We start from the raw sequence: 112802 nt of genomic DNA, 5'->3' as shown, positions 1-112802 counted from the left end.
CAGCCGGCGCCGAGGAACGCGGCGGCGGTGTCGGTGAGGATCTCGTTCTCCGCGGTGGTGGGCAGGCGCAGGTCCAGGCGGTGCAGCAGGACGTGGGTCACCTCGTGGGCCAGCGCGGCCGCCAGGTCGCGGCGGTGTGTCCGGAAGCGGTCGTTGACCTCGACGAAGTACTCGGGGCCCGCGGCCAGTTCCACTGTCGCCGCGTCCTTCATCGGCCGGAAGGCGACCACCATGCGCGCGTCGGGCAGCCGCAGCGCGCGCACCATCGCGGAGGCCACCCGGTGGGCGCCCAGGTGCAGGTCCTCGTCCCGGCCGAAGGCCGCGTCCGCCGGGGCGAAGCTCGTGTCGTAGGTCCGGATCCCCTCGGGGGCCAGCCGGCGGAACAGCGCCGTGATCGAGGCGCGGACCGTGTCCAGGTGCGGAAATCCGTGCTCCACCGGGCTGTTGTGCCTGCTGTTCTCCGTCATGCCGCCCCCTGGGCGAAAAGTTGTCCGAAAACACGTTCTTGATGTCCGCCATACATCGGATGTGTCATGGACTCGTCATTCACCCAATGACGCGCACAGCCCAACCCCCCACGAAAGGCAGTGTGTTGACTGTGTCTACCCTCGTGCGATTCATGAAGCGCACCCTCGCCGTCGGCGCCGTCGCCCTCGCGGCCGTCAGCCTCCAGCCCGGCACCGCCAGCGCCGGCCCGGCCCCCGTCGTCGGCGGCACCCGCGCCGCCCAGGGCGAATTCCCCTTCATGGTCCGACTCTCCATGGGCTGCGGCGGCGCCCTCTACACCCAGCAGATCGTCCTCACCGCCGCACACTGTGTGGGCGGCTCCGGCAACAACACCTCCATCACCGCCACCGCCGGAGTCGTCGACCTCAACAGCTCCAGCGCCATCAAGGTCAAGTCCACCAAGGTCCTGCGCGCCCCCGGCTACAACGGCACCGGCAAGGACTGGGCCCTCATCAAGCTCGCCAAGCCCATCAACCTGCCCACCCTCAAGATCGCCGAGACCAAGCAGTACGACAACGGCACCTTCACCGTCGCCGGCTGGGGCGCCACCCGCGAAGGCGGCGGCCAGCAGCGCTACCTGATGAAGGCCACCGTCCCCTTCGTCTCCGACGCCAGCTGCCAGGCCTCGTACGGCAGCTCCCTCGTCCCCAGCGAGGAGATCTGCGCCGGCTTCGACCAGGGCGGCGTCGACACCTGCCAGGGTGACTCCGGCGGACCCATGTTCCGCCGCGACAACGCGAACGCCTGGATCCAGGTCGGCATAGTCAGCTGGGGCCAGGGCTGCGCACGGCCCGACTACCCCGGCGTCTACACCGAGGTCTCCACCTTCGCCGCCGCGATCAAGAGCGCCGCGGCAAGCATGTAGCACCGGCACCGGCACCGCCCCTACCCGCACCGCCCGCACCGCCCCCTCGTCCTTCCGGCCCGGTGAAAACCGGCCGGAAGGGCGAGGCCCCGCACCCCGCACGTACGTATCGTCGGCGGCAGTAGTTCCGCCCGATGGTCCCGTGTGCGGTTGCGGGCCGACGCGCGCACCCGTCCCATGGGAGGGAAGCGGAGGCGGCAGCGGGCGACAGTGGGGCAGGCAGCGCATGGCGATCAGAGTGGTCATCGCGGACGACCAGGAGATGGTCAGGACCGGATTCAGGATGATCCTCGAGAGCCAGCCGGACATCGAGGTCGTCGCCGACGTCGTCGACGGCGAGGCGGCCCTCGCGGCCGTCGCCGAGCACCGGCCCGACGTCCTGCTCCTCGACATCCGCATACGGCTTCGAGGTCACCCGCCGGCTCTCCGGCCAGGACATCCCGCGCATCGTCATCGTCACCACCTTCGACCTCGACGAATACGTCCACGCGGCGCTCCACGGGGGAGCATCCGGCTTCCTCCTGAAAGACGCCAGCCCGGCCATGCTGGTTGAAGCGGTCCGCGCCGCGGCCGTCGGGGACTCGCTCGTCTCACCCGCCATCACGGTGCGGCTGCTGCGCGAAATGGCCCCCCGGACCCCGGCCGCCCAGGCCCGCCGCCCCGCGGAACCGCTCACGGAGCGGGAACGGGAAGTCGTACGCTGCCTCGCGCGCGGCCTCACCAACGCCGAGATCGCCGCCGAGCTCTACGTCTCCCTGTCCACGGTCAAAACCCACCTGGCCAACGTCCAGGCCAAACTCGACGCCCGCAACCGCGTCGAGATCGCCGCCTGGGCCTGGGAAAGCGGCCTGGCCGCCAACCCGGCGTGACGCCGCCCCCACCGAAGACCAAGCAGCCCCACCCCCCATACGCACCCGGGGGCGGGCCGACCCGGCCTCGCTGTCCGCTCCGGGGCGGCCGAATCCAGCCTGGCCTCTCGCGCGGGGGCGGGCACACCCTGCACACCGGGCTTCGCGGTCTGGCCGGGGGCGGCCGAATCCAGCGCTCCTGGGCGCACCCCGACGGGCCGACCCACCCGTGCCGCACGCGGCTGCCCCGGGGCACCCGGCCCCGCCACGACCGCGAGCGCGGACGGTCCCAGCCTGGCCCGGGGCTCCCCCCGGCCGGAGTCCGGACGGTTTCGAGGCACGGGGTCCGGGCCGGAGCCCCACGGAGCCGGGTCCCGGCCACCCCGCCACCGACCCACCCCGCCGCTACCCACACCGGCTCCGACGCCGTCACCCCCGGCTTGTTCCCGGCCGCCCCGGCTGGCTTCGGCGCAGCGGGCCTGATGCTGGTTGCCGCCAACAGCGGCTTCGGCGCGGCAGCCCGCGGCCCGCTCGGGGCTGCCCCGGGGCTGCTGGACGCTGCTCCCGCCCTGGTCCCGGCTGCCCCGGGGCTGCTGGACGCCGCCCCTGCCCTGGTCCCGGCTGCCCCGGGGCTGCTGGACGCTGCTCCCGCCCTGGTCCCGGCTGCCCCGGGGCTGCTGGACGCCGCCCCTGCCCTGGTCCCGGCTGCCCCGGGGCTGCTGGACGCCGCCCCTGCCCTGGTCCCGGCTGCCCCGGGGCTGCCGGACGCTGCTCCCGCCCTGGTCCCGGCTGCCCCGGGGCTGCCGGACGCCGCCCCCGCCCCCGTCGCGGCCCCCACCGCTGGCTTCGGCGCAGCCGGAACCGTCGGGCCCGGGCGCTCGGCCGTGGTGTGCCGCCCGGGGACCGGTCGGTGAGCCCGCTGTCGGGGTGGGCCCGCCGTCACCCCCACACCGCCACCACCATCCGCCTCGGCCTCTCCCTCGTCCTGCTCTCCCTCGTCACCTTCGAGGGCGTCGTCCTCGCCCGCCAGCCCAGCCTGCCCCACGGCGTCGTCTGGGCATCCGGCCTCCTCGTCTGCCTCAGCGCAGCGCCCTGGCCCGGCATCCCGCTCCTCGCCCGCGCCTGGTTCGCCGCCGCCGTCACCTGGACCGCCACCCTCCTCCTCATCCTCGGCGACCACCCCCTCATCGTCTGGGGCGGCGGCGAGGCCGTCGCCCTGCTCGTCCTGCTCTCCCAGGTCCTGCTCCGCGCCCGCGCCCGCACCGCCGCCGTCCTCGGCGCCGTCCTCGGCCTCGGCTGCATGGCCACCCCCGTACGCGACACCGACCCCGGCCGCTTCACCCTGCTCTTCTCCGTCCTGACCGTCGTCGTCACCGCGTACTCCCTCCTCCTGCGCCTCCAGTCCGTCCAGCGCGTACGCGACCTCCGCGCCGTCCGCACCGCCGAACGTCTGGAACTCGCCCGCGAGCTCCACGACCTCGTCGCCCACCACGTCACCGGCATCGTCGTCGAGGCCCGCGCCGCCCGCTTCACCCACGTCTCCGCCGAACGCGCCGCCGAGATCTTCGGCCGCATCGAAACCGCCGGAGACGAAGCCCTCGGCTCCATGCGCCGCCTCGTCAAGATCCTCCGCGAGAACGACGACGGCACAGCCGCGCCCGGCGCCGCCACCAGCCCCGTCGCCGGCCTCGACGACCTCCGCGAACTCGCCGCACGCTTCTCCCGCACCGGCCCGCCCGTCGTCCTCTACGTGGAGGAAGGCCTCGACACCCGGCTCCCCGGCCACGTCGCCGCCACCGCCCACCGCATCGTCCTGGAGGCCCTCACCAACATCGGCAAACACGCCGCCACCGCCACCGCCGTCCGCATCGGCTTGCGCACCGTCCCCACCGGCCTCGAAGTCCGCATCGCCGACGACGGCGGCCACCCCGCCAAACTCTCCGAAAAGGCCCGCGGCGGCGGCTACGGCCTCGCCGGAATGGCCGAGCGCGCCGAAGCCCTCGGCGGGTCCCTCTCCGCCGGCCCCACCCCGGAGGGCGGCTGGCTCGTCACCGCGATTTTGCCCCTGTGACCGGAACCGGACGCCACCCGCCCGTTCCCGTCTCACTGACCGGCTGCCCGGGGAACCACCCGCGTCCGCCACGTATTCTCGGGAACCATGAACAACAGCGACGACATCGACACCGACAACGGGATCGGCAACGGGATCGACGACAACGTCGCCGCCGAACTCGCCCGCCTGCGGGACAGCATCGACAACATCGACGCCGCCGTGGTCCACATGCTCGCCGAGCGGTTCAAGTGCACCCAGCAGGTCGGCCACCTCAAGGCACGGCACCAGCTCCCCCCGGCCGACCCCGGCCGCGAGGCCAGCCAGATCGCCCGGCTGCGCCAGCTCGCCGAAAACGCCAAACTCGACCCGGCCTTCGCCGAGAAGCTCCTCAACTTCATCATCGCCGAGGTCATCCGCCACCACGAGACCATCGCCGCCGGCGAAGACCAGCCCTAGACGGAAGACCCACCGCGCCGCGACCCGGCAGACCCGCCCCGCGCCGCGACCCGGCAGACCCACCGGGCCGCGGCGCCCGCCCCTCCCGCCCGCCCCTCCCGGCCACGCCACGGCACCGGCGAAACGCGCTGGGGCCCGGCCGGACCGTGCGGCAGCATGGGCCCCATGTCCGCACTCAGGCGCAACGAAGCGCAGCTCCGAGCCCAGCTCCTCGACGTCCACCACTACACCGTCGCCCTCGACCTCACCACAGGCGACGACACCTTCGACTCCACCACCGTCATCCGGTTCACCGCCCGCACCACCGGAGACACCTTCCTGGAGCTGAAACCGGACGAACTGCGCTCCGCCACGCTCGACGGCCACCCCCTCGACCCGGCCGCCCTCGACGACAACCGGCTCCCCCTCCCCGGTCTCGCCGAAGGCCCCCACGAGCTGCGCCTGGACACCCGCATGCGCTACTCCCGCACCGGCGAGGGCCTGCACCGCTTCACCGACCCCGCGGACGGCGAGACGTACGTCTACAGCCAGATGTTCATGGACGACGTCCAGCGCGTCTTCCCGGCCTTCGACCAGCCCGACCTCAAGGCCGTCTTCGAGTTCACCGTCACCGCCCCCGCGCACTGGACCGTCCTCGCCAACGGCATCACCACCCGCACCGCGGCCCGCGAAGCGGACGGCGCCGGCATCTGGCGGTCCGCCCCCACCCCCCTCATCTCCACCTACCTCGCCGCCGTCGCCGCAGGCCCCTGGCACAGCGTGACCACCGAACACGCCGGACTGCCCTTCGGCATCCACTGCCGCCGGTCCCTCGCCCCCCACCTCGACACCGACGCCGACGAGATCCTCTCCCTCACCAAGGACTGCTTCGACCGGTACCAGGAGAAGTTCACCGAGCCCTACCCGTTCGACTCCTACGACCAGGCCTTCGTACCCGAGTTCAACGCCGGAGCCATGGAGAACCCGGGCCTGGTCACCTTCCGCGACGAGTTCATCTACCGCTCCGCCGTCACCGACACCGAACGCCAGACCCGCGCCATGGTCATCGCCCACGAGATGGCCCACATGTGGTTCGGGGACCTCGTCACCCTCGCCTGGTTCGACGACATCTGGCTCAACGAGTCCTTCGCCGAATACATGGGCTACCAGACCCTCACCGAAGCCACCCGCTTCACCGACACCTGGACCGAATTCGGCGTCTCCCGCAAAGCCTGGGGCTACGACGCCGACCAGCGCCCCTCCACCCACCCCGTCGCCCCCGACCCCGACGACGTCCCCGACACCGCCTCCGCCCTCCTCAACTTCGACGGCATCTCCTACGCCAAGGGCGCCTCCGCGCTGCGCCAGCTCGTCGCCTGGCTCGGCGAGAAGGACTTCCTCGCCGGCATCAACACCCACTTCGCCCGCCACAAGTTCGCCAACGCCTCCCTCGCCGACTTCGTCGACTCCCTCGCCGCCCACACCGAACGCGACGTCCACGCCTGGGCCGACATCTGGCTGCGCACCACCGGAATCGACACCCTCACCCCCCGCGTCGAGGAGTCCGAGGGCCGCCCCGACAGCCCCGCCGGCTGGACCCTCACCGTCGACCGCCGAGGCAGCCGCCCCCACCACATCGCCGTCGGCGTCTACGACCGCGACCCCGTCGACGGCCGCATCCTGGAACTGCGCGAACTCCTCGACCTCGACGTCCCCTCCGACGAGATCGTCTCCGTGACCGGGCCCCGCCCCGCGCTCCTCGTCCCCAACGACGTCGACCTCACCTACGCCAAGGTCCGGCTCGACGAGCACTCCCTCGAAACGGCAATGCGCGGCCTCTCCGGCATCCCCGACGCCCTCACCCGCGCCGTCGTCTGGAACTCCCTGCGCGACATGGTCCGCGACGGCGAACTCGACCCGCACGACTACCTGGCGACCGCCGCGGCCCACCTGCCCGAGGAGAACGACCTCGCCATCGTCCAGGGCGTCTTCACCTTCGCCCGCACCCAGATCGCCGCACGCTACGTCGCCCCCGAAGAGCGGACCGCCGCCCTGGCCACCCTCACCACCACCGCCCGCGACCTGCTCCGGCGCACCGAGGACGGCTCGGAACCCGGCATGCGGCTGACCGCCGTACGCACCCTCGTCGACAGCGCCACCCAGCCCGACACCATCGCCGCCTGGCTCGCCGACGACACCGTCCCCGGCGGCCCGTCACTCGACCCCGAACTGCGCTGGCGCATCCTGTCCCGCCTCGCCGTCCTCGGCGCCGTCACCGAACGCGACATCGACGCCGCCGTCGCCGCCGACCCCAGCGCCACCGGCCAGGAAGGCGCCGCCCGCTGCCGGGCCGCCCTCCCCACCCCGCAGGCCAAGGCCGCCGCCTGGGACCGCCTCTTCCACGACGACACCCTCTCCAACTACCTCTTCAGCGCCACGGCCCAGGGCTTCTGGCAGCCCGAACAAGCCGACCTCGTCAGCGCATACGTACCCCGCTTCTACCCGGACGCCGTAGCCCTGGCCGCCCGCCGCGGCCCGGCCATCGGCGAAGCCGCCGGCCGCTGGGCGTTCCCCGCGTACGCCATCGACGAAGCCAACCTCCAGGCAGGCCACACCTGCCTCACCGACCCCGGCATCCTCCCCCTCCTCCGCCGCAAACTGACCGACCAACTCGACGACCTGGCCCGCGCCGTACGGATCCGCGTCAACAACCAGGGTTAAGACGCTGCCCTTTCACTCCCCCCCCGGCGTGATGGTGCGCAGGGGGCGGGAGTTGGGTGTCGCGAGTACAGAAGCCTGACGGTGTGACAGGTGGTGCTGATATGATGGACGGGTTACGAGCCACACGGTGAGACGTGAGGCGGTGTCCGGCATCGGCCGGATGCTCCACTGGGAGCCTTGAGCTAGCGCTACCACCCAGACCATGGGGTGGCAGCGGGTGAGCAACAGTCCGTCGAGCGACTTTCCGGGTTGACGCAGCGCGTATCGCACGGATCCCACACCCCCGGGTCGAGCGGTGCAGCAGCCGCATGACGCCCGAATTCTGGTCGGATCCAGCGAAAGGCCCCGCCGCCATCAACGCGCACCCTTCCATCGACTGGCGCATACACATCGACGACTCCGGCATCTCCGGCAGGAGCCTGGCCGTCTACTCCGCTCTCGGCAATCCGGTCGCCCGTGAGGCCGCCTTTGAGGGCGACTGGTATGCACTCCGCTTAGAGTGGGAAAACCGGCACGGAGTGCCCGTCGACTACGAGCTCCACTCCAGTCACTTCCTCACGGGCCACGGCAGGCCGGGAGGGCGGAACCCGAGCAAAGCCGACAGGTACCGCATGGCGCAGAGTGCGCTGGACCTGATCGGCAGTCACCCTGAACTGGTCGTGATCACCACCTACGCCTTCGGTGGTGACTTCCGTCAGGCGAGACGGAACGCCTACGCAGGACTGCTGCGAGAGACCGACCGTCGGCTCGCTCTCGACGGACTGCACGCCGAACTCGTCATCGACGGCGACGGCACGGACCGCCTCTACGAGGACGTGCACTCGAGGGTGCGGCCCGGCAGGATCGCCGGACCGGCCCTGCAGGTGCCGGCCCACGAGTCGATCCGGCTCCAGGCCGCCGACCTCGTCGCCTACACGGCCTGCCAGGCGATCGCCCGGCAGGAACGTCGCGAGCCCATGTGGCACTGGTACAAGCAGCACCTGCCGAAGGCCGCGCCTCCGCGTGAGTGCTGAACAGAAGAAGCGACGGAGCCCCGGCCAAAGACCGGGGCTCCGTAGAAGCAGACCTGGCGCACATATTTCTGGGTGCAGCCCGGACCACACTCCTCAGTCTAGCGGGCCGTATCGCGGGAGGCCAGCTCCCATCAATGGATCACTGCCCGCCTGCCTTGTATTCAAAGGAGAACGATGAGCATCCCTAGCGGATTCCAAGAGCCGGCCGCCTATATTGGTACGGAAGCAGACGACGCCGGCCGGGGGCCGCAGACCATCACCTTCTCTTACGCCGACGAGCAGTTCACTGTCTCGGGCTTCGAGCGCGACCTCCCCGAACTCTCCTCGGTCACCGACAGGGCAGCACTCGTCAAAGCCGGGCAGACGTCATCGGGAACCGCCCTCGACGTGGACTCCTGGCATGCGGTGGCGCGCGCAACCGTCTCCCCGGAATCCGCCGCTGCCCAACTGCGCGCCCAGAAGGGCCGGATGTCCGCCCTCATCGAGGAGCACGTGGAAGGAGCCACCCTCCGCTCGCTGCACACGCGCACATGGCTCCCGGAGCTGTTCCCCGGCCTGCAGCCCCGCACCGGCCAGGAAGCCCTCCCCATCGAAGACCCCCAGGTCACCGGTGACGTCGGCGACGACGGGGAACCGCTCGCCTGCGTGATCTACACGTACCGCGACACCGGGCACCTCCGCGCCCACATCCAGCAGACCATCGAAGCCACGCGCCGCGCCAACCCCGACCCGTACGACCAGTCGATCCTCGCTCGCCGCATCACCCGAGCCGTCATCGCCCACCCGGCGCGGCTCGAATTCTCCGACGACACCGAGCCGATCGACGTACTCGTCGTCCGCGACGGAATCACCCGTCTTACGAGCGCCTGGGCGCTGCTCACCGGCGAGGACGCCCCCGCACCGCACCAGATCGCCAAGATCGTCACCGACTTCCTCCTCGCTGAGAAGCCCCAACGCCGCGGAGCCGAGAAACCGCGGAGCCAGCGCATGGCCCTCGGCCGCCAAGAGGCCCTCGCAGAGCTCCGGGCCGAGTTCTACCAGGGCCTCGGCTCCGGCCAGCCTGCCGACCGCTCCGTCCGACTCGGCCAGACCCTCGTCGTACCGGCCCAGATCACCGTCGGCCTGAGGCGCCACGGCATAGGCAGCCTGCCCGCCGCAGAGGTCTTCGACGATGCCGTCCGATCGATCCTCGCCTCCGTCCACGTCGAATTCAAAGCCTGGGAATCCGCGGCCCAGAACGTCGAAGTCGGCTCCCGGGCGCTGCGCCGCGTACACCTCACGGGCCAGACCGAGACGAAGATCCTCGACGGTGTCGTCGGCCTCGCGCTGGGGCGCCGCACGCCGGACGAGTTGCCGCAGATCTTCAAGGACCGCCACATCCCCGGCAGCGCACTCTGGCGAGCCGTCTACTTGATCAACCACTTGACGCGACCCGAGGTGTTCGCGCAGGTCAAGCGGCACGCGAAGGACATCAAGGGCACCCGCCGCATGACCACTGCCGGCTACGCGGAACTCCTCGGGCCGATCATCGACCTGCCCTGGCGGGGAACGAAGTCGGCCTCGCTCAAGCAAGCGCGCAACGCCTGGGCCAACGGGGGAGTCCTGACCAAGGGCGTACTCGACGCCTGGACGCCGGTCCCCTGCGACGACTTCACCGCCCTGGTCGGCCCCGCCGCAGAAGGTGACACCGACGCCCGGCAGACACTGGCCGTAGCCGGTGGGGTCGCGCTGATCACGGACAAGCTGATCACGCGCAACGTGGGATCCGCGGTGGGCAACACCGTCCCGTGGCGTTCGAACGTCGACCAAGTGATCGCAGGGCTCGCTGAGAACGAGGAAGGCCTCTGGATACTCGCCACCGCTGCCAATGCCTTCGACGACACGCGTGAATGCATCAATTCCTTCACCGCCGCACAGCTCCTCATGCGCGACAAAACGGAAATGTATGCCATCGCCGACGTAGACCTGAACAGCTCGGATCACCTGCGCAGAGACCGCGGGGGCGTCGCCGCTCAGCCGCTCACCCAAATGCGCCTGGTCCTCGCCTCGGACCCTGTCAGGGCCGCCCAGCTAGCCGAAGACGAAGAGAACAACAACGAAGCGGAACTGACGGTCAGCCAGCACTACGCGATCAGGCAACGGGCACTCCTCCAAGCCGTGGAGCACGCGCAGAACAAGCTCAAGGACCTACTGGCGTACGCGAACACACCCGAAGCCAACAACACCACCCTCGACCCCTTCGGCTCCTACCCCGAATGGCTCGCCCTCGACAACCGGGTCCGCGCCCTCGCCACGGAGATCTACAACCACCAGCCCGACCAGCCCGACGAGGAGGGCGAAGAGGAGTACGACGAATACGAGGTTGACGAGTAGGCCGGTGGCCGAAACACCACCACCGGACAAACCCCGGCGGTTACCCCAAACGGGTCTGATCGTTGTGCTGGGTGGATGCCGACCTCCCTCGACTGGGGGAGCAGCGGCGCCCCCACGCCGGGCAACCCCACCGGCCCGTAGTGCCGGACCCTGTGTACACCCGTCACACAGGATCCGGCACCGGGCGGCTGGGCGCTCGCAGGCCCAGCCCCCGGAGGACCCCATGACAGCGCCGCCGCCCGGCACACCGCCCCCGCTCGCCGGCGGACCCCACGGCCCCGCAGCCCTGCGGCCCCTCCTCGACACCGTCCTCGACGCCCTGCGCACCGGAGCCCACGAGCGCGGCGGGCCGATCCCGGCCGGCGGCCCCGACGCCCAGGCCGCCCGCGTCCGCGCCGCACTGGGCGACGTGCTCCCCGCCCACGGAACCGGCGACCACGAAGCGCTCCGCACCCTCGTGCACACCCTCGCCGCCGGCGCAGCCGACCCCGCCGACCCCCTCTGCGCAGCCCACCTGCACTGCCCCCCACTGGCCGTCGCCGCCGCCGCAGACCTCGCCGCCAGCGCCCTCAACCCCTCCCTCGACTCCTGGGACCAGGCCCCCGCCGCCTCCGCCATCGAAGCCCTCGTCACCCGCACCCTCGCCGCCGAGTTCTACGACACCCCCCACCCCGACGCCCTCGTCACCACCGGCGGCACCGAAGCCAACCAGCTCGCCCTGCTCCTCGCCCGCGAACGCCACGGCCCCCACCTCACCGTCCTGCACGGAGCCAACGCCCACCACTCCATCCCCCGCGCCGCCTGGCTCCTCGGCCTCCCCCCGGCCACCGAACTCCCCACCCCCACCGGCGTCCTCGACCCCCACCGACTCGCCGAAGCCCTCGCCACCACCCCCGGCCCCGTCCTCGTCACCGCCACCGCCGGCACCACCGACGCCGGACTCATCGACCCCCTCCACCGCATCGCCGACCTCTGCGACCACCACCGCGCCGACCTCCACATCGACGCCGCCTACGGCGGACTCCTCGCCCTCACCCCCCGCCACCGCCACAAAGTCGCCGGCCTCACCCGAGCCACATCCCTCACCGTCGACCTGCACAAGCTCGGCTGGCAGCCCGTCGCCGCCGGACTCCTCGCCGTCCCCGACACCGCCCTGCTGGCCCCCCTCGCCCACCAGGCCGACTACCTCAACGCCACCGACGACACCGAAGCCGGCCTCCCCGACCTCCTCGGCCGCTCCCTGCGCACCACCCGCCGCCCCGACACCCTCAAAATCGCCACCACCCTGCGCTCACTCGGCCGCGACGGCCTCACCCGCCTCATCGACCACACCTGCACACTCGCCCAACACCTCGCCGACCGCCTCGACACCCACCCCCGCTTCACCCTCCACGCACACCCCACCCTCACCACCGTGCTCTTCCGGCCCACCCACGCCGATGACACCCAGGTCGCCACCCTGCGCCGCACCCTCCTGCACCAAGGCCGCGCCGTCCTCGGCCGCACCCACGCCGACGGCCGCCTCTGGCTCAAAGCCACCCTGCTCAACCCGCACACCACCGCGGCAGACCTGGACACCCTCATCGCCCACCTGGAAGGCAGCACCCACCCATGACCGCCGCCCCGCCCGATGCCCCCCACGACCTCGTCGGAATCGGCATCGGCCCCTTCAACCTGTCCCTCGCGGCCCTCGCCCACGGCCTGCCGCACCAAGGAACAGGCGAACTCGCCACCGCCTTCTACGACCAGCGCCGCGACTTCCGCTGGCACCCCGGACTCCTCCTCGACGGAGCCACCCTCCAAGTCCCCTTCCTCGCCGACCTGGTCACCCTCGCCGACCCGGCCAGCCCCTGGAGCTTCCTCAACTACCTCAAGCACAAGGAACGGCTCTACCCCTTCTACTTCGCCGAGCAGTTCCACATCCAGCGCGCCGAATACGACGCCTACTGCCGCTGGGTCGCCGGCCGCATCCCCGGACTCCACTTCGGCCACCAGGTCGACGCCGTCCGCTGGAACCCCGAACGCGACCTCTTCGAAGTCGACTTCACCCAACTCGACCCCGACGGCGAAGCCGAAGCCCTCGGCCGCACCCACACCCGCCACCTCGCCCTCGGCATCGGCACCGCCCCCTACATCCCCGAACCCCTGCGCCCCCTCGCCGAAGCCCCCACCGTCCCCGTCATCCACTCCGCTGACTACCTCGACAACCGGCAGCGCATCCTCGGCGCCGAACACGTCACCGTCATCGGATCAGGCCAGTCCGGCGCCGAAGTCTTCCTCGACCTCCTGCGCGCCCGCCCCGCCGGCCGCGAACGCCTCACCTGGCTCGCCCGCACCCCCTCCTTCGCCCCCATGGAGTACTCCAAACTCGGCCTCGAACACTTCACCCCCGACTACACCCGCTACTTCCACGCCCTCCCCGAACCCGTCCGCGACAAGCTCGTCCCCGCCCAATGGCAACTCCACAAGGGCATCGACACCGACACCATCGCCGCCATCCACGACGAGCTCTACCGGCGCACCCTCGACGGAGGCTGGCCCGACACCGTCCTCACCCCCGGAGTCAACGTCCGCACCGCCGGCCGCGTCGCCACCACCAAAGTCGAACTCCACCTCGAACACACCGACCAGGGCACCCGCTCCCGCCTCACCACCGACGCCGTCGTCCTCGCCACCGGCTACCGCGAACGCCCCCTCACCAGCCTCCTCGCAGGCCTCGACCCCTACCTCCGCAAAGACTCCTCCGGCCGCCCCCGCATCGACGACCGCTACCGGATGATCACCGACCCCGCCGTCACCGGCAGCATCTTCGTCCAGAACGGCGAACGCCACACCCACGGCGTCGGAACCCCCGACCTCGGCCTCGCCGCCTGGCGCAGCGCCGCCATCCTGAACACCCTCACGGGCAAAGAGCCCTACCCCCAGCCCGCCCGCACCGCCTTCACCACCTTCGGCCTCGAACAGCGGGAGCACACCCGCCCACAACCCGCCGGCGAACTGCTCCCGCTGGTCGAACACCCCTAGGGAGCGGCCTGGAACACCGGCACACCCTCCCGCGTCAACCGCCACGACACCGAAGCGAACCCCGCCGGATCCACCGTCCCCTTCGCCTTCACCCACTGGATGATCGTGTTACGGATCTCATCCGAATCCGCCCACAACTGCCTGGCCTGCGGCACATGCGGGAAATTCCCGCCACCCGAGGCCCGGTAGTTGTTCACCGCCAGCACGAACCGCCCCGCCGGATCCACCGGCGCCCCCTCGAACGACAACCCCGTGATCCGCGAACCCACCGGCTGCGCCACATCGATGTCATACGCGAACCCGTACAAGGCGTCGTAGTTGTAATCCGGAACACCCTCCGCGTTCGTCAACTTCGCCGGATCCACCACCTCACCCGGCGACGTCCGCACGAAATACCGCGCCGAATACTCCAGATAATCCTTCAGCTGCGCACCCGTCAGCAGCCGCGCCTCCAGCGTGTTCTCGAACGGATACAGGCCCGCCGCATCCCGGATCGTCACCTGCCCCGCCGGAATCGCCGCCGTACGCGAGAAACACGAAGCCTGCGAAACCACCGGCAGCCCCGCCCACTCCGAACCCGACAGAGCCGCCCGCACCGTCTCCGCCTGCACGTGGTTGATCAGATCGATGATCGCCACGTCCTTCACCGGCCCCTCGGCCGCCGACATCGCCTGCGTCGACGTACCGATCACCTGGTTCACGTACTCCACGACCTTGCGGTGCTCGTCCGACAACAGCCGCGTGATCTTCGGATCCTCCGCCACCGTGTTCGAGTTCAACACCCGCGCCGCCACCCCCGCCACCGACCAGCGGCCCTTCACCCACTCCAGCTCAAAATCGAACAGGGTCAGCCGCTGCCCCCACTTCAACGGCTCCGACAACACCACGTCCCGGCCCGTCGCCGTGTTCTTCACCCGGTACTCCGGGATCTCCGTATGCGCGTGCCCCACCAGGATCGCGTCGATCCCCGGCACCTGCTCCGCCACCAACGCCGCCGCGTTCTCCACGTACGGCAGCTGATCCCCGTACGAAGACGTCCCGCTCGAACCCGAATGCGCCGACACGATCACCACGTCGGCACCCATCGAACGCAACCGCGGCACGTACTTCGCCGCCTGCTCCTCCAACCCCGGGAACGTCATCTTCCCCTGCACGTTCGCCTTGTCCCACAGCGCGATACCAGGATTCGTCAGCCCCAGCACCGCCACCTTCACATCCCGCCCACAGGGCGTGCGCAGCCGGTGCATGCTGTACGGCGCGAACGCCGGCCGCAACGTCCGCGCATCCAGCGCGTTCGCCCCCAGCAGCGGAAAATCACACTGCTCCTCGAACTTCCGCAGCACCGGAATGCCGTAGTTGAACTCGTGGTTCCCCAGCGCCGCCGCGTCGTAGCCGATCGCGTTCATCGCCTGCGCCATCGGATGAACCGGACCTCGCCGCGCCGTGATCGGATCCACCTTCGCGTAGTAGTACGAAAGCTGCGTCCCCTGGATCGTGTCACCCGCGTCGATCAGCAGCGTATTGCGCCGCCCCTTCTCCGCCCGCACCTGGTCCACCAGCGTCGATATCTTCGCCAGACCCACATCGTTGTGCGCCTTGTCGTCGAACTCCCGGTCCGTGAAGTAGTCCCAGTTGAAGACGTTCCCGTGCAGATCGGTCGTCCCCATCACCGTGAACGCGTACGTACGCGGCCCCGGACCAGGCCGGCCCGCGCCCGCGGCCGGGGCAGCCGCGGCCGGGGCGGCAGCGGCCCCCGCCAACGCCACGGCCGCACCCGTCGCAGCCGTCGTCCCAAGAAAAGCCCTACGGTCGAACCCCATGCCATCTCCCCTTCGGAGGTGTGAACAACGCGCGTAGATTCTCACCCAAGTGCGACAGTGAAGCCATGACCCAGGACGCACCGCACGACGCAACCCACCAGCCCTACGGAACCCCCGAAGTACCCCGCGTCGCCGTCCGCGGCGAAGCCCGCCTCGAAGTCGACCCCGAAATCGCCCGCATCGGCATCACCGTCAGCGCCCGCGGCACCGACCGCCGCACCGCACTCGACGACCTCACCCGCCGCAACACCACCGTCCTCGACCTCATCAAGAGCTACGGCGACCCCGTCGAAAAACTCGAAACCGGCGCCTTCTCCATCACCCCCGAACTCACCCGCCACGGCCGCGCCGAACGCGTCCGCGCCTACCACGGCCGCGTCCACATCACCGCCGAACTCAGCGACTTCACCGCACTGGGCGAACTCACCACCCGCCTCGCCGACCTCGACCTCACCCAGGTCGACGGCCCCTGGTGGGCCCTGCGCCCCACCTCACCCGCCCACGGCGAAGCCCGCCGCCAAGCCGTACTCGAAGCCGTCCAGCGCGCCCGCGAATACGCCGAAGCCCTCGGCGCCCGCCTCGCCGCCCTCGTCGAACTCGCCGACCTCGGCGCCGAGAACGCCGCCCCCTTCCCCGCCGCACAAGGCGGCGCCATGCGCACCATGGCCTTCAGCGCCACCGAGGACGCCGGAGCCCCGCCCCTCGACCTCGAACCCCAGCGCCAGACCGTCTACGCCCAAGTGAACGCCCGCTTCACCATGACCCCGCCCCAGCTCTGAGAACACCCCCTGAACGCGCTACGGGGGTGCTCATCAGAGCACCCCCATGCACATTCAACAGTTGTCAACAACCTTTTGCTCAAAGGTTGTTGAGAGGACACCCGGAAGCGATTACCTACCCACAGGTAGGGGAATACGCTCGCCCCATGCGCCGAGCTAAAATCGTATGTACCCTGGGCCCCGCCACCGACTCATACGACCAGATCAAAGCCCTGGTCGAAGCCGGAATGGACATCGCCCGCCTCAACCTCAGCCACGGCACCTACGCCGAACACGAGGAGCGCTACCAGCGCGTACGCAAGGCCTCCGACGAGACCGGCCGCAGCGTCGGCATCCTCGCCGACCTTCAAGGCCCGAAGATCCGCCTCGGCCGCTTCCGCGAAGGCCCCGTACTCCTTGAACGCGGCGACGAATTCACCATCACCGTCGAAGACCACCAAGGCGACCGCCACACCTGCGGCACCACCTACAAAGGCCTCGCCACCGACGTCACCACCGGCGAACGCATCCTCGTCGACGACGGCCGCGTCACCCTCGAAGTCACCGCCATCGACGGCCCCCGCGTCCACACCACCGTCATCGAAGGCGGCATGGTCTCCGACCACAAGGGACTCAACCTCCCCGGCGTCGCCGTCTCCGTCCCCGCCCTCTCCGACAAAGACATCGACGACCTCCGCTGGGCCCTGCGCACCGGCGCCGACATCATCGCCCTCTCCTTCGTCCGCAGCGGCCACGACATCGAAGACGTCCACCGCATCATGGACGAAGAAGGCCGACGCCTCCCCGTCATCGCCAAGATCGAAAAGCCTCAGGCCGTCGACAACATCGACCAGATCGTCGCCGCCTTCGACGGCATCATGGTCGCCCGCGGAGACCTCGGCGTCGAAATGCCCCTCGAACAAGTCCCCATCGTCCAAAAGCGCGCCGTCAAACTCGCCAAGCGCAACGCCAAACCCGTCATCGTCGCCACCCAGATGCTCGACTCGATGATCGACAACTCCCGCCCCACCCGAGCCGAAGCCTCCGACGTCGCCAACGCCGTCATCGACGGCACCGACGCCGTCATGCTCTCCGGCGAAACCAGCGTCGGCAAATACCCCGTCGAAACCGTCCGCACCATGTCCCGCATCGTCGAAGCCGCCGAAGAAGACATCCTCGCCAAGGGCCTCCCCCCACTCACCGAACGCAACAAACCCCGCACCCAAGGCGGCGCCGTCGCCCGCGCAGCCGCCGAAATGGGCGACTTCCTCGACGCCAAATTCCTCGTCGCCTTCACCCAGAGCGGAGACACCGTCCGCCGGCTCTCCCGCTACCGCTCACCCATCCCCCTCCTCGCCTTCACCCCCGACCCCGCCACCCGCTCCCAGCTCAACCTCACCTGGGGCGTCGAAACCTTCCTCGGCCCCCACGTCGAATCCACCGACGCCATGGTCGCCCAAGTCGAAGAAGAACTCCTCCGCATCGGCCGCTGCGTCCCCGGCGACACCGTCGTCATCACCGCAGGCTCACCCCCCGGCGTCACCGGATCCACCAACCTCGTCCGGATCCACCACATCGGCGACGCCGTCCGCTGACCGCCCGCCGCGGCAGCCGCGGCTCCAGCACCACACGCACCACACGCACCGCGTCGGGCACCCCACCACCCACCCGCCCGACGCGGTCACCGCGCCCGGCCCCACCGGCTACCAGCCGAAACGCCGATCCACCACCGCCGCGAACTCCTCGAACGACAACTCCTCGTCCCCGTTCGCATCCGCCGCATCGAACAAAGCCGACGACGCATCCGCATCCCCCAGCCCCCAGAACGGCAAATCCCCCCGAGCCGCCAGCATCGGCCCCTTCGACCGCAACGCATCGATCACCTCGAACCGCGTCAGCCGGCCGTCCTCGTTCAGATCGAGCGCGTCGAACAACTTGCGAGCCTTCTCGCTCATCACAGGGTCCCCATCTCGTGTGCTTGACCTCAAGCCGACTTTAGGTCCTACGGTCAACAGCATGACGATCACCGAGTACCCCCAGGAGCGCATCGCAGCCCAGCCCATCGGCTACTGGACCCGCGAAGCCGCCACCCTCGCCATCGGCGGCCTCCGCACCGCCCTCGCCGAGGAAGACCTCACCCAACCCCACTGGTGGACCCTCAACCACATCGCCGGCAACCCCGGCGGCTGGACCCGCGCCGCCCTCACCGCGAAGCTGTCCCCCTTCGACGACCAGAACACCGACTTCGACGCCCTCTACGAAGACCTCACCACCCGCGGCTGGCTCACCGAACAGGACGGCGACGGCACCCTCACCCTCACCCCCGAAGGCGAAGCCGGCCGCCTGCGCGCCCACACCCGCAACGCCGCGGTACACGCCCGCATGCGCGAGGGCATCGACGACGAGGCCTACGCCGCCACGATCAACGTCCTGCGCCGCCTGGTCGCCAACCTGGGCGGAGAGGGCGACCTGCCCTAGCTAGTACTTGGGCCCGATGTGGGCGTCCATCAGCGCGACGGACGCCTTGCGGGCGACGGACACGTTGTACGGATCGCTGCCGCGCGCGGTGATCGTCCACTGGACCCCGACCCTGGTGAGCGTGTCCGTGCAGAGCCTTCGGATGTCGTCGGACTTGTTGGTGAAGAAGTACCGCGGGTACTCGTAGCGCTTGCGCACCCCGCCGACCATCCGGGTGGTCCAGTTCGTGATCCGGCACCCGTCGGAGTGGATCAGCCCCCGGACGAACTCCCACGGATACGCGTCGACGATCGCCTGCTGCCAGTCCTCAAGGGTGATCCGCCGCTCGTGCTTCTTGCCGGGGCCGTGCTGCGGGAACAGACAGGTCAGGTGCTTCGAAGTGACCTTCACGTTGTGGCAACCTGTCCTGCGGACGCGGCAGACCTGATTTGAGGGTAATACCCGGCGCATGGCCTCTTCGGCAGCGTCCATGAGTCCAGGCCAGTGGTCGTCGCAGGTGATCATGAGGCTGGGTACTCGGTGCCTTGAGTAGTGGCTTATGTGGCCGTCTCCCAGATAGAGGCCAAGCAGGTAGGCGTAGGCCTGTGCATCAAGGGGGCTGCCGTCGCATCGCGGGCAATCCGGCCTGTGCGGGCCCGGGCATTCGCCACGCCGGGCCCGGTCTTTGTGCTTCCAGTAGCCGACGGTGCCGCGTGGCACGTTCAGATGCCGAGCGACATCGGCATTCCGGGTGCCGCCGCGCAACAGGGCGAGGGCCGTCTGGCGTACTTCGAGGCTGTGGAACTCCATGACGCAACTGTGCGTGTCGCAGAATGACTCTGCGCAGCAAAAAGCGAACGTTCATGCGAAGGTGAACGTCCGCTTTTCGGACAGTGCCGGGTGCGGGACTCGAACCCGCAAGCCCTCACGGGCAGATGTGTTTGAGACATCCGTGTATGCCATTCCACCAACCCGGCAGGGTTGCTCGTCGCAGTCTACCGGGTGACCATCGCGCATCGCAGCTAGGTAGGCTCATCCAAGCAGCAGCACAGCCGCGCATAGAGGAGCCCTCAAGTGACCGCCTCGCACGAGTCGACGCCCACGCCCGACGCCGACCAGTCGCACGTTCCGCCGCTGACGACCCGTGTCGTCATCGCCGAGGACGAGGCGCTCATCCGTCTCGATCTCAAGGAGATGCTCGAGGAGGAGGGGTACTCCGTCGTCGGTGAGGCCGGGGACGGGCAGGCGGCCGTGGAGCTGGCCCGGGAGCACCGGCCCGACCTGGTCATCCTCGATGTGAAGATGCCCGTCCTGGACGGGATCTCCGCGGCCGAGAAGATCGCGGAGGAGTCCATCGCGCCCGTGCTGATGCTGACCGCGTTCTCGCAGCGCGACCTCGTCGAGCGGGCCCGGGACGCCGGTGCCATGGCGTATCTGGTGAAGCCGTTCAGCAAGAGCGACGTGGTGCCCGCCATCGAGATGGCGGTGTCGCGCTTCGCGGAGCTGAAGGCGCTGGAGAAGGAGGTCGCGGACCTTTCCCTCCGGCTGGAGACCCGCAAGCTCGTGGACCGGGCGAAGAGCATCCTGCAGACCCAGTACGGGCTGACCGAGCCGGCCGCGTTCCGGTGGATCCAGAAGACGTCGATGGACCGCCGGATGTCGATGCAGCAGGTCGCCGAGGCGGTCATCGAGGACGCCGAGGAGAAGAAGCAGAACGCGGCGAACGGCTGACCGTTCCCGTACGCGCGGCGGGTCGAGGCCCGCACCGGCGGGCCTCGAGTGCCGGTGGGCAGCGTGTGACCATGACCTCTCATGTGACGGAATGGATCACCACGCCCATCGAGCCGCTGCTGCGCGGCGCCCTCGAGGTGGAGCGTACGGAGCTGGGCCTGCTGCCGCACCGGATGCCCGCGTGGGCGCGGAAGCAGCATCCGGCGGCGCAGTTGGCGACGGTGGAGGCGCAGCCGTCGGGTGTGCGGCTGGTGTTCCGTACGCGGGCGACGGTGATCGAGCTGGAGACGATGCCGACGAAGATCGTGTTCCAGGGTGGTCAGGACAACGCCGAGGGTGTGTACGACCTGTTCGTGGATGGTCGGCCGGCGGGTCGGGCCACGGTGGACGGTGGCCATGAGTTCCGTTTCAACATGCAGACGCTGACGTCGGAGTCGGTGTCGGGTGAGTCGGGTACGGCGCGGTTCGCGGGGTTGTCGGCGGAGCTGAAGGACGTCGAGATCTGGCTGCCGCACAACGAGCGGACGGAGCTGATCGCGCTGCGGACGGATGCTCCGGTGGAGGCGGCGGTGGAGAGCGGCCGTCGGGTGTGGCTGCACCACGGGAGCTCGCTGAGCCAGGGGACGAACGCGGAGAGCCCGTCGTCGACGTGGCCGGCGGTGGCGGCTGCGGCGGGTGGTGTGGACCTGGTCAACATGGGGCTGGGTGGCAATGCGCTGCTGGATCCGTTCACGGCGCGTGCGATGCGGGATGTTCCGGCTGATGTGATCAGCGTCAAGATCGGTATTGCTCTGGTGAATACGGATCTGATGCGGTTGCGTGCGTTCGCTCCGGCGGTGCACGGGTTCCTGGACACGATCCGGGAGGGGCATCCGGATACGCCGTTGCTGGTGGTTTCTCCTGTGCTGTGTCCGATGCATGAGGACACGCCGGGTCCGACGGCGCCGGATCCGGACGGCAAGGTGATGCGTTACCGGGCGACGGGGGATCCGGCGGATGTGGCTGCGGGCCGGTTGACGTTGAAGGTGATCCGGGCGGAGCTGGAGCGGATCACGTCGGAGCGGGCGGCGGAGGACAAGAACCTGTATTACCTGGATGGTCTTTCGTTGTACGGCGAGGCGGATTTCGCGGCGTTGCCGTTGGAGGACCGGCTGCACCCGGATACGGCGGGGCACCGTCTGATCGGTGAGCGTTTCGCCGGGCTGGTGTTCGGTGAGGGTGGTCCGTTCGGGGCCGGTGCCTGATCCTGGTCGTGTCTGATCCTGGAAGTGCGTGAGGCCCGCCTCCCCCCGGGCGAATTCCAGGGGTCGTAGCAACACAGTGATCAACTGGCTGTCGCCAGGAGCTTAGCGAGACGCTCGGCTGGGGTTTCCCAGTCGAGCGTTTTGCGTGGGCGGCTGTTGAGCTCGGCTGCGACGGCGTCCAGGTGCTCGCGGGTGTGGACGGAGAGGTCTGTGCCCTTGGGGAAGTACTGCCGTAGCAGCCCGTTGGTGTTCTCGTTCGAGCCGCGCTGCCAGGGGCTGCCGGGATCGCAGAAGTAGACGGCCATGTCCGTGGCGGTGCTGAACTCCTGGTGGAGGTGCATCTCGGAGCCCTGATCCCAGGTGAGTGAGCGCCGGAGGTGGGCCGGGAGAGCGGAGACGGTCTGGATGAGCGCGTCGCGGACCTTGGCGGGGTGTCGGCCGTCAGGCAGGTGGACGAGGGCGACGAAGCGGCTGGATCGCTCCACCAGTGTTCCGATCGCGGACCTGTTGGTCTTGCCGATGATGAGGTCGCCCTCCCAGTGCCCGGGGATCGCGCGGTCGGCTGCCTCGGCCGGCCGTTCGCTGATCATCACCATGTCCTTCGACATGCGCGGCTGACGCTTAGCGGACTGACGGTGCGGGCGTCGCGTCGCCCGTCCCGTCCGAAGGGATCGGGTCAGCTCGCGGCGGAGTTCTCCGCGGCCTTGGACGTAGAGGGCCTGGTAGATCGTCTCGTGGGTCACGTGCATCTCCGGCCGGTCGGGGAAGCGCGTCCGTAGAGTCCGGCAGATCTGTTCAGGACTCCAGCGGCGTGTGAGGTGGTGCTGGATGAAGTCCCGCAGCTCGGGGTTCTGGCCGATCTTCCCGGTCTTGGGCCGGGGCCGACGGGCATCCGCACGCTCTTGCGCGACATACGGCCGATAGGTCCAGTGGGTCGCGTTGCGGGGTGGACGCGTGCCGTTGCGGCGTATCTCCCGGCTGATGGTGGAGGGACTACGACCCAGCTCGGCAGCGATCGCCCGGATCGAGGCCTTCTCCCGGAACCGGTCGGCGATGTGGATCCGCTCGTCGGCCCGGAGGTAGCGGGACGGACCAGTAGGCGGCACCACCGGACGGACCGGTGGTGCCGCCTTCTGCTTGCTGTCTGCCGCACGGCCATTGCGCCAACGGCGGCCGGTCTTGTCGTTGATGCCCACGATCCGGCACGCCTGGTTGTTGCTGAAGCCCTGCTGCATGAGCAGGAAGTATGTTTCCCGCTCACGCAGCAGCCTCTTGCGGCCCTGAGCCACCGTCCGGCTCTCCCGGATCTTGAAGTCCATCGCATCCCCTGAGCTGGGGTGTTGCGACGACCACTAGAACGGAAGCCCGAGGGGAGGCGGGCCTCACACGTGTGTGGTCAGTCCTCGCCGAGGTAGGCCTTGCGGACGTCCTCGTTGTGGAGGAGGTCCTGGCCGGTGCCGGAGAGCACGATCTTGCCGATTTCCATCACGTGCGCCTGGTCGGCGAGCGAGAGGGCGGCCTGGGCGTTCTGCTCGACGAGCAGGATGGTGGTGCCGGTGGCCTTGAGTTCGGCGATGGTCGCCATGATCTTCTGCATCATGAGGGGGGAGAGGCCCATGGAGGGCTCGTCCAGCATGAGCAGTTTGGGCTGGCACATGAGGGCGCGGCCCATGGCGAGCATCTGCTGTTCGCCGCCGGAGAGGGTGCCGGCGGCCTGCTTGCGGCGCTCTCCCAGGATGGGGAAGAGGTCGTAGGCGCGCTGGATGTCCTTCTCGATGCCTTCTTTGTCGGTGCGCAGGAAGGCGCCGAGCTGGAGGTTTTCGGCGATCGTCAGCCGGGGGAAGATGTGGCGTCCCTCGGGGGAGTGGGCCAGCTTCATGGAGACGATGCGGTGGGCGGGGACGCCGACGAGGGGGTGGCCGTCGAAGGTGATGCTGCCCGAGGTGGGCTTGAGGAGCCCGGAGAGGGTGCGCAGGGTGGTGGTCTTGCCGGCGCCGTTGGTGCCGACGAGGCAGACGATTTCGCCTTCGTTGACTTCGAAGGAGATTCCCTTGACGGCTTCGATCTTGCCGTAGGCGACTTTGAGGTCTTCGACCTTGAGCAGTGCGGTCATTTGGCCTCTCCTTCCGTGCTGGTGGTGCTGTCCGCGGGGCCGGCGTCGGCTGGGGCGGCGTCGGCTGCGGCTTCTGCGGCTTCGGCTTCCGCGTGGGCTTCGGCGGCTTCGACTTCGGCTACTTCTTCGTCGCCGGGGGCGCCTTCGAAGGGGGTGCCGAGGTAGGCGGCGATGACGCGTTCGTCGCCCTGGACTTCCGCGGCGGTGCCTTCGATGAGCTTTTCGCCTTGGACGAGGCAGGCGACGCGGTCGCAGAGGTTGAAGATGAAGCGCATGTCGTGCTCGATGACGAGGACGGCGATGCCCTTGTCGCGGATGGCGAAGATGAGTTCTTCGGCCGCTCGGGTTTCCTGCGGGTTCATGCCGGCGGTGGGCTCGTCCAGGAGGATGAGGCCGGGGTCGCTGGCGAGGGCGCGGGCGATTTCGAGCTTGCGCTGTTCGCCGTAGGGGAGGTTCTTGGCGAGGTGCTGGGCCTTGTGCTGGAGGCCGATGAACTCGAGGAGTTCCATGGCGCGTGCTTCGCTGGCGGCTTCGGCCTTTTTGAAGCCGGGGCCGCGCAGGAGGGCGGACCAGAGGCCTTCCTTGGTGCGGGTGTGGCGTCCGACGAGGACGTTTTCCAGCACGGTCATGTTGTGGAAGAGCCGGATGTTCTGGAAGGTGCGGGCGACGCCTGCTGCGGTGACCTTGTGGGGTGTGGGCGGCAGGACGGTGCCCTTGTAGGTGACGGTGCCTTCGGTGGGGACGTAGAGCCCGGTGAGGCAGTTGAAGAAGGTGGTCTTGCCGGCGCCGTTGGGGCCGATGAGGCCGACGATTTCGCCTGCGTTGACCTTGAGGTCGACGCCCTTGACGGCGGTGAGGCCGCCGAAGCGCATGGTGACGCCGCTGGCTTCGAGCACGGTGGTCGTGGTGGTGGTGTCTGTGGTGGTCATGTCGTTCACGCCCCCGCCTTGGCGGTGGCCAGGTCCGTGGGGGCCTGGTCAGCGGTGTCGTCGTGGTACTCGAGCTGCGCCCGCTTGTTGGCGATGAGGCCTTCGGGGCGGAAGCGCATGAGCAGGATGAGGGCGATGCCGAAGGCGAGGAGCTGGTAGTCCTGGAGGAAGGCCAGCTTCGCCGGGATGAGGAAGAGGAGTGCGGCGCCGAGGATGGGGCCGCGGATGGTGCCCATGCCGCCGAGGATGACGGCGGCGAGGAGGAACGCGGAGTTCGGCGGGACGGGTCCGGCGAAGACGTAGTTCTCGGGGACGACCGTGGTGTTGACGTGTGCCTGGACGGTGCCGGCGAGGCCGGCGAGGGTGGCTCCGAGGGCGAAGGCGATGAGCTTGACCTTGAAGCCGTTGATGCCCATGGCTTCGGCGGCGGTCTCGTCTTCGCGGATGGCGACCCAGGCGCGGCCGATGCGGCTGTTGCCGGCTCGGGCGAACACGAGGACGACCAGGGCCATGACGAGCAGCATCAGGAAGTAGTAGTTGGCGTAGGCGCCGAGGGTGATGCCGAGGACGTTGTGGGATTCCCCGAAGTTCCACCCGAAGAGTTCGAGGTGGGGGATGTTGGGGATGCCGTTGGGTCCGTTGGTGATGTCGGGGCCGGAGGTGCCGTCGAGGTTGCCCATGGCGATGCGGAAGATTTCTCCGAAGCCGAGGGTGACGATGGCGAGGTAGTCGCCGCGCAGGCGCAGGGTGGGTGCGCCGATGACCACGCCGAAGATGAGGGAGGCGAGGGCGCCGACGAGGACCGCTGCCCAGAAGGGCAGGTGGATGTCGAAGGCGGAGGCGGTGCTTCCGGAGACCAGTGCGGCTGCGTAGGCGCCGACGCCGAGGAAGGCGACGTAGCCGAGGTCGAGGAGGCCGGCGAGGCCGACGACGACGTTGAGGCCGAGGGCGACGGTCGCGAAGATCAGGATGTTGACCGCGATGAGCGTGTAGGTGTCGCCGCTCTGCTGGATGAAGGGGAAGGCGATCGCGGCCGCGGCGGTGCCGAGGAGGGTGACCTGGCGGTGCTTCGCGGTGAGGGTGCCGAGGCGGTCGAAGAGGCCGGCCTTGAGCAGGGCGAAGGCGGCGAAGCCGACGATGATCAGGTAGGTGACGAAGAGCTGCGGTTCTTTGTCATCGGTGTCGATGCCGAAGGTGATGACGTAGAGGCCGAGGGCGAAGACTCCGGTGATGAGGAGGATTTCGGCCCAGGAGGGCAGCTGCTTGGCGGGAGCCGCCTTGTGGCTGTCGTCGGGGAGCTTGTACGCGGCGAGGGCCGGGATGAGCGAGCCGGCGAGGGCGACGTAGGCGCCGGGTTCCAGGTGGACGAAGCCGCCGAGGACCACGGCGATGGAGATGACCGTGAACCAGGTGCCGGCGAAGGTGCCGAGCGCGAGGATCCAGACGGGCTTGCGGGCGCCGGTGGGGGTGAGCCAGTGCAGGCCCTTGACGCCGAGCGCGGAGAGCGCGAAGGCGGCGGTGAGGAGTCCGGCGACGAGGCTGAGGAACTGGATGGGCGCCGGGCTGCCGTAGTACGTGAGGTCGCCGGGGAATTCGGCGGTCCAGGTCCAGGCGAGGAAGGCGCTGACGACGGTCAGGAGGCTGCCGCCGATGACCGCGTAGAGGAGTGCGGCGGGGGCGGGGCCCTGCTTGGCGACGGCGGTCTGCGGGGTGGTGTTGGTGGTCATGGTTCTCACGCCCGATCCGCGACGCGCTCGCCGAGCAGGCCTTGGGGCCGCACGAGGAGGACGACGATGAGGAGTACGAACGCCCAGACGTTGGACCAGGCTCCACCGCCGAGCTGCTGCATGCCGGGGATCTCTTCGATGTAGGCGATCGAGAGGGCTTCGGCGAGTCCGAGGACGACGCCGCCGACCATGGCGCCGTAGATGTTGCCGATGCCTCCGAGGACTGCGGCGGTGAAGGCCTTCAGTCCGAGGATGAAGCCCATTTCGAAGTTGATCTGGCCCTTGTCGAGGCCGTAGGCGACGGCGGCGACGGCTGCGAACGCGGCACCGATGGCGAAGGCCATGACGATGATGCGGTCGGTGTTGATGCCCATGAGCTTGGCGGTGTCGGGGTCCTGCGCGGTGGCCTGCATGGCGCGGCCGCTGCGGCTCTTGGAGACGAAGACGCCGAGGGCGAGCATGCAGAGCGGGGCGAGGATGAGGACGAAGAGGTCCGCGCGCTGGATGGCCAGGCTGTCGGTGATCTTGAAGGCTGCTCCCTTGAACTCGGGGAAGCTGACGGCCTTCTTGGCGTCCGGGTAGAACTGCCAGACAAGCTGCTGGAGCGCGATCGAGAGGCCGATTGCGGTGATGAGCGGGGCGAGCCTTGGTGCGCTGCGCAGGGGGCGGTAGGCGAAGCGTTCGGCTGCGGTGGCGACGAGGACCGAGGCGAGTGCGCCTCCGACGATCATGATGGGTATCGCGATCAGCAGGGAGGTGCCGGTCGGGAGGATGGCGTAGGCGGTGAGCGCGCCGAAGCCGCCGATCATGAAGATCTCGCCGTGGGCGAAGTTGATGAGCTGGACGATGCCGTAGACCATGGTGTACCCGATGGCTATGAGGCCATAAAGGGCACCGAGGGCAAGGCCGTTGGCCAGCTGTTGCGGCAGTTCGTGCACCGCAGGGCCTCCGATGAGCGTGTCGGATAAGACTCCGCGCGAGGGCGCTGTTTGCGCCCTCGCGCGGTGGGTTTCTTTGAGGGGGTCGGGCCGTCGGTGTGGACCGGTCCGGGGTCCCGGCTAGCGGGACGGGGGGTTTACTGGTTGAAGGTGTCGCTCTTGACGTCGATCCACTTGCCGCCCTCGACCTTGTAGACCGTGAGCTGCTTGTTGGTGGTGTCGCCGTACTGGTCGAAGGCGACCTTGCCGGTCACGCCCTCGAAGGAGACCTTGCCGAGAGCCTCGACGACCTTGGCGCGGGCGTCGGTGGGCAGCTTGCCGCCGTTGGCGGCGACGGCGGCCTTGACGGCCTGGATGACGGCCCAGCCGGCGTCGTAGGAGTAGCCACCGTAGGCGGCGTACGGGTCCTTGTAGCCGGCGGCCTTGTAGTCCTCGATGAACTGCTTGGCCGTGGGGAGCTTCTCGACGGGGTAGCCGATGGAGGTGGAGAGGTCACCCTCGTTGGCCTCGCCGGAGGCGCTGATGAAGGCGGGGTCCTGGATGCCGTCGCCGCCCATGAGGGGGATGTTGGCGCCGGTCTTCTTGATCTGGTCGGCGAGCAGGCCGCCCTCGGGGTACTGGCCGCCGAAGTAGACGGAGTCGGCGCCGGAGGACTTGACCTTGTCGGCGGTGGAGGAGAAGTCGGTCTCCTTCACGGTGACGTGGTCGGTGCCGACGACCTCGCCGCCGAGCTTCTTGAACTCGTCGGAGAAGATGGCGGCCAGGCCGGCGCCGTAGGTCTGCTTGTCGTCGACGACGAAGACCTTCTTCTTGCCGGCGTCCTTGAAGAGGTACTGGGCGGCGAACTTGCCCTGGACCACGTCGGTGGCGGCGGTGCGGAAGTACGTCGGGAAGGGGCGCTTGAATTCGCCCTTGCCCCAGTTGTCGCCCTGGCTGAGCGAGGGGTTGGTGTTGGCCGGGGAGACCTGGGCCAGGTTCGCCGAGGCGAAGACGCCCTGCATCTGCTGGGCGACACCGGAGTTCAGGGGGCCGACGACACCGAGGACTTCCTTGTTGCCGACGAGCTTGGTGGCGTTGGCCTGACCGGAGGCGGGGACCGCCTGGTCGTCGAGGGCCTCGACCTTGAACTCGATTCCGGGGACCTCGTTGTTCTTGTTGGCCGTCTTGGCGGCGAGGTCGACGGAGTTCTTGATGCCCTGGCCGAGGGCGGAGAGCGAGCCGGTGAGGGGAGCGTCCACGCCGATGACGACGACGGTCTTCTTGCCGTCGGACGTGTCCCCGGGCTTCGCCTCGTCGCGCGATCCGCAGGCGGTGAGGGTCAGTGCTCCCGTGGTGATCACGGTGGTGAGGACGAGCAAAGAACGGTGTCGCACGATTCTTCCTTTCCCTGGCGCGGCTCCCTCTGTGAGGTGCCGTTCGGTCGCCGGGCCGCACTGGGATGTACAGCGGCCGTGCTGGTCGCGCCCAGCGGCGCGGTGACTGGCCGTGACTCTAGGCCCGAGGTGGCGAACACGGGGAGCGGAGAAAGGAGGATGTGACGCTCTTGTTATGCCAAGGCCAAGAATGCGTGGTGGGAGTGTGGACAGAACGGGCATTTACCGGCGTCGTGGAATGTCCGCATCCTGAGAAACACCTGCTCCCCTAAGGGGCTTGAGGCCTTCATGCACCTGTCTTAGATCAAATTCGGCCGAATGTGGCAGCGCGTGTCCGAAGGAATCCAGTGGGTGGCCATTCCCAGGGGAAAAGGGGGATTCGATACGGCATGGTCATTACGGAGCGTGATCGATTGCGGTGATCCACTAGGGTTGGATCGATCTTGGTCCGGAGTCGAAACGGGCCTTCACCTGCGGTTCGGCGAAACCGCTCCCGGTGCCCGGAAGCCGGACAGCGCGCCCGGGAATGCGGTGACCCGGGTCACGTCGGAGGGCGCCAGTTCTCGGAGCTCCGCGTCGCACCGTCCTGCTCGGCGCAGCGCTGCGCCACGAACCGGTCGATCAGCTCAAGTGCCTTGTCCCGACCGGCAGTTCGCTCCTCGGCGCGGCCTGCGGCCACGGCGTCCTCGTGGATCGCGTACTGGTCGTTGGACAGCCCCTTCTGCTCCCAGTCCAGACCGGACCACTTGGTGCCCAGGAGGGTCTCCTTCGCCCAGTACGACACCAGGCTGGTGCAGATCTGCGCGGGCGAGGAGGCGTCGGGTGCGGGGCTCGGCGGGGCTGCCGTGGGGGGCGGGGTGGAAGGTGTGCATCCGGTCAGGGTGCCGGTCAGGGTGAGCGCCGCGAGGAGGGTGGTGGCGGCGTACCGGACCGTGGAGCGTGGCGGGGTCCCCATGAGGGGAAGGTAGGCGGTCACCATTGGTGACACAACAGATGAGGGTGGAGCAGGTGTGGACTGGCGGATTCCGGGCGGGTGCCGGGCCGTCGGGGGCCGTCGGGGGCGCGGGGCAACGGGCGCAGGCCCGGACCTGCCGCCCGTGGGGGCGGGGGTCCGGGCCTGCGGAGGGTCCGTGGGCGCGGCCGGGCGTGGCCGGGCGCGGCCGGGTGGCGGCGGCCGGTGGCCGGGGTCAGGCTCCGGAGGGGGCCTGGCCGCCGGCCGGGTCGGCGTCGCGCAGCAGGCAGGTGAGGCGGGCGGTGCACACGCGCCGGTCCTGCTCGTCGCTGATCACGATCTCGTAGGTGGTGGTGGAGCGGCCCCGGTGCACGGGGGTGGCGACGCCGGTGACCAGGCCGGAGCGCACTCCGCGGTGGTGGGTGCAGTTCAGGTCCACGCCGACGGCGATCTTGGTGATGCCGCCGTGCATCATGGCGCCGACGGAGCCGAGGGTCTCGGCGAGCACGGCGGAGGCCCCGCCGTGCAGCAGCCCGTACGGCTGGGTGTTGCCCTCGACGGGCATCGTGGCCACGACGCGCTCGGCCGAGGCCTCCAGGATCCTGATGTCCATGCGCTCGCCGAGGTGGCCCGCCGAGAAGAGCGAGGGCAGGTCGATGCCCAGGGCCGCGTACTCGTCGAGGACTTCCTGCGGGAACTTCACTGCGTGCTGCTCGCCCATGGGCCGGCTCCGTTCGTCAACGATCGTTAACCATCTTGTCCTGAGGTCGTTCTATCAGGCCGGTTCGAAGCGGATGACGACGGACTTGCTCGCCGGGGTGTTGCTGGTGTCCGCGGTGGAGTCGAGCGGGACCAGCACGTTCGTCTCGGGGTAGTACGCGGCCGCGCAACCGCGGGCCGTCGGGTAGTGCACGACGCGGAAGCCCGGGGCGCGCCGCTCGACGCCGTCCTTCCACTCGCCGACCAGGTCCGTGTAGGCGCCGTCGGCCAGGCCCAGCTCGGCGGCGTCCTCGGGGTTGACCAGCACGACGCGGCGGCCGCCGGTGATCCCGCGGTAGCGGTCGTCGAGCCCGTAGATCGTGGTGTTGTACTGGTCGTGGCTGCGCAGGGTCTGCAGGAGCAGCCGGCCCGCGGGGACCTCGGGGTACTCCACCGGCGCGGCGGTGAAGTTGGCCTTGCCGGTCTTCGTGGGGAAGCGGCGCTCGTCGCGCGGGGCGTGCGGGAGCCGGAAGCCGTCCGGGCGGGCCGCGCGGGCGTTGAAGTCCTCGAAGCCGGGGACCACCCGGGAGATCCGGTCGCGGATGGCGGCGTAGTCCCGCTCGAACTCCTCCCACGGGGTCGCGGAGGCCTCCCCGAGCACGGCGCGGGCCATGCGGGCCACGATGGCCGGCTCGGAGAGCAGGTGCGGGCCCGCGGGGGTGAGGTTGCCGCGGGAGGCGTGGACCATGCCCATGGAGTCCTCGACGGTCACGAACTGCTTTCCGCCGGCCTGGACGTCCTTGTCGGTCCGGCCGAGGGTGGGCAGGATCAGCGCGCGCCTGCCGGTGACCGCGTGGGAGCGGTTGAGCTTGGTGGAGACGTGCACGGTCAGGGCGGCGCGGCGGATCGCGGCCTCGGTGACCCCGGTGTCGGGGGTGGCGCCGACGAAGTTGCCGCCCATGGCGAAGAGGACCTTGGCCTCGCCGTCGCGCAGGGCCTGGATGGAGCGGACGACGTCGAAGCCGTGGTGGCGGGGCGAGGTGATCGCGAACTCGCGGTCGAGGGCGTCGAGGAAGGCGGGTGCGGGCCGCTCGAAGATCCCCATGGTGCGGTCGCCCTGGACGTTGGAGTGGCCGCGGACGGGGCAGACGCCCGCGCCGGGGCGGCCGATGTCGCCGCGCAGCAGGAGCAGGTTGACGACCTCGCGGATGGTGGCGACGGCGTGCTTGTGCTGGGTCAGGCCCATGGCCCAGCAGACGATGGTGCGCCGGGAGGCCAGGATCATGGCGAGGGCGCGCTCGATCTCGGGCCGCGTCAGGCCGGTGGCGGTGAGGGTCTCGGCCCAGTCCGCCTCCTTGGCGGCGGCGGCGAACTCCTCGTAGCCGTGGGTGTGTTCGCGGATGAAGGCCTCGTCGGTGGCGCCGTCCGCCTCGATGACGAGTTTGTTCAGGAGGCGGAAGAGGGCCTGGTCGCCGCCTATGCGGATCTGCAGGAAGAGGTCGTTGAGGGCCGTGCCCCGGAGCATGCCGAGGGGGGTCTGGGGGTTCTTGAACCGCTCCATTCCGGCTTCGGGCAGCGGGTTCACCGAGATGATCTTCGCGCCGGAGGCCTTGGCCTGCTCCAGTGCGGAGAGCATGCGCGGGTGGTTGGTGCCCGGGTTCTGCCCGGCCACGATGATCAGCTCGGCCTGGTGGAGGTCTTCGAGGGAGACGCTGCCCTTGCCGATGCCTATGGTCTCGTTGAGCGCGGAGCCCGAGGACTCGTGGCACATGTTGGAGCAGTCGGGCAGGTTGTTGGTGCCGAACTCGCGGGCGAAGAGCTGGAAGAGGAACGCGGCCTCGTTGCTGGTGCGGCCCGAGGTGTAGAAGAGGGCCTCGTCGGGGGAGGCGAGGGCGCGCAGCTCCTCCGCGATGATCGCGAAGGCCCGCTCCCAGCCGACCGGCTCGTACCGGTCGGCGCCTTCGGCGAGGTACATCGGCTGCGTGATGCGGCCCTGCTGCCCCAGCCAGTAGCCGGAGCGGGTCTCCAGGTCGGCGAGCGGGTGCGTGGCGAAGAACTCCGGGGTGACCCGGCGCAGCGTGGCCTCCTCCGCGACGGCCTTGGCGCCGTTCTCGCAGAATTCGGCGGTGTGCCGCTTGCCCCCCTCGGGCCAGGCGCAGCCGGGGCAGTCGAAGCCGTCCTTCTGGTTGACCTTGAGCAGGGTGCGGGCGGTACGGGCCAGCCCCATCTGCTGCTGCGCGATCTTCAGGGTGTGGCCGATGGCGGGGAGACCCGCGGCCGCGTGCAGGGGCGGCGCGACCTGCGGTGCGTCCTGGACCGGATCACCTGCGGGCGGCTTGGTGGCCATGGCGCTCCCCTTCGAGCGTACGTACGGATGCAGCACGGGTGGCCGCGTCCTTCGATCCTTGCACGGACCACGGAACGAGGGGAGGGTGGTCTGGTGCACACGGTGCCGTGGGCGTGTGCGCCGGAGCGTCCGGTGGGGCGGATGCGCCGGGGGAGGCGGCGGGCCGGAATTGTCGGTGGGGGCGCCTAGGATCGGGGGCGTGGCAGAGACAGCATCGAAGAAGACGGACCAGACGACCGCAGCGGACCGCCCCCGCCTGATGCTCATGGACGGGCACTCCCTGGCGTACCGGGCGTTCTTCGCGCTGCCCGCGGAGAACTTCACGACCGCGACCGGCCAGCCGACCAACGCCATCTACGGCTTCGCGTCGATGCTGGCGAACACGCTGCGCGACGAGGCGCCCACGCACTTCGCGGTGGCGTTCGACGTATCGCGCAAGACGTGGCGCTCGACGGAGTTCCCCGAGTACAAGGCGAACCGCTCCAAGACCCCCGACGAGTTCAAGGGGCAGGTCGAGCTGATCGGCGAGCTGCTCGACGCGATGCACGTGCCGCGGTTCGCCGTCGACGGCTTCGAGGCCGACGACGTGATCGCGACGCTGGCGACGCAGGCGGAGGCGCTGGGCTTCGACGTGCTGATCGTCACCGGTGACCGGGACTCCTTCCAGCTGGTCTCCGAGCACACCACCGTGCTGTACCCGACCAAGGGCGTCTCCGAGCTGACCCGGTTCACGCCGGAGAAGGTCGAGGAGAAGTACGGCCTCACGCCCCAGCAGTATCCGGACTTCGCGGCGCTGCGCGGAGACCCGTCCGACAACCTGCCGGGCATCCCGGGCGTCGGTGAGAAGACCGCTGCCAAGTGGATCACCCAGTTCGGGTCGTTCGCGGAGCTCGTCGAGCGTGCCGAGGAGGTCAAGGGCAAGGCCGGGCAGAACTTCCGGGACCACCTGGAGGCCGTCAAGCTCAACCGGGTCCTGACCGAGATGGTCAAGGACGTGGAGCTGCCCAAGACCCCGGCCGACCTGGCCCGCGTGCCGTACGACCGGTCCGCGCTGACCGGCGTGCTGGACGTGCTGGAGATCCGCAACGCCTCGCTGCGGGAGCGGCTGCTGGCCGTGGACCCGGGCGCGGCCGAGGAGCAGGCCCCCGCTCCGGCCGCGGCCGGGGTGGAGCTGGACGGGAGCGTGCTGGGCGCGGGCGAGCTCGCGCCGTGGCTGGAGGCCCGTGCGGGCGTACCGCTGGGCATCTCCACCGTGGACAGCTGGGCGCTGGGGCAGGGCAACGTCAGCGAGATCGCGCTGGCCGCGGCCGACGGGGCGGCGGCCTGGTTCGAGCCGTCCGGGCTGGACGAGGCCGACGACCGGGCCTTCGCGGCCTGGGCGGCGGACGCGGCGAAGCCGAAGGTGGTGCACAACGCCAAGGGTCTGATGCGGGTCTTCCCCGAGCACGGCTGGAGCCTGGCCGGCGTCACCATGGACACCGCGCTCGCCGCCTACCTGGTCAAGCCTGGCCGCCGCTCCTTCGCCCTGGACGTGCTGTCCAACGAGTACCTGCACCGGGAGCTGGCGCCGGCCGCGGCCGACGGGCAGCTGGCCTTCGGTGCCGACGAGACCGCCGAGGCGGAGGCGCTGATGGCGCAGGCCCGCGCCGTCCTGGACCTGGGCGAGGCCTTCACCGGCAAGCTCGCCGAGGTGGGAGCGGTCGGGCTGTTCCACGACATGGAGCTGCCGACGTCCGAGCTGCTGGCCCGGATGGAGCGGTTCGGCATCGCCGCCGACCGCGACCACCTGGAGGCCATGGAGCAGCAGTTCGCCGGAGCGGTGCAGCAGGCGGTGAAGGAGGCGCACGCGGCGGTCGGCCACGAGTTCAACCTCGGCTCGCCCAAGCAGCTCCAGGAGGTCTTCTTCGGCGAGCTGGACCTGCCCAAGACGAAGAAGACCAAGACCGGCTACACCACGGACGCGGACGCGCTGGCCTGGCTGGCCACGCAGACCGACCACGAACTGCCGGTGATCATGCTGCGTCACCGGGAGCAGGCCAAGCTGCGCGTCACCGTCGAGGGCCTGGTCAAGACCATCGCCGCCGACGGCCGGGTGCACACCAGCTTCAGCCAGACCGTCGCCGCGACCGGCCGGCTGTCCTCGACCGACCCCAACCTGCAGAACGTGCCGGTGCGCACCGACGAGGGCCGTGCGATCCGCCGCGGTTTTGTCGTCGGCGAGGGCTTCGAGTCGCTGATGACCGCCGACTACAGCCAGATCGAGCTGCGGGTGATGGCCCACCTCTCCGAGGACGAGGGCCTGATCGAGGCGTTCCTGTCGGGTGAGGACCTGCACACCACCGTCGCCTCCCAGGTGTTCGGCGTGGAGCGGTCGCAGGTCGACGCCGAGATGCGCCGCAAGATCAAGGCCATGTCGTACGGGCTCGCGTACGGGCTGTCCGCCTTCGGGCTCGCCCAGCAGCTGAACATCGAGCCCGCCGAGGCGCGCGGGCTGATGGATACCTTCTTCGAGCGGTTCGGCGGGGTCCGCGACTACCTCGGGCGCGTCGTGGACGAGGCCCGCGCCACCGGCTACACGGCGACGGTCTTCGGCCGCCGCCGCTACCTGCCCGACCTGGGCAGCGACAACCGCCAGCGCCGCGAGGCCGCCGAGCGGATGGCGCTCAACGCCCCGATCCAGGGCACCGCCGCCGACATCGTCAAGGTCGCGATGCTGCGCGTGGACAAGGCGGTCGCGCAGGCCGGGCTGAAGTCGCGGATGCTGCTCCAGGTCCACGACGAAATCGTGCTGGAGATCGCCCCGGGCGAGCGGGAGCGGGTGGAGGAGCTGGTGCGCCGCGAGATGGGCGCCGCCGTCGAGCTCCGCGCCCCGCTGGACGTGTCCGTGGGCGTCGGCTCCGACTGGGAGTCCGCCGCGCACTGACCCGCCCGGCCCGGCCGGTCTTCGGGCGCCCGTCCCCGCTACGCGGTGGGGACGGGCGTTCGCGCGTCCTGGCGGGCCGGGGGACCGGTGCGGTCGCCGCGGTGCCGGACCCGTACGAGGACCCCGTACAGCAGCAGGGCCACGGTGAGGCCGCCGCCCGCCCCGAAGCAGACCGTGGGGATGATGTCGAGCGGCGTACGGATCCGGTCGAAGAAGGTGTAGAAGCGGATCACGCGCACCGTGACCCCCGCCGCCACGCACACCACCAGCAGGGACAGCGCGCAGTGGACCTCGGCGCGGGTCAGCACCGGTACGGACGCGGGGACCGGGCAGGGCGGCAGCCGGCGCAGCGCGGTCGCCGCGAACCAGCCGATCGCGCAGGCGGCGACCGCCGAACTCCCGTACTGGAGGTACGAGTAGAGCGGCAGGCCGAAGGCGAGGGGCTCACCGAGCGCGGGCAGGGCGTTCGTCCCCCAGCGGTCCAGGTGCGTGAAGCTGTCTCACACCACGTGCGTGAGGGACCCGGCGACCGCCGAGAGGTAGAACCAGAGGGCGAGCGGGAGCATTCGGCGCCCCCGCCACCGCTCACCGCGCGCGAACGCGTGCACCCGGCCCCGCCAGGCACGCGGCAGGAGCGCGATGAGCGGCTCGCGCAGCAGCAGCCAGAACGCGACGAGGGCGGCCGTCAGCGCGGCGTCCGCGGTGAGCACGCCCGGCAGGGAGTGCGTGAACGCCCCGTACGGCATGACCCCTTCGACGACCGCGTCGGCGAAGTAGAACGTGTCCGGCGCGAACGATCCCAGGACCAGCGCCGAGGCGACCAGCGGCCCCCGCGCCCGCCCGGTACGGCGGACGGCCGGAAGGACGGCGGCCGCATGGCTGAGCGTGAACGGCATGGCACCTCTCCTGGGTCTTCTCGGTCCGGCCAGTATGCGCGACCTGCCCGGGACGTGGGGATGTGGTGAATTCCACCCCGCTGTGCGTGCCCTGTGCAGGGAGTTGACGTAGGGTCACGCGGACGTCGAGGGGGAGGGGTCCGGCTCATGTCGGCTCGAATATTCGGACGCAGGCTGCGCAGGGGCGCCGCGGCAGCCCTGGTCTCCGCGCTGGTGGTCGCCGCGGTGACCGCTTCCCAGGGGCCGGCCGGCGGCCGGGAGGAGCGGACCTCCGCGGCCGGGGAGGGCGCCGTACAGCCCCTCCCGGACAGCACGACCGGAGGCGACGGCTCCTATTTCACCGAACTCCCGCCGCTCGTGAGCCCCGGACCGCCCGCCGTGGTGCTGCCGGACGGACAGCCGCCGGCCGCCCCCGCCGAGGAGGCGGCGGCCGGGACGGTCCCCGCCGCCGGGGGCGCGGCCGTGGCCGTGGGCGCGGGCGAGGGCGCGCAGGGGATACCCGCGAGCGTGCTCGCCGCGTACCTGCGGGCGGAGAAGGCGGTGGGGGAGAGCGACGCCCGCTGCGGGCTGCGCTGGCAGCTGCTCGCGGCGATCGGCAAGGTCGAGTCGGGGCAGGCGCGCGGCGGTCAGGTGGACGCGTCCGGCACCACGCTGCGGCCGATCCTCGGCCCCGTGCTCGACGGCAACGGCTTCGCGAACATCCGGGACACGGATGGCGGGGCGTACGACGGGGACGCCCGCTACGACCGGGCGGTCGGCCCGATGCAGTTCATCCCCTCCACGTGGGCGGCGTGGGGGCAGGACGCGGACGGGGACGGCCGGCGCGACCCGAACAATGTGTACGACGCGGCCCTCGCGGCCGGGCGGTACCTGTGCGCGGGCACCCGGGACCTGCGGGTGGAGGCGGACCTGGACCGGGCCGTGCTCTCGTACAACCACTCCACGGCGTACCTGCGGACGGTGCGGTCCTGGTTCACGTACTACCTCAAGGGCACGCACGAGGTCCCGGACGCGACCGGCACACCCGCACCGGCGACGACCCCGCCGAAGCCGACGCCGACGCCGAAGCCGACGCCGCCCCCGACCCCGAAGCCCACCCCTTCGCCGACCCCGACCCCGACTCCGGATCCGAAGCCGACGCCCACGCCCAGCCCGACGCCGACCCCGGACCCGAAGCCGACCCCCACACCCAGCCCGACGCCCACCCCGACCCCGACCCCGACCCCCACTCCGACTCCGGACCCGGAGCCGACGCCCTCCCCTTCGCCGACGCCCACCCCGACCCCCACCCCGACGCGTGCGCCGAGTCCGAGTCCGACCGCGACGGCCACCGCGACCGCGAAGCCCGCACCCGAGCCGTCCGCCTCCGCCTCCGCCTCCGCCTCCGCCTCCGCCTCCGCCTCGGCCTCGGCGCCGGGCGCACCGGCCCCGTCCCCCACGCCGGAGGCGACTCCGTAGCGCGCGGCGACGGCCCGCCGGAGGACCGGCGGGCCGTCGCGGAGCCCGTGGGGGTGACGACCGGCGCGGGCTACGGCGCCGGAACGAGGAGCTCCGCCTGGAGCTGCGGAGCCACGCCCACGGCGTTGGCCCCGAACAGCGCGTCGGAGTTGGCCGGGTTGCCGGTGCGCTGGAACGCGTGCAGGGAGATCACGTCACCGGCGTTCAGCTGCCGGATCATGGACACCGTCTGCGAGGCGGCCCCGGTGGCGGGGAGGGCCGCGGTGTCCTGCACGTCGAGCGCGGTCAGGTTGTTGTTGACCTGGATCTGCAGGCTCCGGTCCGCCGTCGGGTGCGGGGTGTACGCCAGCAGGATCCGGCCCGAGACGAGGTAGCGCCCGGGGGTGTGGACCACCAGCGTCGAGTTCATCGAGTCGAACATCGAGTCCGTGTCGTACACGACCGTGTCGAAGAGGATCTTGGTGAGGGTGTTGGTGGGGATGGCCTGGTCGTTGTTGGCCTGGACGCTCGCGGCGATGTTGACCGTGGGCCCGGGAGGGCCCGAGGGCCCGGCAGAGCCGGAAGGCCCGGGCGGACCCGAAGGCCCGGCGGGACCCGAAGGCCCGGCGGCACCGGACGGTCCGGGCGGGCCGCTGGGGCCGATCTCGCCGGGCGGACCGCTGGGGCCGGGAGGACCGGGCGGGCCACTGGGCCCGGGGCGGCCCTGCGGACCGCGCGGTCCCCTCTTGCAGTCGCCCTTGACCATGTCGGTGCGAGGGCCCTTCTCGCACTTGTCGCCCTTGTCGCCGCCGCCCGCGGGGCCGGACAGGCTGACGCGGCCGCCGGCCTCCTGGGCCGCCGACGCGTTCGCGACGGTCATCAACCCGGATGCCAGGATCAGGGCGAGCGAGGCGACCGCGCCGCCGGCCATCCATCTGCCTCGACGGGACCGCGGCCCCAGCCGCGCCCCCGTTCTCTTCTCGGGACTCATCTGCGTGCTCCTCGAGGTCATGGGGACCGCGCCGCGATCCCGGGAGGAGCATGACCGGCCGGGGACGGAAGTGACCTCACGCTCCGTCATGACGCGCTGACTATAGGTAGTTCAGACCAGTCCCCCGTGCGGCCGACGTCCGCCCCGCCCGCGCGAACCTTCCAGGCCGGGGCGCCAGACGGTTCTCATCTGGCCCCCGCGTTGCTACGGTGCCTCCGCCCTGACGCCCTATCAGATTCCGGAGGCCCGGCATGCGCGCATTCATCGCCGCCGCCAGCGGGCTCGTCCTCGCGGTGCTCCTCGTCCTCGCCGTCACGGCGCTCGGGGCGCCCGAAGGCAAGACCTCCCCCAAGCCCCTGCTCACCACCGCGCCCCCCGCGCCCGGAAAGTAGAGGAGGGCCCGGCCATGCGACGCAGAGCGAGCCTTGTCCTGCTGGCCCTCGCCGTGTTCTGCGCGGCGCTCTCACCCCTGCTGCGCTGGTACGCGTACCCGCGGCTCGCCAAGATCCCGCCGAACCAGTACCAGGAGATGGTCCTGGAGGCGAAGGACGCGACCCTCCTCGACTACTTCAACGGCATGCAGCCCAAGAAGGTCGACAAGGTCACCATCGTCCAGACCCTCAAGGGCAACGTCGAGGCCTCGAAGGAGATCGAGGCCAGCGCCGGCAAGGACGTCGTCGTCTGGGACACGCTGACGCACATCATGGACCCCGAGGGGAAGATGGTCTCCCAGATCCCCGAGCGCTACATCTTCGACGCCCACACCCAGGACCCGGTGCACGCCACCGGCGAGATGGTCGACGGGGACGCGGTCAAACGCGAGGGCATCGAGTTCAAGTGGCCGTTCTTCACCGAGCCGCGCGACTACCTGTACTTCGACGCGCAGACCCGCACCTCCTCGCCGATCCACTACGTCGGCCCGCGCAGGTACCGGGGCATGGAGGTCTACTACTTCGAGCAGACCGTCCCGTGGACCAAGGTCTCCATGCCGAAGAAGATGCCGATCGAGGGCATCGACCCGGCGACGATCGAGGAGACCACCGGCACCACCCTCTGGTACACGACGAAGGCGATGTTCTGGGTGGACCCGGTCACCGGGGCCCCCGTCAACGCCGAGCAGGAGATCAGGCAGGAGATGCGCGGCGGGATCGCGGCGGGCGGCCCCGACGGCAAGCTCACCGCCTTCGCCGGGCACGTGAAGATGCGCGAGGACTACGCCCGGTACACGCTCGACCTGGTCGCCTCCAACCGTACGAAGGTCCTCGCCCTGCACACCTACGCCCCGATCGGCCTGGCCGCCGGCGCGCTGCTCTTCCTCGGGCTCGCGCTGTGGCTGGAGGCGAGGAGCCGGCGGGGCCCGCGGGAGGAGCTCAGCGCCTGAGCCGCGCGGTGGTGTGCCGGGTGGGCTCGGCGGTGGCCGGGTCCTCGGGCCACGGGTGCTTGGGGTAGCGGCCGCGCAGCTCGGCGCGGACGGCCCGGTAGCCGCCCTGCCAGAACGAGGCGAGGTCGGCGGTGACCGCGGCGGGCCGGCCGGCGGGCGACAGCAGGTGGACGAGTACGGGCACCCCCGCCACCCTGGGGGTCTCGGCCAGCCCGAACAGCTCCTGGAGTTTGACGGCCAGCACCGGCTGCCCGTGCTCCGCCGAGTAGTCGACCCGGATCCGCGATCCGCTGGGCACCTCGAGCCGTTCCGGAGCCAGCTCGTCCAGCCGGGCGGCCTCACCGGTGGCCCAGGGCAGAAGCCGCCGCAGGGCCTGACCCGCGTCGATCCGCCCCAGGTCCGCCCGGCGCCGGGCCCGCGACAGCTCGGGCTCCAGCCAGTCGTCGGCACGGTCCAGCAGGGCTCCGTCGTCCGCCACATCGGGCCAGGCGCCGCCGAGCGTCCGGTGCAGGAACCCCAGCCGGGCCCGCAGCCCTTCCGCGTCCGCGGACCAGCGCAGCAGGCCGAGCCCCTCCGCGCGGAGCCCGTCGAGCAGGGCGGCCCGTACGAGGGCCGGGCCGGGGTCGCGCAGAGGGCGGGCGGCGAGCTCGATGGCCCCGAGCCGGTGCGCCGAGCGGGCGACGAGGTCCCCGCCCTCCCAGCGCACCTCGTCCCCCTCGGTCCGCAGATGGGCGGCGGCGGCCAGCGCGGTGTCCTCGTCGATGACGGCGGCGAGCCGGATCCTCGCGGAGGCGGCGTGCGGGGGCCTGTCGGCGACGGCCACGGCCAGCCACGGCGCGTCGCGCAGGCCCGAGCCCTCACCGAGCTCCGCCCCGGTCCCGGAGGCCATGAGGAACGCCCCCGCCCCCTTGGCGCGGGCGACCCGCTCGGGGAAGGCCAGGGCTGCGATCAGGCCGGCGGCGGCGTCGTCGGGACTCCGCCCCGCGCCCGGCGCCTCCATCGCCGGCGGGGCGGTCGCAGCCCCGGTCCCGGTTCCGGAGGTGCGCCCCGCAGGGGCGAGGGCGCGCTCCAGACGGGTGGCCTCCGCGCGCCAGCGGGACGCGTAGGCGTCGCCGCCCCGGCGGGCGGTCCGCCAGGCCGCGGCCAGATCGTCCCCGTACTCCCGCGGCGGCTCCTCGCTCAGCAGCGCCACCACCTCCGCCGCGCGCCGTGCCCCGACGGCCGCGGCGCCGTCCAGCAGGGCCCGCGCCAGCCGCGGGTGCAGGCCCAGCCGGGCCATCCGCAGCCCGCGCGCGGTGGGCCGCCCCGACGCGTCGACCGCGCCGACCGCCACCAGCACCTCCCGCGCCGCGGCCATCGCCCCGGCCGGCGGCGGGTCCAGCAGCGCCAGGCCGACCGCGTCCGGATCGCCCCAGCACGCCGCCTGCAGCGCGAACTGCGCCAGGTCCGCGATACGGATCTCAGGCGCCGGGAAGGCGGGGAGGCGGATGTCCTCCGCCTCCGTCCAGCAGCGGTACACCGCACCCGGCGCCTCGCGCCCGGCCCGGCCCGCCCGCTGGCGCCCGGCCGCGCGCGAGGCCCGTACGGTCGCCAGCGCGCCCAGCCCGCGCGCATGGTCCACCCGCGGTTCGCGGGCCAGTCCGGAGTCCACCACCACGCGCACCCCGGGCACGGTCAGGCTCGACTCCGCGACGGCCGTCGCCAGGATCACCCGGCGGTGGTCCGACGCCGTCAGCGCCGCTTCCTGCACCGCGGCCGCCGCCCGCCCGTGCACCTGGAGGACCTCCGCGTCCACGCCGCCCAGCTGCCCGGCGACCCGGGCGATCTCCCCGACGCCGGGCAGGAAGCACAGGACGTCGCCGGAACGTTCCGCCAGCGCCCGCCGCACCACCGAGGCCACGTGCGCCAGCTGCGCCGGATCCACCCGCATGCCGTGCGGGGGCTTCACCGGCCGGGCCGGCGGCGCCCACACCGTCTCCACGGGGTACGAGACCCCCGCGGCCTCCACCACCGGCGCGTCCCCCAGCAGCCGGGACCAGCCCGCCGCGTCGGTCGTCGCCGAAGCCGCCACCAGCCGCAGCTCCGGGCGCAGGGTTTCCCGTACGTCCAGGAGGAAGGCGGCGACGGTGTCGGCGTCCAGGTGCCGCTCGTGGCACTCGTCCAGGACCACCAGGTCCACGCCGGACAGCTCCTGGTCCCGCTGGAGCCGCTGCAGCAGCACGCCGGTGGTGACCACCTCCACCACCGTCGAGTGGCCCGCCACCCGCTCCCCGCGCACCGTGAAGCCCACGGAGCCGCCCACCGGCTCGCCCAGCAGCCACGCCATCCGCCGTGCCGCCGCCCGGGCGGCGATCCGGCGCGGTTCGGCCACCACGACCCGCCGCCGGGGCCCGCCACCCACCAGCCCCGCCAGCACCAGCGGTACCAGCGTGGTCTTGCCTGTGCCGGGCGGGGCGCAGAGCACGGCCGTGCCGTGGCCGTCCAGCGCCGAGACGAGCGCGGGCACGGCATCGCGTACGGGAAGGGCGTCGAGGGCGGACCGGCGGATCAAGGGATCAGTCCCTCTCGCATACGAAGACCGCGGTGCCCGGGATCAGGTTGCCGCGCAGCGGGGACCAGCCGCCCCACTCCTGGCTGTTCCACTCCGGCCACTCCGGCTCGACCAGGTCGACCAGGCGGAAGCCGCCCGCCACCACGTCGCGGACCCGGTCGCCGATCGTGCGGTGGTGCTCCACGTACACGGCGCGGCCCTGCTCGTCCTGCTCCACGTACGGGGTGCGGTCGAAGTAGGAGGCGGAGACCGACAGCCCCTCGGGGCCGGGCTCGTCGGGGAAGGCCCAGCGGATGGGGTGGGTGACGGAGAAGACCCAGCGGCCGCCGGGGCGCAGGACGCGGCGCACCTCGCGCATGACGTTCACCGGGTCGGCGACGAAGGGGACGGCGCCGTAGGCGGAGCAGACCAGATCGAAGGAGGCGTCGCGGAAGGGCAGCCGTCCGGCGTCGGCCTCGACCAGGGGGATGCCGTCGCCGATGCGCAGGGCGTGCTGGAGCTGGCGGTGGGAGAGGTCGAGGGCGACCGGGCGGGCGCCCTGGGCGGCGAGCCAGCGCGAGCACTGGGCGGCGCCGGCGCCGATCTCCAGGACGTCCTTGTCCTTGAGGGAGGCGGCGGGGCCGAGGAGGGCCGCGTCCGCCTCGTCGAGTCCCTCGGGGCCCCATACGAAGCGGTCGTCGCCGAGGAAGGAGCCGTGTTCGCTCTGGTACTCGTCGGCGTTGCGGTCCCACCAGCCGCGGCTGGCCCGGCTGCTCTCCGCTTCGTCCGCGTCACGCCGGGTGGCCTCGGAGTCGTCGGAGACGTCACCGGACAGCGGATCGGCGTCGTACGCGTCTTCGGGGGCGTAGTCCTCTTGGTTCATGGGGCCCGTCGTCGTAGTCTGCGAATGTCTGTGGATGTCTGTGGATGTCCGCGGGCCTCGGGGTGTCCGCGGGTCCCGCGGCCGTCCGTGGCTCGCCGCGGAAAGTGACGGGGAAGCCTCATCAGCGCCTCCCCGCCCACGAATTGTGCCGGTTGTGCGGCGATCCGCCGGGGGTGTCCGCCTTCGCGCATTGACCGTGTCCGGCTGCCCCCGTATGCTACAAGTTGCGCTGCGAGCCTGTGCTCCTCAGACCTAGCAGGCTGCGCTTGCATCTGTTGATGTCCCCTCGGTTTTCGAGGCCCCGCCGCTCTTCGCGGATTGGGGGTCTCCTTGGCTGTCCGGCTGTCGGCAGATGCCGATAAGGGCTCCCGGCGTAGCAGTACCTACGACTTTCTGTCCGTAACCGGAGCCCTTTCCCACATGACGAGCAGCACCGAGACCACCTCTACCACCCCGCAGGTAGCGGTCAACGACATCGGTAACGAGGAAGCCTTCCTCGCCGCGATCGACGAGACGATCAAGTACTTCAACGACGGCGACATCGTCGACGGCGTCATCGTGAAGGTCGACCGGGACGAGGTCCTGCTCGACATCGGTTACAAGACCGAAGGCGTGATCCCGAGCCGTGAGCTCTCGATCAAGCACGACGTCGACCCGAACGAGGTCGTCAAGGTCGGCGACGAGATCGAGGCCCTGGTTCTCCAGAAGGAGGACAAGGAAGGCCGTCTGATCCTGTCCAAGAAGCGCGCTCAGTACGAGCGTGCCTGGGGCACGATCGAGAAGATCAAGGAAGAAGACGGCATCGTCACCGGTACCGTCATCGAGGTCGTCAAGGGTGGTCTCATCCTCGACATCGGCCTCCGCGGCTTCCTGCCGGCCTCCCTCGTCGAGATGCGCCGCGTCCGCGACCTCCAGCCCTACGTGGGCAAGGAGCTCGAGGCGAAGATCATCGAGCTGGACAAGAACCGCAACAACGTGGTCCTGTCCCGCCGTGCCTGGCTGGAGCAGACCCAGTCCGAGGTCCGCCAGACGTTCCTCACCACCCTGCAGAAGGGTCAGGTCCGCTCCGGCGTCGTTTCCTCGATCGTCAACTTCGGTGCCTTCGTGGACCTGGGCGGCGTCGACGGTCTCGTCCACGTCTCCGAGCTGTCCTGGAAGCACATCGACCACCCGTCCGAGGTTGTCGAGGTCGGCCAGGAAGTCACCGTCGAGGTCCTCGACGTCGACATGGACCGCGAGCGCGTCTCCCTGTCGCTGAAGGCGACGCAGGAAGACCCGTGGCAGCAGTTCGCCCGGACCCACCAGATCGGTCAGGTCGTCCCGGGTAAGGTCACCAAGCTGGTTCCGTTCGGTGCGTTCGTCCGCGTGGACGAGGGCATCGAGGGTCTGGTCCACATCTCCGAGCTGGCCGAGCGCCACGTGGAGATCCCGGAGCAGGTCGTCCAGGTCAACGACGAGATCTTCGTCAAGGTCATCGACATCGACCTCGAGCGTCGCCGGATCTCGCTGTCGCTGAAGCAGGCCAACGAGTCCTTCGGTGCCGACCCGGCGTCGGTCGAGTTCGACCCGACCCTGTACGGCATGGCCGCGTCGTACGACGACCAGGGCAACTACATCTACCCCGAGGGCTTCGACCCCGAGACCAACGACTGGCTCGAGGGCTTCGACAAGCAGCGCGAGGCCTGGGAGACCCAGTACGCCGAGGCGCAGCAGCGCTTCGAGCAGCACCAGGCCCAGGTCATCAAGAGCCGCGAGGCCGACGAGGCCGCCGCTGCCGAGGGCGCTGCCGCCCCGGCCGCCGGTGGCAACGCCGGTGCGGGCATCTCGGGTGGTTCGTACTCTTCGGAGTCGGACGAGACCTCCGGCGCCCTGGCCTCGGACGAGGCCCTGGCCGCGCTCCGCGAGAAGCTGGCCGGCGGCCAGAGCTGATCGCAGCGCGCACCACGCCTCCGGGCGTGAGCCGAGCTGGTTGAGCTGAACGACAAGGCCCGTCCCCTTCGGGGGGCGGGCCTTGTCGCGTTCTGCGCGCCGCTGCCTTGATCCGTTGCGTTCGCGTGAACCCGGCCAACTGGGGAATGGTGCGGCCCCCTTGGACGTTCTTGCAGAGAACGCAGCGAGGGAGGAGTGGTGACGGTGCTTGATCCACAGGGCTTGTACGAATGGGACGCCAAGGGCCTGGCGGTGGCCGACGTGGCGCTCGCCCAGGACTCGGCCGGGCTGGTCATGCTGTACCACTTCGAGGGGTACATCGACGCGGGCGAGGCCGGGGAGCAGATCGTCGAGCGGCTCCTGGACACCCTGCCCCACCAGGTGGTGGCGCGCTTCGACGCGGACCGGCTGGTGGACTACCGGGCCCGCCGCCCGCTGCTGACGTTCCAGCGCGACCACTGGACGGAGTTCGAGGAGCCCCGGCTGGAGGTCCGGCTGGTCCAGGACGCCACCGGAGCTCCGTTCCTGCTGCTGTCCGGCCCCGAGCCGGACGTGGAGTGGGAGCGCTTCACCGCGGCCGTCCGCCAGATCGTCGAGCGCCTGGGCGTGCGGCTCTCGGTCAACTTCCACGGCATCCCCATGGGCGTCCCGCACACCCGGCCCGTCGGCATCACCCCCCACGGCAACCGGACCGACCTCATGCCGGGCCACCGCAGCCCCTTCGACGAGGCGCAGGTGCCGGGCAGTGCGGAGTCACTCGTCGAGTTCCGCCTCGCCCAGGCAGGGCACGACGTGCTGGGCGTCGCCGCCCACGTACCGCACTACGTCGCCCGCTCCCCGTATCCGGACGCGGCGCTGACGGTGCTGGAGGCGATCACGGCGGCCACCGGGCTGGTCCTGCCCGCCGTCGCGCACGCCCTGCGTACGGAGGCGCACCGCACGCAGACGGAGATCGACCGGCAGATCCGGGAGGGCGACGAGGAGCTGGTGAGCCTCGTCCAGGGGCTGGAGCACCAGTACGACGCCGCCGCCGGAGCCGAGACCCGGGGGAACATGATCGCCGAGCCCGCGGAGATTCCGTCGGCGGACGAGATCGGGCGCGAGTTCGAGCGGTTCCTCGCGGAGCGCGAGGGCGAGAACTGACACCGGGGGGCTGTGGGGGCGGCGGGGGCGCGGTCTAGGCTGAGCACCATGCTGAAAGTGGGGTTGACGGGCGGGATCGGTGCCGGCAAGAGCGAGGTCTCGCGGCTGCTGGCGGGGTACGGGGCGATCATCGTGGATGCCGACCGGATCGCGCGGGAGGTCGTCGAGCCCGGTACGCCGGGGCTCGCGGCCGTCGTGGCTGCCTTCGGGGAGACGGTGCTGACCCCGGAGGGTGCCCTGGACCGGCCGAAGCTGGGCTCCGTCGTCTTCTCCGACCCGGTGAAGCTCCGGACCCTGAACGCGATCGTGCACCCGCTGGTCGGGGCCCGCTCCGCCGAGCTGGAGGCCGCCGCGGGGGCCGACGCGATCGTGGTGCACGACGTACCGCTGCTCACGGAGAACGGCCTGGCGCCGCTGTACGACCTGGTGGTCGTGGTCGATGCGACGCCGCAGACGCAGCTGGCGCGGCTGACCGCACTGCGCGGGATGGCCGAGGAGGAGGCGCGGGCCAGGATGGCCGCGCAGGCCACGCGCGAGCAGCGGCTCGCGGTGGCGAACCTGGTGATCGACAACGACGGGCCGCTGGAGTCGCTGGAGCCGCAGGTGCGCAAGGTGTGGGCGGAGCTCACGGCGCGTGCGGCGCGGCCGGGCGGGCCGGCGGCATAGCGGCCCGGCCGGCGGAACAGCGGGCGGGGCCGGCGGAATAGCGGGCGTGGCGCGGGGCGTTGAACGCGCCCGTAGAGGGAAGGAAACGATCGTGTCCGACACCACACCGCAGTCCTCGTCCTCCTCCTCGCCCTCGTCGGCGAGCCCGGAGACGCACGTCATCGACTACCGGGCCGCAGAGCAGCTGCTCGCCGCACGCGACCCGCGGGGCGCGGTGAAACTGCTCGACTCGGTCATAGCAGCGCACCCCGAGAACACGGCGGCCCGGCTGCTGCGCGCCCGGGCCTTCTTCGCCGCGGCCCAACTGCGTCCGGCGCAGCTGGAGTTCGAGCTGGTGCTGGAGCGGGAGCCGGACAACGCCTTCGCCCACTTCGCGCTGGCCCGCACCCACCAGCGCTCCGGCCGGCCCGAGCAGGCGCGCAAGCACTTCCGGCTGGCCGCCGCCCTCGACCCGCAGCCGGAGTACCTGGAAGCGGCCCGCTTCGAGCAGTAGCGGCGGCCGTCACCGTCCGTGCCGCGGGGGCTCGTACGGGGGGATGCCGGGGCCGGGCTGGTAGTGCGGGCCCTGGTGGATGTGGTGGACGACCACCGCCAGGTCCACGGCCGCCAGCAGCGCGACGACCCCGCAGGCCGCCGCCCATCCGGGTCGGCCCGCCAGCGAGAACGCGGCAGTCCCGGCGGCGGCCCAGATCAGCCCCCACAGACTCAGCCAGAACCGCAGCCGCAGCGCACTGCGGGCGGTCACCGGCTCGTTCCCGGAACGCATGGTCATCGCCTCATGTCCATGGTCCCACTCCGGACGGCGCGCGGCCCGGTCACGGGCGGCGCGGTGCCGGTCACGGGTTGAGCTTGTTGACGGCCCTCGTGGTCGTCTTCTTGAAGTCGGCGACGGGCGCGTGGGACAGGTTGCCCATCTGGCCCCACTGCACGACGGTCACGGTGGAACCGTCGCGTCCGATGCCGTAGAGGTGCACGCCCGGCTCCGATTCGGGGATCGAGGTGTGCACCCCGTACACGTGCGCCCCCTCCTCGACGGGGAGCTTGCCGTAGTCCTCCCAGGAGGCGGTGCCGCCCGGGGTCTCCCGCAGCCAGTCGGCGGCGCAGGCGGCGACCTTGCGCTCCAGGGCGGTGGCCAGCTTCGCGGCAGCCGCGGCGGAGGAGGCCCGTACGGAGACCTGCACGGCGCCGGTGTCGAACTCCGTGCCGAACGTGCGGTGCCAGCTGCCCTGCGCCGGAAGCACGCCGTCCAGGCAGAAGGGCGCGAACTCGGGGAGGCCCTGGGTCACCTGGCCGGCGTACCAGGGCGAGGTGGGGTGCGGCGGCAGGTCGGTGCCGTTGACGAACCCGGGCGCGGTGGCGGCCGTGGCCGTGGCCGTGGCCGATGCGGTCAGGGCGAGTGCGGCGGCTGCCGCGAGGGCTGCGAAGGCGGTGCTGGTGGCGGTGCGTCGGAACATGGTCGGTTCTCCCCGTTTCCTTCGGTGTGGCGGTGCGGTGGTGCGGTGGTGTGGCGGTGCGGTGGTGCGGTGCCGTGCGTGAACAGCCTTTCCCCGGGCCGGGGTGTCGGGCGACGGATCGCGGCACATTCGGGACACTGGAATGGCCGTACGTGCTGTCACCTGGGGGAACACCCCCTGCATGGAACGGAGTCACGGGATGGGGGAACGCCGTGGGCGGGGCGGAACGGTCGGGCGAGGCGGAGACGTTCGCACGGCTGATGCGGGAGCTGAAGGAACGCTCGGGGCTCAGTTACGGGGCGCTGGCGCGCAAGCTGCACACGAGTACGTCGACCCTGCACCGCTACTGCAACGGGGACGCCGTACCGACGGAGTTCGCGGCGGTGGACCGCTTCGCGCGGGCCTGCGGGGCCTCGCCGGGGGAGGCGGTGGACCTGCACCGCGCCTGGCTCCTGGCGGACGCCCGCAGGCGCGAGGCGGCCCGGACACCGGGACGGGAGGCGGGGCCGGGGGCGGCGTCGGAGCCGGTTTCGGTTTCGGTTTCGGGTTCGGGTTCCGGACCGGAGGCACCGTCGGGGCCCGGGGCGGTGCCGGATCCGCCGCCGGGCGATGGGCGGCGGCCCTGGTACCGGCGGCGGGCGGTCGCCGTGCTGGCCGGCGGGGTGACGGCGGGGGCGGTGGCCGTGGCGGTGCTGGCGGCGTCGCTGCCGGACCGCGGGGCTCCGGGCGCGGGCGCCGGCCCGGCTCCGGGGCCGGGCCCGGCGGGCAGTGCCCCGTCCCGGTCCGCCGGGCCCCCGACGGCCGCCCCGCCGACGCCGACGCCGACCCCCACACCGCTGCCGCCGCCGATCGCGGTCACCGCGGCGGTGCGGTCGCACGTGTGGGCCCACGGCTGTGACCACGCCTACCTGGCCGAGCCGGCTCCCGGCTCCGTGCCGCCGCCGCCCGTGGAGGCGGACGCGCCCGCGTGGGCCTCGGCGCAGCGCGCCGTGCACGCCGGGACGCAGATCGTGGAGGTCACCCTGCACGGCACGGGCACCGGCAGCGTGGTCCTGGAGGACCTGGAGGTACGGGTGGCCGCCCGGCGCACCCCGCCGGCCTGGAACGTCTACCAGATGTCCCAGGGCTGCGGCGGGGCGCTCACCCCGGCGGCGTTCACGGTGAACCTGGACGCGCCGCGGCCCGTGCTCCGGCCCGTGGCGGGCAACGACAGCGGCGGCGACACCGGCAGCGCCATTCCGGCCCCCGCCTTCCCGATGCGCGTCTCGGCGGCGGAGCCGGTCGTCCTGCGCGTGGAGGCCGCCACCACGGGGTGCGACTGCGACTGGTCGCTGGACCTGCGCTGGACCGCGCCCTCCGGCACCGGCACCCTGCGCATCGACGACAACGGCCGGCCGCTGCGCACCAGCGCGGCCACGGGCCGTCCCGTGTACGGCTACGCCACGGAGCAGGGCCGCTGGGCACGCTGACCGACGGACGGGCGGTATGCGCAGGTCAGAGGGTGTTGTCAGTGGCCGCACCTAGACTCGGTGCACAGGACATCCGCAGCTACCGCAGCGACGATCGCGACCGGGGGAGGGAGCCAGGCCATGACACCGCACGCACTGCTGCGCCACGCGGCGGTCTTCCTGCCCGCCGCGGTCCCCCGCGAGGGGCGCGTCGTGTTCTGGGCGCCCGACGGGGACCCCCTGCCCGAGGCGGGTGCACCGACGACGCTCACCGTGGTCCGCCCGCACGGTGACGGGGTCCGCAGCCGGACCGTGCCCGCCGTGGCCCTCTCCGTCACCGCCGCCCTGCCCCTGCTCGCCCGGGCGCCCCGCAGCCCCGCCGCGCACCCGGCGACCCGTGCCTGGGGCACCGCCGCCACCCAGGCCCTCACCCTGGTCGCCCGCGGCCGCCTGCTCCCCGGGCTCACCCCCGAGGGCGTCGACGCCTGGCGCGCCGGGCCGCTCGACGCCGCCGATGTCGGCCACCTGCGCGCGGTCGCGGCCGCGCTGCCCCACGAGGGGTACGCGACGCCCCTCGCCGGGCGCCGCCCGCTGCACCTGCCCGAACCGGAGGCGCTGGTCCGCGCGTTCCTCGACGCCGTCGCCGACAGCCTGCCCCGCACCCCGGCCGCCGCCGTGGCCGCGGGCCGGCCGTTCGCCGCCCGGGAGCCGCAGCACGTGCCCCGGATACGGGACTGGGCCGCGCAGGTCGCCGCCGGAGCGGACACCGGCGTCGGGATCTCGCTGCGCCTCGACCTGTCCTCCTTCCGCCTCTTCGACGAGGCCGAGGCCGAGGACGTGCGGCGCGCCGGGGCCGCCGTGGTCCAGGTGCACAGCCTCGCCGATCCGACCCTGGTCACCGATGCCGGACACCTGTGGGCGGGTACGGCGGCCGCCGGGTTCGGCCCCCGGGCGCGGATCGACGCCGTGCTCGCGCTGCGCCGGGCCGCGCGGGTGTGGCCGCCCCTGCTGCGCCTCCTCGACCAGCCCGTGCCCGACGCCCTGGCGCTGTCGGACCCGGAGCTCGAAGACCTGCTGGGCCGCGCCGCGAACCGGCTGGCGGCCGCGGGAGTCCCGGTCCACTGGCCGCGCGAGCTGGCCCGTACGCTGTCCGCGACCGCCGTCGTACGGTCCACCGCACCCGGTTCCGCGACGGACGGCACCGCCTTCTTCGACGCCGCGCACCTCTTCGCCTTCTCCTGGGAGCTGGCTCTGGGCGGGGACCGGCTCACCCCGGGCGAGATGGACGCCCTCGCGCAGGCCCACCGGCCGGTGGTGCGGCTGCGCGACCAGTGGGTGCGGGTGGATCCCGAGCTGGTGCGCAAGGCGCGCAAGCGGGAGCTCGGCCTGCTGGACCCGGTGGACGCGCTGGCGACCGTCCTGTCGGGCACGGCCGAGGTCGACGGGGAGCCCGTGGAGGCCGTGCCGGTGGGGGCGCTGGCCGCCCTGCGGGAGCGGCTGACGGGGGAGTCGGCCCCGCTGCCGCAGCCGGCCGCGCTCAAGGCCACCCTGCGCGACTACCAGGCCCGCGGCCTGGCCTGGCTGGATCTGATGACCTCGCTGGGCCTCGGCGGCTGCCTCGCCGACGACATGGGGCTGGGCAAGACCGTCACGCTGATCGCGCTGCACCTGCACCGCGACCGGCCCGAGCCGACACTCGTCGTCTGTCCCGCGTCCCTGCTGGGCAACTGGCAGCGGGAGATCGAGAAGTTCGCCCCGGGCACGAGCGTGCGCCGCTTCCACGGCGGCAGCCGCCACCTCGCGGACCTCGCCGGGGGCTTCGTCCTCACCACGTACGGGACGATGCGCGCCAGCGCCCCCCTGCTCGCCGGACAGAGCTGGGGCATGGTCGTCGCCGACGAGGCGCAGCACGTCAAGAACCCGCATTCGGCGACCGCCAAGGCGCTGCGCACGATCCCGGCGCCGGCCCGGGTGGCGCTGACGGGCACCCCGGTGGAGAACAACCTCTCCGAGCTGTGGGCGCTGCTCGACTGGACGACGCCGGGGCTGCTGGGCCCGCTCACCGCGTTCCGGGCCCGCCATGCCCGCCCGGTGGAGCACCAGCAGGAGGAGGACGGCGGCAACGAGGCGGCCGTGGCCCGGCTCGCGGCGCTCGTCCGCCCCTTCCTGCTGCGCCGCAAGAAGTCCGACCCGGGCATCGCGCCCGAGCTGCCGCCGAAGACGCAGACGGACCATCCCGTCTCCCTGACCCGTGAGCAGGCCTCGCTGTACCAGGCGGCGGTGGACGAGGCGATGGCCGTGATCGAGTCGAGCGAGGGCATCGAGCGGCGCGGCATGATCATGAAGCTGCTGGCCTCGCTCAAGCAGATCTGCAACCACCCGGCCCAGTACCTGAAGGAGGCGGAGCCCCGGATCCCGCACCGCTCGGGCAAACTGGCGCTGCTGGACGAGCTGTTGGACACGATCCTGGCCGAGGGCGGCTCGGTGCTGGTCTTCACCCAGTACGTGACGATGGCCCGGCTCATCGAGCGGCACCTCGCGGCCCGGGGGATCTCCCACCAGCTGCTGCACGGCGGGACGCCGGTGCCGCGCCGCGAGGAGCTCGTCGACCGCTTCCAGGCGGGCGAAGTCCCGGTGTTCCTGCTCTCCTTGAAGGCCGCGGGCACCGGGCTCAACCTCACCCGCGCCGGCCACGTCATCCACTTCGACCGCTGGTGGAACCCGGCCGTCGAGGAACAGGCCACCGACCGCGCCTACCGGATCGGCCAGACCCAGCCCGTCCAGGTCCACCGGATCATCGCGGAGGGCACCGTCGAGGACCGCATCGCCGAGATGCTGGAGGCCAAGCGGGCGCTGGCCGACGCGGTCCTGGGCTCCGGCGAGGCGGCGCTGACCGAGCTGACCGACCGGGAGCTGGCCGACCTCGTCTCGCTGCGGAGGCCCGCATGATCACCGCGCGGGACGACCGCCGCCGCACCTTCGAGACCGTGCCCGCCGGGGCGCAGGCGGTCAGCTGGTGGGGCCGGGCCTGGGTGTCGGCGCTCGAGGAGGTCTCCCGCGACCCGGCCCGGCTGGCCCGGGGCCGTGCGTACGCCGCCGAGGGCCACGTCGACGCCGTCACCATCACACCGGGCCGGATCGTGGCGTACGTACGGGGCAGCCGGGCGCGCCCGTACCGCACCGAGCTGGCGCTGCCCGCCTTCGCGGACGCGGAATGGGACGAACTGCTGGAAGGGGTCGCGGCCGATCCCGCGGCGCTCGCCGCCCTGCTGGAGCGTGAGGTCCCGCAGTCGCTCGCCGGCACCGTGCTGCCCGGCGCGGGCGAGCTGGTGCCCCGCTGCTCCTGCCCGGACGTCGCGCGTCCGCCGTGCAAGCACGCGGCGGCCCTCTGCTACCGGGCGGCCCGGCTGCTCGACGAGGACCCCTTCGTCCTGCTGCTCCTGCGCGGCCGCGGCGAACGGGAACTCCTCGACGAGCTGACCCGGCGCAATGCCGCCCACGCCGCGCGCGAACAGCCCGACGCCGCGCCCGGTTTCCCCGGTGTCCCGGCCAGGGCCGCGCTCGCCCGCACCGGCCTGCCGCTGCTGCCCGCGCCGCTCGCCGCGCCCGCCGCCGCGGGCCTCCCGCCCGCCTACCCGGCCGACCCGGCGGCCCCGGACCCGCTCGCCCTGGACCAGCTCGCCTCCGACGCCGCGGCCCGCGCCCTCGCCCTCCTGACCACCGCCGAGGATCCGATCTCCGGGCTCAGCCTGTGGCAGGACGCCGTCCGGCTGGCCTCGGCGCACCCCACGGCCGGGCTCACCGGAGCCGCCCGCACCCTCTACCGAGACCTGGCCCGCGAGACCGGCCGCACCACCACCGACCTCGCCCGGGCCGCCGCGGCCTGGCGGCAGGGCGGCCGCCCCGCCCTCGCCGCCCTCGAAGAGCCCTGGGACCCGCCGGCCGGCCCCTTCGACCGGGCCCGCCCGGCGCTCCTCGCGGCGGGCCAGGGCTCCTTCCGCCCCGACCGCAACCGCCTCACGTCCGGGAACCGGCAGCTCCGCCTCGGCCGCGACGCCCTCTGGTACGCCTACGAGTCCCGCCCGGACGACACCGACTGGTGGCCCACGCGCGGCCCCTGCCCGGACCCGGTCACGGCGCTCACGCGGAGCGGCCCTCCACTTCGCGAGCCCAACGGCTGAGGGCGCTGAAGTCGCGGTCCCGCAGGCCGTGACGGGGGTGGATGCGCAGCAGCAGGGCCGGGGACGGGTGGTGGGCGGCGACCCAGGCCCGGTCGCGGGGGTTGATCATGTCGTCGACCCAGGCGAAGGGACGGCCCGCCGCCCACGCGACGAGCGGGCGGGTCTTCCACGAGAGCCCGTCCGGGTCCTCGGCGAACAGTTCCGGCCACTCGACGACGGGGAGATCGCCGGGAAGCCCGATGTGCGGGGCGATCATCGTGTTGGCCTGGTGCGTCCAGGCGGTGGCCCAGGTCAGCTCGAAGGGCAGGGCGAGCAGCCGGCCGCCGTGGGAGGGATGGAGGCGGACCCGTGCGCCGCGGCGGGCGCTGCGGGATTCCGGATCGCGGTAGGAGAGCCAGACGTCGGGTCGCATCCGGTGGCTGCGGTACCCGCGCAGGCCCGCGAAAGCGGACCGGAAGGGGTTGAGGGGGCCGTCCACGTCGAGGAGGAGCAGCGGGCGCTCAGTCATGAAGTAGGCACTACCCAGTACACGATGGGGTGAAATGCCTACCGGCTCTATAACCCGAATGGGTTCAGAGCGTTGTTCCGGTGCGGGACGAACACCCGCAGACTCCTCCGGAAGGCAGGGAAACTGATGCGTCACAGTCGTCGGAATGGCTTGATCGCGGCGGTCGTTGCGGGAGGTGGGCTGGCGGTCGCGGGTGCGGGCGGATTCGCCTACGCCGACGCGGACGCGGGCGGCCGCACCGAGCGCTCGCCGGGGCTGCTCTCCGGGAACCTGGTGCAGCTGCCGGTGCACGTTCCGGTGAACGCCTGCGGGAACACCGTGAGCGTGATCGGTGTGCTCAACTCGGCAGCCGGGAACCGCTGTGTCAACGAGGACCATCCGCAGCCGAGGCCCTCGCACCCGTCGAAACAGGGCGCCGGCAATGGTGGCGGAGCCGTCGCCGATGGGCGAGGAAAGGATTCGCCAGGGGTCCTGTCCGGCAACGGCCTCCAGCTCCCCGTCGACCTGCCGGTGAACCTCAGCGGCAACGCGGTGAGCGTCGTCGGCGTCGGCAACGGCTCCACCGGCAACACCTCGGTCAACGGCGAGGTGCCCGGCGTCCAGCCGCCCGTCCAGCCGCCCGTCGTCGAGCGTCCGGTGACCCCGCCCGCGCCGCCGCGGGACACCGACGCCCTGGCCCACACCGGCACCGACGCCGTCGGCTACCTGCTTCCGGGCGGCGGAGCGCTCCTCCTCGGCGGCGTCCTGCTGTACCGCCGCTTCGGCCTCACGCGCTAGACCGCCTCCTCCGTCTCCGGAAGAGGCGGCCTGGGCCGGCGGGCGGGCGGCACGGGGCGCCAGCCGTCCAGGACGGCGTCGATCCGTGCCGCCAGCCGGGCCCGGGCCGCGAACCGCGGGACGCCCGCCATCAGCAGGGCGTCGTACTCGGTGTCGGTGTGCCGCACGGCCGCGCGCACCGCGTACGAGACGGCGCGCTCGTCCAGCGCCCGGCCGGCGGCGCTGCGGCCCACCCGGCCGCTGCCGCGCACCGAGGCGTGCGTGGCGATGGCCACGGCCCGGTCCGCCGGACAGCCGGGGAAAAGGCGGACTATCTCGGCGGCGAACGCCGCCGTGAACCGGGTGTCCTCGGCGGCACGACGCAGCCGGTCGCGCTCCCGGCGCCTCGCCCGCGCCTCGGCGTCCGCGAGACACGCACGCTCCGCGCGGGCCAGGGCGGCCTCCTCGACGAGGATTCCCCGGCGTTCGTAGCGTCGGCGGCGCCGGTTGAAGCGGACGACGACGGCGGACAGCGAACTCGCCTCGCGAGAGCGGCGGGTGAGCGTCGCGTCCCCGCGCGGGAGGTAGACCAGGTGCCCGAGATCGGCGCAGTCCAGGCAGCGCGGCACCGCGGCCTCGCGCACGAGATGCCGCAACGGCCCCTGCCGGCACTCCGCACAGTGGATCTGCTTACCGGACTCGAACACCACCAGGCTCATACAGGGGTGATACCGCCGCAGGGGTCTCATATCACCTGTCGCAGCAGGCCTGTTGGTGTTTCACCAACTCTTCCTCGATGACGCGCAGCCCTTCTACCGTGGGCCCGTGGACGGTGGCCTGTCCACCGAGGAGGGCACATGGGCGGGCAGCAGGCGACGGTTCGGCAGGCAAGGGCACGCGTTCCCGCGGCCCCGGCAGGCCGGAAGATCGTCATACCGCCGGGCGGCTGCACCGGCTGGCACTACCACCGGGTGCGGCTCGACGTCGTCGTCCTCGCCGGGACCCTGACGCGGGTCCTGCACGACCGCACGACCGTGGTGCACCGGGCCGGGACCACCTTCGTGGAGCCCGAGGGCATCCGGCACATCCACCTGGGCCACAACCTCGGCAGCGAGCCGGTCGTGCTCCACCTGACCCCGGCGCTCCCCGCGGGAACCCCCTTCTCCATACCCACCCCGCCCCCGCACGGGGTCACACCGGCCGTCTGCCGGGAGCATGCGAGCGGACTCCTGCCGCCCGGGTGAGCCTCACACCAGCCGGCGTATCTCGCCGCGCACCCGGTAGAAGCCTCCCGAGGCCGCGTGCAGCCCGTCCACCACGTACCGCGCGCCGGGCTCCCGTATCCCGCGCGGGAACTGCACGTTCCAGGAGGGCTCGAAGCCTCCCGAGACCACCTGCACCCGCACCCGGCCGCCTGCTGGACGCACTCCACCACCACACCGCCCGCCGGAGCCGCCGCCACCGAAACGGTCGCGACCGCCGACGCCGAAGCCGCCGGGGTGAACACGGGCAGCGCGGCCGCCGACTTCACGTCCACCGGCGCCGGCACCGAGCCCTGCTGGGCCGCCGCTATCGCCTGCTCGCTCGCGTCCACACAGACCAGCGAGCCGTCCGTGGTCACCAGGTACAGCCGCCCGTCGAGGTACTGCATCGACAGCGCGGACCCGCTGCCCGTGCCCAGCTTCCACAGCCGCCGCCCGTCGGCGTCGAAGCAGTACACCGAGGAGGCGAGGTCGCCGGCGAAGACGTGCCTGCCGTCCGGGGAGGTCGCGCACGAGTACACCGCCGCGTCGCACCGGTAGGAGGCCTCCACCGCGCCGGTCGCCTTCGACAGCCGCTGCACGGTGTTGCGCCCGGTCCCCGCGTACACCGCGTGGTCCTCCTGCCAGCCGAACAGCACCGCGCCGTTCGTGGCCGTGTGCCACAACTGCCGTCCCCCGTCCGGGGCGTACGCGGTGACACCCTGGCTGTGCCCGTGGTAGACCGCGTCCGCGTCCGCCCGGACCATCCAGGCGTTCGAGCCGTCGGAGCGGCGCGACCACTGGAACTCGTCCTCGTGGTCGATGACCGTCAGCCCGCCGCTCGCGTCGGACACGTTCAGCACGCCCTCGCGGATGTCTAGCCAGAAGATGTCCACATCGGCCGCTATGTCGTAGGCCCCGAACGGCACCTTCGACGACAGGTCGTACACCGTGCCGTCGTCACAGCCCGCGTATATCCAGAACTCGTCCGCCACCAGGCATTTGACCCCGTCCGGAAGGGAGTAGCGGGCCAGCACCTCCCCGCCGTGGCTCAGCGTGTAGACGTCGCCCGCCTGGTTGCCGACCCAGCAGCGGTCCTCGTCCACGTGGATCCCGAACGCCGCGGATCCCGTGCGGAACCGCCACAGCACCGGGGCCACGGCCCGCGCCGTCGACGGCGCCGACGTGACCTGCCGGCGGGTCACCGACCGCGCGGCGCGCTGCCCGCGCACGGCCGGGGCGTACCCCTTGCGGATCTTCTCCCCGATCTTCTTCGCGGCCGCCGCCCGGGCCTTGTCCGCCGTCGGGAACGAGGAGCTCTGCACCTGGCCGTCCGCGCCGATCCGGCCGTACCGCACGGAGACGGCGGTGCCGTCGACCGTCACCTCGTAGAACTTGTGCGCAGCGCCGTCATCCTGCGACAGCTCCAGATACGTCGTCTCCCGAGCCATGACAGACCCCTCCCCAAAGGCCGGGCCACCGGCTCCTGTTCCGCCGGTGATCCCTCGTGAAAAACGCTAAGGCCCACCACTGACAATGGGCTCGTGCAGCTGGAAGCGATCACATGGCAGCGGATGGCCGAGCGGCTCGCCGGTCACCTCGACGACCCCGCCGGCGCGGCCGGCACCACCGGCGAAACCGCCCATGAACAGGGCAGTTGGCGGCGGGTGGGCATCGACGGAGCCCCGGCCGCCGGGACCGGAGACCTCGCGGGGCACCTGGCCGGGGCGCTGCGCCTGCGAGGCCGCCCGGTCCTGGTGGTGGCGGCCGAGGGGTTCCTGCGCCCGGCCTCCCTCCGCTTCGAGTTCGGCCGCGAGGACGTGGACTCGTACCTCGGCGGCTGGTACGACACGGCCGCGCTCTGGCGGGAGGTGTTCGGCCCGACCGACCCGGGCGGCACGGGCCGGGTGCTGCCCGACCTCTGGGACCCGGTGAGCGACCGGGCCACGCGCAGCCCGTACGCCGAACTCCCGCCCGGCGGCGTGCTGGTCGTGCACGGCCCGCTGCTGCTCGGCCACTGGTTCCCCTTCGACCTGAGCGTCCACATCAGGCTCTCCCCGGGCGCGCTCGCCCGCCGCACCGAGGAGTCCGCGCGCTGGACGCTGCCCGCCTTCGCGCGCTACGAGGCCGACACGGACCCGGCCTCGGCCGCCGACGCGGTGGTGCGGGCCGACGACCCCCGCCATCCCGCCTGGACGGGCGTCCGCGCGCGGTAGCGGCCGCGATCCCCGGCCGCCTCGGCCCGGGGTCCCCTCAAGGCCTCCCGCCCAGCCGGGTCACCGCCAGGGCGGCGGTCCGGCAGCCCGCCCGGGCGGCCTCCGCAGGGTCCGCGCCCGCCAGCCGGGCCGCGAGGAAGCCGCCGGTGAAGGCGTCGCCCGCGCCCGTGGAGTCCACCGCCTCGGCCGGCTCCGCCGTGACCTCGGCGGTGATCCGCCCCCGCTCGGCCACCAGCGCCCCGGCCGCGCCCCGGGTGACCACCACCAGCGGTATGTGCCGGCTCAGCCGCGCCGCCGCCCTGGCCACCCCCGAGGGCTCCGGCAGGCCGGCCAGCAGACGGGCCTCGTCCTCGTTGGGCAGCAGGACGCACGCCCCCGCCACGGCGTCGAGGAACCGCTGCGGGCCCAGCACGGCCAGGAACCCGGCCGAGGCGGGGTCCACGCTCACCGGCACCCCCCGGGCCCGGGCCTCCCGCAGCGCGAGCAGGGCCAGCTCCCGGCTGCTGTCGGCGAAGAACAGGTACCCGGACAGGTGCAGATGGGCGACCCCGTCCAGCAGGGACGGCGTCCAGTCGGCGGGGCACAGCCGCAGCGCCGCCCCGCTGTCGGTCAGGAAGGTGCGCTCCGCGTCCTTGCCGACCAGCGCGACCACCGTCCCCGTCGGCTCCTCGCGGTCGACCACCAGCCGCGGCCGTACCCCCGCGTCCAGCAGCGCCCGCTCGTGCCACCGCGCCGACTCGGTACCCACCCGTGCGAGGAGCCGTACCTCCGGTGCCCCCGTACGGGCCGCCCAGCAGGCCGCGTTGGCCCCGGCGCCGCCCGGCAGGGTCCGGATCCGGGCGGCGGTGTCGGTGGCCGGGGCGAGCGGTTCCGGATGGACCGCGACCACGTCGGTGACCACGTCCCCGACGACCAGCAGGGCCCCCGGACCGGCCGGTTCCGCCCGGGTCATGCCCGCGCCGCCCAGGCCCCGGCGATCCTGGCCCCGAGCCGTACGTTGCCCCGTACCGCCGCCAGGTTCGCCTCCAGCGAGGCCCCGCCCGTCGCCCGCACCAGGAACCCCAGCAGGAACGGCGTCACCGCCTGCCCCGTGATCCCCTGCTCACGGCACTCGGCGAGGGCCTCGGCCAGCACCCGGTCGTGCAGCCGCGGATCCAGCTGCTCCGCTTCCGCCACCGGATTGGCCACGAGCAGCGCCGCCTCCGGGCCGCCCAGCGCGTCCTGCGCGGCCATCACCGCCGCGACCTCCTCCGGCCGCTGCACCGTCCAGTCCACCGGCTCCCCTGAATCGGCCAGGTAGAAGCCGGGGAACCGCTGCGTCCGGTAGCCGAGCACGCCCACCCCCAGCGTCTCCAGCCGCTGGAGCGTGGCCGGCACGTCCAGGATCGACTTCACCCCCGCGTACACCACCGTGATCCGCGTCCGCGCCAGCAGCGACAGATCCGCCGACTCGTCCTGCGTCTGCGCCCATGCGCGGTGTACGCCGCCCAGCCCGCCCGTGGCGAACACCCGCAGGCCCGCCCGGGCGGCCAGGAAGGCCGTGCCGGACACCGTCGTGGCCCCCGTCGCCCCCGCCGCCAGGGCGGGCGCCAGATCCCGGTGGCCGAGCTTGCGCACGCCGTCACCGCCCGCGATCCGCTCCAGCTGAGCCTTGTCCAGGCCTGCGTGCGCGACCCCGTCGACGACGGCGACCGTCGCCGGAACGGCCCCTTCCGATCGGACCAGCTCTTCCAGTTCAAGCCCCACCGCCAGATTGCGGGGCCGCGGCAGCCCGTGCGCGATGATCGTCGACTCCAGTGCCACGACGGGCCGGTTCCGGGCGAACGCCTCGCGCACCTCTTCTGACAGGACGGGTCCGCCGGACGGGGATGCAGTTGCTGTGTGCTGTGACATGTCCCCATCCATGGCACCGGATTCACGCCCCCAAACGCGCTCCCGTCCCGCCCGTCACAACCTGTCCGAGTAACGCTCCTGCCCGGACCGCGTCACGCTCCCGCCGGGACCGCGCCGATCCGCACGGCGGATCGCTGGACAGGGTGATGTGCCGGCCCCGGCCGCGCTGGACGCTCTGGCCACCGCGCGGGGCCGCCCGGCCGGATTAGGCTCGCGGGTCATGAGCACCAGTGACCCCAGCGCACCCGCCTCCTTCGCCGTCTCCGTCCCGGACGTCCCGGACGCCGAACTGGAGGCCGAGGACCTCGACCCCGCGCAGATCCTCTCCGGCGAGCCGGTGGTGACCGGCAAGGTGCTCTGGGAGTCGCCCGACGGCAGGCAGGTGCGCGGGATCTGGCAGATCACCCCGGGCGTGGTCACCGACACCGAGGCCGACGAGCTGTTCGTGGTGGTCGGCGGCCGGGCCACCATCGAGGTCGAGGGCGGTGCGACGCTGGAGGTCGGCCCCGGTTCCGCCTGCGTCCTCCGGGAGGGTGACAAGACCACCTGGACCGTGCACGAGACGCTGCGCAAGGCCTACCACATCAGCTACTGACGGCTGCCGGCGTCGCCCTTCGCCGGGGCGGGGTGGCGGCGCGCGGTGAACAGGGCCAGCGCCGCCATCGGCAGCAGCAGACCGGCGCCGACGGCGTTCAGCCAGCCGTAGCTCGCCTGGGCCATGACCAGGCCGGCGGCCGCGCCGCCCACGCCCGCGGCCGTGTTCATCGTCAGGTCGCTCAGCCCCTGTACGGCGGCCCGCGCGGGCTGCGGCACCGAGTCGGTCAGCAGCGCGGAGCCGGCCACCATCCCGGCCGACCAGCCGAGGCCCAGCAGGAAGAGGCCCGCCGCGCTCTGCCCGTGGTGCGGCCCGGCCGTGCCGGCGAGCAGGGCGGCCACCGACAGCAGCCCGGCCGCCAGGCCGATCACCGACAGCCGGCCGAGCCGGTCAGCGAGCCACCCCATCACGGGCGAGAAGGCGAACATGCCGGCGATGTGCCCGCTGATCACCAGTCCGATGAGCTCCAGCCCCGCGCCGTGGTGGCCCAGGTCCATCGGGGTCATCACCATGATCGAGACCATGGTCGTGTGCGACACGGCCACGGTGACCAGCGCGAGCCGGGCCCGCGGGGAGGCTTTGACGGCGGCGAACCCGGCGCGCAGGGAGCGGCCCTCGCGGGTCTGCTCCTCGGGCGGGGCCAGGGCGCGGGCCGTCAGCAGCGGGTCAGGGCGCAGCAGGACCGCGATCAGCGTGCCGGTGAGGAGGAAGACGGCGGCGGCCCATACGAAGGGCCCCACCGTCTCGGGTATGGAGGTCCCGGCGAAGCTGCGGCTGGCGGGGGCGGACAGGTTGGGTCCGAGCACCGCGCCGATCGTGGAGGCCCAGACGACCACGGAGATGGAGCGGGCCCGGCGGTCAGGGGCGGCGAGGTCGGCGGCGGCGAACCGGGACTGGAGGTTGGCCGAGGAGGCGGCGCCGAAGGCGGCCATGCCGGCCATCAGCAGCGGGAAGTTCCCGATCGTCGCGGCGAGGACGACGAGGCCCGCGCCGGTGGCACCGATCAGGTAGGCGAGGACCAGTCCGGGGCGGCGGCCGCGCGCGGTCATCAGGGCGGCGAGCGGCAGGGACATCAGGGCGGTGCCGATCACGGCGGCGGTGGAGGCCAGGCCGGACATGGCCTCGGTGCCGCTGACCTCGGCCGCGAGCACGGGCGCCAGGGCGATGCTGATGGGTACGCCGAGCCCGCCGAGCATCTGGCTCGCGATGAGCACCCCTGTGGTACGCCGCCGCAGCCCGGCCAGGTCCGGGGGGCCGGCCGGCGTGGCGGGCCGGTCCGTACCGGGGGAGGCGGTCATGCCGGACACCCGCTGCGCGGGCGGCGTGGGTGCGGGGCGCGGAAGGACGGGCTGCGGCCGGGTGCGGCGGCTGGAGTAGTCACCGCGGCAGTGTGCCACCCCTTACGTACGGGCGGAACCGGGTATCCGGGACGCTCAGAACAGCGGCTCCGGCAGGACGCCCTCCAGCGCCAGCAGCCGGCGCTTGGTCTCGACGCCGCCGCCGAAGCCGCCGATGCCCCCGTCGTTCTCCACGACCCGGTGGCAGGCCACCACCAGGGGCAGCGGGTTCGACCCCATGGCGTTGCCGACGGCCTGCGCGGCCCCGGGCTGTCCGACCCGTGCGGCCAGCTCCCCGTACCCGACGACCGCTCCGTACGGCACGGAACGGTCCAGCTCCTGGAGCACCTGCCGGTTGAAGCCGGAGCTGAGGCGCCAGTCGAGCGGCAGCTCGAAGCGGCGCAGCGCCCCCGAGAAGTAGCCGGCCAGCTGACGTATGGGCTCGGCCAGCAGCACCTCCGCGCCCGGCGCGGGCCGCCAGGCGTCGGCGCCGAGCCGGGAGACGAGCGGGCCGATCATCGCGTCGACCCGGTCCGGCCCGGCATGGAACTCGACCCGGACCAGACCCTCCGGGGTCGCGGCCAGGAGCAGGGGACCGATGTCGCTCGCGACGACGGTCCATTCGAGGTGCGGCCCGCGGGGCCGCTCGGTGCTGTCCACGCGTCCACGGTACGGCCCCCCACTGACAGGGCTGACAGGGCTGACAGCGCCACAGCGCCGGCGAAGACACCGGCAGCGCCGGGGCGCCGGCTCCGTCAGTAGCCGCCGACCGCCTCCTGGACGACGTCCGGGGCGTTGGTGATGATTCCGTCCACGCCCATGGCCTGCACCTTCCGGGCGGTCGTGGCGTCGTCCACGATCCAGGTGTCCACCTCCATGGCCTTGCCGTGCGCTCCGAGCAGCGCGTGCACCGCCGCGACCCACTCGGCCGAGATCGTGGTGTGCCACGGGTTGATCCGGTCGGTGAACTGCGCGTACCGCGGCAGGTCCGCCACCGTCGGGGTGCCCAGGAAGGCCGTCACGAGGTCCGGGCGCAGCCCGTGCACGACGCGCACGCAGTCGGCGCTGAAGCTCTGCACCACCAGGCGCTCCGCCACGTGCCGCGCGTCGAGCCAGCCCGCCTCGTCCAGCACCTCGAGGGTCTCCTGCTCGATCCCCGGGTAGAGCTCGGGCTTCTTGATCTCCAGGAGCAGCCGCTGCTGGTTGCGCTGCACCCGGTCGAGGTACTGCCGCAGGGTCGGCACCCGGGCGCCGGTGTACTCCTGCCCGAACCAGCTGCCCGCGTCGAGCAGGGCGATCTCGGCCGCCGTGAAGTCCTTGACCCTCCAGGGGCTGCGGTCCGGGAAGAGCTGCTCCACGTCGGTGGTCCGGGACAGGGTGTCGTCGTGGACGACGACCAGCTCGCCGTCCCTGGTGCGCTGCACGTCGTTCTCGACCCAGTCGAAGCCCAGCCGCATCGCCAGGTCGACCGCTTCGAGGGTGTTCTCCGGGGCGTACGCCGAGGCCCCCCGGTGGGCGTACACGACGGGGTTGCCCAGGAGCCCGGCCGGTCCGGGGACGGAGCCGGGTCCGGGGGCGGCGCACGAGGCCGTCCCGCCCAGCACGGTGAGGGTGAAGCCCAGCAACGCGGCGGCGGCCGCGGCGGCGGGTCGGACGTACATGTGCGTTCTCCTCGGGTCGTGAGCCCTGTTCCTGCGTCAGACGGGTGCGGAGCGGCAGACGTTGTGGCGATGCACTTCACGGCACTTCACGGCGGGACCTTCACCGCGATCATGGGCTTGAAGATCACCGAGCCGCCACCGAACTACGACAAACGGACCAGAACGTGTGAGGCCGGTCCGGCCGGGCGCGCCGCGCGTCCGCGCGCGGATGCGTGAGTGTCAGTGGGGGGTCGTACGGTTGACCCATGCGGCCCGTATCGAAGATCGAACGCACGGTGGCGCCTTTCGAGGTCGTCAGCTCCTACCAGCCCAGCGGCGACCAGCCGGCGGCCATCGCCGAGCTGGAGAAGCGCATCCGTGCAGGTGAGAAGGATGTCGTCCTGCTGGGTGCGACCGGCACCGGCAAGTCGGCGACCACCGCCTGGATGATCGAGAAGCTTCAGCGCCCCACCCTGGTCATGGCGCCGAACAAGACCCTCGCCGCCCAGCTGGCGACCGAGTTCCGCGAGCTCCTGCCGAACAACGCCGTCGAGTACTTCGTCTCGTACTACGACTACTACCAGCCCGAGGCCTACGTTCCGCAGTCGGACACCTACATCGAGAAGGACTCCTCGATCAACGAGGAGGTCGAGCGGCTGCGCCACTCGGCGACCAACTCGCTGCTGACCCGGCGCGACGTGATCGTCGTCGCCTCCGTGTCCTGCATCTACGGCCTCGGCACCCCGCAGGAGTACGTCGACCGCATGGTCTCCCTCAAGGTGGGGGAGGAGATCGACCGGGACCAGCTGCTGCGCCGCTTCGTCGACATCCAGTACACGCGCAACGACGTGGCCTTCACCCGCGGCACCTTCCGGGTGCGCGGCGACACCATCGAGATCTTCCCGGTCTACGAGGAACTGGCCGTCCGCATCGAGATGTTCGGCGACGAGATCGAGGCCCTGTCCACGCTGCACCCGCTGACCGGCGAGGTCATCAGCGAGGACCGCGAGCTGTACGTCTTCCCCGCCAGCCACTACGTCGCCGGCCCCGAGCGCATGGAGAAGGCGGTCCGCGGCATCGAGGCCGAGCTGGCCGCGCGCCTCGCCGAGCTGGAGAAGCAGGGCAAGATGCTGGAGGCGCAGCGGCTGCGCATGCGCACCACCTACGACCTGGAGATGATGCGCCAGATCGGGTCCTGCTCCGGCATCGAGAACTACTCGCTCCACATGGACGACCGCGATCCGGGCTCCGCGCCCAACACGCTCATCGACTACTTCCCGGAGGACTTCCTCCTGGTCATCGACGAGTCGCACGTCACCGTGCCGCAGATCGGCGCCATGTACGAGGGCGACGCCTCGCGCAAGCGGACCCTGGTCGACCACGGGTTCCGGCTGCCGTCCGCCCTCGACAACCGGCCCCTGAAGTGGGAGGAGTTCCAGGAGCGGATCGGCCAGACCGTCTATCTGTCGGCCACCCCCGGCAAGTACGAGCTCTCGCGCGGCGACGGCTTCGTCGAGCAGATCATCCGCCCCACCGGCCTCATCGACCCCGAGGTCGTGGTCAAGCCCACCGAGGGCCAGATCGACGACCTGGTGCACGAGATCCGCCAGAGGGTGGAGAAGGACGAGCGGGTCCTGGTCACCACCCTCACCAAGAAGATGGCCGAGGACCTCACCGACTACTTCCTGGAGCTCGGCATCCAGGTCCGCTACCTGCACAGCGACGTGGACACCCTGCGCCGCATCGAGCTGCTGACCGAACTGCGCTCCGGCGAGTTCGACGTCCTGGTCGGCATCAACCTGCTGCGCGAGGGGCTCGACCTGCCCGAGGTGTCGCTGGTGGCGATCCTCGACGCCGACAAGCAGGGCTTCCTGCGCTCCGGCACCTCGCTGATCCAGACCATCGGCCGCGCGGCGCGCAACGTCTCCGGCCAGGTCCACATGTACGCGGACAGCATCACTCCGGCCATGGCGCAGGCGATCGACGAGACGAACCGCCGCCGCGAGAAGCAGGTCGCCTACAACACGGCGAACGGCATCGACCCGCAGCCGCTGCGCAAGAAGATCAACGACATCGTCGCCACCATCGCCCGTGAGGAACTGGACACCGAGGAGCTCCTCGGCACCGGATACCGCCAGGCCAAGGACGGCAAGGCCGCCAAGGCGCCGGTTCCCGAGCTGGGCGGCAAGGCGGCCGGGGCCAAGGCGGGCAAGGGTGCGAAGGGAGCCAAGGCCGCCGCGGTGCCCACCGACCGGCCCGCCGCCGAACTGGCCCGGATCATCGAGGAGATGACCGAACGCATGCGCGCGGCGGCCGCGGAGCTCAAGTTCGAGGTCGCCGCCCGGATCAGGGACGAGGTGGGCGAGCTGAAGAAGGAGCTGAGGCAGATGAAGGAAGCGGGCCTCGCCTGACTCGGAGGCTGTCAGTAGGGTTGGGTCTCAGCCGCAGGTACACGCTGCGCTCCCGTTGTAGGGGCGGGCTATGGAGAGGGGACAGCGCGTGACGGTCAACATGACCAAGGGTCAGGCCATCAGTCTGCAGAAGGCGGACGGGGGCACGCTGACCGCGGTCCGCATGGGCCTCGGCTGGCAGGCGGCCAAGCGCCGCGGGCTGTTCGGCTCGCGGACCCGGGAGATCGACCTGGACGCGTCGGCGGTGCTCTTCGCCGACAAGCAGCCGGTGGACGTCGTCTTCTTCCGGCACCTGCAGAGCGACGACGGCTCGGTCCGGCACACCGGTGACAACCTCGTCGGCGGCGTCGGCCAGGGCGGGGACGACGAGGCCATCCTCGTCGACCTCCAGCGGGTGCCGGTGCACATCGACCAGATCGTCTTCACGGTGAACTCGTTCACCGGCCAGACGTTCCAGGAGGTGCAGAACGCGTTCTGCCGCATCGTCGACGAGACCAACGGCCAGGAGCTGGCCCGCTACACCCTCGACGGCGGCGGCCAGTACACCGCGCAGATCATGGCGAAGGTGTCCCGTGCGGGCTCGGGCTGGCAGATGACGGCCCTCGGCAACCCGGCCAACGGCCGGACGTTCCAGGACCTGATGCCGGCGATCCTGCCGCACCTGTAAGCGAAGAAGATCGGGGGAGACGGGACGATGGCGGCCGAACTGGTCCGGGGGCAGAACCATGCCCTGTCCGAACGCCGGGTGCGGATCACGGTCTCGGCGGGCACCGCGGTGCTCGCCCTGGCCTCGCTCGGAGACGAGCGGGGCGCCGTGACGGGCCCGGAAGGGATCGCGCACCCGGGTGCGAGCGACCTTCCGGGTGTCGAGGTGCCCGGCGGGTCCGCGGACCGGCACCGGTTCGCCGTCGACCTCGACGCGGTCGCCGATGAGGTGCACCGCGTCGGCGTCCTGCTCTCCCTGCCCCCGGGCGGCCCGGGCCGCTTCGGGGCCGTCGCGGCCTCCCACGTCGCCGTCACGGACATGGACGGCACCGGGCTGGCCGAGTACACCCTGACCGGGCTGGAGGGCGAGTCCGCCGTCGTGGCCCTCGAGCTCTACCGCCGCCAGGGAGCCTGGAAGGTGCGCGCCGTCGGCCAGGGGTACGCCGGCGGGCTCGCCGCCCTCTTCGCCGACCAGGGGCTCACCGCCACCGCCGCCGCCGGGCTGGCCGCGCGCGTGCACGCCAGCGTCGCCGCCCCGGTCGCACCCGACCCGGTCCCCGTCGCACCCGACCCGGCGACCCCGGTGACCCCGGTGTCCGGAACCCCGTACGCGGGCACGCCCGGACCGGCGCCCACGCCCGTGGCCTCGGCCGACAGCACGATCAGCTACTCCCACCCGCGGCGCCGCCCCACCGCCACCGAGCCCCCCGAGCCCGCGCCGCGCTCCGCCCCGGCTCCGGAGCCCGGGCAGCCGCCGAGGCCCGTCGCCGGCGACGCCAGCGGCTGGTCCATGGAGGAGCGGCTCTACAACCAGGTCTGGGGCATGTTCGAGGACCTGGCCCGCACGGTCGCCGCGTACCGCAGCGCCGTCGAGTTCGCCGACAACCGCATGGACCGCGAGCTCGACGAGGCCCTGTCCGACCCCCGCCACCGCCTCGGAGGCTCCGGGAACGCCGCCCGCGACACCGCCCGGGCGCGCCGTGAGGAGCTCGTCGCGCAGGCCCGCGCCGTCCTCGACCGGGACCTCGCCCAGCTGGTCGCCGAGTCGGAGGTGGTCGAGCCCGCGCTGCCGGCCGCGTACGCCCGCTGGGACAACCCGGTCTGGCACGGCGGCCGGTCCGCCGCGCTGCCCGAGGAGAGCCCGCTGGCCCTGCGCCTGGGCGACCTGTACCTTCCCGAGCGCCCCGACCTGCGCGTCCCCATGCTGATGAAGCTCCCGCTGGAGCGCGGCCTGTGGATCGACAACGGCCGTACCGGTTCCGAGGCCGCGATGGCCATGGACACCGACCGGCTGCGCCGGGCCGCCATGGACATGGCCGTCGCGCACGCGGTGCGGCTGCTCGCGGTCCACCCCGCCGACCGGTTCACCGTCCACGTCATCGACGCGGCCGGGGCCGGAGCGGCCTCCCTGGCGCCCCTCGTACGGGCCGGGGTGCTGGCCGGGCCGCCCGCCGCGGGGGCCGCCGGGGTCACCGACACGCTGGCGCGGCTGACCAAGCGGGTGGACCTCGTACAGATGGCGCTGCGGGCCGGCGCTCCCGAGGACCTGCCGCCGGACGTGGACACGGCCGACCAGCTGCTCCTCGTGCACGACTTCCCGCACGGCTTCGACGACCGGGCCGTCACCCAGCTGCGCTACCTCGCCGACGAGGGTCCGCCGGTCGGCGTGCACCTGCTGATGGTCGCGGACCGCGACGAGGCCTCGGCCTACGGGCCGCTGCTGGACCCGCTGTGGCGCTCGCTCATGCGGCTTTCGCCCGTCCCGGACAACCACCTCGCCGACCCCTGGGTCCACCACGCCTGGACCTTCGCCCCGGACCTGCCCCCGCAGGGCAGCAGGGTCCTCGACCAGGCACTGGACCGGGTGGCGGAGGCCCGGCGGCGCGCCCGGCCGTGAAGCCCGGCGGCAGGCAGATGACCTGCCGCTGACCTCTTCTTGGGATTCCCTTTACCTTATGCGCCCGAGACGGGTACCCTGGTGCGTGCGGAGGGGAGTATTCCTGCTTTCCAGCTACGGCGTACCCGTCAATACGGACCACTGCGGTCATAGGTGAGCAGTCGGTCCCGGGGCGTCGGCCCACGGCCTCCAGGCCGCCCGGGTGGAAGAGACCTCCGGCAGCGATGACGCTGACGAAGTGCTGAGCCATCCGCCGGAGGCGTGTTCAAGTGGAAGTTTCCTGGGCCCTGTGGGCGCTGACCATTCTCGGTCTGTCCCTCCTCATCGGTGCCGATTTCTTCATCGGCCGCAAACCCCACGACGTATCGATCAAGGAAGCCGGCACCTGGACGGTCGTCTGGATCGTCCTCGCCGCACTCTTCGGCCTCGGCCTGTGGTTCTTCGGGAACGGGCAGGCCTCGCAGGAGTTCTTCGCGGGCTTCATCACCGAGAAGTCCCTGAGCGTCGACAACCTCTTCGTCTTCGTCCTGATCATGGCGAAGTTCTCGGTGCCCTCGCACCTCCAGCAGCGCGTCCTGCTCGTGGGCGTGCTGATCGCCCTGGTGCTCCGCGCGATCTTCATCGCGGCCGGCGCGGCGATCATCGCCAGCTTCTCCTGGGTCTTCTACATCTTCGGCGCCTTCCTGATCTACACCGCGTGGAAGCTGATCCAGGAGGCCCGCAAGGGTGAGGAGGAGGACGAGTTCGAGGAGAACCGCCTGCTCAAGTCCGTCGAGAAGAAGTTCGGCGTCGCCGACCGGTACCACGGCACCAAGCTCTTCATCCAGAGCAACGGCAAGCGCGTCCTGACCCCGCTGATGGTCGTCATGCTCGCCATCGGCACCACCGACGTGCTGTTCGCGCTGGACTCCATCCCCGCGATCTTCGGCCTCACCCAGGACCCGTACATCGTCTTCACCGCCAACGCCTTCGCCCTCATGGGTCTGCGCCAGCTGTACTTCCTGATCGGCGGCCTGCTCAAGAAGCTGGTCCACCTCAGCTACGGCCTGTCGATCATCCTGGGCTTCATCGGCGTCAAGCTCGTGCTGCACGCCCTCCACGAGTCCGGACTGCACGTCCCGGTCATCTCGATCCCGGTCTCCCTGGGCGTCATCTGCGGTGTCCTGGTCATCACCACGATCACCAGCCTGATCGCCTCCAAGAAGCAGGCGGCGGCCGAGGCCGCCGCCCGCCCGGAGAGCATCGACGCCTGACGGTCCCGAGGGATCTACACGGGGGCGGCCGCTTCGGCCGCCCCCGTTTCCGTGCCCGCGGCCGCCCCGGCCTGCGCCCGCGCCCGCACGACGGCCGGGCCGGTCTCCGGCAGCAGCGCGAAGCAGACCAGGCTGACCAGGGCGATCGCACTCAGGTACACGGCGACACCCCACTGCGGACCGGTACCGTCCGCGAGCGCCGTCGCCGCGATCGGGGTCAGCGCCCCGCCCAGTACACCGCCCAGGTTGTAGCCCACGGCAGCGCCCGTGCAGCGGATCCGCGGGGCGTACAGCTCCGGCAGGTACGCGCCCACCACCGCGAACATCGTCACCATGCCCAGCAGCGCCCCGACGAAGCCCAGCGTCATCAGCAGCGGATCGGCCGTACCCAGCAGGGCCACCAGCGGGAACATCCACACCACACAGGCAGCCGACCCGGCCAGGCACAGCGGCCGCCGCCCGTACCGGTCGCCCAGCGCCGCCAGCGGCGGGGTGGCCACGCCCATCAGGGTGACGGCGCCCATGACGCACGCCAGCACCGTCGTACGGCCCATGCCGAGGTGTTCGGTCGCGTACGCCAGGGACCAGGTGGTGACCGCGTAGAAGACCGCGTACCCCACGGCCAGCGCCCCGCCGGTCAGCAGGAGCAGCCGCCAGTGGCCGCGGACCACCTCCGCCAGCGGGGCGTCCGCGCGCCGGCCGCTCTCGGCCAGCGCCCGGAACTGCGGAGTCTCCTCCACCGAGCGGCGCAGCCACAGCCCCGCCAGGGCCAGCACACCGGCCGCCCAGAACGGGACCCGCCAGCCCCACGAGGTGAACTGGGCGTCGGTCAGGGTCGCCGACAGCGCGAGGACGATGCCGTTGGCCAGCAGGAAGCCCACCGGCGGACCGATCTGCGGGAAGCTCGACCACAGGCCGCGCCGCCGCTCGGGGGCGTGCTCGGCGGTCAGCAGGACGGCGCCGCCCCATTCGCCGCCGAGCCCGAGGCCCTGCAGGAAGCGCAGCAGGACCAGCAGCGCCGGTGCGGCCACGCCGATCGAGTCGTACGTCGGCACGCAGCCGACGGCGACGGTGGCGAGGCCGGTCAGGAGCAGGGAGGCGAGGAGTACCGGACGCCGCCCGTAGCGGTCGCCGATGTGGCCGAAAATCGCCGAGCCGAGCGGGCGGGCGAGGAAGCCGACGCCGAAGGTGCCGAACGCGGCGAGGGTCCCGGCGAGCGGGGAGAAGGACGGGAAGAAGAGCGGGCCGAGCACGAGGGCGGCGGCCGTTCCGTAGACGAAGAAGTCGTAGAACTCGATGGCGGTTCCGGCGAGCGCGGCCGAGGCCAGCCGCAGCATCGAAGGGGCGGGACGGGACGCGGTGGGAGACGGGGAGGGCTCTTGTTGCATGGTGCAGCAAATACCCCCTCCCCGGCCCTCAGGACGTGCGTTCGGCCATCATCGACCGGAAGGGGTGCCCCGCGTAGCGAAGTTGACGGATTGCGGACCTACCAGCCGCGTTCGCGCCACTCGGCCAGGTGCGGGCGCTCGGCGCCCAGCGTGGTGTCGTTGCCGTGGACGCCGCCCGGGCCGCGGAGCGCACCAAGCGCGCCGCCAAGAAGCTCGTCGGGCGCCTCCCCGCCGGCCTGTACGGCGGCCGCTGGCTGGTCGAGCGGGTCGTCTCGACCCGTCAGACGCCCGACCTCGACGCGATCCGCGCCACGTACAAGCGGCACGGCCTCGGCGAGGTCCCCATGAAGGAGGTCGCGCCGTCCCTCCGCGTGACCAGCATCGCCCCGGTCGCCATCCCGGCCCCAGTCGCGCCGGTCGCCGTCGAGCACGGCGTGCAGGTAGCGGCGTGAGTGCCGACCGGCCCGCCCTCGGCGGGAACGACGGCCAGGAGCAGCGCCCGGTGCTCACCATCCGGGTCAGCCGGGACGGCGGCCGCACGTACGGGCCGCCGGTCACGGTCGACCCCGACCGGGACGTGGTCCCCGAGATCAGCTCTCAGTACCCGCCGTGCCGGTGCCCGCTGCACTGCCCGGCCCCCTGACCCTCCAGAGCCCCACCGTGCAAGAGGAAGGCCCGTCCGGAGGCGCTACCAACGCCTTGAGCCCGGACGGGCCTTCCCATGCACGCGCACAGCCCCCTCGACGACATCACCCGCACGAGAGGACCAGCACGTGAGCGACCGTACCAACATCCTCGCCTTGACCCGCACCAGCCCCGCCCCGGCCCCGGCGGCCGCCCGTCCCGACGACGTGTGCCCGCTGTGCGAGTACTGGGCGTGCCGCTGCAACCGGCCGGCCTTCACCAACGCCGCCCCGCCCCGGCCCCGGCCCGCCACGATGGCCTACCCTGCCGACCCGTCGGCGGACGAGATGCTGCGCCGCATCCGGGCCGGCCGGTGACGGCCGCCACGGTGTACGGCACCGGCACCTCTACCGGCCTCCTGGCCGCGCTCCTCCCCGCTCCGGCCCTGCTCGCCGTCGCCGGGGCGGGCGGGCTGACGGCGGAGTGGTTCCGCGACCTCGGCACCCCCGGCTCCCCGGCGGTCGTGTCCGTCTGGTCCGCCGGCCTTGACGCCGAGTTGGACGGCCCCGGCGTAGACGCGCTCCTGGACCGCGTGGACGCCTTCGCGGTCGACCTCCGGCGCCTCCGCGCCCTGCTCCGCCTCTGAACCGCCCCGCCCCGGCCCCGCCCACGCGGCGGCGGCCGGGGCGTTGCTCTCCCCAGTCACCAGCCCCGCCCCGGCGGGGCGTCCCGAGGACGGGAACCCCACGCATGGACAGCAGCAGCGCCCGTAGCGCGCTCCACTCCGCCACCGCCCGCGTCGAGAACGGGCTCACCGCCGTACTGACCTCCCCGGTGTCCCCGGCCGTCGCGGCCGTCGTCGCCGTCGGCTGCCTGGTCACCGGCAGGCACCTCGACGGCGCGGCCGCGCTGATGACGGCGGCCGGCCTGACCGGCACGTGGGCCTCCGAGCAGCTCGGCCGCCGTCAGGACGCCCGGGACCGCCTCGCGGGCGACGCCCCGGCCTCCGGGCCGGTCCCGCCGCCCCCGGCCCTCACCGGCCCCCTGACGGGCCCGGACGGGCGGCCGATGTCCATCCCGCAGCAGCGGACCGTGCCCGGCGCCGTGACCGCCACCCCGGGCGGCCCGGGCGGGCGCCTCTTCCTCCGCCCCGGCCTGAACGGCCCGACCACCCCGACCCGCACCCCGGAGGAACTGCCCGTGTCCCGCTGGACCCTGACCGCCTGCCACATCGACGTCGACGTGTGGGGGTGGGAGCTGGAGGGCGACGCCTACGGCTGTCACCCGACGTTCGACGAGGCCGACGCCGACGCGGACATCACGGCCGCCCTCGACTGGGCCGAGGGCGTCATCGACCGCGGCCGCCTGGTGTGGCTCCATTCGAAGGTCGAGGGGTTCGACCGGTGGCAGGCCGCCGCCATCGACCCCCGGTGACCGCGACGCCTCACCCGGCCTCGACCGCCCCGGCGCACGCGAACCCCGTGTTCCGGGCGGTCACCCGGCGGGACGGCCGCCTGTGCCGCACTCCGGAGTGCTGGGAGCTCGCCACGGTCCTCGTCCCGGCGGACCCGGCCGTGCGCCTGGTCGACGCCGCCCGCCTCCCCGCCGACGCCCTGACGGCCGTCTGCGCCCCGCACGCCGCCGACGCCGCCCGGGCCCGGCCGCCGTATCCGCGAGGAGGCCGCCGCGGCCGCCCTCGCCTCCGCCCAACTCGACCTGTTCACCTGACCCGAGGAGACCCGCCGTGATCCGCATCGTCACCGCCAGCACGCACGCCGCCCTGCTCGCCGACCGCGAGGAGCTGGGACGGACCCGCAGCACCCTCGACCTGGCTACCGACGCCCGGGACCGGGCCCTTACTGACCTCGCGGACGCCCGGACCACCGCGCGCACCCTCACCGGCACGATCGGCTCCCTGCGGGCCGAGCTGGACCAGGCCCGCGAGGACACCGCCAGGGCCGCCCGCCGGGCCACCGACGCCGAGACCGGCACGCAGGCCCTCGTTCGGCAGCTCACCAAAGAGCGGGACGCCGCCCGTGAGGAGGCCGGCGCGCTCAGCGCGGAGAGCGGCGTCCTCGCTGACGTCCGGCAGGACCTGATCCGCCTCCGCGACCACGCCGCCGACCCCGACAACGGCAACGCCGTGCGCGGCGCCATCGCGTACGGGGTCCTGCGGGACCTGATCACCCGGGCCCGGCAGGAGCGAGCCGAGGCCGGCGAGGACACCCGCCTGCCGCGCCCCTTCGACCTCGTCGCCCTGGTCCTCGGCCTCGACGGCGACCAGGACGACGCGGACGCCTCCGCCCCGGTCCGGGAGGACACGGCCGCGGACTGCATGGGCGGCACCTGCTCGTGCGCCGACCGCGGCGAGGAGGCGGCCCCGGCCAACACCCGGGAGTGCGCCGCGTGCGGCGCCCGCCGCCCCGTCCAGGACTTCAACCACGGCCCGATCTGCCGGAACTGCCCGGCCATGGCCACCGCCGGGGGTGACGCCCGATGAGGCTCGCGAAGCTGACACCCGGACAGCTCAAGTCGGTGGAGCGCACCCTCGACGGCGGCACCTGGACGATCACGTTCGGCGCGGTCCTGTTTTCCGTCCTGACCGTGACGCCTCTCGTCCAGCGCGTCACGTCCGACGCGTGGGACTGGACGGCCCCGATCCTCCCGATCGTGGTCGACGCCGCCGTGGTGATCGTGATCCGCCTCGACGCCACGGTGTCCCGGCTCGGCGAGCACGGCGGCGCGTGGCCAGCCACCCTGCGGTGGCTCACCGGGTTCATGACCCTGGGCCTGAACGTGGGGGACTCCGCGCTGAAAGGTGACGGGGTCGGGGTGGCCGTTCACGCGGTCGCCCCGCTGCTCCTGATCACGACCGCGGAGGCCGCCCTCGCGTACCGCCGGGCGATCACTCGGGCGCTCGCCCGGATCGACCGTGAACAGGAGCAGGAGGCCGAGCGGAAGCGTGTTCATGAACAGCGCGAGCGGGAGGCCCGTGAACGCGACCAGCGCGAGCGTGAACAGCGAGACCGGGAAGAGCGTGAACGCCAGCAGGACCGGCAGGAGCGCCGCGAGCGGGAAGCCCGTGAACACGCCGCGAAGGTCGAGCAGGACCAGCGGGACCACGCCGCCCAGATGCTCCGTGAGCAGCGGGAAGGCGAGGAGCGCAAGCGCCGCGAGGAGGCCGACCGCCTCGAAAGGGCGGAGGAGCGCGAACGCCAGGAGCGGGCAGAGCGGGAGGCCCGTGAACGCGCGGAGCGAGAGGCCCGTGAACAGCAGGAGCGTGACCGTGAACAGGCCGCGCAGGCCGCCCGTGAACAGGAAGAACGGGAGGCCCGTGAACGGGCGGAGCAGGCGGCCCGTGAACGCGCGGAGCGGCGCGCGGTGAACACCGACGGCGCGGCCGTGAACACCCGCAAGACACCGCCCGTGAACACCCGCAAGGCGCCCCCGGTGAACACCCGCAAGCAGGCCCCGGTGAACACCCCCGTGAACGATGACCGGCTCGACGAGGACGTCGCCCGGGCGCTCGTCGTGAACACCCCCGGCGCGAGCGTCCGCGAACTCGCGGACAAGACGGGGTGGTCGATCGGCTGGGTGTCCAAGGTCCGCAACGAGGCCGCCACCCCGACCGACGACGAGGCCGAGGAAGTCACCGCGGCCTGACCCCGCACACAGCACCGCCCGCCCCCTCGACCGAAACGAGGGGGCGGGCCTGGCACTGACCGTACCGCGCTCTGGCGCTCGCCCTGCCGGCCCCGGCCCCTCCGCCGGGTCCCGTTGTGTGACCACCAGCCCGCCCCCACCACTCCCCCCGAGCACGAGGAGCCCGCCGTGGACCGTACGCCCGCCACCAACAACAACACCGACACCGTCAACCGCGTCGAGGCGTACGCCCGCCTCCTGACCGTCCCGGCGGTCACCTCCTGGACCGCCGACCGCGAGGCCGTGCACGGCGGCGACGCCTTCGAGTACCGGGCGTTCCTCGCCGCCATGGAGGGCGAGCTGCGGTCGCAGCACGTGCCCGGTGACGGCCGCTGGGCCGCCGGCCGCCGCACCCGCCGCGCCACCCGGGGACTCAAGAAGATGGTCAAGGGGTCCGACCTCGCCGCCGAGGGGGCCCGGGAGCTCCGGCAGGAGTTCGCCGACCACGTCCGGCACGTCAACGCCCTGCCCGGCCAGCGCCAGGCCAAGGCCGCCCGCAGCGCGGACCGGCGCGCCTCGGTCGGCGCGTTCACCGCCAAGGCCCTGAACAAGTCGGTGACGGCGGCCGCCCCGGCCCCGGAGGCGCCGGCCGCCGGGCAGCCCCAGCAGGACGGCACGCAGCCCCGGGGGATCACCGACCTGTGGGACCGCCGCCGCGGCGCCTGACCCCGCCCGCCTCCTCTCCTTGCCGCGCCCGGCCTGCTCCGGGCGCGGCCCCCTCCCGAAAGGATCCGCATGGACAGCACCACCCCCGCCGACCCGATGACCGGAGCCGAGCGGAAGGCCCACAACCGGGCGCAGCACCGGGAGCAGCGCATGGCGGCCGCCGCCGCCCGAGGAGCGGCCGGTATCGCCACGGCGTGGGCCGACGAGGCCCGGGCCATCGCCCGCGAGTGGCAGAGGGCGAGGGCCGGAACGGACGACGCTGACGCCGCCTGGAACGACCTCGCGACCACCCTCGCCAACTTCGTTCAGCGCTACGGACGGTGACCGGCAGGCCGGTTCGGGGCGGTCGTGATCCTCATCATCATCACCGCCCCGAACCGGCCCTCGCCTCGCGCGTAATGCGGACGCGCGACGCGGGGACCCGCGGACACGCGGACGCCCGCGCGCGTAAGGCACCTCCTCACACTCTGTCAACACCGACAGGAGCAACGATCATGAGCAATCCGTCCGGCCCGCCCCCGCCGCCGCCCGGCGGAACGGTGGTCCAGTTCCCGGTACGGCCGACATCGCCGGGCCTGCCGCCGCCGAGGCACCGCCCCCCAGCGACGCCCCCGCCGCCGCCCCCGGCCGCACCTCCGGCGACGCCGCCCGCGCCTCCGGTCAGCACCCCGCCGGCACCCGCGCCCCCGTCCTCCTCGACGGGGGCGCCTCCGGTTCCGGTGATGCCCGCCCGCCGGTCGGCGGCCGAGTCCCTCGCCGCGGTCAGCCCGGGCCTGCCGCCCGCCCCGCCGTCGCCGGTCCCGGCCACGTTCCGGTCGGAGGGGAACGGCGACCAGGGCGACGGGCTCGGGGCGCTGTCGTTCTCCGCCGTCCTCGCCATCGCGCTCGCCGCGCTGCGAGGCACGGTCACCGTGGTCGCCGATTGGAAGCAGCGCCGGATGGAGCGGGCCGCCGAGGAGGCGGTGTGGCGTGATGCGAAGGTGAAGCGGCGGGCTGCCGAGGAGGACGCCCGGGCCCGCCTCACGAAGGTGCCGACGTCGGCAGAGTTCGGGAAGGCCGCCGCCGGTGGAGGCTCCGGCGGCGGCCGGTCCCCGTCAGGCGGTGGCTCCGGTGGCGGAGGCGGGTCCCGCAGGATCGGCGGCACGGGCGGCGGGACGTCGTCCGGCGGCGGCCGCGGCGGTACCGGCACCGGGCCGGGGAGCAACGCCGGGAAGGCCAGCCCCCAGCGCACCGGCAACGGCAGCACCGGCACGGGGAGCAGCGGCGCGAAGCCGTCCCCGGGCGCGGGCACCGCCGGGTCCGGGAAGGCCGGCCCCGGCGGCGGGGGGAAGTCCTCGCCGTCCGGCGGCGGGAAGGGCGGCACCGGCTCCGACTCGGGCGGCGGGAAGCCGTCGACGGGCGTCCAGTCGCCGAGCCGGGGCAAGACCCCCGGCGCCGGGGGCGGGTCCGGTGGCGGCACCCTCCAGAAGATCCGCGACCGCAAGAACCGCGGCGGCGGGTCGGGAGGAGGCGCCGGTACCGGGTCGTCCGGCGGCGGCGCGGGCGGAGGGAAGGGCAGGGGGAAGGGGGGCGGCACGCAGCCCCACGGCGGCGGTGGGCCGACCGGCAACGCCAACGGCGGCGGGTCCACCGGGAAGGCCGGCGGGCAGCAGACCCCGCAGCGCCCGGGCCGTCAGCGCAAGCCGAAGCCGGGGCAGCAGCAGCCCGGCCAGCAGGCGCCCGGCACCGGGCCCCAGCAGCAGCCGACCGGAAACAACCCGGCGCCGCCGAAGAACCGGCGGCGCCGGATGATCCGGAGGAAGCGTCAGCAGCAGCCGGGGCAGGGGCCGCAGGGCCCGCAGCAGCCCGGCCAGCAGCAGACCCCGCAGACGCCGGGGCAGGGCCCGCAGCAGCCGACCGGCCCCGGCAACCCGCCGTCGGCGGGGCCGACCACGCCCCCGTCGAAGCCGCGTCGGCGGTGGCGGTGGAGGAAGGGCCGGAGCAAGACGGTTCCTCAGCCGCAGCAGCCGACAGCATCGCCGAGGCCGAACTACCCGCCGAGGCCGACGCAGCCGCCGATGAACGGTCAGCCGCAGACTCCGCCCCAGCCGCCCGGGCCCCCGCCGGGCCCGCAGCAGCAGACGCCCCAGAACGGCCCGACGGGCCCGCAGGGCGGACCGCAGCAGCCCCCGCCGAACGGTGGTCCACAGACACCGCCCGGTGGTCCACAGGGCCATCCACAGCCGCCCGGGCAGGGGCCGGGTCAGACCGGGCCCGGCGGCCGCCGCGGGACGTGGAGGAGGCACCGCTCCACCCAGGGCGGGCAGCAGCAGCCGCCCCCGAGGACGGGCGGCCCGTGGAGCACGCACAGCCACGGGCACGGCACCTCCGCCCCGCCGAGGGCCGGCCGCACCCGCCGCTCCGCGGCCGACTCCGCGCAGCACGTCATGGACGAGCAAGAGCGGGTGACGGTCACGTACGAGTGGCTCGCCCGACCGGCGAAGCCGCCCCGCATGCCCGCCGGTTCGCTCCCCGCGGCCGGCACCGCCAGTACCACCGTGAAGGAGCCGCCCGTGAAGTCCTCCGCGCCCGCCCGGTCCTCGACCGGATCCGCGCTCCCCAGCTATGCCCGGCCGCCGCAGCCCTCCGCCCGGCACATGACGGAGGTCACCCTCGACGACGTCCTGACCAACCTCGGGAAGTCCCGGCGCCGGTGCTTCGCCACCTACGACGAGTGCAGCGTCCTCGCCGGGAACGCCCGCAAACTGCGGGACGCCCTCGCGGACCTGGCCGACGACCTCGCCGAGTACAACAACGTGATCGGCCGCCGGACGTCGTCCGCGATGGCGCGGCTGTCCGAGTACATGGACACCCTCGCCCGCCGGGCGGACGCCATGCAGACCGAGTCACTGACCGCGGCCGAGCTCGTAGAGACCGCCCACGACGAGATGCACGACGCGTACAAGCCGCTCCAGCAGGCCACGGCAGACGCCGGCCTTTCCACGCCCTCCGCCCGCGCCCACAACGAGGACTGACCGTGACCGAACTCGTGCCCCGTACCGCCGCCCTGCCCGCCACCCGTGAGGGCGGCGTCCCTGGCTTCCTCGCCCTCGCCGGACGCGTCGCCGCGCTCGCCGCGTCCGCCGCGCACCTCGCCGAGGGCCTGTGGCGGCTGCGCCGTCAGATGGACCAGGACGCCAATCACGCCGACCTCCTCGCCGAGCTGTGCGCGAAGGCCGAGGTGGAACCCCGGTACACCACGATGATCCGCAACGCGGCTACCGCGCTGCGCAACGTCGCCAAGGCGGCCGCCGACGTCGCCCGGACCGCGTCCGAGATGAGCACCGCCGCCGACAACCTCAACAGCGAGCACCGCGCCGAGTACGGCGGGATCTACGAGACCTCGCGCAACGGCCCGCAGCAGGCCATCCCGGGGTTCTACCACACCCGCTGACACCACATCACCCTGTACGGCCCTGTGAGGGGCCCGGCTGCCGCGCCGGGCCCCTCACCCCTTCCCGCCCCCGAACGCCCCGCACAGCCCGCCATGGAGGCTCCCGTGACCACCGCCGCGCTCCCGCCCGCCGCGCCCGCCGAACCGACCGCGCTGACCGCTACGCACACCGGCCTCGCCCCCGCGACCGCGCACCGTCTCGCCATCGCCGAGCGCGTGCTGTACGGGGCGGGCGGGGTCCTCACCGCCGTGGGCCCGCAGACCGACGTCACCGGGCTGCACGTCGCCGTCCTCGCCGCCGGGGCCGGAGCGATCGGCGTGCTGTGGCGGCGCACCCGCACCGGCGGGGCCGGCCTCCTCCTCGCCTGCACCCGCGCCCTTCCCCTCCTCGGGCTGTCCGGCACGTACGCGGCCGCGCTGATCGCCCCGGGCTACTCCTGGTGGGAGACCGTCGCCCCCGTCGCCGTGGCGGCCGCCGCCGGCCTCGCCGCCCCGATCACCCGGGCCGCCGGGATCAGCCGGGCGATCGAGAACCTGCCCGCCGTCGCCGAGACCCCCGCGCAGGACGCCGGGGACGACCTGTCCGGGGTACGCGCCCTCTGGGCGGCCGCCGCCGTGACGCAGGGGGCCGACCTGACCGCCCTACACCAGCCCGACCCGAACCGCCCGGCATTCACCGCCGTGATCCTCGCCGCGCCCGGTGAGGCGGTCTCCTCCCGCCTCGACACCCGCGCGGTCGCCGCCGTCTTCGACGTCCCGGAGGCGGCCGTGATCCTGAACCCCATCGCGGGCAGCGGGCCCGGGCGCCTGGCGCTCCTCGTCGACCCCGCCCGGGCCGCGGAACAGGCCGCCCTGGAGCAGGACCCCGTGCGGCTCTGGTGGGAACAGAAGGTGTCCGGGCCGCGCGGGGCCGCCCCGGGGATGCACCTCGCCGACTACCGGATCGAGGCCGAGGAAGGCCGGGCGATGTTCCGCGTCGAGGCCGCCGAGGATCAGGAACTCTCCCTGCCCCGCCGGAAGCTGGCCCGGGCGCTCGGCATCGAGGACCCGGACCTGCTGATGATCGGGGCCGTCGGGCTGGGCGCCGCGGTCGTCACGATCTACCGGGACCACCCGCTGATCAACGTGCGCGAGGCGACCGCCGAGGACCTCACGATGCGCGCTGACGGCACGATCGCCCTCGGCCTCCGCCACGATGGCCGGCCCGCCCGCATGCCGCTGTACGACACCGACCTCGGCGGCCTGACCGACCTTTTCGTGGGCGCCCCCGGCTCCGGGAAGTCCGTCGCCCTGCTGCACGTCATCACCGCTGAACGGCTGTCCGGCATCGTCAGCATCGTCGCGGACGCGCAGGGCGGCATGAGCCTGCCGGAGGCGAAGGGCCGGGTGTACGCCTTCGGGGCCGGCCTGGCCGAGTTCGGGGCGACCCTCGCCGGGGCCTGCGCGCTCGCCGACTACCGGGAGCAGATCAGCACGGCCAACGGGTGGGGGTCCTTCGCCCTCGGCGACCCGTGGGCCCTGGTGAACATCAGCCTGGACGAGATCAACCGCGTGATCGCCAACCACGCGGAGGCACCCGACGACTTCAAGGCGTGGGTCGTCGCGATGATCACCCGGGCGCAGCTGACGTTCCGGAAGCTGGGCATGGGCATCAGGTACGCCGGTCAGTCCGTGCACCTGGAGGACCTCGGCGACGCCGAGAAGATCCGCGCGAACGCCAAGCAGGGCAGTGTCTGGCTCGGCCGGGTCAACAGCACCATGACCAAGCGCCTCGCCTCCGACATGACGTCGGGGGAGGTCGAGATCACCCCTATTCCCAGGCACTTCGGCGGCGGCGGTGACGCCGAGGTCGAGGCCGCGTGGAACGGGGAGGAGGCCCCGACCGGCCCGGTGACCGCGGGCGTCGCCTGGCACATCTGCGGCGGCATCCCCGCCCTGATGCGCGTCTGGCGGGCCGTGAAGGAGAACCGGACGTACCCGAACCTGATCCGGCTCATGGAGTCCGCGGTCATGCCGGTGCTGACCCCCGCCGAGGACGCCGCGTTCCGCGCCGGGTACTCGGAGGCCCTTCCCCTCGCCATAGACCTCCTCGCCGGAGGGGACGGCAGCGGCGGCGCCGACGGCCACCAGGAGCACGACGGCGAGGCCGGGACCATCGCGGTGCGGATCCCTCGCCCCGCGGTCAAGGCCAAGCCCGCCAACCTGGAGGCCCAGATCCTGACCGTCCTCGCCGCCGGGGTCATGCGGAATCGGGACATCAGGGCCGCGCTCGGCGCCGACACCCCCGGCGGGCCGAAAGCCGGTTCCGTCGACAACGCCCTGTCGGCCCTGTTCGACGCCGGAAAGGTGATCAAGCCGGGCCACGGCAAGTGGGCGCCCCTGGGCTGGACCCCGGAGGACTGACCGGCCCGACCCGTACAGCACCCGTTCTCGAGGTCGGCCCCGCACGGGGCCGGCCCTCCCCATGTATGACGACCACGCCAGGAGCACGCCATGACGACGTCGAACCTCGACCCCGCCCGCCTCTACCGGCACGCCCCCGACATCCTCGTGGAGGCCCACGAACTGCTGACGCTCTCCTCCCAGTTCCTGGCGCAGACCCTCGCCGGTGAGCAGAACGACCCCGAGCAGCTGCGCGCGTACCTGCTGCGCCGCGCCGTCCAGTCGGACCGGGTGGAGGTCGGCGGGATGTTCGGCGAGGCGGCGTCACGGGCGCAGGCGGCGGAGTCGTTCCGGCTCCTCGCCGACCTCGACCGCGCGCACTCCTGGCTCGTCCCGGCCGGGCTGACCGCCCCCGCCGCCGAGGCGCCGCGCGAGGAGCTGCGCGCGTACGTCCGCGAGTGCTACGACGCCGCCCCCTGGACCTGACCCCGCCCCGAGCCCGGACAACGCGGCGGGGGCCGGCACGCCCGCCGCCCCCCGCCACTGACCCGCCCCCGAAGGAGCAGCACCAGCATGGACCACTACCCCGCCCGGCACGCCGAACCCGCCCCGGCCTACACCGTCCAGGTCCCCGCCGCCGCGCCCCTCGTCCACCAGACCCGCCTGTACGCCGCCGAGCCCACGGTGCTGTTCCCCGCGCCGGCCGCCGAACGGCGCGCCCTGGTCCAGCTCGACGACGGGTCGTGGGTCGCCGCCTACGTACCGGCAGCGCCTCCGGTCATCGTGCCCGCGGCCCCCGAGGGCGCCCCCGCCCGCCGGGGCCTGACCCCGTTCGAGCGAACCGCGATCACCCTCGTCGGGAGCATCTGCGCCCTGACCCTCTGCACCGGGGGAGCCCTCGCCATGGCTGGACCCGCCGCCCTCGCCGCCGCCGCCGAACTCGCGATCGGCGCGGCCGCGCTCCTGGGGACCGCGGCCCTCGGGTGGGTCGTCCTCCGGTTCACCGGCGCTCTGTCCCGTGCCTCCGGGGAGCAGGCCGCGGCCGCGCCGGCCCCCGCGCCCGTCACGGTCAACGTCACCGGGACCGGCGGGCAGGGCGGCCGGTGGGGATCCCGCGGCGGCGCGGGCGTCCACATCGACCGGATCAACATCAGCCAGCGCTGACCGCCTCGACCACAACCAGGAGCAGCAGATGACCGCCCAGACCCCCGCCTCCGCGCTCACGATCACCTCGTTCGGGTACGGCCACCAGCCGGGCGAGATCGCCCCGGCCGCGCACCTGACCCTCGACCTCCGGCAGCACTTCCGGGATCCGCACGTGGACCCCGCGATGCGGGAGCTGACCGGCCGGGACCAGGAGGTGATTACGGCGGTGCTCAGTACCCCGGGGATCCCGGCCCTGATCGCCGCTGCCGTCGCGGCCGCCCGGGCGTTCTGCAGCGGCCCGTCCGCCGGCCCGCTGCACATCGCGGCGGGGTGCGTCGGAGGCCGGCACCGCTCGTACGTCGTGGCTTCCGCCCTCGGGACCCTGCTCGCCGACCTCGACCCCGCCGTGGTCCACCTCCACGTCGACCGGCCCGTGATCCGCCGACCCGCGCCCCAGGGCTGACCCACCAGCACGACCAGGCCCCGGCCGCCCCTCACTTCGGTGAGCAGGGCGGCCGGGGCCTTTTTGCGTTCCGGGCCCGCGCCGAAGGTGGTTCAACCGAACCACCTGGACGGACGTTCGGGCGCGCCGGTCAGCCTGCGGCGGCGGTGATCTCCTCCACCAGGGGGGCGACGTCCTCACCCGCGGTCAGTGCGGTGAGCAGCCGCCCGACGAGCGTGTCCGCCTCGTACAGCACCGCGAACGCCATCCCGGACGGCAGCCCCGGGCCGGGGAACACGCGGGTGTCGAGGTCGCTCAGGACCTCCTCGTGCCTGCGGACCGTGTGGCCGCCGTGCGGGTCCCGCTCGCGCGTCGCCATCTCCCGGAGCAGGGTCGGTATCAGCGCGTGGCGGGCCACGTCGGCGGACAGGGCGAGGAACCCGCCTTCGGTCACCACCCGCGCCACCAGCTTGTGCGCGGCGTCGTCGTTCTCCAGACGCCTGGTCTGGAGGATGCGCCCGCATCGCTGCTGGAGCACAGCGCAGGCGGCCGCGATGAACGGGGCGCCCGGCTCCCCGGCGAGGGCCCGCCGGCCGGTGGCGATGAGGTCGGCGAGGAGTTCCGGGGTCGTCAGGTCCTGGCATGCCTGCTCGATCGCGCTGTGGGTGCTCGTCGTCTTCGGGGTCTTGGTCTTGGTCTTGGCGGTCGGCATCGGGGGGTCCTCTCGGGTCGGCTCAGTCGGGGATGGGTCAGGGGAAGTCGGGGAGTCGGAGGTGAGGCAGCAGCCGCAGGTGCGCAGCAGCACCAGGGCCCCGCCGGCCTCGGTCTGAGTCAGCCCGGCGCGGGCCGGGTGCTCGCACATCAGGCACCAGTACGTCAGCAGGAGGTCCCGGGCCGCCTCGTCACCGCAGTCGGGGCACCACACCCCGGCGCTCGGGTAGAGCCCGGAGACGAACGAGGCGTCGAGGTGCCCGCAGGTGCCGACCGTGAACGCCTCCACGGCGGCGGCCTCGGCCCGGGCCCGGATCCGCGCGCCGAGCCGTACCGCCGTGATCCGCTCACCGCCCACGGGCCCGCGTCCGAGACCGGCGCGCAGCCTGGTGCGCAGCAGCCCGGGCGATCACCTGGGCGGCCGTCATCTCCGGTGTCAGCCACACCTCCGCGCCCCGCGCGAACACCTCCGCCTGCGCCTCGTCACGGCACCGGACGACGTCCGCCCACGCCTTCGGCCCGCCGGCCGCGCGCACCCGGGCGATCTCGTCCGCGACGTGCGCCAGCTCGTGCCTGACGGTCCGAACCGGGACCGGACCGGTCGCCGCGGTGTCGACGGTGACGACCGCCCACAGGTCCCCGTCGGGGGACCGGCGGAGCACCATCTCCCCGAGGTCGCCGCCGCACGATCCCGGGCGGACGTGCAGGGACCGCAAGCCGCCCGCGGCCGCCAGGCCGAGGGCGAGGGACGCCCACGTGTCGCCGCCGAACCCGGGTTCCACCAGCGCCCAGCACCAGCGCCCCGCCGGGTCCACGGCCCACGTCGCCCCGGGCGGAGCCTCCGGGGGCCGCTCCGCCGCTGCCGCGGTGTCCCGGACCCGGCGGACCGCAGCGAGGTTCAGCGGGGCCGGCGGCCGCCAACTGGGGTCGAGGGAGGCGAGCAGCCGGGCGTGCACGGCATTGCCAGGGTTCCGGCGGGCGTAGGCGCGGGCGGCAGCGAGGTCCATCGGGGGTCGTCCTCTCGGGCGGGGGCCGGCACCGCGCCGGGCCCGTGGTCCTGGTCGTGCTCGTCGTCCTGGTGGTGCTCGTCCTCGACGTCATCCGGCGGCCGGACCCCGAACGGGCCGACCGCGCCCGGGTACACCACGCCGAGGAGCACGGCACCGCCCTTGAACCGGTACGGGGCAGGGATCATCACGCCGCCTCGGGCGTGCTCAGCAGGTACTCGTCCAGCGTCACGCCGAGGACGGCCAGGCCCGCCCCGACGTACGTCGTCCCGGTCTGCTCCATCAGCCGCACCAGACGGGCCATCAGCACGAACCGGTCCTGTACGGCCTGCGCGTCCACCAGGACCCCGGCCAGGGCCGCCCGCGCCTCTTCCAACGTCAGGTGCTCCAGGAACACGCCCTGGTAGTAGGGCGGTCCGCCGGCCGCACGACGCTGCACCGACAGCACCCGCGCCCGTTTCACCACCCGGTCCCCGAACGCCGTGGGGACCACCTGCCGTACCCGGTCCCACCGCCGGAACCGGCGCAGGTGCCCGTCCAGCGCATCGGCCGTCAACGCGTCCGCCGCCCACAACCGGCCGTCGGCGGCCGCGTCGGTCAGGAGGGCGGTGCACCCGCTCTTTGATCTCCGGGGCGGGGCGCTGCTGGTGCCTCTCGTCGTACCCGGCCTCGGTCATCAGCGCGTCCACCTCGGCCCGGGCCCCGTCCGGCATCTGCCGGTATTCCCGCGTCACCGCGCACCACCGCCCACGACGCGCAGGCCACGCGGTCTCAGCCGCTGCAACTCCGCCACCCACGCCGTCAGGCTCTCGACGGCGTGCGTCAGCCCCTCGATAAGGCCCTGCTCGCCCTCGCAGACTTCCGCGACGAGGGCCGCGTCCAGGAGAGGCAGGCCGGTCATCGTGGGCTTTGGAGGAGATACGGCCGAAGGGCGCCCCCGCGGGGGCGCCCTTCGGCCGTATCTCCTCCAAAGCCCTTTCGGAGCACCACGAGTCGCGCCCATCCTGCTCTGGAGGGCAGGTCGCGCGACCCCAGGGCCCTCCCCCCGACACACAACATTGGAAGGAATCCATGCGCTCCCGATCACTTTTACGTTTCCGGTCTGCCCGGTCCGTCTGCTGGGCGCTGTCCGCGACGGTGATAGCCACTGCGGCAGCGCTCGGCACCGGGGTTGCGACCCCGGCCCCGAGTGTCGCCGCCACCACCGATGATGTGGTCAGCAGCCACTGGATCGGACTGGGCTACAACCAGAACCCCCAGCCGCCGAGCGGCACGAGCTGGAGCGCCGCCGACTGGAATCGGATGGTGTCCCGCACCGATTACATGAAACCGGGCGTGGTCCGGGTCATGTTCAACCTGCCCTGGTTCTGGAGCGGCACTGACGCGGGCGGCACCTACGACTTCACCAGCGCCGCCTATCTGAACGCCGAGAAGGTGATCAAGCACTATGTGGACAAGGGCGTACCGGTTGTCAGCGGGCTGTTCGGCATCGGCGACCTGACCTACACCTCCCCGAACACGGCCGCCGTCCAGACGACGCTGGTCAAGCGTCTGCAGGCCGCCGGGGCCGCGCCGGCCTATTGGGTCGGTGTCAACGAGCCCAACGTCGCCAACGATTCGAAGACCCATACGTACGCCGACTGGCAGACAGCGACGATCACCCTCGCGTCCGCCTTCGCAGCCGCCGGGGTGGACACCACCAGAACGGTCATCTCCGGCGCCGACAGCGCCGAGGCCGGTATCAGCTCCTACGGCGGTGACCTCGGCCGCCAGACCGCACCCGAGTGCATTTCCGGGTGCAACGCAGCCCTGGTCTGGAAGCTCGCGGCGCTCAACACGTTCACCGCGCAGATCTACGCGGACAGCCCCACCGACACGGCGATCACCTTCCAGACCTCGTCGGACGGCACAGCCTGGAAGGACCTGGCATTCGCGCCGCCAACGCCGGTCGCCCTGGTCACCGGCAAGAACGGAGGCGGAATGTGGAGCTACACGTACACCGCTTCCGGCATCACCGGCAGCAAGTACCTCCGCCTGTCCGTAGCCTCCTCGACCCTCGAGCACTCGATCGGGTCGATGCACATCGCCAACAACAACACGACCCTCGAGGACCCGCTCGACGATCTGACGCAGACACAGGCCGCCATGAACACCGGCACGTGGAAGGGCAACAACTCCTGGTGGCTGCGCTCTGCACAGAGCGGCCTGCTGGGAGCGAGCGAGGCCCACTTCTACGGCCAGGAGCTGTACGGCGCAGACCCGGCGTACGTCGAGCCCGTGATGAAGGAGGCGGTGTCCCAGATCCGGCTGGCGGCGCTGGGCGGTCCGGTGTTGCTGGGGGAGACAGGGATGAAGGCCCTTCAGTACCCGGACGGAAACAAGGACTACCGCTTCGCCCTTGACACGACCCAGCCGTTGCGCATGGCGGATCTGGCGGTGCAGGAAGCCCGCAGCGGCGTGGACGGAGCGGCGGCCTGGTGCCTCGACGGCTATGCCTCGACCACGTTCTGCGGGATGTGGGGGCGGGGTAACGACGACCCTGACAAGGTGTCGGCCCACTCCACGGCGCTACGGCCGTGGTTCTACACCTGGAGTCTGCTGACCCGGTACCTGCCGGCCGGGTCCACCATCCATGCGCCGGCCGAGCCGACGGGCGTGCGCGTGCTGGCTGCACAACTTCCGGGCGGAGGCTGGACGTTCGTCCTCGTCAACCGCACGTCCGTCGCACAGGCGGTGAGGCTGACCGAGCCCACCGGGTCGATCACCCTCAACAAGTACCTCTACACCGTCGGTGCCACCCCGAGCACCGACGCCAACGGCTTCCCCACAAAGGTCGGCACGCTGACGAAGGACTTCACCAACGGACACACGCTGACGGTGGGTGCCAGCTCCGTCCTGATGTTCACCACCGCGTCGTGAGCGAGCCCCCGACGACCGGGGGCTGAACGCCTGAGGGTGTCGGCTGCTGTAGCGGCCGCCGACACCCGGGCGGATCCGCCGCCCATCCGATGGGCCCACGAATCGGGCATGATCAACGCCAGGCTCGGCGATCTCGCCTCGGCCGAGGAGCACCTGCAGGCGTGATGTGGGCCCCCCGGGTGGGCGCCCGTTGTGGTGCCGGCCACTGCGGTGGGCGCCAGTCGTCCAATGGTCGAGGGGAAGCGGGGGGTGACGGTGAGTGTTGCGGATCCGCGGCCGGGTCGCGGGCTGATCTGTTCACCAGGGGACGTCGACGCGCAGCCGGTGGGGCGTCGTGCGGCTGCGGGCACCGACCGCCCGGTCTGGGCGGCATACGAGGGCAGCCGGTACGCGCCGTGCGATAAGAGCCGGTCAACAACCACCCCCACCACCTCCCCCAATCACATGACCGGCAGCACCACTACCCGGCTCATGAGCCCACGATCGTCGCGGATCGTCACCCCCGTAGTACTCACAGCCTGCACCTGAAATCAACGTAGCGTAATCAAGTGGCCTGTCTCGCGCGTATCTCCTCCGGCCCCCATCGTCTGGTGCGTCAGCCTCGCCACGGACTTCCGGAGCTGGTTCCGGTGGAGCTCCGGATCCCCGTCGAGGTACGCGGCCAGGGCCTCCCGCAACCGCTGGTGCTGCCGGTCCACCGGGATGCCGGGCCGCTGAACCTGCGTCAGCGCCTCCTGCGCCACCGTCCGTACGACGTCCGGCACCGGCACCTCTTGGCCCCGGCGCCGGATCACGCCTCGCTCGGCACAGGTCCGGATCTGGTCGACCTTGTCCAGCGTCGACCCCGAGAACCCGGTACCCACCGCGGCGACCTTCGCCGTACGGGCGTCAGGCCGGCCCGCCGGGGGCGGGTCCGTAGACCGGACACCCTCGCCCAAGTTGGGCGAGGGTCCCAACGGCTTGCCTCGTCGCATCCGGCCCTCTGCGGCGGGTACCAGCAGCGCCGCCCGCCGTTCCCGGGCCTGCGCCGCCTCGTACGGCGTGAGCGGCTTCCGGCACGTGTTCTCGTCCTCCTCGTCGCGCAGTACCTCGGCGGCCGTCGCGAGGGTGACCACGGTCACGGGCACGGTCTCCCACCCCAGGCCGGTCACGGCGGCGAGGCGCCGGCCGCCCGCGACGAGGTCGCCGTCCTGCGTGACGACGACGGGATGCAGCAGCCCGACAGCCGTGATGGACGCCTGGAGTCCGGCGAGGTCCCCGAGGTCCTCGCGGTCCCGCTTCCCGACCCGGATGTCTGACAGGGGAAGCCTCACCGCTGCGCCTCCTGGGCCTCGTCGGCGGTCGCCGCGATGAGCCTCTCGACCTGATCGAGCGCGGTCAGCAGAACGGCTTTCAGCTGTGTAGCGGTCAGCGCCCGGCGGGCGGCGGGGAGGGCCGGGTGATCGGGGTCATTGGAGACTAGGCCGGCGACGCGGCCGCGGGCGGCGGCACGCTCGGGCAGGGCGTAGCCGCGGGTCAGGGATGTGGGCACACGGGGCTCCGGGAGTCGTCACGGGGCCCGGCCTAACACCAGCGGCACTGAGGATCCTAGTCCCGCCTCGGAGCGGCGAGGCCGGGCCGCGCACGGGCACGTCCGCGACGTCGAGGACGACGCCCCCGAGGCATTCCCCCACCAGCGACGGCCGGCCTATTCCCCAGGGCCGGGCCGATACCCGGCGGTACCGTGATGATCAGGGCCGCCGCGCGGCCCTGTGGCGCCCGCTGGTTCTGGGCCGGGGCCCGGCACTCCCACGGAGGCCGCCGTGCCCGCATACCGCCCCTACTGCCGCGAGTGCGGCGCCCGCCGAACGTCCCGCGTCCACGCCCTCGGGCTGTGCGTCGACTGCGCGACCGCCCCGACCGGCCCGCCGGCCTCCGACCCCGGCCGCCGCGCCACCGAACTCCGCGACCTCCTCGCCTCCGCCCGACGCCCCAACGACAGCACCCCACCGGACCGCGCCACGTCCTGACCGCACGTCATGCCACACTGGCGCCGCCGTCCGCCGCCCGCTGGTGTTAGGCCGGGGCCTCCTGCAACACCTCCAGGACCCCCGATGCCCGAGACGCCCGCACCGCTGCTGTCCGCCCTCGACCTGGGCGACATCCTCGACCCCCCCGAGCCCACCCCGCCCGACGTCCTACACCAGGCACAGGCACGCCTCGTCGCTCTCCTTGTCGCCCGGGGCCGCAGCTATCGGTCCCTCGCCCGCTTCATGGGCGTCCCCGTCGGAACCGCCTACCAGTGGGCACAGCAGGGAGCCGCCCTCTGGCGGGCAATCGGAGACGCCCCCGACGACGCGGCCGACGCCCTCGCCGACCTCCCGCCGATGCCGCCCGCACACCAGCCCACCCAGCCCACGCCGGCCGTAGCGCCCGGCCGGAGACGGCGCGGGGCTGCGGAAACGCTACGGAACTAGGACAACAAACGCAGACTCGGGCCGCTGTAGCGCTACGCCTCCGCCCCGGTCGCCGCCCCCTCCGCGCACTACACCGGCCGCCTACCGGCGAACACCCCGGAATGCGGCCCGGTCCGCCCCTGAAAGGACTCCCCGATGCCCACGCACGTGCTCAGCACCCGACTCACGCCCGGCGACTACGACCGGTTGCGGGTCCTGGCCGAACGGCGCGGCTGCTCCCTCGCCGCGGCCGCCGGCCACCTCCTGGCCGCCGCCCTGGACGACACCGGCACATACCAGCCGCCGCAGGACGGCGTCCTCGTCGCCGCGGTGCGCACCGTCCTGGAGGACGTCACCGCCCCCGAGGCGGTCATGCACCGGGAGCTGGCCGTGCACCTGGCCCGGGCGATCGAGCGGCGGGAGCCCGGGCACCTCTCCGCGATCAGCGTGCTCCGCAAGGCCGTGGAGAGCGCCCAGGGATCACAGCGCATCCACGACAACCCGGGCGGCGACCCGTTCAGCGCGCTCTTCGCCGGGCTCCTGTAGAGGAACCGGCGTTCGCCGCGCGCCGGTCCTCGTGCGGGGATGTGGCGAGGGCAGCGCCTGAACTCGTCCGGAGGATGGGGTGCCGGTAAGAACGCTTTCACCAGCCGCAAACGAGGGGCGTCACGTCCGGCGACGCGTGGCGAGATCGCGTTCGGCGACGTGCCGGGTGACCGCGTCGACTCTGGGTCGGACGAGCACACTACTGCGGGGTGGGCGTCGATCCGGCCAGCCAGACCCCGGTTCCTGGCGTGCGCATCTGCGTCAGCCAAGTGATCAGGGTGTCCCGGTTGGCCTCCTCAACTGGATAGCCTCGGCTCTCAACCGTGTGGCGCGCGCCGGGAGACCAGGACGAAGTAGTGGCGACCATTCCCTGACGTGCGCCCTCGAAGTCAACGTCCGCAGCGAGCGCCTTCACCACCACACGGTCCACCTTGTTCCGTGTCCGCTTGCACTGCACCAGCATGACCGCTGGCGCGTCGCTTCCGGCATCCGGGTTCCACGCCCGAACATCGACACCTTCGTCCGCACGGCCCGGACCGATCTCCACCCGAAGCCCTTCGCGACGCAGCCGTTCGGCTACGAGGCCTTCGAACTGGCGCCAGTGCATCTCCTCTAGGGCGGTGCTGTTCGCGTCCAGATAGTCGATGAAACGCTGGTCGAAGAAGAGCCCCATGGGCAATGGGAGATGCTCGGAGGTGAACAGATCGCGTAGTGCGGCGCGTGATGGGTACTCCTTGCGCCGGACTTTTGACCACGGGTTTGCGACCATGTGCTGGTCCATGATCAGCATCAGCCGTGAGGCGATCACCACTCCACGCGGTCCCCATTGCTCCTCAACCTCATCAAGCAGGGGCCCTGGATCAATGAGGTTTGACCCGACCGGAGGCTTCAACTGCGGCAGCCTCTTGAGCGTGTAGTCGAGCGGCCCGAAGTCTTCCGCGAGCTCGGGAAACTCCCGCATAAGTCGGCGCACCACCAAGGGTTCCTCAAGCACTGAGGCAGCATCAGCGTCGCCGAACGCAGCCAGCATCCGATGAGCCAGCTCTTCGAGCAGCTCCGACCGGTACCGGTAGGAGGCATCCATCTCTAGCGGCCACAGCTCCGCAAGCCCGTGAGACGCGACTGCGGTCGCCAGATCCTCCTCGGACACGACCAGCCCCAACTTGTACCCGATCAGCTCCGCTATCGAGTCGACGACGCCGCGACCGCTGAACCAGATGCTTCCCACGCGCCCACCCCTGCCCACGTGTATGAGATGTCAAAGAATGCTACTGCCGCGCGGTCTGGTCGGCCGGGCAGCCTGTGGGGTCAGCCCGACCGCATCTGGCGACGTGTCCTGCTCGGCGACTGAAAGACAGCGGCGGGATCCCGACGCCGGACTCCGCCGCACGTTGCCGGACGTGACACCCCCTCGTTTGCGGCTGGTGGCAGCTTTCTTACCGGCACCCCAGGATGTGCGCGGGAACCGCCCTTCCAACCCTATGGCCCGAGATAAGCTCTCCTTATCCCGGGTGATAGACGGGGCCTAACGGACACTCATCTCACAGGGGGTCAACCATGCCCGAACCCTCCCTCGTACCGGCCGCCGCCGGCCCTCCGCCCGAACTCGTCGCCCAGTGGGCCGCCCGGCACGGCGTCGAGGTCGCGGAGCGCATGCTCCAGGCCGAAGGGTTCGCCGACGCCGTCCGCCAGCAGACGACACCGGAGAACACCACCAAGACCTACGCCAAGGCCCTCACCGTCTGGCTTCGGTTCTGCGAGGAGCAGCGCCTGCCCGACTGCGAGCCGACCCGCGGCACCCTCGTGACGTACGCGGCGTGGCTGCTGCACTCCGGCCGCAAGACGCCCGCCCGCGACGGAACTCGCGGCTACGCCCCGGCCTCCGCGGAGACCCACCTCGCTGCGACGATCGCCATGCTCCGCCGGGAGCACGCGTGCGCCATCCCCAAGGACGACGCGGCGGAGGCGTTCGCCGCGTTGAAGGGGCTTATGACCGACCTGGTGAAGGCGAGGGAGCGGCGCGGCCGTGGTCAGGCGCCGGCCGCCGAGGCCGCCGAACTGCGTACCGCCGCCCTCGCCACGGAGGACAGCCTCACCGGAGTCCGGGACCGCGCGCTACTCCTGGTCGGGTTCGCCGTCGCCTCCCGCGCGAGCGAACTCGCCTCGCTCGTCCAGGCCGACGTCACCGTGCAGTCCCGCGGGCTCAAGGTGAACATCCTGACCGGCAAGACGGTGCACTCCGTACGCGGGGCCGCCATCCCGTACGCGAAGGACCCTGAGGTCTGCCCGGTCCTCGCGTGGATGGCCTGGCGCGAGCGGCTGACCGCCGAGACCGGCGACCGCTTCACATCTCCCACCGACCCGGCGTTCCACGCCATCGACCGCTGGGGGAACGTCGGCGGCGCCATGGCCCCGGCCGCGGTCACCGACGCCATCGGCCGTATCGGCAAGCGCGCCGGCGTCCCGCTCCGCTGGACCGGCCACTCCCTCCGCGCCGGTCTCGCCACCGAGGCCCGACGCAACGGCGCCGACGCCATCACCATCGCCGCACAAGGAGGCTGGGCTCCCCACAGCCGCGCCATGCACGGTTACATGCGCCGCGCCGACGAATGGACCGACAACGCCACGGCGGGCCTCCTGTGACTGCCCCGGAGCGCTCTCGCATGGCGCACTTTCAGGCCGCCGCCGAGGCGATGACCGCGGAGGTCAACGCGTGGCTCGACACTTGCGCGGACGCCCGGCCGGGCCCTACCCAGGTGCAGCAGGCGAATGACCTCGGAGTTCCGGCCTGCCACGTGTGGGAGACGCCGTGCGGTGCGCTCCCAACCCACGAGAACATCAGGCCCCTGGAGCTGATCGAGCGGTGGCAGCGTGACGCCTGCGCGGTGTGCTCGATGCCTGCTGCCGTCCTCGACCACTGCCACAGCACCGGACTCGTGCGAGGGCTTCTGTGCCGGGGCTGCAACGTCAGCGAAGGCCGTTCCTACGGCTCCCCGCTCTTTGTGGCCTACCGGCTGAGGCCGCCCGCTGTCCTCCTCGGGACAACCGAGCTCTATTCGTCGTCGTGGACCGGAACGGCGTCCCCGAAGGCCGGCGTGTCTGTCCCGGACTCCCCGGCGGCTGCCGCCCGGGCTCTGCACCGTGAGGCAGTGATCGCGCTGACCACGACTGAAGACCCTGAAGGCAGTGAGATCAGGGCCCGACTTGCCGCCATGTCCATGGACGTCATCGGGCCCGCGATCGCCCGCTGGACGAAGAAGGAAACCGCCAACGCGCCGACTACCCCCGGGAGCAGCACGTGATCGGCTCCCGCACCGCCGCCGAGCACGCGGGCCGGTGGAAGGCCGAGCGGGGCCAGGCTCCGCACTACTCGACCGGACACGCCCAGTGGTGGACGTGCCTCGCCTGCCCGCTGGACGGCTGCGAGTGGCACCACGATGACCGACACGACGCCCCGGCGGACCCGACAGCGCTGGAGACCCTCGTGCACGAGCACGTCGCCGGGTACGACCTGGCCGAGGTCCTCGCATCCCTCACCGCCGCCCGGGACGCCACGGCCGCCGTGAACGCGTCGAACGACCGGGCGTGGGACGTCGTCCGCCTCCGCCGCCAGGAGGCCGCCGCGCGGGGCGAGGACCCGTACGGGGACCCGCTGTCCCGGATGGTGTCCGCCGCCCTCGTCGGCAGTGAGGAGCACCAGGCGGTGCGCGCCGCCCTGAACGCCTCCCACGGCTGACCCGCCCACGCGTCTTCAGTTTCTAAACAGCCCGCCACGCCCCCGTTCCCAGCCACTGGAACGGGGGCGCAGTCATGGGCGGAGCTCAGGACGCCACACGACGGCGATTCGCGTGTACCGGCCGCGGGCCGCTGCCCCGACGGGTTGGCGCAGGTGCGGAGGGTCGGGAGCGGTCCGAGGCTGGAGGCATGGACTCCACCGCGAAGCTGATCGTGTACCCGCCCGATGAGAACGGATGGCGCCGGGTCCGCTACGACGGCGTGGCCATCGGGGTAGCGCACCGGCCCTCTGACATCAGGGTCTTTCTCGCCGCGGCCGGCCTGGAGGACGCCGAGGAGGTCGACCTCACTGACCCGGCATTCGTGGAGTGGCGGGGCGCCGGCCCCGAGGGCTGGGAGCCCTCCCCGTAGCGGCCGCCGAGGAGCACGGCCCCGCTACCTCACCCCGCGGGTTGTCCTGGCTGATACCGGCCCCCACCCGCCCCGGGACCGGGCAGTCTGGCGGCCGGGAGCGACAGGGGAGGATCACGTGCACTTCGCGTTCGTGTGCTGGTGCTGCGGTGCCGACTGCACCGTGTGGGGCAAGCCGCGCGGCTTCTGGACGGAGCTGTTCGAGGTGCCTGACGAATGGGACTGCTGGAACTGCGGGGCGACCAACGAGACCCCCGAGCCGCCATGGACCCCGGCGTGATCACCCCGTCAGGCACGCAGCGCCCTGAGGGGCCGGTACAGAGACGGCCGCCCTCCGCTTCGACGTCGAGCGGGGGCGGCCGTGGTGGCTAGGGTTACCAGCCTCGTGCGCGCCACTCCGCGAGGTGGGGGCGCTCGGCGCCAAGGGTGGTGTCGTTGCCGTGGCCCGGGTAGACCCAGGTCTCATCCGGGAGGACGTCGAAGAGCTTGGCCTCCAGGCCGTCCATGAGGCTGTTGAACTCGTCGGGCTGTGTTGTCCGGCCGGGACCGCCCGGGAAGAGGCAGTCGCCGGTGAAGACGTGCGGGTGCCCGTGCGGGTCGTCGTAGATCAGGGCGATCGAGCCGGGCGTGTGACCGACCAGGTGGCGAGCGGTCAGCTCGACCCGCCCGACGCGCACGGTGTCCCCGTCCGCCACCGGCACGTCGGTGGCCACGGGGATGCCCTCGGCGTCGTAGGCGCCGGCGTACGTGGTCGCACCCGTCGCCTCGACCACTGCCTGGAGCGCGCCCCAGTGATCGCCGTGCTGGTGGGTGGTGACGACGGACTTGATGCCGTCGCCGCCGATCAGGCTCAGCAGGGCGTCCGCGTCGGCGGCCGCGTCGATCAGCAGCTGCTCGTCCGTGGCCCGGCAGCGCAGCAGGTACGCGTTGTTGTTCATCGGGCCCACCGCGACCTTGGAAATCATCAGGTCCGCGAGTTCGTGCACGTCGGCCGGACCGCCGACCTTGACCTCTCCGGTGTACGTCATGTCCTGATCCTAGAGCGGCGGGAGCACGGGCAGGCCGTCACCGGCCACGACGGAGAGGCGGGCGCCCCGCGGGCCGCGTCCGGCCAGCCAGCCGAGCAGCTCGTCCTCGGGCCCCTCGAGGACCACGGGGGTGCCCTCCGTGCCGCCCGTGTGCCAGACGGATCCGGCCGCGGTCCGCAGCGTGACCGGCGGGACCTCCGGACGTCCGGACCAGCGGTCGGCGAGGAAGGCGATCTCGCGGGCGGTGAACTCCTCCGGGAGGTCGGAGAGCCCGTAGCCGATGTTCAGGTCGACGTGGTGCAGCGCGACCTCGACGAGGCGGCGGAAGGGCACGTTGGCGGCGAGGTCGGTGACGCCGTTGCGCAGCTCGACGGTGCGGGCCCAGTCCTGGTCGTGCTCGGTGGTGGCGAGGAAGCGGGCCCCGGAATCACGGAGGTCCGCCAGGTGTTCTTCCAAGGGCCGGCCGGCGTCGCGTTCGATGTCCGCGTCGCGCGCTTCGGCGCTCGCGTACATCGGGCGCCCCTCGAAGACGTTGACGAGGGCGTCCGCGTTCCGCGCGAGGTGGGCCAGGATGTGGCCGCGGCTCCAGCCGGGGAGATGTGACTCCTCGGCGAGCGAGGCGTTGTCCAGCTTCGTGACCGCGGTCAGCAGTCGGTCCGTCGCTTCACGTACAGATCGCAGGTCGTGCACATGATCAGTCATGAGGCCGAGCCTAGTGCTCCCGGGCTCCCGGCCACACGATCGGGTGAAGCGGTCTGCGGAGTGCCGTAAATCGAATGTGCGTGCTATACGCTCGGAAGTCAGACTCCAACTCCACCGCAGTGGCGCCCCCCATACCCTGGGACGGGGGCCCGTGCCCCCCGCTCTCTCAAGAAAGGTGCGGACCGGCGTGACCGACCGTCTCATCGTTCGTGGCGCTCGCGAGCACAACCTCAAGAACGTCTCGCTCGACCTGCCCCGCGATTCACTCATCGTCTTCACCGGACTCTCCGGGTCGGGCAAGTCCTCCCTGGCCTTCGACACGATCTTCGCCGAGGGCCAGCGCCGCTACGTCGAGTCGCTCTCGTCGTACGCCCGCCAGTTCCTCGGGCAGATGGACAAGCCCGACGTCGACTTCATCGAGGGGCTCTCGCCGGCCGTCTCGATCGACCAGAAGTCGACCTCGCGCAACCCGCGCTCGACCGTGGGCACCATCACCGAGGTCTACGACTACCTCCGCCTGCTCTTCGCCCGCATCGGCAAGCCGCACTGCCCCGAGTGCCGGCGCCCCATCTCGCGCCAGTCGCCGCAGGCGATCGTCGACAAGGTCCTCGCGCTCCCCGAGGGCAGCCGCTTCCAGGTGCTCTCGCCGCTGGTGCGCGAGCGCAAGGGCGAGTTCGTCGACCTCTTCGCCGACCTGCAGACCAAGGGCTACAGCCGGGCGCGGGTGGACGGGGAGACGATCCAGCTCTCCGAACCGCCCACGCTGAAGAAGCAGGAGAAGCACACCATCGAGGTGGTCATCGACCGCCTCACCGTCAAGGACAGCGCCAAGCGCCGTCTCACCGACTCGGTGGAGACCGCCCTCGGCCTCTCCGGCGGCATGGTGATCCTCGACTTCGTCGACCTCGCCGAGGACGACCCCGAGCGTGAGCGGATGTACTCCGAGCACCTCTACTGCCCGTACGACGACCTCTCCTTCGAGGAGCTCGAACCGCGCTCCTTCTCCTTCAACTCGCCCTTCGGCGCCTGCCCCGAGTGCACGGGCATCGGCACGCGCATGGAGGTGGACCCGGAGCTGATCGTTCCGGACGAGGAGAAGTCGCTGGACGAGGGCGCGGTCTCCCCGTGGTCGCTCGGTCACACCAAGGACTACTTCCAGCGGCTGATCGGCGCCCTGGCCGGGGAGCTGGGCTTCCGTACGGACATCCCGTGGGCCGGGCTGCCGCAGCGCGCGAAGAAGGCCCTGCTGTACGGGCACAAGACGCAGATCGAGGTCCGCTACCGCAACCGTTACGGGCGGGAGCGGGCGTACACCACGGCCTTCGAGGGCGCGGTGCCGTTCGTCAAGCGCCGGCACGCGGAGTCCGAGAGCGACGCCAGCCGCGAGCGCTTCGAGGGCTACATGCGCGAGGTGCCGTGCCCGACCTGTGAGGGCACCCGGCTCAAGCCGATCGTGCTCGCCGTGACGGTGATGGAGAAGTCCATCGCCGAGGTCGCGGCCATGTCGATCAGCGAGTGCGCGGACTTCCTCGGCCGGATGCGGCTCGACGCCCGCGACAAGAAGATCGCCGAGCGGGTCCTCAAGGAGGTCAACGAACGCCTCCGCTTCCTCGTGGACGTCGGCCTGGACTACCTCTCGCTGAACCGCGCCGCCGGCACCCTCTCGGGCGGCGAGGCCCAGCGCATCCGGCTCGCCACGCAGATCGGCTCCGGCCTGGTCGGCGTGCTCTACGTGCTGGACGAGCCCTCCATCGGCCTGCACCAGCGGGACAACCACCGGCTGATCGAGACGCTGGTGCGGCTGCGGGACATGGGCAACACGCTCATCGTCGTCGAGCACGACGAGGACACCATCAAGGTGGCCGACTGGGTCGTGGACATCGGCCCCGGCGCGGGTGAGCACGGCGGCAAGGTGGTCCACAGCGGTTCGCTGAAGGAACTGCTGAACAACCCCGAGTCGATGACCGGCCAGTACCTCTCGGGCAAGCGCTCCATCGCCATCCCGGACGTACGCCGGCCCGTGAACGGCGAGCGCAAGCTGACCGTCCACGGTGCCAAGGAGAACAACCTCCAGGACATCGACGTCGCCTTCCCGCTGGGCGTGCTCACGGCCGTGACCGGTGTGTCGGGCTCCGGAAAGTCGACGCTGGTCAACGACATCCTCTACACGCACCTGGCCCGCGAGCTGAACGGCGCCCGCTCGGTGCCGGGACGGCACACCCGGGTGGACGGCGACGACCTCGTCGACAAGGTCGTGCACGTCGACCAGTCGCCGATCGGCCGGACGCCGAGGTCGAACCCGGCCACGTACACCGGTGTCTTCGACCACGTGCGCAAGCTCTTCGCGGAGACCATGGAGGCGAAGGTGCGCGGCTACCTGCCGGGCCGCTTCTCCTTCAACGTGAAGGGCGGCCGGTGCGAGAACTGCTCCGGCGACGGCACGATCAAGATCGAGATGAACTTCCTGCCGGACGTGTACGTCCCGTGCGAGGTCTGCCACGGCGACCGGTACAACCGGGAGACCCTGGAGGTCCACTACAAGGGCAAGTCCATCGCCGAAGTGCTCAACATGCCGATCGAGGAGGCGCTGGACTTCTTCGAGGCGGTGCCGACGATCTCGAGGCACCTGCGGACGCTGAACGAGGTGGGGCTGGGGTACGTCCGGCTCGGCCAGTCGGCGCCGACGCTCTCGGGCGGTGAGGCGCAGCGCGTGAAGCTGGCGTCGGAGCTGCAGAAGCGGTCGACCGGCCGGACGGTGTACGTACTGGACGAGCCGACGACGGGTCTGCACTTCGAGGACATCTCGAAGCTGATCAAGGTGCTGTCGGGGCTGGTGGACAAGGGGAACTCGGTGATCGTCATCGAGCACAACCTGGACGTCATCAAGACCGCCGACTGGGTCATCGACATGGGCCCGGAGGGTGGCTACGGCGGCGGCCTGGTGGTGGCCGAGGGCACGCCGGAGCAGGTCGCGTCCGTGGGGGCGAGCCACACGGGCAAGTTCCTGCGGGACATCCTGGGCGCGGACCGGGTCTCCGACGGGGCGGTGCCGGAGCGGGCCGCGGCCGGGAAGAAGCCTGCGGCGAAGAAGGCCGCTGCGAAGAAGACCGTCGCGAAGAAGACCGTTGCGAAGAAGGCCGCCGCCCCGGCCAAGAAGGCGCCGGCGCGGGCGCGGAAGGCGTAGCGCGGGCAGCGCGGGCTGGGAGGGGCGTGGGGGGCTCGGCCGGTGCCGGGCCCCTTCGCCGTGTCGGCGGCCGGCGCGCGGGGTGTGCGGCGCCGCTGCGGGGGCTCTGCCCCGGACCCACCGGCGTCAGAGGCGCGCTATGGGCCGAGTTCGGATGCGTACGGTGGCTCCGCGCCGGGGCGGGTGCAGGTCAGGGCCGCCGCGTGGGCCGCGTAGGACAGGACGTCCGGCCAGTCCACGGTCGGCCAGTCCACGTCCGGCCGGTCCCCCGCGCCGTCGGCCGCGGCCGAAAGACGGTGCAGCAGGGCGGCGTTGACGGTGTCGCCCGCCCCGATCGTGTCCGCCACGGCGACCGCGCGGGCCGCCACCGTGTGCTCCTCGCCGTCCCGGGTCCACACGGTCAGCCCCGCCGCGCCCCGGGTCAGCACCACCGCCGACGGCCCCGCCGCGAGCCAGTCGGAGACCCGGCCGCCCAGCCACGCCGCGTCCTCCTCCGACAGCTTCAGGACGGAGGCACAGGGCAGCAGCCGCGTCAGGAACCGGGCGCGGTAGGCCACCGGGTCCGCGATCAGCGCCGGCCGGATGTTGGGGTCCAGCAGGGTCAGCAGCCCGCGCCGCGACTCCCGGCGCAGCAGGGCCTCGTACGCGCTCGCCCCCGGCTCCAGGACCAGCGAGCAGGTCCCGAGCGCGAGGGCCCGTACGGAATCGGGGAGGGCGGGCGGCAGGGTGAACAGGCGGTCCGCGGTGCCCTCGACGTAGAAGCCGTACGAGGCCGAGCCGTCCGGGGCCAGCGAGGGCACGGCGAGGGTCGTCGGCTCGGGCCCGCGCTGCACCAGCGACAGGTCGACCCCGGCCGCCCGGAGCCCGGCCAGCAGGCTCTCGCCGAAGCCGTCCGCCGAGACCCGCGAGCAGAAGGCCACCTCGGCGCCGAGGCGCCCGAGCGCGAGCGCGGTGTTGTACGGTCCGCCGCCCGGCCGCGGCAGCAGGGCGCCCGGCGGCCGCGCTGCGGGGACCAGGTCGATGAGGGCTTCTCCGCCGACGACGATCACGCGGGGGAAGCTACCCCATCGGACGGCGGTATCGTCGGGTGCACCGTGCCCGGCCCGTCCCACCAGGAGAGTTCCATGCCCGCGTCGCCGTCTCCCGCCCGCCGTACCGTCCTGCGGGGCGCCGCCGCGCTCGCGGGAGCAGCCGGCGCCGGAGCGGCCCTCACGGCCTGCTCGACCGAGACGAACAGCGGCGGGAACACCCCCGCGACGCCCACCGCCCCGGTGGAGCTGGGGGCGGCGGCCGAGGTTCCGGTGGGCGGGGCGAAGCTGTACCGGGAGCGGAAGCTGATCGTCAGCTGCCCGGCGGAGGGCGAGTACAAGGCGTTCAGCGCGCAGTGCACGCACGCCGGCTGCGTACTGGACAAGATCGTCGAGGGTGAGGGCAACTGCCCCTGCCACGGCAGCCGCTTCGACGTGGCCACCGGCAAGGTGCTCAAGGGCCCGGCCACCGACCCGCTGCCCGCCGTCCCCGTCAAGGCGGAGAACGGCAGGCTCGTCGCGGGCTGACCCGCGACGGGGCCCGCCTCAGTCCCAGTCCCAGGCGATCCCGAGGATCCCGCGCCGCACCGACTGCTCGACCAGGTGCACCGCCCGGTGCCGGCCGCTCGGCGTGAGGTCGGCGAGGCCGGTGCGCGGGGCCTGCGGCCCGGTACGGGCGAAGCGGCGGCAGCGCACCGGCAGGGCCGCCTCGTCGAAGCGGACCTGGAGCATGTACTGGCCGCCCGCGTAGCTGAACCCGCGCACGTACTCCCCGCTGCGCGCCCCCGTACCGTCCTCGATGCCGTAGCCGAAGACGTACGTGTCCCCGCGCCGCAGCCGGGCGTCGAAGAGCAGCTCCGCGACCACCACCCCGGCCTCCCGGTGGCTGCGGACCCGCCCGGTGCGGCAGTTCTCGTACGCGGTGACCTCCATCCGGGACGTGTCGCAGCCCGGATCGCCGTGGTGGATGGCGAGGTAGCGGTCGACGCCGTCGCGGTGGGCGCGCACGATCTGCTGCGATTCGCGCGTGCGCATCTCGCCCTCCGCCCCGATCCGGACCCGCTCGTGGTGGCCCACCGAGTGCAGCCCGCCGTCGGGCGGCAGCTCCATCGAGGCCAGCAGCTGTTCCACCGCCGCGCCCACGCTCACCAGGGCCCGGTAGGGGCGGGCGGCCGGGCGGGCGGGCCCGCGACCCGGTTCGGGGGCGGCCAGCAGCCGGACGAGGGCGCCGTCCGGCAGCTCCAGGATCTGCTCCAGGGCGGTGACCGCCCGCAGGGACTCGGCGTGCCGGGGCCGCCGCGCGCCCTGCTGCCAGTAGCTGAGGCTGGTGACGCCGACCTTGATGCCGCGCGCCGCGAGCCGGTGCTGCACCCGGTGCAGGGGCAGTCCACGGGCGGCGAGGGCGGCGCGCAGGGCGAGGTGGAAGGGGCCGCCGCGCAGCAGCCGCCCGAGCTCCGCCGTGCCCGCCGCGTCGCCGGTCGGCAGCATGGCGACTCCTCTGTGAACGTTCACTCGAGCCGGCCCGGGGGATCGCGCCAGTGGCTCCGGGGGACCAGGTGACACCGCAGCAACCGTTCACACCGCAGCCCCACCGTTCACACCGCGATGTCACCGCGTATTGAAGCGTGTTGACCTGATCGCGACAACACCCTGATGCTCCTGCACAGCGTCCGGACGCGCTCCTCCACCCCCACATCCCCGCTTCGGGAGGAACGCGATGCGCCACCGAAACCGGCGGCTTTCCCCAGCCGCCTTCGTCTCCGCCCTGCTGTTCGCCCTGGTCCTCGGCGCCGGTACCGCCACCGCCGCCCCCGCCGACACCGATTCCGCCCTCGCGTACAAGCGCCTGAACATCACCATGCAGGCACAGCAGAAGACCAACTGGTGCTGGGCCGCCGGCGGCAACACCATCGCCACCTGGTTCGGCCGCAACTACTCGCAGAACCAGTTCTGCAACGCCGCCTTCAACCGCCAGCAGGGCTACGACTGCCCGAACAACCAGGCCACCCTCGGCAACGTCCAGACGGGCCTGCGCTGGGCGGGCATCAACGCCGGTTCGTACGTGAACGGCTGGCTCCAGTACTCCACCGTCCAGACCGAGATCAACGCCAACCGCCCCATCGAGACCCGAATCCAGTGGTCCAACGGAGGCGGCCACATGCACGTGATCTACGGCTACGACACCGCCAACAGCTGGGTCTACTGGGGTGACCCGTGGCCTTCCAGCGACCGGTACAACTGGGCCTCGCACGCCTGGTACGTGGACAACGGCACCTTCTCCTGGACCCACTCCCTCTACCGGATCGGGGCGTGACCGCCATGACCCTGCGCGCCTCAGCCGCCGCCGCGGTCCTCGCCGCCGCTTCCGCCGCCCTCCTCGCCCTCGCACCGCAGGCCGCCGCGGCCCCCGTGCCACAGCCGCAGGCCGCCACGGCCGAGACCCGGGCCGAGGCGGGGCGGGCGGCCGCCGCGCCGGAGAGCCTGGCCACGGTCTCCCGGTTCTTCGCCCGCGAGGGGAAGGTCTCGCTCGAGGCCGCGCAGCCCCGCATAGCGGGGGAGGCCGTCCCGGTGCACTACCTCTCCCCGGACTTCGTCGCGGGCAGGGCGGGTGCCCCCGTCGCCCGCCTGGAGTTCCTCGCCAGCGAGGCCGTCTCCTCGGACGGCCGGCGGGCCGCGCTGTGGACGGCGCGGACGGAAGCGGGCTGGCAGGTCGTGAACATCGCCACCGGCGACGACGAGTTCCGCTACGCACGGCTGGGCGCCGAGAAGCTGCCGGGCGGCACCGTGTTCCGGGAACCGCAGATCGACGCGTGGTACGTGGCCGAGGCGGGCCGGGTGCTGCCGCTGGACGAGGACGCGGTGCGGGCCGTGGGGGCGGGCGGTACGAGCCTCGGTGCGTACCGTGCGCGGGTCACGAAGGCGTACGGGGACAAGCTGCCGGGCTCCGCCTATGCCAAGGGCGGGGTGGCCGGGGGGTTCGCGGAGGCCTCCGCGGAGTCTTCCGCGCCGGTGGCGGGGGTGGTGGGCGGCGCCGCCGCGCTCGCCGCGCTCGGAGCCGTGGCCGTACGCCGCCGGCGCTTCCCGGCAGCCTGACCCCAGCAGGGCCCGGCCCACCGGCCGGGCCCTGCGCCCCGGCGGTTTCGTCCGCAGGGCGCTGCCCGGTGGAGCGTCGCGGCGCGGGGGGTTGTCGGAGGTCGACAGTAGGGTGTTGGCATGGCCGACCCTTCCAGTTACCGACCCAAGCCGGGACAGGTCCCCGACTCCCCGGGGGTGTACCGGTTCCGCGACGAGCACCGCCGGGTGATCTACGTCGGGAAGGCCAAGAGCCTGCGCCAGCGCCTGGCGAGCTACTTCCAGGACATCGCCGGCCTGCACCCCCGTACCGCCACCATGGTGACCACGGCCGCCTCCGTCGAGTGGACCGTGGTGTCCACCGAGGTCGAGGCGCTCCAGCTGGAGTACTCCTGGATCAAGGAGTTCGACCCGCGGTTCAACGTCAAGTACCGCGACGACAAGAGCTACCCCTCCCTCGCCGTGACGATGGACGAGGAGTTCCCGCGGGTCCAGGTCATGCGCGGGCCCAAGAAGAGGGGCGTGCGCTACTTCGGTCCGTACGGCCACGCCTGGGCCATCCGCGAGACCGTCGACCTGATGCTCCGGGTGTTCCCGGTGCGGACCTGCTCCGCCGGCGTGTTCAAGCGCTCCGCGCAGATCGGCCGTCCCTGCCTGCTCGGCTACATCGGCAAGTGCTCCGCGCCCTGCGTCGGCCGGGTCACCCCCGAGGAACACCGCGAACTGGCCGAGGACTTCTGCGACTTCATGGCGGGCCGCACCGGCACCTACCTCTCCCGCCTGGAGAAGCAGATGCACGAGGCGGCCGAGGAGATGGAGTACGAGAAGGCCGCCCGGCTCCGCGACGACATCGGGGCGCTGCGCCGCGCCATGGAGAAGAACGCCGTGGTGTTCACCGACGCCACCGACGCCGACCTCGTCGCGGTCGCCGAGGACGAGCTCGAGGCCGCCGTGCAGATCTTCCACGTACGCGGCGGCCGGGTCCGCGGCCAGCGCGGATGGGTCACCGACAAGGTCGAGGCCGTGGACACCGCCGGGCTGGTCGAGCACGCCCTCCAGCAGCTCTACGGCGAGGAGACCGGCGAGTCCGTCCCCAAGGAGGTGCTGGTCCCCGCCCTGCCCGAGGACGCGCCCGCCCTGAGCCAGTGGCTCGCCGAGCGCCGCGGGTCGGCGGTCAGCCTGCGCATCCCGCAGCGCGGCGACAAGAAGGCGCTCATGGAGACCGTCCACCGCAACGCGCAGCAGTCCCTCGCCCTGCACAAGACCAAGCGCGCCAGCGACCTCACCACCCGCTCCCGGGCCCTGGAGGAGATCGCCGAGGCCCTGGAGCTGGACAGCGCCCCGCTGCGCATCGAGTGCTTCGACATCTCCCACCTCCAGGGCGACGACGTGGTGGCGTCGATGGTGGTCTTCGAGGACGGGCTCGCCCGCAAGAGCGAGTACCGGCGCTTCCAGATCAAGTCCTTCGAGGGGCAGGACGACGTCCGCTCCATGCACGAGGTGGTGTCCCGCCGCTTCCGCCGCTACCTCCAGGAGAAGCTGAAGACCGGCGAGTGGGAGGCGCAGGAGGGCGAGGAGCCCGAGGACGACGGGCGGCCCAAGCGCTTCGCCTACCCGCCGCAGCTCGTCGTGGTCGACGGCGGGCAGCCGCAGGTCGCCGCGGCCAAGCGGGCCCTGGAAGAGCTCGGCGTGGACGACGTGGCCGTGTGCGGCCTGGCCAAGCGGCTGGAGGAGGTCTGGCTGCCGGGGGAGGACGATCCGGTCGTGCTGCCCCGCACCAGCGAGGGCCTCTACCTGCTCCAGCGGGTACGTGACGAAGCCCACCGTTTCGCCATCCAGTACCAGCGCAACAAACGCGGAAAGCGGCTGAAGGCGGGCCCGCTGGACGAGGTGCCCGGCCTCGGCGAGAGCCGCAGGCTCGCCCTGGTCAAGCACTTCGGTTCGGTGAAGAAGCTCCGACAGGCGACAATCGACCAGATCTGCGAGGTCCCGGGCATAGGCCGCAAGACGGCCGAGGCCGTGGCCGCGGCCCTCGCCGGAGCGGTCCCCGCCGGCCCCGCCGTCAACACGGCGACAGGAGAGATCATTGAGGATGAGAACCCCGCCCCCGCGGGTGGGGCCGGCTCCCAGCGGTAGCCGGGTGGGGCACCTCCCCGCGTCAGCTGGGGGAACATCGTCCGAACGGGGGACCGAGCAATGACCGAGCATGAGACCACGCACGACCGAGACGGAGCACAGGTGAGTACGGGCACGACAGTGGAGCCCGGCGAGACCGCCGAGGCGGCCATCCCCGAGCTGGTGATCATCTCCGGCATGTCCGGGGCCGGCCGCAGTACGGCGGCCAAGTGTCTGGAGGACCTCGGCTGGTTCGTCGTCGACAACCTGCCGCCCGCGCTGATCCCCACCATGGTGGAGCTCGGCGCCCGCTCCCAGGGCAACGTGGCGCGCATCGCCGTCGTCGTGGACGTCCGCGGCCGCCAGTTCTTCGACGCCCTGCGCGAGTCCCTCGCCGACCTCGACAGCCGCGGGGTCACCCGCCGCATCGTCTTCCTGGAGTCCTCAGACGACGCGCTGGTCCGCCGCTTCGAGTCGGTCCGCCGCCCGCACCCCCTCCAGGGCGACGGACGCATCACCGACGGCATCGCCGCCGAGCGCGACCTGCTGCGCGAGCTGCGCGGGGACGCCGACCTGGTGATCGACACCTCCAGCCTGAACGTGCACGAGCTGCGCGCCAAGATGGACGCCCAGTTCGCCGGGGACGAGGAGCCCGAGCTGCGGGCCACCGTCATGTCCTTCGGCTACAAGTACGGCCTGCCCGTCGACGCCGACCTCGTCGTCGACTGCCGGTTCATCCCCAACCCGCACTGGGTGCCCGAGCTGCGCCCGTTCACCGGGCTCAACGAGGAGGTGTCGGGGTACGTCTTCAGCCAGCCCGGCGTGAAGGAGTTCCTCGACCGCTACACCGAGCTGCTCCAGCTCATCGCCACCGGCTACCGCCGCGAGGGCAAGCGGTACGTGACCATCGCGGTCGGCTGCACGGGCGGCAAGCACCGCAGCGTGGCCGTGTCCGAGAAGCTCGCCGCCCGCCTTGCCTCCGAGGGAGTCGAGACCGTCGTCGTCCACCGGGACATGGGGCGCGAGTGACCGCACGGACCCCGCGGCTGAGCCGCCTGCGCCGCCTCACCCCGGGACGGGGCGAGGACGGTGCGGGACGCTCCGGCCGCCGGCGCGGCGCCACGCCCAAGGTGGTGGCCCTGGGCGGCGGCCAGGGCCTGTCGGCCTCCCTCGCCGCCCTGCGCCGCATCACCGGTGACCTCACCGCCGTGGTCACCGTCGCCGACGACGGCGGCTCCAGCGGCCGGCTCCGCGAGGAGCTCGGCGTGCTGCCGCCCGGCGACCTGCGCAAGGCGCTGGCCGCGCTGTGCGGAGACGACGACTGGGGCCAGACCTGGTCCCGGGTCATCCAGCACCGCTTCCAGTCCCAGGGCGACCTGCACGGGCACGCCGTCGGCAACCTCCTGATCGTCGCGCTGTGGGAACAGCTCGGCGACCCCGTCCAGGCCCTCGACCTGGTGGGCAGGCTGCTCGGCGCGCAGGGCCGGGTCCTGCCCATGTCGGCGGTGCCGCTGGAGCTCCAGGCCCTGGTCAAGGGGCACGATCCGGCCCGCCCCGAGGACGTGGACACCGTCCGCGGGCAGGCCACCGTCGCCCTGACCCCGGGCGAGGTGCACTCCGTACAGGTCGTGCCGGGCGACCCGCCGGCCGTACCGGAGGCCGTCGCGGCGGTCCTCGACGCGGACTGGGTGGTCCTGGGCCCGGGCTCCTGGTTCTCCTCCGTCATCCCCCACCTGCTGGTGCCGGAGCTGCTGGACGCGCTGGTCGAGACGAAGGCCCGCCGGGTCCTCTCGCTGAACCTCGCGCCGCAGCCCGGTGAAACAGAGGGCTTCTCTCCGCAGCGTCATTTGGAGGTTTTGGCCCGACACGCCCCTAAACTCGCCCTGGACGTGGTGCTGGCCGACGAGGCCGCCGTGCCCGACCGCGAGTCCCTCGCCGATGCCGCAAAACGGTTCGGTGCCGCGGTCGAGCTGGCGCCCGTGGCCAGGGAGGACGGGTCTCCGAAGCATGATCCGGAGCTGCTCGCCGCCGCGTACGACCGTATTTTTCGGATGCATGGAAGGATCGGCCCATGGCGATGACGCCCGCGGTGAAGGATGAGATCTCCCGCCTCCCCGTCACCCGGACCTGCTGCAGGAAGGCGGAGGTCTCGGCGATCCTTCGGTTCGCGGGCGGCCTGCACCTGGTGAGCGGCCGCATCGTCATCGAGGCGGAGCTCGACACCGGGATCGCCGCCAGACGGCTGCGCAAGGACATCCTCGAGATCTTCGGCCACTCCTCGGACCTGGTGGTGATGGCCCCCGGCGGACTGCGCCGCGGCAGCCGCTACGTGGTCCGGGTCGTGGCCGGGGGAGACCAGCTGGCACGCCAGACCGGGCTCGTGGACGGCCGCGGCCGCCCCATCCGGGGTCTTCCCCCGCAGGTGGTCTCCGGGGCCACCTGCGACGCCGAGGCGGCCTGGCGCGGCGCCTTCCTGGCCCACGGCTCGCTCACCGAGCCGGGCCGGTCCTCCTCCCTGGAGGTCACCTGCCCCGGTCCGGAGGCCGCCCTGGCCCTGGTGGGCGCCGCCCGCAGGCTCTCCATCGCGGCCAAGGCGCGCGAGGTGCGCGGGGTCGACCGCGTCGTGGTCCGCGACGGCGACGCGATCGGCGCCCTGCTGACCCGGCTCGGCGCCCACGAGTCGGTGCTGGCCTGGGAGGAGCGGCGGATGCGGCGCGAGGTCCGCGCCACCGCCAACCGCCTGGCCAACTTCGACGACGCCAACCTGCGCCGCTCGGCGCGGGCCGCCGTGGCCGCCGGAGCCCGGGTGCAGCGCGCATTGGAGATCCTCGGCGAGGAGGTCCCCGAGCACCTCGCGGCGGCGGGCCGGCTGCGCATGGAGCACAAGCAGGCCTCCCTCGAGGAGCTGGGCGCGCTCGCCGACCCGCCGCTCACCAAGGACGCGGTCGCGGGCCGGATCCGGCGTCTGCTGGCGATGGCCGACAAGCGGGCCCAGGACCTCGGAATCCCGGGCACGGAGTCGAACCTGGATCTCAGCGAGGAGATGGCCGACAACATGGCGGGCTGACCGTCGGCTGACCTGGCCGTACCCGCGCTGGAGGGGGTCTGCACGATCACTCGTGCGGGCCCCCTCCCCGTACCAGGCCCCATTGACATGAGCATGGACTGGTCGTGAGCCTTTCGTCCGGACACTTTCGTGGCAGACGACGCCCTGGGGGGCATATGAGGCACCGAGCGAGATCGATCCTCGCCGCAAGCGCACTCGTCTTCGGCACGGCACTCGCGGCGCTGCCCGCGTCGGCGCAGGCCCAGCCCGGCCCCGGCCCCGGCGCCGGATCCGGCTCCGCATCCGATGCCGAAGTGCGCGTCTACGACGCCGACATCACCAAGGAGCAGGTCCCGCTGGTCCTCGCCGCCGGCCAGGACGCGCACGAGCTGGCCGAACGCGCGCCGGAGAGCGGGACCGCCAAGGTCGAGCTCTTCCTCACCGGCGAGCAGGCCGCGCAGCTCTCCGCCCAGGGCGTCAGGCTCGCCGAGCGCAAGGTCCCCGGCGAGGGACTCGCCCGAGCCCAGAAGGCCGACGGGGACGGGGTGTTCCGCCCGTACAGCGGCAAGGGCGGGCTCCAGGAGGAGGTCCTGCGGACCGCCCGGGAGAACCCGGCGCTCACCAAGGTCGTCTGCATCGGCAAGACCGTCCAGGGCAAGGACATCCTCGCCCTCAAGGTCACCAAGAACGCCAGGAAGACCAGGGACGGCGACAAGCCGGCCGTGCTCTACATGTCCAACCAGCACGCCCGCGAGTGGATCACCCCGGAGATGACCCGGCGGCTGATGCACCACACCCTCGACAACTACGGCAAGGACCAGCGGGTCACCAAGCTGGTCGACTCCACCGAGCTGTGGTTCCTGCTCTCGGCCAACCCCGACGGGTACGACTACACGCACGCGCCCGACGGGCAGCGGCTGTGGCGCAAGAACATGCGCGACAACAACGCCGACGGCAAGCACACCGCCGAAGACGGGGTCGACCTCAACCGCAACTTCGCCTACAAGTGGGGCTACGACAACGAAGGCTCCTCGCCGAACCCGGCGAGCGAGACCTACCGCGGTCCCAAGGCCGGCTCCGAGCCCGAGACCGCCGCCCTCGACGCCTTCCAGAAGCGCATCGGCTTCGAGTACGCCATCAACTACCACTCCGCCGCCGAGCTGCTGCTCTACGGCGTGGGCTGGCAGGTGGCCACTCCCACCCCGGACGACGTCGCCTACAAGGCGCTCGCGGGCACCCCGGAGAACCCGGCCGTCCCGGGCTACTACCCGCAGGTGTCCTCCGAGCTCTACACGACCAACGGCGAGGCCGACGGGCACGCCTCGAACGTCAACGGCATCATGATGTTCACGCCGGAGATGACCACCTGCCAGACGGCCTCCGACATCGACCCGGACGACCGGTGGAAGCCCGAGGACTGCGCCTCCGGCTTCAACTTCCCGGACGACGAGAAGCTCATCCAGGCGGAGTTCGCCAAGAACGTCCCCTTCGCCCTGTCGGTCGGCGAGAGCGCCGCCCGCCCGGACCGTCCGGCGTCCGTCGTCGGCCTGAGCGCCGCCGACTTCACCCTGGACCCCTTCACCACCTCCTACCCGCCGCGCGGAGAGGACCAGACGGTCTCCGTCACGGCCCGCAAGGCGCTGAAGGACAAGGAGCTCAACTTCCGGATCAACGGCGGCCGTACGCACGACGAGGACCTCAAGGCCTGGAAGGGCGGCGACGTCTACGGCGGCGAGGACAACAACTGGTTCGACGAGTACCGGGCCGAGGTGGACGGCGCGAAGCCCGGTGACAAGGTCGAGGTCTGGTTCACCGGGCGCGACGGCTCGGGCCGCAAGG

The 112802-nt window shown here is 72.3% G+C and carries 105 protein-coding genes, 1 tRNA gene and 4 pseudogenes (2 of these 110 cut by a window edge); 69 read left to right on the top strand and 41 right to left on the bottom strand.

What is annotated here, in order from left to right:
* Positions 1-467: the 5' portion of a hypothetical protein gene (locus tag ACTVZO_RS11510; protein ID WP_443298284.1), read on the bottom strand. 424 nt of this gene lie to the left of the window's left edge; only the first 467 of its 891 coding nucleotides appear in the window; it begins with the start codon at positions 465-467; its stop codon lies off the left edge, out of view.
* A 152-nt stretch (positions 468-619) separates the two neighbouring features.
* Here ACTVZO_RS11510 and ACTVZO_RS11505 point away from each other — a divergent pair, with 152 nt between their 5' ends.
* The 10 genes and pseudogenes from ACTVZO_RS11505 (at position 620) to ACTVZO_RS11460 (ending at position 13839) form a co-directional block, all read left to right on the top strand.
* Positions 620-1372, top strand: a complete 753-nt coding sequence (locus tag ACTVZO_RS11505; protein WP_443298283.1) for a serine protease — start codon at positions 620-622, stop codon at positions 1370-1372.
* A gap of 226 nt (positions 1373-1598) precedes the next feature.
* A pseudogene (locus ACTVZO_RS11500) lies at positions 1599-2241 on the top strand (response regulator).
* Between the two features lie 461 nt (positions 2242-2702).
* Positions 2703-3134: a hypothetical protein gene (locus tag ACTVZO_RS11495; protein WP_443298282.1), complete on the top strand. Its 432-nt coding sequence runs from the start codon at positions 2703-2705 to the stop codon at positions 3132-3134.
* Positions 3131-4291 carry a sensor histidine kinase gene (locus ACTVZO_RS11490; RefSeq protein WP_443298281.1) on the top strand — a complete coding sequence of 387 codons (1161 nt, stop codon included), beginning with the start codon at positions 3131-3133 and terminating at the stop codon, positions 4289-4291. The genes ACTVZO_RS11495 and ACTVZO_RS11490 overlap by 4 nt, the downstream gene beginning before the upstream one ends.
* Positions 4292-4378: 87 nt before the next feature.
* Complete coding sequence (locus ACTVZO_RS11485) at positions 4379-4729, top strand: chorismate mutase (protein WP_443298280.1); 351 nt, start codon at positions 4379-4381, stop codon at positions 4727-4729.
* A gap of 165 nt (positions 4730-4894) precedes the next feature.
* The gene (pepN, locus tag ACTVZO_RS11480; RefSeq protein WP_443298279.1) at positions 4895-7429 is read left to right on the top strand and encodes an aminopeptidase N; all 2535 of its coding nucleotides are present in this window, start codon (positions 4895-4897) and stop codon (positions 7427-7429) included.
* Positions 7430-8040: 611 nt separating this feature from the next.
* Positions 8041-8442 carry a hypothetical protein gene (locus ACTVZO_RS11475; RefSeq protein ID WP_443298278.1) on the top strand — a complete coding sequence of 134 codons (402 nt, stop codon included), beginning with the start codon at positions 8041-8043 and terminating at the stop codon, positions 8440-8442.
* Between the two features lie 174 nt (positions 8443-8616).
* Positions 8617-10815, top strand: a complete 2199-nt coding sequence (locus ACTVZO_RS11470; RefSeq protein ID WP_443298277.1) for a hypothetical protein — start codon at positions 8617-8619, stop codon at positions 10813-10815.
* Positions 10816-11038: 223 nt separating this feature from the next.
* Positions 11039-12430 carry a pyridoxal phosphate-dependent decarboxylase family protein gene (locus ACTVZO_RS11465; protein ID WP_443298276.1) on the top strand — a complete coding sequence of 464 codons (1392 nt, stop codon included), beginning with the start codon at positions 11039-11041 and terminating at the stop codon, positions 12428-12430.
* On the top strand, positions 12427-13839 hold the full coding sequence (locus ACTVZO_RS11460) for a lysine N(6)-hydroxylase/L-ornithine N(5)-oxygenase family protein (RefSeq protein WP_443298275.1): 1413 nt from the start codon (positions 12427-12429) through the stop codon (positions 13837-13839). Before ACTVZO_RS11465 ends, ACTVZO_RS11460 begins: the two co-directional genes overlap by 4 nt.
* Here ACTVZO_RS11460 and ACTVZO_RS11455 read toward each other — a convergent pair.
* A complete protein-coding gene (locus tag ACTVZO_RS11455) occupies positions 13836-15659 on the bottom strand; it encodes a bifunctional metallophosphatase/5'-nucleotidase (protein ID WP_443298274.1) in 1824 nt (607 codons plus the stop codon). The genes ACTVZO_RS11460 and ACTVZO_RS11455 overlap by 4 nt on opposite strands.
* A 65-nt stretch (positions 15660-15724) precedes the next feature.
* On the opposite strand from ACTVZO_RS11455, the gene ACTVZO_RS11450 reads away from it, so the two are divergent.
* A complete protein-coding gene (locus tag ACTVZO_RS11450; protein ID WP_443298273.1) occupies positions 15725-16438 on the top strand; it encodes an SIMPL domain-containing protein in 714 nt (237 codons plus the stop codon).
* Positions 16439-16584: 146 nt separating this feature from the next.
* Positions 16585-18012: a pyruvate kinase gene (gene pyk / locus ACTVZO_RS11445; RefSeq protein WP_443298272.1), complete on the top strand. Its 1428-nt coding sequence runs from the start codon at positions 16585-16587 to the stop codon at positions 18010-18012.
* A gap of 108 nt (positions 18013-18120) precedes the next feature.
* Here pyk and ACTVZO_RS11440 read toward each other — a convergent pair whose 3' ends face one another.
* Positions 18121-18372, bottom strand: a complete 252-nt coding sequence (locus ACTVZO_RS11440) for an EF-hand domain-containing protein (protein WP_443298271.1) — start codon at positions 18370-18372, stop codon at positions 18121-18123.
* 61 nt (positions 18373-18433) lie between these two features.
* On the opposite strand from ACTVZO_RS11440, the gene ACTVZO_RS11435 reads away from it, so the two are divergent.
* Complete coding sequence (locus ACTVZO_RS11435; protein ID WP_443298270.1) at positions 18434-18895, top strand: MarR family transcriptional regulator; 462 nt, start codon at positions 18434-18436, stop codon at positions 18893-18895.
* Here ACTVZO_RS11435 and ACTVZO_RS11430 read toward each other — a convergent pair whose 3' ends face one another.
* Entirely contained in the window at positions 18896-19684 is a 789-nt protein-coding gene (locus ACTVZO_RS11430; RefSeq protein WP_443298269.1) for a helix-turn-helix domain-containing protein, read from the bottom strand. It abuts the gene before it with no gap.
* A gap of 84 nt (positions 19685-19768) precedes the next feature.
* Positions 19769-19851, bottom strand: a tRNA-Leu gene (locus tag ACTVZO_RS11425).
* Between the two features lie 97 nt (positions 19852-19948).
* Here ACTVZO_RS11425 and ACTVZO_RS11420 point away from each other — a divergent pair.
* Together ACTVZO_RS11420 and ACTVZO_RS11415 are read left to right on the top strand one after the other, a co-directional pair.
* Entirely contained in the window at positions 19949-20605 is a 657-nt protein-coding gene (locus ACTVZO_RS11420; RefSeq protein WP_069919819.1) for an ANTAR domain-containing response regulator, read from the top strand.
* A gap of 71 nt (positions 20606-20676) precedes the next feature.
* Positions 20677-21849: a GDSL-type esterase/lipase family protein gene (locus ACTVZO_RS11415; RefSeq protein WP_443298268.1), complete on the top strand. Its 1173-nt coding sequence runs from the start codon at positions 20677-20679 to the stop codon at positions 21847-21849.
* Positions 21850-21929: 80 nt separating this feature from the next.
* Here ACTVZO_RS11415 and ACTVZO_RS11410 read toward each other — a convergent pair whose 3' ends face one another.
* From ACTVZO_RS11410 to ACTVZO_RS11370, 9 genes are all read right to left on the bottom strand, one after another.
* On the bottom strand, positions 21930-23084 hold the full coding sequence (locus tag ACTVZO_RS11410) for an IS30 family transposase (protein WP_443303122.1): 1155 nt from the start codon (positions 23082-23084) through the stop codon (positions 21930-21932).
* Positions 23085-23245: 161 nt separating this feature from the next.
* On the bottom strand, positions 23246-23962 hold the full coding sequence (locus ACTVZO_RS11405) for an ABC transporter ATP-binding protein (RefSeq protein WP_443298267.1): 717 nt from the start codon (positions 23960-23962) through the stop codon (positions 23246-23248).
* Positions 23959-24891 carry an ABC transporter ATP-binding protein gene (locus tag ACTVZO_RS11400; RefSeq protein ID WP_443303121.1) on the bottom strand — a complete coding sequence of 311 codons (933 nt, stop codon included), beginning with the start codon at positions 24889-24891 and terminating at the stop codon, positions 23959-23961. The genes ACTVZO_RS11405 and ACTVZO_RS11400 overlap by 4 nt, the downstream gene beginning before the upstream one ends.
* A gap of 5 nt (positions 24892-24896) precedes the next feature.
* Positions 24897-26618 carry a branched-chain amino acid ABC transporter permease gene (locus tag ACTVZO_RS11395; RefSeq protein WP_443303120.1) on the bottom strand — a complete coding sequence of 574 codons (1722 nt, stop codon included), beginning with the start codon at positions 26616-26618 and terminating at the stop codon, positions 24897-24899.
* Positions 26619-26623: 5 nt separating this feature from the next.
* The gene (locus ACTVZO_RS11390) at positions 26624-27556 is read right to left on the bottom strand and encodes a branched-chain amino acid ABC transporter permease (protein ID WP_443298266.1); all 933 of its coding nucleotides are present in this window, start codon (positions 27554-27556) and stop codon (positions 26624-26626) included.
* Between the two features lie 137 nt (positions 27557-27693).
* Positions 27694-28929 carry a branched-chain amino acid ABC transporter substrate-binding protein gene (locus ACTVZO_RS11385; protein ID WP_443298265.1) on the bottom strand — a complete coding sequence of 412 codons (1236 nt, stop codon included), beginning with the start codon at positions 28927-28929 and terminating at the stop codon, positions 27694-27696.
* A gap of 541 nt (positions 28930-29470) precedes the next feature.
* Positions 29471-29884 carry a hypothetical protein gene (locus ACTVZO_RS11380; protein ID WP_443298264.1) on the bottom strand — a complete coding sequence of 138 codons (414 nt, stop codon included), beginning with the start codon at positions 29882-29884 and terminating at the stop codon, positions 29471-29473.
* 232 nt (positions 29885-30116) lie between these two features.
* Entirely contained in the window at positions 30117-30602 is a 486-nt protein-coding gene (locus ACTVZO_RS11375) for a PaaI family thioesterase (RefSeq protein WP_443298263.1), read from the bottom strand.
* A 54-nt stretch (positions 30603-30656) separates the two neighbouring features.
* Positions 30657-32927, bottom strand: coding sequence for an FdhF/YdeP family oxidoreductase (locus ACTVZO_RS11370; protein WP_443298262.1), 2271 nt, complete (start codon positions 32925-32927; stop codon positions 30657-30659).
* A gap of 199 nt (positions 32928-33126) precedes the next feature.
* Here ACTVZO_RS11370 and polA point away from each other — a divergent pair, with 199 nt between their 5' ends.
* Positions 33127-35850 (top strand): DNA polymerase I, encoded by a 2724-nt coding sequence (gene polA / locus ACTVZO_RS11365; RefSeq protein WP_443298261.1) that lies wholly within the window; start codon positions 33127-33129, stop codon positions 35848-35850.
* A 38-nt stretch (positions 35851-35888) separates the two neighbouring features.
* Here polA and ACTVZO_RS11360 read toward each other — a convergent pair.
* Positions 35889-36746, bottom strand: a pseudogene (locus ACTVZO_RS11360) (DUF4184 family protein).
* A gap of 147 nt (positions 36747-36893) precedes the next feature.
* Here ACTVZO_RS11360 and ACTVZO_RS11355 point away from each other — a divergent pair.
* Positions 36894-38204 (top strand): lytic transglycosylase domain-containing protein, encoded by a 1311-nt coding sequence (locus tag ACTVZO_RS11355; RefSeq protein ID WP_443298260.1) that lies wholly within the window; start codon positions 36894-36896, stop codon positions 38202-38204.
* A 70-nt stretch (positions 38205-38274) separates the two neighbouring features.
* Here ACTVZO_RS11355 and ACTVZO_RS11350 read toward each other — a convergent pair whose 3' ends face one another.
* Entirely contained in the window at positions 38275-39174 is a 900-nt protein-coding gene (locus ACTVZO_RS11350; RefSeq protein WP_443298259.1) for a hypothetical protein, read from the bottom strand.
* Positions 39175-39425: 251 nt separating this feature from the next.
* Between ACTVZO_RS11350 and ACTVZO_RS11345 the strand changes: the two genes are divergently transcribed.
* Positions 39426-39566, top strand: a complete 141-nt coding sequence (locus ACTVZO_RS11345) for an SPW_0924 family protein (protein WP_361751780.1) — start codon at positions 39426-39428, stop codon at positions 39564-39566.
* A gap of 14 nt (positions 39567-39580) precedes the next feature.
* The gene (locus ACTVZO_RS11340) at positions 39581-40555 is read left to right on the top strand and encodes a DUF3068 domain-containing protein (RefSeq protein WP_443298258.1); all 975 of its coding nucleotides are present in this window, start codon (positions 39581-39583) and stop codon (positions 40553-40555) included.
* Here ACTVZO_RS11340 and hrpB read toward each other — a convergent pair.
* Together hrpB and ACTVZO_RS11330 are read right to left on the bottom strand one after the other, a co-directional pair.
* Complete coding sequence (hrpB, locus tag ACTVZO_RS11335; protein WP_443298257.1) at positions 40545-43106, bottom strand: ATP-dependent helicase HrpB; 2562 nt, start codon at positions 43104-43106, stop codon at positions 40545-40547. The two genes, ACTVZO_RS11340 and hrpB, sit on opposite strands and share 11 nt — an antisense overlap.
* A 4-nt stretch (positions 43107-43110) precedes the next feature.
* Positions 43111-43968 (bottom strand): class I SAM-dependent methyltransferase, encoded by an 858-nt coding sequence (locus ACTVZO_RS11330; protein WP_443298256.1) that lies wholly within the window; start codon positions 43966-43968, stop codon positions 43111-43113.
* 420 nt (positions 43969-44388) lie between these two features.
* On the opposite strand from ACTVZO_RS11330, the gene rpsA reads away from it, so the two are divergent.
* The 4 genes from rpsA to ACTVZO_RS11310 all read left to right on the top strand — a co-directional run bounded on the left by rpsA (position 44389) and on the right by ACTVZO_RS11310 (position 48199).
* Entirely contained in the window at positions 44389-45897 is a 1509-nt protein-coding gene (gene rpsA, locus ACTVZO_RS11325) for a 30S ribosomal protein S1 (RefSeq protein WP_030010959.1), read from the top strand.
* Between the two features lie 204 nt (positions 45898-46101).
* A complete protein-coding gene (locus ACTVZO_RS11320; RefSeq protein ID WP_443298255.1) occupies positions 46102-47040 on the top strand; it encodes a PAC2 family protein in 939 nt (312 codons plus the stop codon).
* A gap of 48 nt (positions 47041-47088) precedes the next feature.
* A complete protein-coding gene (gene coaE, locus ACTVZO_RS11315; RefSeq protein ID WP_443298254.1) occupies positions 47089-47706 on the top strand; it encodes a dephospho-CoA kinase in 618 nt (205 codons plus the stop codon).
* A 91-nt stretch (positions 47707-47797) separates the two neighbouring features.
* Positions 47798-48199 carry a tetratricopeptide repeat protein gene (locus tag ACTVZO_RS11310; protein ID WP_361751794.1) on the top strand — a complete coding sequence of 134 codons (402 nt, stop codon included), beginning with the start codon at positions 47798-47800 and terminating at the stop codon, positions 48197-48199.
* Positions 48200-48208: 9 nt separating this feature from the next.
* Here the strand turns inward: ACTVZO_RS11310 and ACTVZO_RS11305 are convergent, their stop codons facing one another.
* Positions 48209-48472 carry a DUF6343 family protein gene (locus tag ACTVZO_RS11305; protein WP_443303119.1) on the bottom strand — a complete coding sequence of 88 codons (264 nt, stop codon included), beginning with the start codon at positions 48470-48472 and terminating at the stop codon, positions 48209-48211.
* A 70-nt stretch (positions 48473-48542) separates the two neighbouring features.
* Positions 48543-49160 (bottom strand): hypothetical protein, encoded by a 618-nt coding sequence (locus tag ACTVZO_RS11300; RefSeq protein ID WP_443298253.1) that lies wholly within the window; start codon positions 49158-49160, stop codon positions 48543-48545.
* A gap of 212 nt (positions 49161-49372) precedes the next feature.
* Between ACTVZO_RS11300 and ACTVZO_RS11295 the strand changes: the two genes are divergently transcribed.
* From ACTVZO_RS11295 to ACTVZO_RS11285, 3 genes are all read left to right on the top strand, one after another.
* A complete protein-coding gene (locus tag ACTVZO_RS11295; RefSeq protein WP_443298252.1) occupies positions 49373-50629 on the top strand; it encodes a helix-turn-helix domain-containing protein in 1257 nt (418 codons plus the stop codon).
* A gap of 120 nt (positions 50630-50749) precedes the next feature.
* Positions 50750-53557 carry an SNF2-related protein gene (locus tag ACTVZO_RS11290; protein WP_443298251.1) on the top strand — a complete coding sequence of 936 codons (2808 nt, stop codon included), beginning with the start codon at positions 50750-50752 and terminating at the stop codon, positions 53555-53557.
* Positions 53554-54789, top strand: coding sequence for an SWIM zinc finger family protein (locus ACTVZO_RS11285; protein ID WP_443298250.1), 1236 nt, complete (start codon positions 53554-53556; stop codon positions 54787-54789). The genes ACTVZO_RS11290 and ACTVZO_RS11285 overlap by 4 nt, the downstream gene beginning before the upstream one ends.
* Here the strand turns inward: ACTVZO_RS11285 and ACTVZO_RS11280 are convergent.
* Positions 54749-55297 carry a hypothetical protein gene (locus tag ACTVZO_RS11280; protein WP_443298249.1) on the bottom strand — a complete coding sequence of 183 codons (549 nt, stop codon included), beginning with the start codon at positions 55295-55297 and terminating at the stop codon, positions 54749-54751. The two genes, ACTVZO_RS11285 and ACTVZO_RS11280, sit on opposite strands and share 41 nt — an antisense overlap.
* Positions 55298-55447: 150 nt before the next feature.
* On the opposite strand from ACTVZO_RS11280, the gene ACTVZO_RS11275 reads away from it, so the two are divergent.
* Complete coding sequence (locus ACTVZO_RS11275; protein WP_443298248.1) at positions 55448-56074, top strand: chaplin; 627 nt, start codon at positions 55448-55450, stop codon at positions 56072-56074.
* Here the strand turns inward: ACTVZO_RS11275 and ACTVZO_RS11270 are convergent.
* Positions 56071-56772 carry a DUF2293 domain-containing protein gene (locus ACTVZO_RS11270; protein WP_443298247.1) on the bottom strand — a complete coding sequence of 234 codons (702 nt, stop codon included), beginning with the start codon at positions 56770-56772 and terminating at the stop codon, positions 56071-56073. The genes ACTVZO_RS11275 and ACTVZO_RS11270 overlap by 4 nt on opposite strands.
* 138 nt (positions 56773-56910) lie before the next feature.
* Between ACTVZO_RS11270 and ACTVZO_RS11265 the strand changes: the two genes are divergently transcribed.
* Complete coding sequence (locus tag ACTVZO_RS11265) at positions 56911-57297, top strand: cupin domain-containing protein (RefSeq protein WP_443298246.1); 387 nt, start codon at positions 56911-56913, stop codon at positions 57295-57297.
* 3 nt (positions 57298-57300) lie between these two features.
* On the opposite strand, the pseudogene ACTVZO_RS11260 reads toward ACTVZO_RS11265, so the two are convergent.
* A pseudogene (locus tag ACTVZO_RS11260) lies at positions 57301-58745 on the bottom strand (WGR domain-containing protein).
* 93 nt (positions 58746-58838) lie between these two features.
* Between ACTVZO_RS11260 and ACTVZO_RS11255 the strand changes: the two are divergent.
* On the top strand, positions 58839-59510 hold the full coding sequence (locus ACTVZO_RS11255; RefSeq protein ID WP_443298245.1) for a uridine kinase: 672 nt from the start codon (positions 58839-58841) through the stop codon (positions 59508-59510).
* Positions 59511-59547: 37 nt separating this feature from the next.
* Here ACTVZO_RS11255 and ACTVZO_RS11250 read toward each other — a convergent pair whose 3' ends face one another.
* Together ACTVZO_RS11250 and ACTVZO_RS11245 are read right to left on the bottom strand one after the other, a co-directional pair.
* Entirely contained in the window at positions 59548-60462 is a 915-nt protein-coding gene (locus tag ACTVZO_RS11250) for a carbohydrate kinase family protein (RefSeq protein WP_443298244.1), read from the bottom strand.
* Positions 60459-61403, bottom strand: coding sequence for a pseudouridine-5'-phosphate glycosidase (locus tag ACTVZO_RS11245; protein WP_443298243.1), 945 nt, complete (start codon positions 61401-61403; stop codon positions 60459-60461). Before ACTVZO_RS11245 ends, ACTVZO_RS11250 begins: the two co-directional genes overlap by 4 nt.
* 220 nt (positions 61404-61623) lie before the next feature.
* On the opposite strand from ACTVZO_RS11245, the gene ACTVZO_RS11240 reads away from it, so the two are divergent.
* Positions 61624-61998 carry a cupin domain-containing protein gene (locus ACTVZO_RS11240; RefSeq protein ID WP_443298242.1) on the top strand — a complete coding sequence of 125 codons (375 nt, stop codon included), beginning with the start codon at positions 61624-61626 and terminating at the stop codon, positions 61996-61998.
* Here ACTVZO_RS11240 and ACTVZO_RS11235 read toward each other — a convergent pair.
* From ACTVZO_RS11235 to ACTVZO_RS11225, 3 genes are all read right to left on the bottom strand, one after another.
* Complete coding sequence (locus tag ACTVZO_RS11235; protein ID WP_443298241.1) at positions 61992-63296, bottom strand: MFS transporter; 1305 nt, start codon at positions 63294-63296, stop codon at positions 61992-61994. The genes ACTVZO_RS11240 and ACTVZO_RS11235 overlap by 7 nt on opposite strands.
* 135 nt (positions 63297-63431) lie before the next feature.
* On the bottom strand, positions 63432-63995 hold the full coding sequence (locus ACTVZO_RS11230) for a methylated-DNA--[protein]-cysteine S-methyltransferase (RefSeq protein WP_443298240.1): 564 nt from the start codon (positions 63993-63995) through the stop codon (positions 63432-63434).
* A gap of 95 nt (positions 63996-64090) precedes the next feature.
* Positions 64091-64996: a glycerophosphodiester phosphodiesterase gene (locus ACTVZO_RS11225; RefSeq protein WP_443298239.1), complete on the bottom strand. Its 906-nt coding sequence runs from the start codon at positions 64994-64996 to the stop codon at positions 64091-64093.
* Positions 64997-65241: 245 nt separating this feature from the next.
* Between ACTVZO_RS11225 and uvrB the strand changes: the two genes are divergently transcribed.
* From uvrB to ACTVZO_RS11205, 4 genes are all read left to right on the top strand, one after another.
* A complete protein-coding gene (gene uvrB / locus ACTVZO_RS11220) occupies positions 65242-67386 on the top strand; it encodes an excinuclease ABC subunit UvrB (RefSeq protein ID WP_443298238.1) in 2145 nt (714 codons plus the stop codon).
* An 88-nt stretch (positions 67387-67474) separates the two neighbouring features.
* Complete coding sequence (locus ACTVZO_RS11215) at positions 67475-68053, top strand: TerD family protein (RefSeq protein WP_443298237.1); 579 nt, start codon at positions 67475-67477, stop codon at positions 68051-68053.
* A 27-nt stretch (positions 68054-68080) separates the two neighbouring features.
* Complete coding sequence (locus ACTVZO_RS11210) at positions 68081-69988, top strand: TerD family protein (protein ID WP_443298236.1); 1908 nt, start codon at positions 68081-68083, stop codon at positions 69986-69988.
* Positions 69989-70257: 269 nt separating this feature from the next.
* A complete protein-coding gene (locus tag ACTVZO_RS11205; protein ID WP_443298235.1) occupies positions 70258-71241 on the top strand; it encodes a TerC family protein in 984 nt (327 codons plus the stop codon).
* 14 nt (positions 71242-71255) lie between these two features.
* Here the strand turns inward: ACTVZO_RS11205 and ACTVZO_RS11200 are convergent, their stop codons facing one another.
* A complete protein-coding gene (locus ACTVZO_RS11200) occupies positions 71256-72578 on the bottom strand; it encodes an MFS transporter (RefSeq protein ID WP_443303118.1) in 1323 nt (440 codons plus the stop codon).
* A gap of 149 nt (positions 72579-72727) precedes the next feature.
* Positions 72728-72796: pseudogene (locus ACTVZO_RS11195) on the bottom strand (MBL fold metallo-hydrolase); the annotation flags it as partial.
* On the opposite strand from ACTVZO_RS11195, the gene ACTVZO_RS11190 reads away from it, so the two are divergent.
* From ACTVZO_RS11190 to ACTVZO_RS11115, 16 genes are all read left to right on the top strand, one after another.
* Entirely contained in the window at positions 72794-73081 is a 288-nt protein-coding gene (locus ACTVZO_RS11190; RefSeq protein ID WP_443303429.1) for a hypothetical protein, read from the top strand. The pseudogene ACTVZO_RS11195 and the gene ACTVZO_RS11190 sit on opposite strands and share 3 nt — an antisense overlap.
* The gene (locus ACTVZO_RS11185) at positions 73078-73272 is read left to right on the top strand and encodes an exo-alpha-sialidase (protein WP_443298234.1); all 195 of its coding nucleotides are present in this window, start codon (positions 73078-73080) and stop codon (positions 73270-73272) included. Before ACTVZO_RS11190 ends, ACTVZO_RS11185 begins: the two co-directional genes overlap by 4 nt.
* Positions 73273-73402: 130 nt before the next feature.
* Positions 73403-73630 carry a hypothetical protein gene (locus ACTVZO_RS11180; RefSeq protein ID WP_443298233.1) on the top strand — a complete coding sequence of 76 codons (228 nt, stop codon included), beginning with the start codon at positions 73403-73405 and terminating at the stop codon, positions 73628-73630.
* On the top strand, positions 73627-73899 hold the full coding sequence (locus ACTVZO_RS11175) for a hypothetical protein (protein WP_443298232.1): 273 nt from the start codon (positions 73627-73629) through the stop codon (positions 73897-73899). Before ACTVZO_RS11180 ends, ACTVZO_RS11175 begins: the two co-directional genes overlap by 4 nt.
* A gap of 104 nt (positions 73900-74003) precedes the next feature.
* Positions 74004-74687 carry a hypothetical protein gene (locus ACTVZO_RS11170; protein ID WP_443298231.1) on the top strand — a complete coding sequence of 228 codons (684 nt, stop codon included), beginning with the start codon at positions 74004-74006 and terminating at the stop codon, positions 74685-74687.
* Entirely contained in the window at positions 74684-75001 is a 318-nt protein-coding gene (locus ACTVZO_RS11165) for a hypothetical protein (RefSeq protein WP_443298230.1), read from the top strand. Before ACTVZO_RS11170 ends, ACTVZO_RS11165 begins: the two co-directional genes overlap by 4 nt.
* Positions 74998-75753, top strand: coding sequence for a hypothetical protein (locus ACTVZO_RS11160; protein ID WP_443298229.1), 756 nt, complete (start codon positions 74998-75000; stop codon positions 75751-75753). Before ACTVZO_RS11165 ends, ACTVZO_RS11160 begins: the two co-directional genes overlap by 4 nt.
* Positions 75750-76916, top strand: a complete 1167-nt coding sequence (locus ACTVZO_RS11155; RefSeq protein WP_443298228.1) for a DUF2637 domain-containing protein — start codon at positions 75750-75752, stop codon at positions 76914-76916. The genes ACTVZO_RS11160 and ACTVZO_RS11155 overlap by 4 nt, the downstream gene beginning before the upstream one ends.
* A 168-nt stretch (positions 76917-77084) precedes the next feature.
* Complete coding sequence (locus ACTVZO_RS11150) at positions 77085-77621, top strand: hypothetical protein (RefSeq protein WP_443298227.1); 537 nt, start codon at positions 77085-77087, stop codon at positions 77619-77621.
* 69 nt (positions 77622-77690) lie between these two features.
* Positions 77691-77945 carry a hypothetical protein gene (locus ACTVZO_RS11145; protein ID WP_443298226.1) on the top strand — a complete coding sequence of 85 codons (255 nt, stop codon included), beginning with the start codon at positions 77691-77693 and terminating at the stop codon, positions 77943-77945.
* A gap of 398 nt (positions 77946-78343) precedes the next feature.
* Positions 78344-80635, top strand: coding sequence for a hypothetical protein (locus tag ACTVZO_RS11140; RefSeq protein WP_443298225.1), 2292 nt, complete (start codon positions 78344-78346; stop codon positions 80633-80635).
* A gap of 2 nt (positions 80636-80637) precedes the next feature.
* Positions 80638-81054, top strand: coding sequence for a conjugal transfer protein TraB (locus tag ACTVZO_RS11135; protein WP_443298224.1), 417 nt, complete (start codon positions 80638-80640; stop codon positions 81052-81054).
* Positions 81055-81159: 105 nt separating this feature from the next.
* Entirely contained in the window at positions 81160-83457 is a 2298-nt protein-coding gene (locus ACTVZO_RS11130; RefSeq protein ID WP_443298223.1) for a hypothetical protein, read from the top strand.
* Between the two features lie 90 nt (positions 83458-83547).
* Positions 83548-83922, top strand: coding sequence for a hypothetical protein (locus ACTVZO_RS11125; protein ID WP_443298222.1), 375 nt, complete (start codon positions 83548-83550; stop codon positions 83920-83922).
* Positions 83923-84009: 87 nt separating this feature from the next.
* Positions 84010-84600: a hypothetical protein gene (locus ACTVZO_RS11120; protein ID WP_443298221.1), complete on the top strand. Its 591-nt coding sequence runs from the start codon at positions 84010-84012 to the stop codon at positions 84598-84600.
* Between the two features lie 28 nt (positions 84601-84628).
* On the top strand, positions 84629-85045 hold the full coding sequence (locus ACTVZO_RS11115; protein ID WP_443298220.1) for a RapZ C-terminal domain-containing protein: 417 nt from the start codon (positions 84629-84631) through the stop codon (positions 85043-85045).
* Positions 85046-85175: 130 nt separating this feature from the next.
* On the opposite strand, the gene ACTVZO_RS11110 is transcribed toward ACTVZO_RS11115, so the two are convergent.
* The 4 genes from ACTVZO_RS11110 to ACTVZO_RS11095 all read right to left on the bottom strand — a co-directional run bounded on the left by ACTVZO_RS11110 (position 85176) and on the right by ACTVZO_RS11095 (position 87643).
* A complete protein-coding gene (locus ACTVZO_RS11110) occupies positions 85176-86093 on the bottom strand; it encodes a hypothetical protein (protein WP_443298219.1) in 918 nt (305 codons plus the stop codon).
* Complete coding sequence (locus ACTVZO_RS11105) at positions 86083-86742, bottom strand: hypothetical protein (RefSeq protein ID WP_443298218.1); 660 nt, start codon at positions 86740-86742, stop codon at positions 86083-86085. Before ACTVZO_RS11105 ends, ACTVZO_RS11110 begins: the two co-directional genes overlap by 11 nt.
* Positions 86743-86929: 187 nt before the next feature.
* Entirely contained in the window at positions 86930-87298 is a 369-nt protein-coding gene (locus ACTVZO_RS11100) for a hypothetical protein (protein ID WP_443298217.1), read from the bottom strand.
* A 174-nt stretch (positions 87299-87472) separates the two neighbouring features.
* A complete protein-coding gene (locus ACTVZO_RS11095) occupies positions 87473-87643 on the bottom strand; it encodes a hypothetical protein (protein WP_443298216.1) in 171 nt (56 codons plus the stop codon).
* Positions 87644-87813: 170 nt separating this feature from the next.
* Here ACTVZO_RS11095 and ACTVZO_RS11090 point away from each other — a divergent pair, with 170 nt between their 5' ends.
* The gene (locus ACTVZO_RS11090) at positions 87814-89661 is read left to right on the top strand and encodes a hypothetical protein (RefSeq protein WP_443298215.1); all 1848 of its coding nucleotides are present in this window, start codon (positions 87814-87816) and stop codon (positions 89659-89661) included.
* A gap of 36 nt (positions 89662-89697) precedes the next feature.
* The gene (locus ACTVZO_RS11085) at positions 89698-89826 is read left to right on the top strand and encodes a hypothetical protein (protein WP_443298214.1); all 129 of its coding nucleotides are present in this window, start codon (positions 89698-89700) and stop codon (positions 89824-89826) included.
* Between the two features lie 365 nt (positions 89827-90191).
* Here ACTVZO_RS11085 and ACTVZO_RS11080 read toward each other — a convergent pair whose 3' ends face one another.
* Together ACTVZO_RS11080 and ACTVZO_RS11075 are read right to left on the bottom strand one after the other, a co-directional pair.
* Positions 90192-90974 carry a ParB N-terminal domain-containing protein gene (locus tag ACTVZO_RS11080; protein ID WP_443298213.1) on the bottom strand — a complete coding sequence of 261 codons (783 nt, stop codon included), beginning with the start codon at positions 90972-90974 and terminating at the stop codon, positions 90192-90194.
* Positions 90971-91192 (bottom strand): hypothetical protein, encoded by a 222-nt coding sequence (locus tag ACTVZO_RS11075; protein ID WP_443298212.1) that lies wholly within the window; start codon positions 91190-91192, stop codon positions 90971-90973. Before ACTVZO_RS11075 ends, ACTVZO_RS11080 begins: the two co-directional genes overlap by 4 nt.
* A gap of 271 nt (positions 91193-91463) precedes the next feature.
* On the opposite strand from ACTVZO_RS11075, the gene ACTVZO_RS11070 reads away from it, so the two are divergent.
* The 3 genes from ACTVZO_RS11070 (at position 91464) to ACTVZO_RS11060 (ending at position 92642) form a co-directional block, all read left to right on the top strand.
* Positions 91464-91670 (top strand): hypothetical protein, encoded by a 207-nt coding sequence (locus tag ACTVZO_RS11070; protein WP_443298211.1) that lies wholly within the window; start codon positions 91464-91466, stop codon positions 91668-91670.
* Between the two features lie 84 nt (positions 91671-91754).
* Positions 91755-92117 (top strand): helix-turn-helix domain-containing protein, encoded by a 363-nt coding sequence (locus ACTVZO_RS11065; protein ID WP_443298210.1) that lies wholly within the window; start codon positions 91755-91757, stop codon positions 92115-92117.
* A gap of 135 nt (positions 92118-92252) precedes the next feature.
* On the top strand, positions 92253-92642 hold the full coding sequence (locus ACTVZO_RS11060) for a hypothetical protein (protein ID WP_443298209.1): 390 nt from the start codon (positions 92253-92255) through the stop codon (positions 92640-92642).
* Positions 92643-92841: 199 nt separating this feature from the next.
* Here the strand turns inward: ACTVZO_RS11060 and ACTVZO_RS11055 are convergent, their stop codons facing one another.
* Positions 92842-93870 carry a restriction endonuclease gene (locus ACTVZO_RS11055; RefSeq protein WP_443298208.1) on the bottom strand — a complete coding sequence of 343 codons (1029 nt, stop codon included), beginning with the start codon at positions 93868-93870 and terminating at the stop codon, positions 92842-92844.
* 329 nt (positions 93871-94199) lie between these two features.
* Between ACTVZO_RS11055 and ACTVZO_RS11050 the strand changes: the two genes are divergently transcribed.
* The 5 genes from ACTVZO_RS11050 (at position 94200) to ACTVZO_RS11030 (ending at position 97068) form a co-directional block, all read left to right on the top strand.
* Positions 94200-95285: a tyrosine-type recombinase/integrase gene (locus ACTVZO_RS11050; RefSeq protein WP_443298207.1), complete on the top strand. Its 1086-nt coding sequence runs from the start codon at positions 94200-94202 to the stop codon at positions 95283-95285.
* Between the two features lie 20 nt (positions 95286-95305).
* A complete protein-coding gene (locus ACTVZO_RS11045; protein ID WP_443298206.1) occupies positions 95306-95944 on the top strand; it encodes an endonuclease domain-containing protein in 639 nt (212 codons plus the stop codon).
* On the top strand, positions 95941-96378 hold the full coding sequence (locus ACTVZO_RS11040) for a hypothetical protein (protein ID WP_443298205.1): 438 nt from the start codon (positions 95941-95943) through the stop codon (positions 96376-96378). Before ACTVZO_RS11045 ends, ACTVZO_RS11040 begins: the two co-directional genes overlap by 4 nt.
* A 188-nt stretch (positions 96379-96566) precedes the next feature.
* On the top strand, positions 96567-96788 hold the full coding sequence (locus ACTVZO_RS11035) for a hypothetical protein (protein ID WP_443298204.1): 222 nt from the start codon (positions 96567-96569) through the stop codon (positions 96786-96788).
* Between the two features lie 118 nt (positions 96789-96906).
* Positions 96907-97068, top strand: coding sequence for a hypothetical protein (locus tag ACTVZO_RS11030; RefSeq protein ID WP_443298203.1), 162 nt, complete (start codon positions 96907-96909; stop codon positions 97066-97068).
* Positions 97069-97162: 94 nt separating this feature from the next.
* Here the strand turns inward: ACTVZO_RS11030 and ACTVZO_RS11025 are convergent, their stop codons facing one another.
* Positions 97163-97816, bottom strand: a complete 654-nt coding sequence (locus ACTVZO_RS11025) for an MBL fold metallo-hydrolase (protein ID WP_443298202.1) — start codon at positions 97814-97816, stop codon at positions 97163-97165.
* 9 nt (positions 97817-97825) lie between these two features.
* Positions 97826-98518 (bottom strand): maleylpyruvate isomerase family mycothiol-dependent enzyme, encoded by a 693-nt coding sequence (locus tag ACTVZO_RS11020; RefSeq protein ID WP_443298201.1) that lies wholly within the window; start codon positions 98516-98518, stop codon positions 97826-97828.
* 187 nt (positions 98519-98705) lie between these two features.
* Here ACTVZO_RS11020 and uvrA point away from each other — a divergent pair, with 187 nt between their 5' ends.
* Complete coding sequence (gene uvrA, locus ACTVZO_RS11015) at positions 98706-101702, top strand: excinuclease ABC subunit UvrA (protein WP_443298200.1); 2997 nt, start codon at positions 98706-98708, stop codon at positions 101700-101702.
* Between the two features lie 137 nt (positions 101703-101839).
* Here the strand turns inward: uvrA and ACTVZO_RS11010 are convergent, their stop codons facing one another.
* Entirely contained in the window at positions 101840-102751 is a 912-nt protein-coding gene (locus ACTVZO_RS11010) for a carbohydrate kinase family protein (RefSeq protein WP_443298199.1), read from the bottom strand.
* 75 nt (positions 102752-102826) lie between these two features.
* On the opposite strand from ACTVZO_RS11010, the gene ACTVZO_RS11005 reads away from it, so the two are divergent.
* Positions 102827-103258: a Rieske (2Fe-2S) protein gene (locus tag ACTVZO_RS11005; protein ID WP_443298198.1), complete on the top strand. Its 432-nt coding sequence runs from the start codon at positions 102827-102829 to the stop codon at positions 103256-103258.
* An 18-nt stretch (positions 103259-103276) separates the two neighbouring features.
* Here the strand turns inward: ACTVZO_RS11005 and ACTVZO_RS11000 are convergent, their stop codons facing one another.
* Entirely contained in the window at positions 103277-104218 is a 942-nt protein-coding gene (locus ACTVZO_RS11000; RefSeq protein WP_443298197.1) for a hypothetical protein, read from the bottom strand.
* 229 nt (positions 104219-104447) lie between these two features.
* Between ACTVZO_RS11000 and ACTVZO_RS10995 the strand changes: the two genes are divergently transcribed.
* The 7 genes from ACTVZO_RS10995 to ACTVZO_RS10965 all read left to right on the top strand — a co-directional run.
* Positions 104448-105044 (top strand): papain-like cysteine protease family protein, encoded by a 597-nt coding sequence (locus ACTVZO_RS10995; RefSeq protein ID WP_443298196.1) that lies wholly within the window; start codon positions 104448-104450, stop codon positions 105042-105044.
* Positions 105045-105049: 5 nt separating this feature from the next.
* Positions 105050-105823 (top strand): hypothetical protein, encoded by a 774-nt coding sequence (locus tag ACTVZO_RS10990; RefSeq protein ID WP_443303117.1) that lies wholly within the window; start codon positions 105050-105052, stop codon positions 105821-105823.
* A gap of 120 nt (positions 105824-105943) precedes the next feature.
* Positions 105944-107938 carry an excinuclease ABC subunit UvrC gene (gene uvrC, locus ACTVZO_RS10985; protein ID WP_443298195.1) on the top strand — a complete coding sequence of 665 codons (1995 nt, stop codon included), beginning with the start codon at positions 105944-105946 and terminating at the stop codon, positions 107936-107938.
* A gap of 60 nt (positions 107939-107998) precedes the next feature.
* Entirely contained in the window at positions 107999-108946 is a 948-nt protein-coding gene (gene rapZ / locus ACTVZO_RS10980) for an RNase adapter RapZ (RefSeq protein ID WP_443298194.1), read from the top strand.
* Positions 108943-109998, top strand: a complete 1056-nt coding sequence (locus ACTVZO_RS10975; protein WP_443298193.1) for a gluconeogenesis factor YvcK family protein — start codon at positions 108943-108945, stop codon at positions 109996-109998. Before rapZ ends, ACTVZO_RS10975 begins: the two co-directional genes overlap by 4 nt.
* Positions 109989-110984 carry a DNA-binding protein WhiA gene (gene whiA, locus ACTVZO_RS10970; RefSeq protein WP_030009075.1) on the top strand — a complete coding sequence of 332 codons (996 nt, stop codon included), beginning with the start codon at positions 109989-109991 and terminating at the stop codon, positions 110982-110984. The genes ACTVZO_RS10975 and whiA overlap by 10 nt, the downstream gene beginning before the upstream one ends.
* 155 nt (positions 110985-111139) lie before the next feature.
* Positions 111140-112802, top strand: the 5' portion of a protein-coding gene (locus ACTVZO_RS10965) for a M14 family zinc carboxypeptidase (RefSeq protein ID WP_443298192.1). It continues 1316 nt past the right edge of the window; only the first 1663 of its 2979 coding nucleotides appear in the window; it begins with the start codon at positions 111140-111142; its stop codon lies beyond the right edge, outside the window.

This window comes from Streptomyces sp. IBSNAI002, assembly GCF_052244475.1.
Taxonomy (GTDB): domain Bacteria; phylum Actinomycetota; class Actinomycetes; order Streptomycetales; family Streptomycetaceae; genus Streptomyces.
This window is presented reverse-complemented; position numbering and strand designations above follow the sequence as displayed.

Bases quoted from the DNA above. Each gene is read 5' to 3' on its own strand.
- ACTVZO_RS11505 (WP_443298283.1), top strand. From the start codon at position 620: ATGAAGCGCACCCTCGCCGTCGGCGCCGTCGCCCTCGCGGCCGTCAGC.
- ACTVZO_RS11495 (WP_443298282.1), top strand. From the start codon at position 2,703: ATGCTGGTTGCCGCCAACAGCGGCTTCGGCGCGGCAGCCCGCGGCCCG.
- ACTVZO_RS11485 (WP_443298280.1), top strand. From the start codon at position 4,379: ATGAACAACAGCGACGACATCGACACCGACAACGGGATCGGCAACGGG.
- pepN (WP_443298279.1), top strand. From the start codon at position 4,895: ATGTCCGCACTCAGGCGCAACGAAGCGCAGCTCCGAGCCCAGCTCCTC.
- ACTVZO_RS11475 (WP_443298278.1), top strand. From the start codon at position 8,041: ATGGCGCAGAGTGCGCTGGACCTGATCGGCAGTCACCCTGAACTGGTC.
- ACTVZO_RS11470 (WP_443298277.1), top strand. From the start codon at position 8,617: ATGAGCATCCCTAGCGGATTCCAAGAGCCGGCCGCCTATATTGGTACG.
- ACTVZO_RS11465 (WP_443298276.1), top strand. From the start codon at position 11,039: ATGACAGCGCCGCCGCCCGGCACACCGCCCCCGCTCGCCGGCGGACCC.
- ACTVZO_RS11460 (WP_443298275.1), top strand. From the start codon at position 12,427: ATGACCGCCGCCCCGCCCGATGCCCCCCACGACCTCGTCGGAATCGGC.
- ACTVZO_RS11455 (WP_443298274.1), bottom strand. From the start codon at position 15,659: ATGGGGTTCGACCGTAGGGCTTTTCTTGGGACGACGGCTGCGACGGGT.
- ACTVZO_RS11450 (WP_443298273.1), top strand. From the start codon at position 15,725: ATGACCCAGGACGCACCGCACGACGCAACCCACCAGCCCTACGGAACC.
- pyk (WP_443298272.1), top strand. From the start codon at position 16,585: ATGCGCCGAGCTAAAATCGTATGTACCCTGGGCCCCGCCACCGACTCA.
- ACTVZO_RS11440 (WP_443298271.1), bottom strand. From the start codon at position 18,372: ATGAGCGAGAAGGCTCGCAAGTTGTTCGACGCGCTCGATCTGAACGAG.
- ACTVZO_RS11435 (WP_443298270.1), top strand. From the start codon at position 18,434: ATGACGATCACCGAGTACCCCCAGGAGCGCATCGCAGCCCAGCCCATC.
- ACTVZO_RS11430 (WP_443298269.1), bottom strand. From the start codon at position 19,684: ATGGAGTTCCACAGCCTCGAAGTACGCCAGACGGCCCTCGCCCTGTTG.
- ACTVZO_RS11415 (WP_443298268.1), top strand. From the start codon at position 20,677: ATGACCTCTCATGTGACGGAATGGATCACCACGCCCATCGAGCCGCTG.
- ACTVZO_RS11410 (WP_443303122.1), bottom strand. From the start codon at position 23,084: ATGCAGCAGGGCTTCAGCAACAACCAGGCGTGCCGGATCGTGGGCATC.
- ACTVZO_RS11405 (WP_443298267.1), bottom strand. From the start codon at position 23,962: ATGACCGCACTGCTCAAGGTCGAAGACCTCAAAGTCGCCTACGGCAAG.
- ACTVZO_RS11400 (WP_443303121.1), bottom strand. From the start codon at position 24,891: ATGACCACCACAGACACCACCACCACGACCACCGTGCTCGAAGCCAGC.
- ACTVZO_RS11395 (WP_443303120.1), bottom strand. From the start codon at position 26,618: ATGACCACCAACACCACCCCGCAGACCGCCGTCGCCAAGCAGGGCCCC.
- ACTVZO_RS11380 (WP_443298264.1), bottom strand. From the start codon at position 29,884: ATGGGGACCCCGCCACGCTCCACGGTCCGGTACGCCGCCACCACCCTC.
- ACTVZO_RS11375 (WP_443298263.1), bottom strand. From the start codon at position 30,602: ATGGGCGAGCAGCACGCAGTGAAGTTCCCGCAGGAAGTCCTCGACGAG.
- ACTVZO_RS11370 (WP_443298262.1), bottom strand. From the start codon at position 32,927: ATGGCCACCAAGCCGCCCGCAGGTGATCCGGTCCAGGACGCACCGCAG.
- ACTVZO_RS11355 (WP_443298260.1), top strand. From the start codon at position 36,894: ATGTCGGCTCGAATATTCGGACGCAGGCTGCGCAGGGGCGCCGCGGCA.
- ACTVZO_RS11350 (WP_443298259.1), bottom strand. From the start codon at position 39,174: ATGAGTCCCGAGAAGAGAACGGGGGCGCGGCTGGGGCCGCGGTCCCGT.
- ACTVZO_RS11345 (WP_361751780.1), top strand. From the start codon at position 39,426: ATGCGCGCATTCATCGCCGCCGCCAGCGGGCTCGTCCTCGCGGTGCTC.
- ACTVZO_RS11340 (WP_443298258.1), top strand. From the start codon at position 39,581: ATGCGACGCAGAGCGAGCCTTGTCCTGCTGGCCCTCGCCGTGTTCTGC.
- ACTVZO_RS11330 (WP_443298256.1), bottom strand. From the start codon at position 43,968: ATGAACCAAGAGGACTACGCCCCCGAAGACGCGTACGACGCCGATCCG.
- rpsA (WP_030010959.1), top strand. From the start codon at position 44,389: ATGACGAGCAGCACCGAGACCACCTCTACCACCCCGCAGGTAGCGGTC.
- coaE (WP_443298254.1), top strand. From the start codon at position 47,089: ATGCTGAAAGTGGGGTTGACGGGCGGGATCGGTGCCGGCAAGAGCGAG.
- ACTVZO_RS11305 (WP_443303119.1), bottom strand. From the start codon at position 48,472: ATGCGTTCCGGGAACGAGCCGGTGACCGCCCGCAGTGCGCTGCGGCTG.
- ACTVZO_RS11300 (WP_443298253.1), bottom strand. From the start codon at position 49,160: ATGTTCCGACGCACCGCCACCAGCACCGCCTTCGCAGCCCTCGCGGCA.
- ACTVZO_RS11290 (WP_443298251.1), top strand. From the start codon at position 50,750: ATGACACCGCACGCACTGCTGCGCCACGCGGCGGTCTTCCTGCCCGCC.
- ACTVZO_RS11285 (WP_443298250.1), top strand. From the start codon at position 53,554: ATGATCACCGCGCGGGACGACCGCCGCCGCACCTTCGAGACCGTGCCC.
- ACTVZO_RS11280 (WP_443298249.1), bottom strand. From the start codon at position 55,297: ATGACTGAGCGCCCGCTGCTCCTCCTCGACGTGGACGGCCCCCTCAAC.
- ACTVZO_RS11270 (WP_443298247.1), bottom strand. From the start codon at position 56,772: ATGAGCCTGGTGGTGTTCGAGTCCGGTAAGCAGATCCACTGTGCGGAG.
- ACTVZO_RS11265 (WP_443298246.1), top strand. From the start codon at position 56,911: ATGGGCGGGCAGCAGGCGACGGTTCGGCAGGCAAGGGCACGCGTTCCC.
- ACTVZO_RS11250 (WP_443298244.1), bottom strand. From the start codon at position 60,462: ATGACCCGGGCGGAACCGGCCGGTCCGGGGGCCCTGCTGGTCGTCGGG.
- ACTVZO_RS11245 (WP_443298243.1), bottom strand. From the start codon at position 61,403: ATGTCACAGCACACAGCAACTGCATCCCCGTCCGGCGGACCCGTCCTG.
- ACTVZO_RS11240 (WP_443298242.1), top strand. From the start codon at position 61,624: ATGAGCACCAGTGACCCCAGCGCACCCGCCTCCTTCGCCGTCTCCGTC.
- ACTVZO_RS11235 (WP_443298241.1), bottom strand. From the start codon at position 63,296: ATGACCGCCTCCCCCGGTACGGACCGGCCCGCCACGCCGGCCGGCCCC.
- ACTVZO_RS11225 (WP_443298239.1), bottom strand. From the start codon at position 64,996: ATGTACGTCCGACCCGCCGCCGCGGCCGCCGCCGCGTTGCTGGGCTTC.
- uvrB (WP_443298238.1), top strand. From the start codon at position 65,242: ATGCGGCCCGTATCGAAGATCGAACGCACGGTGGCGCCTTTCGAGGTC.
- ACTVZO_RS11210 (WP_443298236.1), top strand. From the start codon at position 68,081: ATGGCGGCCGAACTGGTCCGGGGGCAGAACCATGCCCTGTCCGAACGC.
- ACTVZO_RS11200 (WP_443303118.1), bottom strand. From the start codon at position 72,578: ATGCTGCGGCTGGCCTCGGCCGCGCTCGCCGGAACCGCCATCGAGTTC.
- ACTVZO_RS11170 (WP_443298231.1), top strand. From the start codon at position 74,004: ATGGACAGCAGCAGCGCCCGTAGCGCGCTCCACTCCGCCACCGCCCGC.
- ACTVZO_RS11155 (WP_443298228.1), top strand. From the start codon at position 75,750: ATGAGGCTCGCGAAGCTGACACCCGGACAGCTCAAGTCGGTGGAGCGC.
- ACTVZO_RS11145 (WP_443298226.1), top strand. From the start codon at position 77,691: ATGGACAGCACCACCCCCGCCGACCCGATGACCGGAGCCGAGCGGAAG.
- ACTVZO_RS11140 (WP_443298225.1), top strand. From the start codon at position 78,344: ATGCCCGCCCGCCGGTCGGCGGCCGAGTCCCTCGCCGCGGTCAGCCCG.
- ACTVZO_RS11125 (WP_443298222.1), top strand. From the start codon at position 83,548: ATGACGACGTCGAACCTCGACCCCGCCCGCCTCTACCGGCACGCCCCC.
- ACTVZO_RS11120 (WP_443298221.1), top strand. From the start codon at position 84,010: ATGGACCACTACCCCGCCCGGCACGCCGAACCCGCCCCGGCCTACACC.
- ACTVZO_RS11115 (WP_443298220.1), top strand. From the start codon at position 84,629: ATGACCGCCCAGACCCCCGCCTCCGCGCTCACGATCACCTCGTTCGGG.
- ACTVZO_RS11105 (WP_443298218.1), bottom strand. From the start codon at position 86,742: ATGGACCTCGCTGCCGCCCGCGCCTACGCCCGCCGGAACCCTGGCAAT.
- ACTVZO_RS11095 (WP_443298216.1), bottom strand. From the start codon at position 87,643: ATGACCGGCCTGCCTCTCCTGGACGCGGCCCTCGTCGCGGAAGTCTGC.
- ACTVZO_RS11090 (WP_443298215.1), top strand. From the start codon at position 87,814: ATGCGCTCCCGATCACTTTTACGTTTCCGGTCTGCCCGGTCCGTCTGC.
- ACTVZO_RS11065 (WP_443298210.1), top strand. From the start codon at position 91,755: ATGCCCGAGACGCCCGCACCGCTGCTGTCCGCCCTCGACCTGGGCGAC.
- ACTVZO_RS11060 (WP_443298209.1), top strand. From the start codon at position 92,253: ATGCCCACGCACGTGCTCAGCACCCGACTCACGCCCGGCGACTACGAC.
- ACTVZO_RS11050 (WP_443298207.1), top strand. From the start codon at position 94,200: ATGCCCGAACCCTCCCTCGTACCGGCCGCCGCCGGCCCTCCGCCCGAA.
- ACTVZO_RS11045 (WP_443298206.1), top strand. From the start codon at position 95,306: ATGGCGCACTTTCAGGCCGCCGCCGAGGCGATGACCGCGGAGGTCAAC.
- ACTVZO_RS11035 (WP_443298204.1), top strand. From the start codon at position 96,567: ATGGACTCCACCGCGAAGCTGATCGTGTACCCGCCCGATGAGAACGGA.
- ACTVZO_RS11025 (WP_443298202.1), bottom strand. From the start codon at position 97,816: ATGACGTACACCGGAGAGGTCAAGGTCGGCGGTCCGGCCGACGTGCAC.
- ACTVZO_RS11020 (WP_443298201.1), bottom strand. From the start codon at position 98,518: ATGACTGATCATGTGCACGACCTGCGATCTGTACGTGAAGCGACGGAC.
- ACTVZO_RS11005 (WP_443298198.1), top strand. From the start codon at position 102,827: ATGCCCGCGTCGCCGTCTCCCGCCCGCCGTACCGTCCTGCGGGGCGCC.
- ACTVZO_RS11000 (WP_443298197.1), bottom strand. From the start codon at position 104,218: ATGCTGCCGACCGGCGACGCGGCGGGCACGGCGGAGCTCGGGCGGCTG.
- ACTVZO_RS10995 (WP_443298196.1), top strand. From the start codon at position 104,448: ATGCGCCACCGAAACCGGCGGCTTTCCCCAGCCGCCTTCGTCTCCGCC.
- ACTVZO_RS10990 (WP_443303117.1), top strand. From the start codon at position 105,050: ATGACCCTGCGCGCCTCAGCCGCCGCCGCGGTCCTCGCCGCCGCTTCC.
- uvrC (WP_443298195.1), top strand. From the start codon at position 105,944: ATGGCCGACCCTTCCAGTTACCGACCCAAGCCGGGACAGGTCCCCGAC.
- rapZ (WP_443298194.1), top strand. From the start codon at position 107,999: ATGACCGAGCATGAGACCACGCACGACCGAGACGGAGCACAGGTGAGT.
- whiA (WP_030009075.1), top strand. From the start codon at position 109,989: ATGGCGATGACGCCCGCGGTGAAGGATGAGATCTCCCGCCTCCCCGTC.